The sequence below is a fragment of the Streptosporangium subroseum genome, from assembly GCF_900188345.1.
Classification (GTDB): domain Bacteria; phylum Actinomycetota; class Actinomycetes; order Streptosporangiales; family Streptosporangiaceae; genus Streptosporangium; species Streptosporangium subroseum.
Window position 1 is genome coordinate 56,222 of record NZ_FZOD01000008.1, and the last position, 114,237, is coordinate 170,458.

A 114,237-nucleotide genomic window follows, 5' to 3' on the forward strand; every position below is an offset into this window, starting at 1 on the left:
CTCGGGGTCTGCCGCGAGGCCGATGCCCGCCGTCCGTACGCGGCCGTCCAGGTCAGGCCGGGATCTGGCGCGTGGGCCGCCGGGGATGGCGATGGGCCGCCACGGCCGCCGTGAACGAGGTGAGGAACTCCCCCAGGTCCCCGCCCGGCGAGGTGACGACGCCCTGTTCCCGGTTGATCACGACGCGAGCGGGTTCGAGCAGGAGCTCCCCGGCTCCGACGGCGCCGATGGCCTTGCCGTGCTTGTATGCCTCGGTCACAAAATGCACCGCGTCACCGTCCTCCGCGAGGGCCCGTACGCTCTCCTCCCCTCCCGGCACCACCACGGCGTCGAACAGCACGGAGGCCGTGGTGGGCAGCGCCCTGGTCACCGTCACCTCCTCGCCCCCCGCTCCCCGTACGGCTCCGCCCCGCGCGGCCAGGACCTCGCAGACGGCACCCTTGCCCGCCAGGTCCGACATGACGCCCTGGACGTGCGCGGCGTCGACGCCGTCCGCCACGAGGAATGCGATCTTGCGGGTCGCGACGGTGTCCGCCGGCTCGTGGTCCATGCTGAGCGCCGGGGAGCTGCGGCCGTGATTGGCCGTCAGCGGCTGTCCCGGCGCGTCCACCCCGATGCCCTCCGCGACGCTCACGGCCAGGTCGTGGTCGACCTCGTTGAGGTTGTGGACGACGCCCTCCCGGATGTGACGGGCGTCGACCTTGCCCAGTTCGAAGCGGAAGGCCGCGATGATGTGCTCCCGTTCCCAGTCGGCCATGCTGTTCCAGAACAGGGTGGCCTGGCCGTAGTGGTCACCGAAGCTCTCGCTGCGCTTGCGGATCTTGTGGCCGTCGACGCGTTCCTGGTAGTGGGTGTAGGCCGCCTCACCGGCGGGCTCGGGCATGCCGCCGTCGAGGGAGTTGGGGTGGTACGCCGCCCGGCCCTTGTTGATGAGCATCTGGTGGTAGCCGTCGCGATGGTGGTCGTGCACCTCCGCGATCGGCCGGTTGACGGGGATCTGCGGGAAGTTCGGGCCGCCGAGCCTGATCAGCTGCGTGTCGAGGTAGGAGAAGAGCCGGCCCTGCAGCAGCGGATCGTTGGTGAAGTCGATCCCCGGCACGACGTTGGCGAGGTGGAAGGCGATCTGCTCCGTCTCGGCGAAGAAGTTGTCGGGGTTGCGGTTGAGCACAAGACGCCCGACGGGACGTACCGGCACCTGCTCCTCAGGGATGATCTTGGTGGCGTCGAGCAGGTCGAAGTCGAAGGCGTGCTCGTCCTCTTCGGGGACGAGCTGCAGGCCCAGCTCGTACTCGGGGAACGCGCCGCCCTCGATCGCCTCCCACAGGTCCCGGCGGTTGAAGTCGGGATCCTTGCCGGCGACCTTCTGCGTTTCGTCCCACACGAGGGAGTGCGTGCCGAGCTTGGGCTTCCAGTGAAACTTCACGAAGGTGCCCCGGCCTCCGGCGTCGACCAGCCGGAAGGTGTGCACGCCGAAGCCCTGCATCATGCGGAAGCTCCGCGGCAGCGCCCGGTCCGACATCAGCCACATCATCATGTGGGTGGTCTCCGGCTGAAGCTGCACGAAGTCCCAGAGTGTGTCGTGCGCCGAGGACGCCTGCGGGATCTCGTTGTGCGGCTCCGGTTTCACCGCGTGCACGAAGTCGGGAAACTTGACGGCGTCCTGGATGAAGAAGACCGGCATGTTGTTGCCGACCAGGTCGAAGTTGCCCTGCCGGGTGTAGAACTTCGTGGCGAACCCGCGCACGTCCCGCACGGTGTCGGAGGATCCGCGCGATCCGGCGACCGTGGAGAACCGGACGAACACCGGGGTCCGCAACCCGGGCGTGGAGAGGAACTCCGCCCTCGTCAGGGATGCCAGCGAATCGTCATAGGGCTCGAAGAAACCGTACGCGCCCGCGCCCCTGGCGTGCACGACCCGCTCGGGGATCCGCTCGTGGTCGAAGTGAGTGATCTTCTCCCGGAAGTGGAAGTCCTCCATCAGGGTCGGGCCGCGTTCGCCCGCCTTCAGCGAGTTGTCGGTGTCGTCGACCGGGATGCCCTGGTCGGTCGTGAGGAAGGAGCCCCGCTGGTCCACGCGGGCGGCATCGAGCTGCCGGTCCTTCTCCGTACGGTCGTCGCCGGTCATCGTGGTAACCCCGATCAAGCGTTGAGCGGGACCTTCTCGGCCCCCCGGTGTCTCATCTGGACGATCTCGTGGCCGTGCGGCGCGCGATCGAGCGGCGAGCGGGGAGGAGCGCGCCGTCCCGTGCGAATCAGGTCGCCATGACCCAGTCGTGGTGCGGATACCGCGAACGGTCGCCCTGCCGCAGACGGTTCAGGACGAGCAGCAGGACCGTCCCGTACACCACGTGTCCGGCGACCATGACCGCCTGGCGTCCCGGACGGTCACGGTGGGCAGGCGGCATGATGCCGAGGGCGGGCACCCATCCCTGGTAGCTGACGGCCCAGATCGCCAGGCCGTACACGACGCCCAGCGGCAGCCGGGGTTCGCGGCCGTCCATGGTCACGGCGAACAGCGCCCCGGAGGCGGCGCCGAAGGCGAAGTGTGCGACCGTGCCGAGCACGCCCTCGCCCGGCTTGGGCCGATGCCTGTGGCCGGGAAGCGCGGCCCGGGCGATGCGCTTGGGCGGATGTTCCCCCATCAACCCGGCCCGGTCTCCGGCGAGCATCACGGCGCTCATGGCTGCGGTGGCGAGCACGCCGCTGAGGGCGCCCTCCGCGAGATTGCGCATCATTGCGGCTAATTGCCCTGGCCCGAATGCGGAAAAACCGGTGCTCGATTCAAGGTTCTCCCACCTGATCCGCCCACCCGGCTCGCCGTCTGGCTCGTCCCGGTGCCCGATGCCCCCTGCCCGGCGCCCGCCTTCCCTGAGGACCGGCGTTCACCTTCGCGAGGATGAGCACCGCCTCCGCGAGGCGGGCGCCCCGGGTGTTTCCCTCCCGGCGCCGGGTACCGATATACGACAGAAGGATTTTTCGCGGGGAAGTGCGCGGTCGCAGCACCGCTCGGGCATGCACCTCCCCGCCGAGGATCACCCTGGGGAAACGTCGGTGCGATCTTCTAGGCTGAGGTTATGGCACGAGCAAACGAAGACGTGGCAGCCGCGCTGGAGGAATACGCCGAGCTGTTCGCGATGACGGGCGGCGACGCGTTCCGGGTCCGCAGTTATCAGAAGGCGGCCAAGGCGATCGCGGGTTTCCCCGAGGACATCGCGACCACCGCCGTGCGGAGCGTGCCGGGGGTGGGCGAGGCGATCGCCAAGAAGGTCGAGGAGCATCTCGAGAGAGGCAGCTTCCGGCAGCTCGACGAGCTGCGCGGCAAGGTTCCCGAGGGGGTCAGAAGGCTGACCAGGATCGCCTCCCTCGGGCCGAAGACGGCCGCCTTCCTCTACCAGGAGCTCGGCATCGAGTCCCCTGAAGCGCTGGCGGACGCCATCGGGGAGGGGCGCCTCAAGGGCGTGAAGGGCTTCGGCGCCAAGACCGAGGAGAACCTGCTGAAGGGCATCGAGCAGCTTGCCCAGAGCAGTGCCAGGGTGCACCTCGGCGTGGCCATGGACCTGGCGGAGCGGATCATCGCCTCCCTGCCCGCCGAGCGGATCGCCTACGCCGGGTCGCTGCGCCGGATGAAGGACACCATCGGCGACATCGACATCCTCGCGGTCGGCCCCGGGTCCCTGATGGACGACTTCAAGGCCCAGCCGTACGTCGCGGAGGTCATCGCCTCGGGTGAGAAGAAAACCTCGATCCGCACCGTCCAGGGCATCCAGGTGGACCTGCGTGTCGTCCCGGCCGAGTCCTGGGGCGCCGCGATGCAATACTTCACCGGTTCCAAGGAACACAACGTGCACCTGCGCGAGATCACGGTGAAGAAGGGCTGGAAGCTCTCCGAGTACGGTCTGTTCGAGGGCGAGCGGGTGATCGCGGCCGAGCACGAGGAGGACGTCTACCGGGCTCTCGGCATGCAGTGGATCCCGCCGACGCTGCGCGAGGACGGCGGGGAGATCACCGCCGCGCTCCAGGGCGAGCTGCCCGTGCTGGTCACCATGGACGACCTCAAGGGCGACCTGCACACCCACACCGACCTGACCGACGGCATCGCCTCGCTGGAGGACATGGTCGCCGCCGCCCACGCGCGCGGCTATTCCTACTACGCGGTGACCGATCACGCGCCCGACCTGGCGATGCAGCGGATGACGCTGGAGAAGGCCCTGGAACAGCGCGAGCAGCTACACCGACTTCAATCGAAATATCCGGACATGCGGCTGCTGCACGGCAGCGAGCTCAACATCGCCCCCGACGGTTCGGTCGACTGGCCGGCCGAGGTGCTGGAGGGTTTCGACGTGTGCGTGGCGAGCGTGCACTCGCATTTCACCCAGTCGCGCGAGGAGATGACCCGGCGGTTCGTCACCGCGTGCGAGAACCCGCACGTGCACATCATCGGTCACCCCACCACTCGCAAGATCGGCGGGCGCCCACCGGTGGACGCCGACTGGGACGAGGTGTTCCGCGCCGCCGCCCGCACCGGCACCGCGATGGAGATCGACTCCTTTCCCGACCGCTCCGACCTCCCCTCCGACCTCGTGCGGCTGGCTCGCCACCACGGCGTGAAGTTCTCCATCGACAGCGACGCCCACGCGGTGCCCCACCTGGACAACCAGCGGTTCGGCATCGGCATCGCCCAGCGTGCCTGGCTGACCGGCGACGATGTGATCAACACCTGGCCGGTGGAGCGGCTGCTGAACTTTCTGAGACATTGACGCTCAGGAAGTCCCAACCCCTTCACGGATTACCTTGTTTCTTGGTAGGAAATAGGTGTAGGGGGAAAGGGTGGTACCGCATGCCGCACGAGGACTTCGCCAACGAGGCCGTCGACCAGCGCGATCGGGCCGAGCAACTCGCCCGGGGTTATCCGGACCGGCTCCGGCTGGCCGCCGTCGACGGGAAGACCGTCGGCGGCGAGACGGCCGACGAACAGACGGCCACGGAACAGGCCTCCACCGGCGAGGTCGCCACGGAGCAGGTCCCCGTCGGCGAGGCCGTCACGGAACAGGTCCCCGTCCCCGTCGGCGAGGCCGTCACGGAACAGGCCGCCCAGAAGAAGGCGATCGCCGATCAGGCCGCAGATGGGCGGGCGGGCGCCGGGGAGACCGCCGGAGCCATCGTCAAGGAGCTGCCACCGGAGCTGTTCGTCACGCACGGCACCAATGCCGAGATGCGCTGGGAGGCGATGCGCGACGTCGGCTATCACGTGCCCAACGAGCGGTTCTTCGTTCGCAACCACACCTCGACCCCGATCATCGACGCGGCGACCTGGCGGCTGGAGCTGCACGGTTCCGGGCTGAGCAACCCCCGGAGCTTCGGCTACGAGGAGCTGCTCGCGCTCCCCGCGGTGACGCGGGACGTCGCGATCGAGTGCGCGGGCAACGGCCGGAGCCTCTTCGCCGCCCAGCAGCACCAGGAGGTCTCCGGCACCCCGTGGCGACTCGGCGGCATCGGGGTGGCCCGCTGGCGCGGGGTGCCGCTGGCCACGGTGCTGGATCGGGCCGGGCTCACCCCGGACGCCGTCGACGTCATGCCGCGCGGGCTCGATCCCCACTACGTGTGCGACGGGATCGACTTCGGGCCGGTGCGCCGCCCGATCCCGGTGGCCAAGGCGCTCAAGGACGTCATCCTCGCGTACGAGATGAACGGCCGGCCCCTTCCCCCCGACCACGGCTACCCGGTGCGGATGGTCGTCCCCTCGTGGATCGGCCTGGCCTCGGTCAAGTGGGTGGGCGACATCGAGGTCTCCGCCTCACCGCTGGCCTCGCCCTGGACCACCGAGTTCTACCGGATGTTCGGCGAGGCCTACCCGCCGGAGGGCAGCGCGCCGCTGGCCCTCCAGGGAGTCAAGAGCGCCTTCGAGCTGCCCTGGGGCGCCGAACTGCGGGTCGGGCACCCGTACGTGCTGCACGGGCGGTCGTGGTCGGGCAACGGCCGGATCGCCGGGGTGGAGGTGAGCGTCGACGGCGGGGCGACCTGGCAGCGCGCCCACCTGCGCGGCCCGCGCGTGGTCCCGGCCTGGACCCGCTGGCACATCGGCTGGAACCCGCTCCAGACCGGCCCGCACACCCTGCTCGCCCGGGCCGTCGACGAGACCGGCGCGGTCCAGCCGCCGCAGACCCCGCACAATAACTTCGGTTATCTCTTCGACGCCGTCGCGGGCCATCCTGTGACGGTCGTGAACGGATAAACGTCAACGGATATACGAAACGCCGGCCGCATTGCAGCACGGGAGTCACAAAAACCACAGGGCGAATACATACACAACCCTTACCTACGGGAAACCGTTCGAATCGTTTCCCCTGAACGGCGACCATATCGGGTGATCAGGCAGGGCGTGTCACCGTAACCCCCCGCCTGGCCGACGGACTTTATCTGAAAGACTCCCAAGGTCGCCCAGACGAAACGGGGTGGAAACGAGCCGAAGTAATGATGACGGTGAATGACCACATCTGTTTCCTGCTCTTCCTGTTAGGAGGCTTAACCGATGCGCCAACTGACCGCACTCGACGCGCAGTTCCTTCACGCCGAATCGGCCACCACCGCGGCCCACGTCGCGGGAGTGGCGATCCTCGATCCGGCCTGCGCTCCCACGGGTGCCGTCACGCGGGAGGCCCTGATCGGGCTGCTCCGCGAGCGGCTGCATCTCGCGCCGGCACTGAGCCTGCGCCTCGCCGGTGTGCCGTTCGGCCTCGACCATCCGTACTGGACGGAGGTCCCCGGCCTCGACGTCGCCGACCACGTCTACGAGGTGACCCTCCCCATGCCGGGCGACGAGGCCCAGCTCGCCGAGGAGGTCGCCATCATCCACGAGCGGCGCCTGGACCGGAGCCGCCCGCTCTGGGAGATGCATCTCATCCAGGGCCTGGCCGGCGGCCGGACCGCCCTCTACGCCAAGGTCCATCACTGCGCCATCGACGGGGTGTCGGGCGCGGAGACGCTGGCCGCCCTGCTGGACCTCACGCCCGAACCACGCGTCGTCGAGCCGTCCCCGCCCTCTCCGGAGACCAGCGCCCCAGGCCTGGTCACCATGCTCGCCGGGGCCGTGACCCGCACCGTGACCCAGCCCGCCAGAGCGCTGCGCTCGCTGGGCCGCATGGTGGCCGACCTCGACGCGATCCCGGTGGCCGCGGCGCTGCCGGGCGCCCGGATGATGGCCGCCGCCACCCGGATGCTCTCGGGGCAGCCCGTGGAACTGCCGGAGATGCCCTCTCTGTCCGCCCCGCGCACGCCGTTCAACGGCCCGATCGGCGCCGAACGACGCTTCTCCTACGGGTCCATCTCACTCGCGGACGTCAAGCGGATCGCCAGGTCCTCCGGGAGCAGCGTCAACGACGTGGTCATGACACTGTGCTCCTCGGCGCTGCGCTCCTGGCTGCGTGAGCACGACGCGCTGCCCGACCAGCCGCTGATCGCCGCGGTCCCGGTCGCGGTCCGTACGGCGAGCGCCCTGGACGTGGTCGGCAACCAGCTCTCCGTCATGATCACCCCGATGCCGACCGATCTGGCCTGCCCCCTCGATCGCCTGCGGGTCATGGGGCAGACGATGCGCACGGCCAAGCGGCGGTTCGCCGGCTCCCCCGCCACCTGGCTGAGCGAGCTGTCCTCGGTGCTGCCCACGGCGGTCACCGCGCTAGCGACCTCCACGGTCTTCCGGCTGGCCTCGATCGTGCTGCCACCGATCAACCTGATCATCTCGAACGTGCCGGGACCGCAGCTCCCGCTGTACCTGTGCGGCGCCCGGGTGCTCGGCTACTACCCCATGTCGGTGCTGACCGACGTGAGCGGCGGGGTCAACATCACCTGTTTCTCCTACGACGGCTCGCTGGATTTCGGCATCCTCTCCTGCCCGGACCGGATGAAGGACGTCTGGCGGCTGATGGGCTACCTGCAGGACGCCATGGACGAGCTGATGGAAGTGGTGGAGCCGGCCGGGGCGGAACCGGTCCCGGTCCCGGTCAAGCAACAGGTCCCGGGCCTGCCGACGGGACCCGCCGACCCTCTTCCGGCCATGGAGATGATCGCGGTCTGAGCACCGGCCTCACCCGGGGCCCGGTCTCACCCCAGGGCGTGGGCGATCAGTTCGGCGACCGCGTCGGGATCGATGTGGTGCCCGGTGAGCTGGCAGAGGTTCTCCTGGTAGAGCAGCACCGCGGCGAAGGTGACCGCCGCCACCTCCAGCCGGGCGGCGTCGCCGCGTGGGGTCGGCAGCGCCAGCTCCAGGGCGAACCGGGCCCGCTGGATGATCTCCCCGTTCAGGCGGCCTAGCCGGTCCCTGACCGAGCCGTGCGTGTCGGCCTCGCGGAAGAGGATGCGGCGCATCGCCGGAGAGGCGCTGAGCGGCAGTCGCCTGGCCAGACGGGACAGGGTGCCCGCCGCGTCGCCGGGGACGGCCTCGACCTCCGGCGACTCCTCAACGAGCGTGCGCTCGTCGATCAGCGCCACCAGCACGTCGATCTTCCGGGGAAAGTAGTGGAAGACGAGCCCCTTGGGCACGTCGGCCAGCCGGGCGATCTCCGAGGTGGGGGTCGCCTCGTAGCCACCCCCGGCGAACAGCTCTTCGGCCGCGTCGAGAATGCGCGTGCGCGCGCCGGGGTCCGAGGCGTCGCGCGTGCGCCTGGAGGACCTGCCGGAGCGCGGTCTGAGGCTGCTCACGGCTTGACCATAGACCCGGACGTGGCCGGATTTCCATGCCGCCGGGGAGAGACCACCGTACGCGTGCCGTACGGAAACGGGTGCCGTACAGGGGCAGAGGCCGTACGGAAACGGGGGCCGTCCGGAAGGCCGGTGCGGTGCGGAAACGGGGGCCGCGCAGAAGGCCGCCGCCCTGTGAAAACGGGTGCCGTACGGAGGGCAGGTGAGGTGCGGAAACGGGGGCCGACGGAACCTCGGCCATCCTTGCTGACACGGCGTGCGACAACGCTTCGACGATCAACGACGGTGCCGGGGAAACACATGATTGCCCAAGAAATAGAGTGATGGTCATGAGTATTTCTGAGCTGAACCTCTTCCCGCTCTGCCTGGGCGGCAACGTATTCGGCTGGACCGCGGACCGCGACGCGTCCTTCGCCGTGTTGGACGCCTACGCCGAGGCGGGAGGCAACTTCATCGACACCGCCGACACCTACACCTCCATGGTCCCCGGAAACGTCGGCGGGGAGTCTGAGACGATCATCGGTGAATGGATGGCCTCGCGGGGCAACCGCGACCGGATCGTGCTGGCGACCAAGGTCGGCTCACTGCCCACCCGTCCCGGACTGTCGGCGGCCAACATCCGCGAGGCCGTCGAGGACTCGCTGCGGCGTCTGCGGACTGACCACATCGACCTGTACTGGGCGCACATCGACGACCGCGAGACGCCTCTGGCGGAGACCCTGGGTGCGTTCGACGCGCTGGTCGACGAGGGCAAGGTCCGCAACATCGGCGCCTCGAACTACAACGCCGAGCGGCTGACGGAGGCGCTGGCGATCTCCGAGCGGGACGGCCTGGCGAAGTACGGTGTGCTCCAGCAGCACTACAACCTGCTGGAGCGGGAGTACGAGGGTGCGCTACGCGAGGCGGTCACGGCCGGAGGGCTGACCAGCACGCCGTACTTCGGTCTGGCCCGCGGCTTCCTGACCGGCAAGTATCAGCCGGGGGTCGAGGTCGACAGCCCCCGCGCGGGTAAGGCGGCGGAATATCTGAAGACCGAGCGCGGTCCGCGCGTGCTCGACGCCCTGGGCAAGGTGGCCGCCGCACACGGCGTCGCCATGGCCACCGTCGCGCTCGCCTGGCTGGCCGCCCAGCCCACGGTGGCCGCGCCGATCGCCAGTGCCCGCAACGTCGAGCAGCTCCGGCCGCTGCTCGCGGTCGCCGACCTGACCCTGTCCGAGGACGAGCTGGCCCTGCTGGACACGGCCTCCCGGTAAGGCGAATCACGACGCGGGGCCCGCCAGAGCAGAGTGAGGCGGGCCCCGCGCCGGAACGAGGTACGGCATCCTCTGCCGAAACAGGTGCGGCACCCCCTGCCGGTCCCGACGGCGAACGGGACTTCCCGCAGAAAAAGATCATTCTCCGGCGAGAGCCATGACGGGATGATTTCCGGTTCATTACCGGATGACTGCGAACTTTACTTCACTTTGAAGTTTTCTGTGGTGTTATGGCATGTTGTAACCCATCTGGGGGTAATTCGCCTAGTTTGCTGGGCCTGCTCGCTGCGAGTATCACCGCCATACCCCCTCTGTACAGCGCTGATCGCAGGAAGGCCCATGCCGTTGAGCATCACCGAGAAGCCCGAGGCTCTGACAGACGGTGTCAACCGCCTCCGCAAAAACGCCGTAGGGCTCGTCAGCGTCATCTTCATGGCGGTCGCCACCGCCGCCCCCATCACCGCGATGACCGGCAACGTCCCGATAGCCCTCGGTTTCGGTAACGGCCTGGGCGTCCCCGCCGGCTATTTGGTCGCGACCATCGTGCTCACCGTCTTCTCCGTGGGCTACGTGGCGATGGCCAAGCACATCACCTCCGCCGGCGCGTTCTACGGTTACATCTCCCACGGCCTCGGCCAGGTCGTCGGCATGGTGGCCGGCCTCCTGGCGACCATGGCATACGTGATCTTCGAAGCCTCGATCATCGGTTTCTTCGCCTACTCGGCCAACGGCACCTTCAAGAGCCTGGCCGGGGTGGACATCCACTGGCTGTGGTTCGCCCTTCTCGGCCTGGCTCTCAACGCGGCCCTGACCTACTTCGACATCAACCTGACCGCCAAGGTCCTGGGCGTCTTCCTGATCACCGAGATCCTCATGCTCGCCCTGACCGCCACCGTCACCCTGTTCCACGGTGGCGGGCCCGACGGTCTCATGGCCGAGACGCTCAACCCGGTCAGGGCGTTCCAGACCACCGGGCTGGCGGCCGGCGCCGTCGGTCTCGGGCTGTTCATGTGCTTCTGGTCCTGGGTCGGCTTCGAGTCCACCGCGATGTACGGCGAGGAGTCCCGCGACCCCAAGAGCATCATCCCGAAGGCCACGCTGGTCTCCGTGGTCGGCATCGGCCTGTTCTACACCTTCGTCTCCTGGATGACCGTCGCCGCCAACGGCGTGAAGGCCCCCGAGATCGCCGCCAAGGAGTTCGCCGGGGTCTTCTTCAACCCCACCGGGCAACTGGTCGGCGCCTGGGCCGTCGACCTCTTCAAGATCCTCATCCTGACCGGCTCGTTCGCCTGCTCGATGGCCTTCCACAACTGCGCCTCGCGCTACCTGTACGCCATCGGCCGCGAGAACCTCATCCCCGGCACCCGCAGGACCCTGGGCGCCACCCACCCCAGGCACGGCTCCCCCCACATCGCCGGATTCGTCCAGACCGTGATCTCCGTGATCATCGTCTTCGCGTTCTTCTTCGCCGGGATGGACCCCTACCTGCACATCTACACCCTGCTCGCGGTGCTCGGCACGCTGGCGATCCTCATCGTCCAGACCCTCTGCTCGTTCTCCGTCGTCGGATACTTCCACGTCAGGAAGAAGCACCCCGAGACCGCCTCCTGGTGGCGCACCCTGCTGGCCCCGCTCGCCGGCGGCCTGGCCATGATCTACGTCGTCTTCCTGCTCTTTCAGAACCAGGAGGCCGCCGCCGGTGAAGCCTCCAAGTCCGCGTTCTTCACGCTGATCCCCTGGATCGTGCTCTGCCTGGCCCTGCTGGGAGCCGGACTCGCCCTCTACCTCAAAGCCACCAATCCCGCCAAATACGCGATCATCGGCCGGATCGTGCTCGAGGACACCGTCGAACGCGACTGAGCCCCTCCGAGACGTACGGCGACGCCCCGTACATACGAATGGGAGCGGCCGGCAGCAGTGCTGCCGGCCGCTCCCATTCTCTGTCTGGACGATCGCGTGGCTCGTGAACGAGCCACGCGATCAGCCGGACGTGGCTAGTGCTCCGTCGCCTTCTCGGCACCGACGCCGGTGAGCGAGCGGACCTCGATCTCGGCGTACTTGGCCGCGTTGTACTCCTTGCTGAGCCGCGTGCCGATGTATCCGGCGAGGAAGCCCAGCGGGATCGAGACGATGCCCGGGTTGCTCAGCGGGAACCAGGCGAAGTTCGCGTCCGGGATCAGGGAGGTCGCGGTGCCCGACATGACCGGCGAGAAGATCACCAGGAACAGCGCGGAGCCGAGGCCGCCGTAGATGGCCGAGACCGCGCCGACGGTGTTGAACCGCTTCCAGAACAGGCTGTAGAGGATCGCGGGCAGGTTGCCGGAGGCGGCCACCGCGAAGGCCAGCGCGACCAGGAAGGCCACGTTCTGTCCCTGCGCGAGGATGCCGAGCCCGATGGCGACCGCGCCGATGACAAAGGCGGAGATCCGGGCGACCAGGATCTCCTCCTTGTCGGTGACGTTGCCGCGCTTGAACACGTGGGCGTACATGTCGTGGGCGAAGGACGAGCTCGACGCCAGCGTCAGGCCCGCGACGACCGCCAGGATCGTGGCGAACGCCACCGCCGCGATGACGGCCAGCAGGATCGTGCCGCCCACGCTTCCGAAGATGGCATTGCCGATCGCCTCGGCGAGCATCGGGGCTGCTGTGTTGCCCGCCTTGTCCTGCGCCAAGATCGCCTTGCCGCCGACCAGCGCCGCCGCGCCGAAGCCGAGCACGAGGGTGAGCAGGTAGAAGACGCCGATGATGCCGATGCCCCACAGGACCGACTTGCGGGCTTCCCTCGCGGTGGGAACGGTGTAGAAGCGGATCAGGATGTGCGGCAGGCCGGCGGTGCCGAGCACCAGCGCCAGGCCCAGGCTGATCAGGTCGATCTTGCCCGCGAGGCCCTGCGCCTCGGTGCCGTACTTCAGGCCCGGGATGAGGAACTGGTCGGCCTTACCGCTCTTCGCGGCGGCATCACCGAGAAGTGCCGAGAGGTTGAAGCCGTAGTGGCCGAGCACCAGCAGCGTGATCAGGGTCGCGCCGCCCATGAGCAGCACGGCCTTGACGATCTGCACCCAGGTGGTGCCCTTCATGCCGCCGACGACCACGTAGACGATCATCAGCACGCCGACGCCGACGATCGTGAGCGCCTTGCCCGTCGGCGAGGTGACGCCGAGCAGCAGGCCGACCAGCGCGCCCGCGCCGACCATCTGCGCCAGCAAGTAGAAGATCGACACGGTGATCGTGGACACGCCCGCCGCGGTGCGGACCGGGCGCGGGCTCATCCGGAAGGCCAGCACGTCGGCCATGGTGAACTTGCCGGAGTTACGCATCAGCTCGGCGACCAGGAGCAGCGCGATCAGCCAGGCGACCAGGAAGCCGATCGAGTACAGGAAGCCGTCGTATCCCGACAGGGCGATGATTCCGGCGATGCCCAGGAAGCTCGCGGCCGACATGTAGTCGCCGCCGATGGCGAGGCCGTTCTGCGCACCGCTGAAGGACCGGCCGCCGGCGTAGTAGTCGGTGGCGTCCTTGGTGTTGCGGCTCGCCCAGAAGGTGATGCCCAGCGTCACCGCGACGAACACCAGGAACAGGATCGTGGAGAGTGTCTGGTGGCTCATCAGATCTTCCCCTCGACTTCGTGGCGGATCTCGTCGGCCAGCGGGTCGAGTTTCCTCTCGGCGAACCGGGAGTAGGCCCAGGCGATCCCGAACGTCGACACGAACTGGAGCAGTCCGAGGACCAGCGCCACGTTGATGTTGCCGAGCACCTTGATGGCCATGAAGTCACGCGCGAAGCCGGACAACACCACGTACAGGAGGTACCAGGTGAAGAACGCAATGGTCATCGGGAATGTCCAGGCCCGTAGGCGCCGCCTCAGCTCTTGGAACTTCTCACTTGCTTGAACCTCTTCATATACCGATGAATCATGTTGCCTGGCGGTCACGAGACCTCCCACGAATGTGATCTGGATCACGGCAAACGTAGGAGGGGACGCTACCGGAGAGGAGCCCCTGGAGCGGTCCGTTCGCCCAGCCGCTGCCAAGTGGCGGTCAGTTGAACATGCCCTGCGGTGAAAGGTCCGTATAGCGCGATGAGCGGTTCTTCAACCGGGGCATCCAACCCGGAAACCGCTGATCCATTACATCAGGAGGACCGTGGCCGCCAGTCGCCGCGGTCGAGGTTGAGGGTCTCGGGGGTGTGCAGGCGCACCATCGTGCGGGCCACGCCCGCCGGGATCCGGGCCGGGGTAAGGAGCGAGACCACGATCATGACGGCGAAGGCGATCGGCACCGTCCACGCGGCGGGCTGAGCCAGCAGGGCGCCGACCAGGCCGGTGTGCGGCTCTCCGACGATCGTCATCAGGACCGCGCAGCAGGCCAGGCCGCCGCCGACGAGCAGCCCGGCCATGGCCCCCGTGGAGGTCAGCCGCCGCCACCAGATGCCCAGCACCAGCAGCGGGCAGAAGGAGGAGGCGGCCACCGCGAAGGCCAGACCCACCACGTCGGCGACGGGCAGCGAGCGGGCCAGGACGGCCAGGCCCAGGGGCACGATCACGGCCAGCACCGCCGCCGCCCTGAACGAGCGCACCCCTCCCTTGAGGATGTCCTGCCCGATGACCCCCGCGACGGAGACCGTGAGCCCGGAGGAGGTGGACAGGAACGCCGCGAACGCCCCTGCCGTCACCAGCGCCGTCAGCAGGTCGCCGAGCACCCCGCCGATCAACCGTCCGGGCAGCGTGAGCACCACCGTGTCGCTGCCCACCAGCTCGGGGAGGTAGATCCGGCCCAGCGCGCCGTAGATGGCGGGCAGCAGGTAGAAGGCGCCGAGCAGCGACAGGACCACCAGCGTCGTACGGCGTGCGGCCTGGCCGTCGGGGTTGGTGTAGAAGCGGACCAGCACGTGCGGCAGCCCCATGGTGCCCAGAAACGTCGCCAGGATCAGTGAGTAGGTCGAGTAGAGGCTGTACTCCTTGCCGCTGGCCAGCGGCAGCGCCCAGGTGACCGTGTCGTGCGCGCTCAGCCCCGGCGCGCCGTCGGCCTGCCAGGCCAGCAGCAGGAACACCACCGGAACGGCCAGCGCGGTCAGTTTGAGCCAGTACTGGAAGGCCTGCACGAAGGTGATCGACCGCATGCCGCCGGACATCACGTTCACCGCGACCACGGCGGCCACCAGCAGCCCTCCGGCCCAATCGGGAGCACCGGTGATGGCCTGCAGCACCAGGCCCGCGCTCTGGAACTGCGGCATCAGATACAGCCAGCCGATCAGCACGACCAGCACGCCCGCCATCCGGCGCACGGCCATCGACTCCAGCCGCGCCTCGGCGAAATCGGGCAGCGTGTAGGCGCCCGAGCGGCGCAGCGGCGCGGAGACCAGGACGAGCAGCACCAGGTAGCCGCCGGTCCAGCCGACCGGCAGCCAGAGCATGTCGGCGCCGTAGGTGAGGATCAGTCCGGCGATGCCCAGGAAGCTCGCGGCCGACAGGTATTCGCCGCCGATGGCGGAGGCGTTCCACAGCGGGGAGACCGTACGGGAGGCGACGTAGAAGTCAGAGGTGGTCCGCGACAGCCGGATGCCGAACCCGCCGATCAGCACCGCGGCCAGTGCCACCAGCACCACCGCCGTCACGCCGTACGCGGTGCTCATCGGGCCCGGTCCACCAGTTCGGCGAAGTGGCGCTCGTTCCGTTCCGCCTGCCGGACGTAGAGCCAGGCACCGATCACGAACGCCGGATAGATCAGACCGGCGAGCACCGCCCACGGCAGGGGAATGCCGGCCAGCTGGACCTCGCGCAGTTCCGGCACGAGCAGGAACAGCAGCGGCAGGCCGCAGACCACGCAGCCGAGCACCGTGCAGACGAACAGCGCCAGCCGGAGCTGGGTACGGATCAGCGAGCGCATGTAGACCTCACCCAGGTGGGTCTGCTCGTCGATCTCACGGGTCACCGGATAGCGGGGGTGGCGGGGCGCCATGGTGCGGGGGCTGGTCACCACCTCGCGGCGCGGCCGCTCGGTCTCCTTACGCGTCCCGGACTCCTTGCGCGTCCCGAACTCCCTGCGCACCCCGAACTCCCTGCGCGGCCGCTCGGTCTCCTTTCGCGATCGATCGGAGTCCTTACGTGGCCGATCCGGCTCCTTGCGCGGCCGGTCGGAATCCTTGCGCGGCCGCTCCACCGCCCAGGTGAGCCGGTCGGCTATCCACCGCCGCGGCTCCGCCCCATCGCGCGGCTCGGCTTCCTGGCTCATTCGGCGTCCTCGCTCATACGGCCACCCGGCTGCCTTCCACCCGTACGGCCCTCCGCCCACGCAGCCACCCGGCTCACACGGCCTTCAGATTCATGCGGACCGGCCCTTGCGGGCCCGGCGGACCAGCAGGTCGCGCAGCTCCCGGGTGTGGCGGCGGCTGACCGGGATCTCGGTCTCGCCGATGCGGACCACGCAGCGGCCCGAGTCGATGTGCAGCTCGTCGATGTGCTTGACCGCGACCAGGTGGCTGCGGTGCACCCGGACGAACCCGGCCGAGGACCAGCGCTCCTCCAGCGTGGCCAGCGAGATGCGCACCAGGTGGCTGCCGCCCGCGGTGTGCAGGCGGGCGTAGTCGCCCTGCGCCTCGACGTAGCGGACCTCGGTGCTGACCACGAACCGGGTGACGCCGCCGAGCTCGACCGGGATGGTGTCGGGGTCGGTACGGCCCACGGCGTCGCTCTCCGGAAGCTCCGCCGAGACGCACACCCGCCGGATGGCCTCGGCCAGCCGCTCCGGCCGGACCGGCTTGAGCAGGTAGTCCTCGGCCTTGATCTCGAAGGCGTCCACCGCGTGCTCCTCGTAGGCGGTCACGAAGACCACCCGGGGTGGGTTGGCGAACTGCGACAGCAGCCTGCCGAGCACCACCCCGTCCAGGCCACGCATCCGGATGTCGAGGAAGACCGCGTCGATCGGCCGCCCGTCGGCGATCGCCCGATCCAGGACGCGCAACGCGGCGGCCCCGTCCCTGGCCAAGGAGACCTCACCGATACGAGGGTCGTCCCGCAGCAGGTAGGCCAGGTCCTCCAACGCGGGGAGCTCATCATCCACCGCCAGGACGCGCAGGCCGGTCACGGTTGCTCCTCCAGGTCGTTCGCATCGGAATTTCTAGAGGGTGATGAATAAGGGCATCGCGTGTCAACTGTCCCAGATTCGCCAGGGCTGTCCAGCGGTGGCGAATCGCGGACGTCAAGGCGGAAGCGGGCCCTCCGAGCCCTCCGAGCCCTCCGAACTCTGCGAACTCTGCGAACTCTGCGAACTCAAAGATCGTGAAGCCGTTTCACACAGGAAAACTCCCCGCGGTCCCTCCGCGATGTACCAGCCATACTTAGCGGGGCGGACCGTATGGCGCAATGTCAGCGGGCGGAGACCCCGGGGTGATACTTCGGCAGGCGGACGCTGACCTTGGTGCCCGCACCCTTGCCCGTCTCGGCCACCAGACCATACTCATCGCCGTAGACCTGACGCAGCCGCTCGTCCACGTTGACCAGTCCCACTCCCCCGGCTCCCGAACGCTCGTCGGCGTCGCCGGCCAGGATCCGGCGCAGGCGCTCCGGCTCCATGCCGACGCCGTCGTCCTCCACGCTGATCCGGCACTCGGCACCGGCGTCCTCGGCGATGATCGAGATACGGCCGACCCCGAGCTTGCTCTCCAGCCCGTGCTGGACCGCGTTCTCCACCAGCGGCTGCAGGCACAGGAACGGCACCGCGACCGCGAGCACCTCGGGAGCGATCCGCAACGTCACCTGGAGCTGGTCACCGAAGCGGGCACGTTCCAGGGTGAGGTAGCGGTCGATGGAACGCAGTTCCTCGGCCAGCGTGGTGAACTCTCCGTGCCGCCGGAAGGAGTAGCGGGTGAAGTCGGCGAACTCCAGCAACAGCTCGCGCGAGCGGTCGGGATCCGAGCGGACGAAGCTGGCGATCGTCGTCAGCGAGTTGTAGATGAAGTGCGGGGAGATCTGCGCCCGCAGCGCCCGGACCTCGGCCTCCATCAGCCGCGTCCTGGATCGATCCAGCTCGGCCAGTTCCAGCTGCGAGTCAACCCAGTTCGCCACCTCGTGGGTGGCCCTGACCAGACCGGCCGAGGCGTGCCCGCCGTAGGCGGCGAGCGAGCCGACCACCCGGCCATCGGTGATGAGCGGCACCACGACGGCGAACCTGATCGGGCACTCGGGAAGCTCGCACGAGACGACCTCGGGACCGAGGACCCGGGTACGTCCTCCGGCGAGGGTCTTGGCGGCGTGCGCGAACGCCTCGCGGGCGTGGTGGTCACCCTCGCCGTCGTAGACCAGCAACCGCTCCTCGTCGGTGATCGCCAGCGCCGGGGAGCCGAGCAACTCACGCAGGTGCCGGGATGCCTTCTGGGTGCCCGCTTCGGTCAGCCCGGCCCGCAGCGGCGGCGCGGCGAGGGAGGCGGTGTGCAGCGTCTCGAACGTGGCGCGCTCGGCCGGGCTGCTGCCCAGCTCGCGCCGACCGCGCAGCACCCGCCACAGCACCAGGGCCGGAACACCGACCAGGGCGGCGATCAACAGCACTGCGACGACTGGTTCCACGTCCGGACCTTATCTGTCCAGGTTCGCCGGTGCCTATCAGATCACTCATCGTTCCTCTGCCCACTGCCACGGTTCATTCCTCAGACCACTCACCGTGCGGTTGGCGACCGGTCCACCTTCTCGGGGATGGCACGGACCTCCGCTTCCAACTCCTCGACAATTCGCTGGACAAGCGTCCGGAGTCGGCTGCGTCGCCCGGCCAGCTCCGCGGTGAATGCCCGCGCTGTCGGCCCCACCCAGACCGCTTTCCCTGTGAACGAGGCATGGGCAGGATCCAACGCCGTCTCCAGTCGCGCCGCATGCGCCCGCACCTGCGTCAGCGCCCGCTGCAGTTCTTCCCGCCGGGGATTGGCGACCATGTCCTTCGGCCCGGGAACCATCCGGCCCACCTTCCGTCTCGGTGTTCTTCCGGTATGACATGCGCGCTCCCCCGGAGATTATGAGATCGTGCGCTCAGTCGGCCAGTGCTTCGAAGGAGATTCGATGCCCTACTTCACCCACCGGTTTCCCGTAAGGCTTGGTATGGCACTCCTACTGACCGCTATGACCCTGACCGCCTGCGGTGGAGGCGAAAAGAAACCCACCGCCGCCGAAGCGGGCACGACCCTCAAAACGCACATACTAGAACTTCTCAAAGAAGTGAATGCTCAGAATATAAAGATCATCGACTCGGGTGGAAAGAAAATCCCCTGCGGGGAAGAAAAAATCAAATACACCTTCGCAGCGACCGGCCAGGATACCGCTCCACAGACGAAGCCCACAGCGCTGAACGCTCAGTTGCTGGGCGCGCTGAACGAGTTCGCGGACTACAAGATGACCAACCCTGAAAGTACGGCACTACGAGCAGTCAACGAATCCACGAGAACCTCCATCGAGTTCGGCTCGAATAAGAATGGGCAGTATGTGGTACGGGGCGAAACCGAGTGCCTCAGTCAGTCGTGAGCTTGCTGACATAAAGTTTGGGGCGCTGGAAAGCGAACCCTTTGCTTCCATCGAAATTCCGTGCTTGACGACGGCTCAGCTGCCCAGAAACGAGCTCATCCGAAGTTCCCATACCATTGTTAATGAACCATTGCTCCAAGACCGCCATGCCCGCATTGCCCTGTTTGACGATGTCATCGAAAGGGCGCAGGCTTCCGTTCGCGTCAGCGATACTCGAAGCGGTTGGAGGCACTTTGGGAGTGAAGCCCTGCTTTGCGAGGAGGTGAGCTACCTCATACTGGCGGCCCAGCGTTTCGGTGCCGTCAAGTTCGAGCATCTTTGCCGCTTTCTCCTCCGGTTGGGAGCCATAGGTATCCAAGGCAGCTTTTCCCGTGGAGATTGCAGTCCAGGTGCGAGCATAGATGGACAGAGGCGGGAAAAGCCCGGCAACACCCATAAAAGCGCCGACCAGAAAGTCCTCCGCGTCCTTGGCGCTCTCGGCTGCCTCGTCCTGAGGTTTGAGCACTCGCACCGCGGCGGCCAGTTCGAACCCGCGCACGTTTCCGAGCACGGTGAACAGGTCGTCCAGGGCAGTGACGTCTTTTGTGCTCTTAACCTGTCGGGAGGCCTCTGGAAGCAGCCGCTCGGTCAGCCGGCCCATGCCGTCCTGGAACGGGACCCGAGTTTCGTTGGCTCCAGCGAAGGTGGTCAGGAAACGGAAGGTGTCCTCAGGGCTGAGCCGGAATGCGCCGCGCAGTCCCGCGACAATGGTCGGCTCGAAAAACCCGGGCGTGGGATACAGGCCACTGTCCTTGGTCATGTCCACGGCCCCGATGTCCGCGCCCAAGGTGATCTCCGGAGCGTACGAACCGGCTATCTCCGACAGGTGGAGACGAGTGGCGTCACCCAGCTTCAGGTCATCCATCGTGGTCATCAGGGTGTAGGTGAAGAACACCGCCTCTGGGCTGTGCTCACCCTGTTTCTCGTCATAGGCGCCGGATGCCGCCGCCAGTAGTCGCCCGAACCCCGCCGCGGTTTCCTTGGTCCCCCTGCTGCGCTCATTGAGCGATTCGAGAAACCTCGCCAATTTCGGCCCGGAGTCCCACGGCTGCGGAAGGCCGGACAGCAGTCCGAAAGGCAGCTTGGCAGATGCCGGGACCGGACCGATGCCGGAGGCCGCACCGATCGCCAGTCGGGCCGCCGCGGGGTTCTCGCCCAGAAGGTTGAGCAGCGTGGCCAGGCTCCTACCGCGTACTCGGCTTCCGGCGGCCAGCACCGGTGCTGCCATCCCGGCCAGCCACTCGGTCGGGTAAGCACCGGGACGCAGCAGGTCGACGACCCCGTCCAGGTCGTTCTCCTTGGCCTCTTGCATCGCCCGCATGATCCCGGCGAATCCCGCGACCTTTGCCCCACCCCTGAGTGCCGTGGCGAACGCCCTACGGGCGACGTCGACCGAATTTTCGGCGTCGGCGAGACGGCGCAGCTCGGTGGTAAGTGTGCGGGTGTCCGCAGGGCCGAGGGCGGCGAAGAAGGCCGCGGTGAAGTTCGAGTCGTGCTGGTGGGCCTTCAGCTCGCCGACGAGCGCGGCCATCCGGTCGGAGGCGTAGGGGCCGAGGAGGGAGAACTCGTCGAGGTCGATGCCGGCGAAGCGTTTACCCAGATCTGAGCCCTGTTTCTGGGCCTCCGCCGGAGCGAGCAGAGCGCTCTCCTGATAGCCGGTCAGGCCGCCCCCGAGCAGCACGGCGGGCGCGGACGTGATGGTCTCCACGCGCTGCCGGAGCCGCGGAAGCTGCTCCTCGGCCCAGCCACCGATCTCCCTGACCGGAGCGAGGCCGGCGGCGGGCAGATCCACGGCCGCAAGCTCCCTGCGGATCGCCTCGGTGTGCTCGGCGATCACCTGCCCGGCCTGTTCCAGGTCGGTGATGAAACCTTGCATGAGCGCGGGATCGATCCCGTTGAACTCAGGTGCGAGTGGCCCGGTTCCCGGTGCCACCGCGGGCATGTCCCCCACGTTCCCACCACCTCCGGCAATCATCATGACCGGGCGTGGCTCCCTGCCGCCATCCCGACGGCTCAACCGATGTCGAGTGCTCCGCGGACGCGGCGGGCATAGGACTCGGCTTCGGTGGAGTCGTCGTATTTTGTCCGGGGCCAGAAGAAACCGCGCAGGCCGTCCTTGCGGTTGCGGGGAACGACGTGAACGTGAAGGTGCGGGACGCTCTGGCTGATCCGGTTGTTCATCGCGACGAATGTGCCGCCCACCTCCAGACCTTGCTCGACGGCGGCGGCGACGGCCTGGACCCGTTCGAAGAACGGACCGACCATCGGCACCGGGAGGTCCGAGAGTGTCTCGACGTGAACCAGAGGGGCCACGAGGACATGCCCCTTGAAAACCGGTCGCGTGTCCAGGAAGGCCACGCCCACGTCGTCGGAGAACACGATGTGGGCCGGAATCTCACCGGCCGCGATGGCGCAGAACACACACTCTCCATCTGGCATCACGCCAGGATAGGAGACGACGGGCGCCCACCATCGCGTCAGGACAAGGAACGGCGGGCGCCTGGCACCGCGTCAGGCCGAAGATCACGAGTGCCTGACGGTGCGGGCCGGGTCACCATCCGACCTTGGCGGCACCCGATATGAGGGATCTGGCGATGACCATCCGCTGGATGTCGTTGGTGCCCTCGCCGATGGCCATCAGGGGAGCGTCACGGTAGAGGCGTTCGACGACGAACTCCTGGGAGTAGCCGTAGCCACCGTGGATCCGCATGGCCTCCAGGGTGGCGCGCAGCGCGACCTCCGACGCGAAGTACTTGGCCATCGCGGCCTCGGAGTTCACCGCGCCGGCCTCCGAGCGGGTCGCCGCCCAGTAGGTGAGCAACCGGGCCGCCTGGATGTCGGTGGCCATGTCGGCGATCTTGAGCTGGATGGCCTGGAAGTCGGCGATCGGCTGGCCGAAGGCGTGACGCTCGCGCGAGTAGCTCAGCGCGGCGTCGTATGCACACTGGGAGACGCCGACCGCGCGGGCGGCGATGTTGATCCGGCCCAGCTCCATGGCCGACAACGCCTGCTGCATGCCCCTGCCCTCGACCCCGCCGAGCAGCTGGGACACCGGGACGCGGACGTCCTCCAGCACGATCTCGCAGGTCTCGGTGCCCTTGTAGCCGAGCTTGGGCAGATCGCGGCTGACCGTGTAGCCCGGGGTTCCGGCCTCGACCAGGATCAAGGACATGCCGCGGTGCGCGGGTTCGGTGACGGAGGTCTTGACCAGGACCGGCATCGGGTCGGCGTAGCGGGCGTTGGTGATCCACGTCTTGGCGCCGTTGATCACGTAGTGGTCGCCGTCGCGGACCGCCCGGGTCTGGATGCCCTGCAGGTCGGTGCCCGCCGCGGGCTCGGTCAGCGCGATGCCGGTACGGCGGGCGCCGGTGGCCAGGTCCGGCAGGTATGCCTTCTTCTGCTCCTCCGTACCGTGCTGGGCGATCATCCAGGAGGCCAGCGAGTGCGAGCCCAGCACTCCGGCCACTCCCATCCAGCCGCGCGCGATCTCCTCGAAGACCAGGGCGAACGACACCCGGTCCAGCGCCAGCCCGCCGTACTCCTCGGGAATCGTCAGCCCGAACAGCCCCATTTCCTTGAACCGTTCGACGATCTCGGTAGGATAGCGGCCGGTCCGTTCCCACTCCGGGGCGACCGGCACGATCTCCTTGTCGACGAACTCCCGCAGGGTACGGCGGAACAGCTGCTGGTCTTCGTTCAGCTCGAAATCCATCAGGGCGTCCTCATGTTGTCATCGGGCCCGTCTTGGCCTGCGGGAAGTAGTTCTTGTCGTGCGGGGCGTCACGGCGGTAGACCATCACCGCGCGACGCCAGGACATGACCTCGTCGCCGTCCTGGTTGAGGCCCCGGGTCCGGCAGGTGACGATCCCGGCGTAGGGGCGCGACTTCGACTCCCGCTTGTCCAGCACGATCGACTCGGCGTACAGGGTGTCACCCAGGAACACCGGGTGGGTCAGCTTGATCTCGTCCCAGCCGAGGTTCATCATCGCGTTCTGGCTGACGTCGATGACCGAGATGCCCAGCACGATCGCCACGGTCAGCCCGGAGTTGACGATGATCTTCCCGACCGGGGCGCGTTCGGCGAAGTGGGCGTTGAAGTGGTTCTGGTTGGTGTTCATCGTCAGGAGGCTGAACCAGGTGTTGTCGGCCTCGCTGATCGTGCGGCCGAGCGGATGCCGGTAGACATCGCCGACGACAAAATCCTCGTAGTACCGGCCAAGGCCGGGTTCGTGCACGGTCACGTCTCTCCCTGAGCGATGAGGCCTCGACGCTAGTCATCCGGTGTTTCGCCGGTCAATGGCCAACCTGGTCATTTCTTCCCATATATCGCCATATGCACCAAAAGTCCCGAGTACGGTGCCGGTCAACGTGAGCCGGGGTGCCGCTTCCTGAAAGCGGTCCAGCTGGTCTCGTTGGGCTCCGACCAGTCCTCGGGAGCGTGGGCGAAGGCGGGGTCGTAGGCGGCGACGTGTTCGCGGAAACGGTCGGGGACCTCGTCCCAGCCGCCGAGCTTGGCGCCCCGGCAGTGGTAGACCAGCGCCCCCGGCCGGGCGCCCAGTTCCATCCAGGGCAGCCACGGCGACACCCTGGTCCAGGAGAGCGTGCACGGCACCGAGGCGGCATCGGACGCCAGCTCGGACGCCGGGACGAAAAACTGGAACAACTCCATCGCCCGGTAGGTGTCCCCGGCCGAGTGGTCGGGGAACTCGGCGGCCGGAAGCGGGGACGGGTACGCCAGGAGCACGTCCACGTTGAACACCACCTGATCGCCGATCTGGACGCGGGGGGCGCGGAAGGGACCGAAGCGGCCCTGTTCCTGCCAGCGCTGGTTGGCGGGGTCGTTCCAGACGTGCATGACCTCGGCCTCGCCGCCGGTGAGCGGGTTGTTCCAGGTCTGGAGGATCTCGCGGGTACGGGGGTCGAGATAGGCGGCGGCCTCGCGGGTCAGCAGTTCGTAGCCGCCCGGCACGGCGCGAGCCCGCCCGACGTTGACCCCCTCAAAACCGAACAGGTGCCGCGGCCCGTCGTCGGGCTGCCAGCCGTACACGTCGCCCGTCCACCAGACCACGGTCTCGGTCCCGTCCGCGCAGGCCCGGACCCGGATGAGGTCGCGCAGATCGTCGGCCGGGCTGCCCGAGGGATAGTCGATCATGTCCACCGTCCTGTCACGAGGGGCGTGAGGGTCGCACGAGGCACGAGCCGCCACAGAGCTGACCCGATCGTTCCATGCCGAGGTGGTGGACATCCGGCCGGACGACGACCTCCGGCAGCGGGTCGCCTGACGCACGGACCCGTCCGCACGCATTCACTCACGTTCGCGGAGGGTCGTGATCATGAGACCGGAGGGATCGGGAGCCGGGCGTGATCCTGGGGAAGGCGACCCCGTTCGCGGAAGATCATGGACCGAAGCGGGACGCGACCCTCAGGGCAGGCGCCCGCGCAGGAAGGTCGCCGCGATCTCGACCACCCGCTTGGCCTGGAACTCCATGGCCGCCAGCTGCACCTCACCGGGCGGAACCGTGCCGTTCTGGGAGGTGTGGCTGGTGCCGTACGGGTTGCCGGCCTGGAACTGGACGGGGTCGGCGTAGCCGGGGGGCACGATGATCGAGCCCCAGTGGTAGAAAATATTGTTCATCGCGAGGATCGTGCTCTCCTGCCCGCCGTGCGGGGTCGAGGTCGCGGTGAACGACGACGCGATCTTGTTGATCAGCAGGCCCTGGGCCCACAGGGGGCCGGTGGTGTCGATGAACTGCTTCATCTGGGCGGTGGGCGTGCCGTACCTGGTGGGGGTGCCGAACAGGAACGCGTCGGCCCACGTCAGATCCTCCTTCGAGGCCTCGACGATGTGCTGGGTGGCGGCGGAGTGAGCGGCCCAGCCCTCGTTGGAGGCGATCGCCTCGTCGGGTGCGAGCTCCCTCACCTTGCGAAGGCGAACCTGCGCGCCGGCCTTCTCCGCGGCGCTGGCGGCGGCCTTGGCCAGCGCGAAAACCGTGCCCGTGGCCGAGTAGTAGATGACGGCGACGTTGACCACTGGTTCGTCCATCGTTTTCGTACCCCCTGGCTCGTTCCGCTGAGACGTGCCCTGCGACCCCGGGAGCCACCCCCTCCGTCCCGCAAAGACTTCTCCATGGGGAGGCAACGTGGCAGGTTCACGGGTGGCCAACCGCTCGCCGCCGGGTCGGCGGCTAGCATTCACGCTGATCGACGTCCCGAGATACCGAGGAGAAGCCCGGTGAACCTGGTCCCCTACGACGAGTGGCGTGCGAGCGCCCTCGACCCCGCCTTCAGCGAGTGGCTGCGGTCGGGGGCCGAACCCGAGTGGACCGCGGTGGTCAGTCATCCGTTCGCCGCGTCGATCACTCGGGGCGACGTTCCCGACGATGACATGCGCCGCTATCTGATCCAGGATTTCCAGTTCGTGGACTCCTTCACCGCCCTGCTCGGCGCGGCGGTGGCCAGCGCCGACAGCTTCGAGTCACGGGTACCGTTCGGCCGGTTCCTGGGCGAGACCGCCACGACGGAGGAGAAGACCTACTTCCACCGCGCGCTCGACGCCCTCGGCGCCATCCCCGCCGATCTGGCCTCGCCCGACCTTGAACCGGTGACGGCCGACTTCCGCGCCCTGATGGACGAGGCCAGGACCAGCCTGGACTACCCGATCATCCTGGCGGTGCTGTGCGTGGCGGAGTGGAGCTATCTCGGCTGGGCGAGCCGAGCCGAGCAGCCCCTGCCGGAGAACTTCGTCCACCGCGAGTGGATCAACCTGCACGAGGGCCCGGTGTTCCGCGCCTGGGTGGCCTTCCTCTGCGGTGAGCTCGACCGCCTGGGCCCCGAGCTCGACGAGAACGGACGACTGCGCGTGCTTGACGTCTTCCGCCGCGCCGTACGGCTGGAACTGCGCTTCTTCGACATGGCCGCCGGCCTCTGACGCTCTCCCCTCCGTTCGCCGGCGGCTGCCGGGCGCGGCTCAGGCCCGGTTCCCCGGAGGGTTCAGGTCCGGTTCTCCCTGAGGTACGGGTCGGGGCCGGGGCGGTAGACGCCTTCGGAGCCGACCTGGGCGGCGCGGACCTCCTCCTCCGGGGCGTAGAGGCGGATCTGGACGCCGTCCGGGTCGGCGAAGCCCATGGCGTGCCCGGAGGAGGCCTTGATGATCGGGCCGTGCGGGATACCGAGGTCGTCAAGGTGGGCGACCCAGTCACCCAGGCCTTCCAGGGTGACCTCCATGGCGAAGGGATCCGCTCCGGAGAGGGCCTTGGCCAGGTCGGGGTTCTCGCGCAGGGCGATCTGGAAGCCGGCGCCCGGGACCGTGAAGCTCATGCCCCTGACCACGCCGTCATCGTCTTCGAAGCTGATGTGGTGTTCCAGCCCGAGGACCCGTTCGTACCAGGAACGGCTTCTGGCCAGGTCGCTCACCCAGATCTTGAGGTGGTGGACACCGATCACTTCGGCCTGCATTTTGTCTCCCTCACCTGTTTTACGGCTCTCTCAAGAGTCCACCGTTGTGGTAACGGCTTTGGCGAAACGGTGGTTGCAGAACTTCTCCTGCGACGTCTTGCGGCTGTAGTGCCGTGCGAACTCGGCCTCGTTGAGCCCCTCGAAGCTGTCCACGCCGAGCTTGGCCACTGCTACTCCCCCGGCCTTGGGAGCGAGGCGGGCGGTGAAGACGATTTTCCCCTGGCGCGGAATCTGGCCGTGGCGCGGAACCTGACCGGCGGTGTCACACCAGACGCCGTCGGAATACCTGCGGCAGGGAATGGTCGCGAGCTTCTTGCCGGTGGCGTCGAAGAACGTCGCCTTGCTGGGCGTCTGGGCGCCCTTGGGGAATCGGCCGCCCACCCAGAAGGCCCCCCAGTACGGGGCGAAGGAGGGCGTCCAGGTCATGGAGTAGTTCAGGACATAGGTGACCCGCCCGCCCGGATGGGCGTGGGGCGTGGCCCTGACCGCCACATCGATGTCGATCAAGGGACGACCCTGGCACTTCTTGACGGCGGCGCTGGTGCAGGTGGCCTGGGCCTGCGCCGGCGGGGACAGGGCGGCCCCGATGAGGGCCAGGCCTGCGGCGAGACCGAGAACACGGCGCACGAGACCTCCTGTTTGTTCTTCCCAAGAACATCTGCCCAAGAACGCTACATCCGCTCCGGGGCCCGTGCGGGCAGATCCACATAGTCAGGTCCGCGGGCGGAATCCAGCCGAGCAGGCCCGTGAAGGGGGTCCGGGCGGGCGGAGAGGAGGGGGTCCGCCACCCACCCGGAACCGGTCAGATTACCCCGGCAGACCTGAGTTTGGCTCGCTTCCCGGCCAGGGATGGTGCTCAATCGCCGCTCTTACCCGCGAGAGACACCACCCAGCCGCCGTTTTCCCTCACAAGGAACGGCGCTCAGCGGCCGTCTCCCCTCACAAGAGACGGCGCTCAACCACCGCTCTTACGCATGAGGGACCGCACTCGGCCGCCGTCCTTGGCGACGGGACACGAGGGGAGGCCGCCCCCGAGAATCGGGAGCGGCCCTCACCAAAGCCCCGCACCTACTTCTTCTTGCCGCGCCTCAGGACGCGGAAGACGATCAGGGCGAGTGCCGCCACCGCCGCGATGGTCGCAACGGGACGCTTGCCCGCCTCGGCGCTGACCTTCCCCGCCGCGTCCTTGATCTCGACGGGGGTCACCTCCTTGACCCGGCCCACCATCTCGGGAGCCGCTTCCCTCATCCGGCTCACCATCTCGGGAGCCGCCTCCTTGACCCGGCCGACCATCTCGGGGGCCGCCTCCTTCATCCGGCCCACCATCTCGGGAGCCGCCTCCTTCATCCGGCCCACCATCTCGGGAGCCGCCTCCTTCATCCGGCCCACCATCTCGGTGGCGGTGTCGGCGGTGGCCGCCCCCATACGGCGCAGATCGTCGCCCACATGAGCGGCGGTCTCCTGAACACGGCCCTTCACATCGGTCTTGTGCACCAAAGCCTCCACGGTGTCGCCCAGCTCACGCCGGGCATTCTCGATATCCCGTCGTACGGATTCCTTGCTCGTCTTCTCGTTCTCGGTGCCCGGCTTCCCCGTGCTCGTGTCACCGGGGGTCGCGTTCTCGACCAGCCGAGGGGTTCCGTCACGTTCGGCCGCCGGAACGCCGAGGTCCTCTGCCGGCGTTCCGTCCGACTTGGCCTGCGGAACGTTGTCCGCCCTGGCCTGCGGGACGTTGTCCGGCTTGGTCTGCGGAACGTTGAGCGATCCGCTCTCCTCCGGTGCCAGGGGTTCGCCGATCTCCTGCCTGCGAGCCCCGGTGGTCCCGGCGTCCGCGGGCTTCCGGTCGGGCCGGTCCGGGTCGGTCTCGGTCATCGGTGTGCCCTCTCCTTCACCGCGTCGATGTCGTGCTTGACGCTCGCGATGGTCCGTTCGGGGGTCGGAGGGGCCGCCTCGGTCACCTGACGCTTGCCGAGGACTCCGAGAATCGCGGCCAGAACCAGCAACACCACACCCACGACCGCCGCGGCTCCCCACGCGGGCATGACCCGGGCGAGAAGCAGGATCACCGCGGCCACTATGGACCCGCCTCCGAACAGGGCCACAACCCCCGCACCACCGAACAATCCCGCACCGATACCCGCGTGCTTACCCTTTTCCGCGAGTTCCAGCTTGGCCAACTGGAGCTCGTCCCGGATAAGGCGCGAGACCTGTTCTGACATCTGCCGGATCAGCTCGCCCGTCGGCAGCGACTCCTTGGGACCGTTGGACATTGGCGTTCCTCCTCCCTACCTAAGAAGGCGCCTACCCGCTCCCGCCATGGCAAACCTCTGCTCGGTGGCAACTCATGCGCCGTCGCGGGGCATAGATCAAGCACTTGCTCGGCTGTCGTGACACGCGATTCGCCGTCACACGCGGTTTATCGGCAACCCGAGGTGGAGACCCCTGCGGTGAGATACTCGGAGAACCACTCCTCGTGGCCGGACCCGCCGGGCTGCCCGGGTTCCGCCCCGCGGCGTTCCGCCGACGGCTCCGAGGCGCCGGGCATCTCACGCGCTTCTCGGGCCGGAGTACGTCATGATCATAGGTAGTCGCGCGTGTCCGAGTGGCGGAAAAGTAGAGATACGCGTGAGGATAGGACTCTTGCCCTACTTCAGGGGGCGATGGGCACGACCAGAAGGGCGGCGCGCTAGAGATGGCACAGATCGTCGGCGGCGGAAGCCCGGTCAACGACGCCGAGCGACGGGTCATCGCACATCTGCGTGACAACGCCCCGGACGACTGGCTGCTGCTGCACAACATCGAGGTGCCACGTGGCGACGACAGCTTCGAGGTCGATGTGATCGTCCTGACCGGTCACTCGCTCTGCGTCATCGACGTCAAGGGCACACGCGGCCGGATCGAGGTCTCGGGGACGCGCTGGTTCCCCTCCCGGCGGGACGCGTTCGGATCTCCGGTGGCCAAACTCCGTGGCAACGGGCGTGCGCTCAAGGGCCTGCTCATGCAGAAACGCCGCGAGCTGGAGCGGGTCTACGTCGACAGCGTCGTCGTGCTGACCGGCATCGACGCGGAGCTGGTCGATCCGGCCGGTCGTGACTCGCGGCACGTCACCGATCTACCCCACCTGATCGGCATGCTGAGCGACGTCTCCCGGGTCAGGCGCGGCTACACCCCGGACACCAAGCCGTACGGAACCGCGATCATCGAAGCGTTGAACGGCAGCGTGCGACGGTCCACCACGCCGCCGCGGTTCGGCAGCTGGGAGGTGGAGGAACAACTCGGCGGGGACAACCGGGTCACCGAGTATCGGGCGATCAACGCGACGGTCCCGGAGAGCGAGACGGTCCTGCTGCGCGTCTACCGTGCCGACCCGCTGGCCCAGGAAGAGCCACGCGCGGCCGAGCGGCGACTGATCGCCAACTCCTACCAGTCCCTCACCAGGATTCCCCCCCACCCGTGCGTGGTGCGTTCCCGCGACTTCTTCGCGATCGACGACGAGAGCCGGTTCGTACTGGTCCTCGACGACGTGCACGGCCAGGCGCTGCACCTGCACCTCACCGCCTCCCCGCAGACGCTTTCCACCGCGGCCAGGCTCGATGTGGTGGAGGACGTGCTGCTGGGCCTGACCCATGTCCACGCCAACAACGTGATCCATAGGGCGCTCAGTCCCGCCTGCATCCTCGTCACCGAGGAAGGCCGGGCGATGCTGACCGGGTTCGACTACGCCAAGCCGGGCCCTCGCGTGCACACCGTGGCCAACGAGCTGCCCAACGTCCTCGACACCCACTACGCGGCCCCCGAATGCCAGGCCATGCCCGAACGGATGACCACCGCCTCCGACGTGTACGCGGCCGGGGTGATCGCCTTCCAGCTGCTGACCGGCCGTCTTCCCTCGGGTTCCGAGGCCGGGTCCGTCAGCGTCGACGCGCCCGCCGAGATCATGGACCTGCTGCGGCGCATGCGCGACCCTCTGCCGGCCAGGCGCCCCGGCGCGGCAGAGGCGCTTGACGACCTGCGGCGGGCGCGGCGGCGGCGCGGGCCGGACTTCCGCGAGCCGGAGGGCCATGTCCCGGGCGCCCTCGTGCGGAACGGCTCCGCACCCGGCGGCCCCGCACCTGCCGGCCACCCGTCCAACAGCCCCGTACTCGACGGCCGCACGTCCAACGATCCCGTATCTGACGGCCGCATGCCCGGCAACCTCGTACCCGGCGGCTCCGCGCCCGACGGTCGCACGCCCGGCGGCCCTGCGCACGACGTCCGGCCCCTCAACGGTCCCGCGCAGAACGGCCGGACACCCGGCAGGCCCGCACCCGGCAGCCGCATGCCCGGCAACCCCGCACCCGGCGGCCCCACGTTCAACGGCCCCGCACCCGACGGTCACGCGCTCAGCGGCCCCGCACCCGACGGTCACGCGCTCAGCGGCCCTGCGTTCGACGGCCCCGCGGACGGCGGTGGCGTGCCGGGACGGGAGCCGATGCTCTTCGAGAGGCTCCGGGAAAGATTCCGCCGTATGTCCGGCAGGCAGCCGTGAAGGCGAGGTTCACGGGCGACGGGCGGCCCTGCTCGCCGGCGAGCAGAGCTGAGGGCCGTACTCGCCGGGAGCGGGTCAGTTGTGGGTCCGGCCTCCGCGGAAGCGGTTCATGAACTGGCGCAGTTTCTGCTGGTTGCGCGGGTCGCTGGCCATCGCCTTGGCCTTCTCCATGTTCCTGCGCCCAGCCGGGGTGCTCAGATAATGCCGGACCTTGTCGATGAGCGATGCCATGGTGTCCTCCATTTATTCGGAACGGACAACTACCCCTGAGCATGCACTCCAATCAAGACCATTAACCGGGGGCTGCGCGCAAACCCGCTCAGGAGTCGACAAAATCGGCCGGGACCATCACCCGCAGGCCGTTGGGGACGGTCCGAATGGTGATGGGAGTCATCAGGCGGACCTCTCCGTCGACGTCGGCGGTCATCGGGGGGTCGGTCTCCAGGTGCATTTCCCGGCCCATGACAAAGGGACCGCCCGCGAGGCTGCGCCAGCGGCCGGTGGTGGCGCGGATCAGCGTCTCCAGCAGCAGGCGCAGGCGCTTGCCCGAGCCGAGCTGGTAGGCGACCAGCCGGCCGTTGTCGATGCTGATGTCCTTGGCGACCTGCCAGCCTCCGTGGAAGCGTCCGTTGGCGATGTTGAGCTGGTGGGTGAGCAGCTCGTGGCGGCGGCCGTCCACGGTGAGGAAGGCGCGGAACGGCTGGTGGCCCGGAAGGATCGTCAGGGCGGTGAGCGGGTAGGCGGCGCGGCCGAGGACGCGCTTCAGCCCGGGTCTGACCTTGCCCGCCACCTCGACGGAGACCCCGAAGCTGGCCAGGTTGGCGAACTCCCGGCCGCCGGCGACCCCCAGGTCGATGTCGGCCACCTTGCCGATGCGGAACACCCGGATCGCCCCCTGCAGGTCGAGCGGGATGCCGAGGCTGCGGGCGAAGTTGTTGGTGGTGCCCAGCGGCAGCACGCCGAGGGCGACGTCGCGGTGGGCGACGTGCTTGACCGCGGCGCTGAGCGTGCCGTCGCCGCCGCCCACGACGAGCAGGTCGGGCTTGGCCTCCAGGGCCGCCTCCAGCGTGTCTCGCAGGCGCTTGGGATCGTCCACGGGGAACAGGCTGATCGGCTCGAAGCCCTCGGCCCTGAGCATGGCGATCGCCTCGGAGTAGCGGTGGCGGCCACGGCGAGAGCGCGTGTTGACGACCACGCAGACTCTGCCCTCGGTCCTGATGGCCTCGGTGTGTCCTGCCTTGCTTCGAAGCTCTCCCACACTGCCCCTATTCGATCGGGTGATTGCCCGTTCAAATCGTAGGGCCCCGCCGTGGGTGACGGCGGGGCCCGTGTGGAGCGATCGAGGCTTACTTCTTGGGCGGGGTCACCTGAATGAGCGCGCCGAGGTCACCGGGGAGCGGGGTGAGAAGCTTGAGCTTCACGCCCAGCGCCTTGCCCTCGTCGCCGGGGTTGCCCGAGCCGAGGACGTGGCCGTTGCCCATGTCGAGGCCGTACAGCTCGGTGGCGGGGCTGCCGTCGGGGTTGACGACCCGCGTGCTGTACGGCTGGTCGCCCTTGGAGGGGACGACCACCGAGGCGTCGAAGTCACGGTAGAACAGGCTGCCGTCGCGCGACTCGAAGCCGGGGTACCAGGTCTTGGCGTCGGTGAACTCCGGGACGCCCTTCAACGCGGGCACCTTGGTGCAGTACTCGCTGAAGGGCTCGCCCGGCCCCTCGAAGCACTCGGTGAAGGGGTAGGTCTTGTCGAAGGAGAACGCCGCGTTCGAGGTCTGCACGCGACCCTGCATGTTCTTGAGCGTCGTGGTGTCCTTCTCCGCTGCCTTTCCGGTCCGTCGCAGCGGGTCGAAGTGGGAGTCGACGAGGATCAGGCTGCCCTTGGAGCCGATGCTGGGCGCCAGTTCCAGGTTGTTGGACACCGAGTTGTTGCTGTAGTTCGAGTCGCGGAACCAGACGAGCATGCCGGGGGCGTTGTACTTGACCTTCTCCACCTTCCACGCGCCCTCACGCGAGTAGTCGGTGCTGTAGGTGTACTGCAGGCCCTTGTCGAACCCGTCGAAGTTACGCCACTCGGCCAGATAGAAGCGGGAGACCTCCCGCTTGCCGTCGTTGACGACCCAGCCCTGGCCGTGGGTGCCGTTGAAGCTGCCGCCGGTGGCCGTCCAGCCGGTGGCGCCGCTCTCGAGGTCGTCGCTCCAGACGGTCTGGGTGCCGTTGGTGAGCGCGAAGTCGTCGACGTGCCAGCCGCGCGGGGTGAAGGCCGCGTCGGTGTTGTAGGTCAGGCGCAGCTTGACGGTCTTGCCGGCGAAGGGGGCGAGGTCGACGTAGTCGTGCCGCCAGCCGTCGGTGTTGCCGGTGAGACCGTACTTCTTGCCACCGAACGCGGCGAGGTTCTTGTTGGGGTCGGTGTAGTCGTCGTCGGTGGAGACCAGGGCGCCGCCCTCGGTGTAGACCTTCTGCTGGGTCCAGGTGGTGCCACCGTCAGTGGAGATCTCGACGAAGCCGAAGTCCCAGTCCTCCTCGATCTCGTAGTTGTTCCAGAGCCAGAACTTCACGTCGGTTCCGGCGGGCACCGGGACGTCGCGGGTGATCTTGGAGTTGGCCCACTCCTGGTCGAAGTTGGACCAGAGCGTCTTGGTGCCGCTGTGCGGCTCGACCATCGTGACCGGGGGGCTGGCCACGTTGACCCGGATGCCGTCCTCGGTGAGCTTGGGCGTGCGCGAGGCCTGGCCGACCAGCACCGTACTGGCGCGGTCACCGGGGTTGAAGACCTTGGGGTTGGCCCAGCCGAGGATCCACTTGTCCCAGATGCCCATGTGGGTGGGCATCGACTGGAAGATCGGGCCGCTGTGCGAGCCGCTGGACATCAGGTCCCAGAAGTCGACGGCCGAGGAGGCCGCGCCCGAGGTGTCGTAGAGGTCCGGCAGGCCGAGGTCGTGACCGTACTCGTGGGCGAAGACGCCGACGCCGGAGTCCTCGGGCTGCACGATGTAGTTGGAGATCTTCACGTTCTTGCCGGGCACCTGGTAGCCACCGGCCACCGCGCTGGAGTGAGCCCAGATCGCGTAGGTGCCCTGGGCGCCGCCGTCGGAGGACTTGTCCTTGCCCGCGTGGACCAGGACGAGGTGGTCGACCACGCCGTCGGGCTCGGCGAAGTTCCCGTCGCCGTCGGCGTCGCCGACGTCCTCGAGGTCGTAGTCGGCCCACGGGAAGTTCGGGTCGGAGGCGGCCAGGGCGTTGACCGTGTCGATGGCGAGCTGGCCGGCCCCGAGCTTGTTGCTCGGGTGACCGCTCATGTCCTGCACCACCTGGCCGCAGGCGCGCGCGCCGTAGTAGGCCTCGGAGTGCGGCACCTTGATCCACGGGCTTGCCTGCCCGGTGACCGTGTAGGCGCCCTTGGACATCTCCTCATACATGTTCTTCATGGTCTGGCCGGAGATGTCGATGCCCTTGCGGCCGTCCCGGGGGTCGGTCAGGTCGGGGCGGACGCGCTGGGTGATGCCCGTCTTGGTGTAGAGCATCTTGTTGAAGTGGTCGGGACTGAAGTCCGGCACCCAGAAGCTGTTGTTGTCCTTGTGGGACAGCTTGGCCGGGTCAACGATCTTGTTGTGCAGCGGGCCGTTGAGCAGCGTGCCCGGCGGCTCGGTGACGCACTCGGCCGGGTCCTCGCTGGTCACGCTCGCCGGGCGGGAGAAACCGGAGAAGTCGTCGTTGGCCTTGTCGTTGAACTCCACCAGCAGGGTGAGGAGCTTGGCCGTCTTGGCCGTCTTCGCCTTCTTGAAGAGGAAGTCGGCGGGGTTGAGCTTCGTCCTGATCGCTTCGCGCTCGCGGGAGGCCAGCACCCGTGCGGCGACGGGGTTGCCCCCGGAGTACTTCTGGTCGAACTTCTTGGCCGCGCTGATCTTGCGTGCCCTGGACGACGGCACGGCCGGATCGTCGATCTCCGGCTCGTCCCTCGGCGGCGCGTAGTTGATGTAGTAGTCGGCCGCGGTGGGCTGATACCGCGCGACCGAGGTGTCGCTCTCCGCGGACGCCCCGCCCACCGCCAGCCCCGCAACGGCCAGGCCAAGCACGGGCACCATCGTGAGAAGGCGTCTGCGCGCGCCTCCACTACTGACTCTGCTGGACAACGCATCCCCTCCCTGCCCCGGGTTCGCCGGGCGCGGACATCCTCGGCGCGCCGGATGAGCGTGCCGAGCGGGAGGTTAGACGAGAAGGTAAAGCGACAGTAAAAACGCCAAATGATGTTGCAAAACTGTAATCATTACCGTCTGTCAGAAAACGATGACGATTTCCATTGCAATTTCGCCTGTCACCGCTTTACAGCAGGTCAGCACGTTGATCACGTCCCGCCGGATCGACGGGGCGTCTCCGGGACCGCGAAACGGCCCGAACTCATGGGGTGAAACGGACGGTAAACAATCACGAGTTTGCGGGCGCGGGCCGTACAGTCCGCTTGTGACTGCTATCGCCGAACTTGTCGCTGCCCTCGCCCCCGGGAAGGTGGTGACCGACCCCGATGTGGCCGACTCCTACGCCCGGGACCGGACCTTCCTCGAACCCGGCAAGCCCCTGGCCGTCGTACTGGCGGAGACCAGAGACGACGTGGTCGCCGTCCTCAGATGGGCGACCGAGCACCGGGTGCCCGTGGTCCCGAGGGGCGCCGGGACCGGGCTGGCGGGCGGGGCGACCGCGATCGAGGGATGCGTCGTGCTGGCGCTGCACAAGATGACGGCCATCACGGAACTCTCACCCGCCGACGAGATCGCCGTGGTGGAGCCCGGCGTCATCACCGCCGACCTGGATCGGGCCGCCCGTGAGCATGGGCTGATGTACGCCCCCGACCCCTCCTCCTACGAGATCTCCACGATCGGCGGCAACCTGGCCACCAACGCGGGCGGGCTGCGGTGCGTGAAGTACGGCGTGACCCGCGACTCGGCGCTGGGCCTGGAGGTCGTGCTCGCCGACGGGCGGGTGCTGAACACCGGCAGGCGCACCGTCAAGGGCGTGACGGGTTACGACCTGACCGGGCTTTTTGTCGGATCCGAGGGAACCCTCGGGGTGATCACGGCGGCCACCGTACGGCTGCGCCGGGCGCCGTCGGTCTATCCGGCGACGATCGCGGCGGAGTTCGGCTCCCCCAGGGACGCCGCCGCGGCGGTCGCCGCGATCATCGCGGCCGGGTGTCAGCCGTCGCTGCTGGAGATGCTCGACCGCAACACGCTCAAGGCCATCGACGACTGGAGGAACATCGGGCTGGAGGCGTCCACCCGGGCGATGCTGATCGCCCAGTCGGACGCCGCGGACGCTCCGGCGGTCTCCGAGCGCATGTCGGAGCTGTGCACCGCGAACGGCGCCTCCTTCGTGGCGGTGTCGTCGTCCGTCCAGGAGGCCGAGGAGCTGATCGGGGTCCGCAGGATGGCCTACCAGGCCAAGGAGCGGCTGGGGAAGTGCCTGGTGGAGGACGTGTGCGTGCCCCGGTCCGCACTGCCGTACATGATCGAGAAGATCGAGGCCATCGCGGCGAGACACGACGTGCTGATCGCCACGGTCGCCCACGCCGGCGACGGCAACCTGCACCCGGTCTTCATCTTCGACCACAACCTGGCCGAGCCGCCACCGAGCGTGTGGGCGGCGGCCGACGAGGTCTTCAGGGAGACCCTGGCGGCGGGGGGCACGCTCACCGGCGAGCACGGGGTCGGGCTGCTGAAGCAGCGCTGGCTCTCCCTTGAGGCCGGACCCACCGCCAAGGAGATCCACCACGGGATCAAACAGGTCTTCGACCCGCTCGGCATCCTCAACCCCGGCAAGGCCATCTGACCCGCCTCTCGCGAAGGGCGGCGAATATTCGCAGATCATTCGCATCTCCACACACACTGGTAGCGTTCTGCACCACATAAACCATTTTTTTAGGTTTTGTCGGGGGGCATTGTGGTGCAGCCGCTCACAGCGGACGATCCTCGGCGCCTGGGCTCGGTCGAACTGGTCGGGCGTCTCGGGGAGGGCGGCCAGGGGGTCGTCTACCTCGGCCGGGGCCCGGCGGACGAGCAGGTCGCCGTCAAACTTCTTCACCACGGTCTGGCCTCGGATCCCGAGGCCAGGACGCGGTTCCTGCTGGAGGTGTCGGTCGCCCAGCGGGTGGCCAGGTTCTGCACCGCCTCGGTGCTCCACGCCGACCTCGCGGGCAGCCAGCCGTACGTCGTGAGCGAGTACGTCCCGGGACCGTCCCTGCGCCAGCTGGTCGACAGGGAGGGACCGCGGCGCGGCGCCGCGCTCGAACGTCTCGCCATCAGTACGGCCACCGCCCTGTCGGCGATCCACCGGGCCGGGATCCTGCACCGCGACTTCAAACCCGCCAACGTGCTGATGGGCCCCGAGGGCCCCGTGGTGATCGACTTCGGCATCGCCAGGGCGCTGGACTCTCCGGGGACGACCGCGACCGGGACGGCGATGGGGACGCCCTCCTACCTCGCCCCCGAGCAGCTGAGGACCTCCGAGGTGACGTCCGCGGCCGACGTGTTCGCCTGGGGTGTCACGATGGTCTTCGCCGCCACCGGGAAGCCCGCGTTCGGCCAGGACTCCATCGCCGTCGTGATGAACCGGATCCTGACCACGGAGCCGGACCTGGGCGGGCTGGAGGGCACGCTCCGCGACCTGGTCGCGGCGTGCCTGTCGAAGGACCCGGCGCTGCGTCCCACCGCCGAAGAGCTGGTCAGCTACCTGATGGGCGCTGTCTCCACCCATCAGGTACGGCGCACGACACCCACCGTGATACCCACGCCGATGACCGTGCGGCTGGACACCCGGCAACAGGGCGACCCCCCGCAGAACGATCCGCGGCAGGGCCATCCCCCGCAGCAGCAGGGCCGTCCTCCGCAGGGACCCCCGCAACAGCACGGCAACCCCCAGCAAGGCCCTTCCCCGCAGAGCCATCCACACCAGCAGGGCAACCTCCAGCAGGGTCCTCCCCCGCGGAGCCACCCCCAGCAACAGGGCCATCCCCCGCAGGTCAACCCCCAGCCGCAGGGCCATTCCCCGCAGGGACCCCCTCAACAGCGCCCGCCTCAGCAGAGCCGTCCCCCTCAGGGCACCCCCCCGCAGCAGGGCAAACCTCAGCGAGACAAGCAGAAGCCGCGACGGCCGGTCGGACTGCTCCTCGCGGGGGCGGGGATCGTGGCCGCGCTCGCCGTGGCCACGGGGACCGTGGTCATCATGCAGGCCAACGCGAACACCTCGGTACGGATCGCGATGAAGACGCCCGCCCCTTCGACGGTGGAACGGGCGGACCCGACGATCCTCCCCGAGGACCCGCCCTCGGCGGAAGAGTCCTCGAAGATCAAGAAGGTCACGCCGCCCCCGCTCCGGCGCACGAAGGCGCCGTCGCCACAGCGGACGCAGAAGGCGGGCGAGAACGAGGGAGCCCCGACCTCGGAGCCGAAGAAGAAGGCGTCGACGTCGCCGTCGGCCCTTCCCGAATCGACGCCGAAGCCCACGGTGAAGCCGACCTCGAAACCCACGGTGAAGCCGACGGTCACTCCCAAACCGACGGCCACCGCCAAACCGACCGTGAAACCCACGACCGCACCGCAGAAGCCGAACCCCTACACGGCGGCCGGTGTCTGCGGCAGCGGCTACACGCAGGTCGAGGCCCATGCCCTCGGCAGCGCCGCGACCATCTACCTCCTCTACAACTCCTCCGCGGGCAAGAACTGCGTCGTCACCATGTCCAGGTACGAGTTTCCCTCGAAGATCTCGATGAACGCGGTGCTCCAGGTACAGGGCGGCGCGTCGGCGAGCAACCCCGGAAGTTTCACCGTCTACGCGGGCCCGGTACGGCTCGCCGCCGTCAAGAAGTGCGTCATCTGGGGCGGCTCGCACGGCTCGCTGTCCTGGCAGAGCGGCTGGAGCCATTGCGACTGAGGTAGAGAAGCGTCCTCGATGCTCCGGCCCGGCTCGATGAGGTGGGTGGACGGGCCGGTGGTCCGGGGCCCGTCCACCTGAACTAACTTTGGAGGTAAGGGGGCTGAGGAGAGGCGCCGGGGCGATGGACTCAGAGATCGATTACGAGGTGGTCTTCAAGGCCCTCGTGGCCCCGCTGCTGTTGTTGACGCCGGACTTCGTCGTGGTGGCGGCCAACGACTCCTATCTGAAGGTGACCGGGCGGCGTCGGGCGGACCTGCTCGGCCGGCACTTCTTCACCGTCTTCCCCGGAAATCCCAACGCTCTCAACGATCCCGACATGCAGGGGGCGGACTGCCTGCGTGCTTCGCTGGAACGGGTTGTCGCCACCGGCGAACGGGACACCATGGCGCTGCAACGGTATGACATCGAGGCGAGCGGCAGCCCCGGGGCATTCGAGGAGCGGTACTGGAGCACGATCAACATGCCCATCCTCGGCCCGGACGGCGAAGTGAAACTGATCATTCACCGCAGCGAGGAGGTCACCGGTTTCCTCCAGTTGCTGAGGCGGTCCGGTGAACACGGTCTCATCTCCGCGCGGGCGGAGGTGGAGGCGTTGGAAGCCGACGTCTACGTTCGCGCCCGCGAACTCCAGGACCTCAACGAACGGCTCCAGCAGGCACAGAGACAACAACGCCAGACCGCGTCGGCGCTGCGGGAGACCATCGAACGGGAGCGGCGGTTCGTCTTCGACGCCTCCCACGACCTGCGCAACCCGATCACCGGGCTGCTGACCGAGTTGGAGGTCGCACTCTCAGGACCCGACACCGGCCTGCAGCAGATCCTGCGCAAACTGCTGCGAGGCGCCGAGCGACTCGACGACATCGTCGCCGATCTGCTCGAACTCGCTCGCCTGGACACCGCGGCGCCCGCCGCCACCGAACCGGTCGACCTGGGCCGCCTCGTCGTGGAGGAGCTGGAACGCCGCACTCTGACCACCACCGTCCTTGCCCGGCTCGATCAGCAGGTGGTGGTGCACGCCTCCCGGATCCGGCTGGCCCGGCTCCTGGCCAACCTGCTGGCCAACGCCGAACGGCATACCACTACCGTGATCGAGATCATCGTCACCACCGCCCCGCCCGACGCGGTCCTGGAGGTCATCGACGATGGACCCGGCATCGCCCCGGCAGACCGCGAAAGAGTCTTCGAACGCCTCTGCCGCCTGGAGGATGCCTGTCACCGGGATCCCGGCGGCTCCGGGCTCGGGCTGCCCATCGCCCGTGAGATCGCCGAGAGCCACGGCGGCCACCTGTATGCCGCCGATCACCCCACCGGTGCCCGCTTCGTCCTCCGCCTCCCCCTCGCCGCCTAGGGTCCATCGGCGTCGCCGCCATCGGGCAGGTCGTCGACCTCGATCACCGAAGAACGCGGGGGAAGATTCCCCTCCGCCATGCCAGGGGGCGCCGACGGTCACGATTGTCTATCGCCACCGGAAGAATCCGCGACAGTGCCGACACATAAAGTAGCCGACTGATTTCATAAGGTGATATCGCTCGACCGGACGTCATCGCGAGCACCCCGGCACCCGCACGCGCCAGGGCGAAAGGAGAGGCCGTCAGTCTTTCCACCCGCCCACCTGCGGGCTCCCGTCCGCGGTGAGGCATGCCCGGCCGGTTCAACTCTCATACGGCGCACCGCTCACATGCTCGGAGGTGTTCATGATCGAGGTACTCATCGTCTCGGGCCTGCTGGCGGCCGCCGTCATCACGGTCCTGGTGATCATCGTCAGGCGGCTCAATACGACGAGTCGCCGGCGGGCCGTGGCCACGTCCGACCGCGACCAGGCGGCCTTCGAGCAATGGCTCGATCTCCAGCCCACCGACGCCGAACGGCAACTGGCGCTCGGCGAGCTCGACGAGATCTTCACCAGCGGCCGGATCGGCCAGCCGGAGCACACCGAGCGCGTCTCGATGATCATGGAGGCCCGGACCAATCGCGAAACTCAACAGGCGCTGGAAGAGCTGAGGTCACCGGATGAGGTGTGAGCGGGCCGACCACGAGGCCGGGACACCTGTCCCGCCCCTCGCACAGGTCACGAGGCCCGCAGAAAACGCAGCCGGACACCGGTGGACCCCGGTATCCGGCTGTGGGCACCGCCTGACGGCGACAGCGTCAGACGATCATTGACGGACGGTCTCAGTGGCCGATGCGGTCCGAGTCGTCGGCGGCGGCCTCGCCCTGGTCCAGGGCCGACATGGCCTCGACCTCGTCGGGGGTGAGGGTGAAGTCGAAGATGTCGATGTTCGTCTTCATCCGCTCCGGGCTGGCGGACTTCGGCACCGTGATCAGGCCGAGCTCGATGTGCCACCGCAGAACGACCTGCGCGGGCGTCCTGCCGTACCGCTCGGCGATCTCGACGATCACCGGGTCCTTGAGCAGTTCGCCGCCCTGGCCGATCGGGCCCCACGACTGCGTGGCGATGCCGTGTTCGGCGTGGTAGGCCCTGGCGGCGTCGCGGGTGAGGCCCGGGTTGAGCTGGATCTGGTTGACGTCGGGAACCACGCCGGTCTCGGCGAGCACGCGGTCGAGGTGGGCGGGCTTGAAGTTCGACACGCCCAGGGCCCGGATCCTGCCGTCCTCCAGCAGCTTGGCGAGACCCTTGACGGCGTCGACGTAGCGGTCCTGCCGGGGCAGCGGCCAGTGGATGAGGTACAGGTCGATGTAGTCGACGCCGAGACGCTCGGCGCTGGCCGCGAACGCCTCCTGCACCCCGTCGTAGCCGTGCCACTCACCGTTGAGCTTGGTGGTGACGAACAGCTCCTCCCGTGGCAGGCCCGACGCGCGCAGGCCTCGGCCGACGCCCTCCTCGTTGCCGTAGGCGTAGGCGGTGTCGACGAGGCGGTAGCCCGCCTCGACCGCCTGGACCACGGCCGTCTCGGCCTCTTCATTCGACATCGGCCACGTGCCCAGGCCGATCAGGGGAATGGAGGCACCGTGGACGAGCTTCAGCGTCGGGGCTCCGGGTGTCTTACTCATGGGGCTGCGGGTCCTTCGGGGGAAGTGCGGACGGGATAAGGGGGGATCGGGGGAACAGACCAGTCGGTCCAACGGAACCTGAGTCAGGTCCATTCCGCGCCCTGGCAGGCGCGAGGGTTGTGGACTATCTTACTGACGTGATCGTCAAGTCTGAGGCACTGACCAGCCGGGGCCGGCGGACGCGGGCCGTGCTCATCCAGGCCGGTCGGGAGGCGTTCGAGGAGCAGGGCTACGACGCCGTGCGCATCGACGACGTCTGTGCGCGGGCGGGCGTCTCCCACGGCACCTTCTACACCTACTTCGGCTCGCGGGAGGACCTGTTCCGCGAGGTGGCCGGGGCGGTGGTGGGCGAGATGTTCACCGCCAGCGTGGTCGGGCCCGCCGCGCCCGAGGACCCCTACGCCAGGATCGAGGCCGCCAATCTGCTCTACCTGCGCGCCTGGGCCTCCAATTCCCGGCTCATCCGAATGCTGGAGCAGGTCGCGACCAACGACGAGAGCTTCCGCGAGCTCCTGCTGGAACTGCGCGAGGTCTTCGTGCGACGAGGCGCGGAAGGGCTGCGCCGCCTGCAGGAGCAGGGGCTGGCCGATCCGGCCCTGGATCCACGGCTGACCGCCGTGATGCTGGGCGGGATGGTCGAGCACTTCGCCCACGTCTGGCTCGACCTCGGCGAGCAGGCCGACGAGCGGACCGCCGTCGCCATGCTCACCACGCTCTGGGCTCGGGCCATCGGCCTGACACCGGCGTCAACCAGAGGAGAGGATTCATGAACCGGCTGGAGACCTCCGGAATCGAGTACTCGACCCGGCGCGAGGCGATGCTCGCCAAGCTGGCGGAGCTCGACGCCGAGCAGGCCAAGGCGGTGGCGGGCGGCGGCGAGAAATACGTCGAACGGCATCGCCGGCGGGGCAAGCTGCTCGCCCGGGAGCGGATCGAGCTGCTGGTCGACCCGGATTCGGCGTTCCTGGAGCTCTCTCCGCTGGCGGGCTGGGGCAGCGACTTCCCCGTCGGGGCGAGCGTGGTCACCGGGATCGGGGTGGTCGAGGGCGTCGAGTGTGTGATCATCGCCAACGACCCGACCGTACGGGGTGGTTCGTCCAACCCGTGGACCCTGCGCAAGACGCTCCGGGCCGCCGACATCGCCTTCCAGAACCGGCTGCCACTGGTCAACCTGGTGGAGTCCGGCGGGGCGGACCTGCCGACGCAGAAGGAGATCTTCATCCCGGGTGGCCGGATATTTCGTGACCTGACCCGCCTGTCAGCCGCCGGGATCCCGACGATAGCCCTCGTGTTCGGCAACTCCACCGCCGGTGGGGCGTACGTTCCCGGCATGAGCGACCACGTGGTCATGGTGAGGGAGCACGCGAAGGTCTTCCTCGGCGGGCCGCCGCTGGTCAAGATGGCCACCGGGGAGGAGTCCGACGACGAGTCGCTGGGCGGCGCCGAGATGCACGCCCGGGTCAGCGGCCTGGCCGACTACCTCGCGGCCGACGAACACGACGCGCTGCGGATCGGGCGGCAGATCGTCAGGGGCCTGAACTGGCGCAGGCTGGGGGTCGCCGCGCATGCCGTACGGGATCCGCTGCACGACGAGGACGAGCTGCTGGGAATCGTCCCCGAGGACCTGAAGATCCCCTTCGACCCGCGCGAGGTCATCGCGCGGATCGTGGACGGCAGCGACTTCGACGAGTTCAAGCCCCTGTACGGCGGGAGCCTGGTGACGGGGTGGGCGCGGCTGCACGGCTACCCGATCGGGATCCTGGCCAATGCCCGGGGGGTGCTGTTCAGCGAGGAGGCGCAGAAGGCGGCGCAGTTCATCCAGCTCGCCAACCAGGCTCGCACGCCGCTGGTCTTCCTGCAGAACACGACCGGCTACATGGTCGGCAAGGACTACGAGCAGGGCGGCATCATCAAACACGGCGCCATGATGATCAACGCGGTGTCCAACTCGACCGTCCCGCACCTCACGATCGTCATGGGCGCCTCGTACGGCGCGGGCAACTACGGCATGTGCGGCCGGGCGTACGACCCCCGGTTCCTGTTCGCCTGGCCGAGCGCGAAATCCGCCGTCATGGGGCCGGCGCAGCTCGCCGGGGTGCTGTCCATCGTCAGCCGGGCCTCCGCCCAGGCCCGGGGTCAGGTCTACGACGAGGAGGGCGACGCGGCGATGCGCGAGCTGGTCGAGGCGCAGATCGAGGCCGAGTCGCTGCCGTTCTTCCTGTCGGGCCGCCTCTACGACGACGGGGTCATCGACCCCCGCGACACCCGCACCGTCCTGGGCCTGTGCCTGTCCGCCGTCAACAACGCCCCCGCCCCGGAGCCCGCCGGCTTCGGCGTCTTCCGGATGTGATCATGATCTCGACGTTCCCGGAGACCCCGGTGTCTCCAACGGCCTCCGTGTTCCCGGCGGTCCCGTGCTCACCCGGCCGGAAACCCGTCCTCTCCTCGGGCCGAGGCCTCGCCTCCCCCGCTGCCCCCAGGCTCGCCCCCCGTCTGTCTCCTGCCCCCGGGTTCGCCTCCCACCTGTCACCCCGCTCGCCGTTCAGGACTCACTCGTGATCGGCCGCCTTCTCGTCGCCAACCGGGGTGAGATCGCCCGCCGTGTCTTCCGTACCTGCCGTGACCTCGGCATCGAGACCGTCGCGGTCTTCTCCGACGCGGACGCCGACGCGCCGCACGTGGCCGAGGCCGACCAGGCCGTACGGCTGCCCGGCGTCAAGCCCGCCGACACCTACCTGTCGACAGAGAAGATCGTCGATGCGGCCCGCAGGACCGGGGCCGACGCGGTCCACCCCGGCTACGGTTTCCTGTCGGAGAACGCCGCGTTCGCGCGAGCCGTACTGGACGCCGGTCTGACCTGGATCGGCCCGCCTCCGGAGGCCGTCGCCGCCATGGGTTCCAAGATCGAGGCCAAGGCGCTGATGGCCGGTGCCGGGGTTCCGGTGCTCCCCGGTTTCACCGCCGGGCCCGGCTACTCGATGGACGACCTCGAACGGGACCTGGACGTCGTCTTCACCCGGATGAGCGGTTCGGCGTCCGGATGGTCGATCCCCCTGCTGGTGAAGGCCTCGGCGGGCGGCGGCGGGCGCGGGATGCGGATCGTACGGCTGACCGACGACCTGCCGGAGGCGGTCGAGTCGGCGCGGCGGGAGGCACTGTCGGCGTTCGGAGACGGGACCGTCTTCGTCGAACCCCTCCTGGAGCGTGCCCGGCACATCGAGGTGCAGATCCTGGCCGACCGGCACGGGACGGTGTGGGCGCTGGGCGAGCGCGAGTGCTCGATCCAGCGGCGGCACCAGAAGGTGGTCGAGGAGACCCCGTCCCCGGCGATCTCCCCGGAGATGCGGGAGCGCCTCTGTGACGCGGCGATCAAGGCCGCGAAGACGATCGGATACGTCGGAGCCGGGACCGTCGAGTTCCTCGTCAAGGACGACACGGTCGCGTTCCTGGAGATGAACACCCGGCTCCAGGTGGAGCACCCCGTCACCGAGTGCGTCTACGGCGTCGACCTCGTCGAACTCCAGCTCGGGATCGCCGAGGGAACCCGGCTCGCCGCGTCGCCGCCGCGGCCGTCGGGCCACGCCGTCGAGGTCCGGCTCTACGCCGAGGACCCCGCCCGCGACTGGCTTCCGCAGAGCGGCACCCTGCACCGCTTCGACGTCCCCGGCGTGGACGCCCGCTTCGCACCCATGTCCCACGGCCTCCGATTGGACTCCGGGGTGGAGGACGGATCGGAGATCGGCGTCCACTACGACCCGATGCTCGCCAAGGTCATCTCCTACGGAGCGAGCCGTACCGAGGCGGTGAGAAGGCTCGCCACCGCCCTGGCGAACGCTCGGATCCACGGCCCCGTCACGAACCGGGACCTCCTGGTCAGGGTCCTGCGTCACGAGGCGTTCCTCGCCGGAGACACCCACACCGGGTTCCTGGACGAACACGACCTGACCGGCCCCGCGCGGGGCCCTGCCGGATCGGATCGCGCCCCGGCCGCGCCGGGGCACGACCCGGCGGAGCCGTCGCAGGACCCGGCGGAGCCTGAGCAGGACCGGCCGTCGCAGGACCGGGCGGGGCCTGAGCAGGACCCGGTGGGGCCGTGGGCCGTCCCCCTGTTCGCCCTCGCCGCCGCCCTCGCGTCGGCGGCGGCCAACCGGGCGGCGGCGACCGTGCAGGCCGGGCTGCCGAGCGGGTGGCGCAACGTGGTTTCGCAGCCGCAGCGCACGGCCTTCGCCGAGACGGAGGTCGCCTACCGGATCAGCCGGGACGGTCTGCGAGCCGAGGGGCTCCCCCACACGAACCTGGTCAGCGCCACACCCGCCCTGGTGGTCCTGGAGACCTCGGGCGTGCGGCACCGCTTCGCCGTCGCCCGCTACGACGGGGTGACCCACGTGGACTCCCCCCTCGGCTCCGTACGGCTCACCCCCCTGCCCCGTCTCCCCGAACCCGTCGTGCACGTGGCCCCGGGCTCCCTGCTGGCTCCCATGCCCGGTACCGTGCTGCGCGTTGACGTCAAACCCGGCGACCCCGTCGGCGCGGGGCAGGTGGTCATGGTGCTGGAGGCCATGAAGATGGAACATCGCATCACCGCCCCCACCTCGGGCACGGTCTCCGCGCTGAACGTGACGCCGGGCCGGCAGGTCGAGGCGGGGACCGTACTGGCCGTGATCGAGGAGCGGGATTGACGTCCTCCCCAGGACCAGAGCCCGGGGTCTCCACGATGGAAGGATTGGAATGAACACCGACGGTGGTTGGCCAGTGGAGCGCCTGGTGCACAGGGAGGTGTCCGGAGGGGTCGCGACGATCACCCTGGACTCCCCGCGCAACCGCAACGCGCTGTCCGTGCGTCTGCTCGGCGATCTGGAGGACCGGCTCAACTGGGCGCTGGCCGCCGACGAGGTCCGGGTGATCGTGCTCACCGCGACCGGGCCGGTGTTCTGCTCCGGGGCGGACCTGAAGGAGCAGCGGGTCGAGCCGGGCAACGCGCACGAGGCGCCGGTGACCGCCTCGTTCCCGGAGATCATGAGCCTGATCTGGGAGAGTCCCAAACCGGTCGTCTGCCGGTTGAACGGCACCGCCCGCGCCGGAGGGCTGGGCCTGGTGGCGGCGTGCGACTTCGCGATCGCGCCGGATTCGGCGTCGTTCGCGTTCACCGAGGTCCGGCTCGGCGTGGTCCCCGCGATGATCTCGGTGACGGTGCTGCGGCGGCTCGACCCCCGGGCCGCCGCCGAATACCTGCTCACCGGGGAGGTCTTCGACGCGGCTCGCGCGCAGGAGATCGGCCTGCTCACCCGGGCCGTGCCCGAGGAGGACCTGGACGGCGTGGTCGCCCACTACACCGGCATGCTGCTGCGCGGCGGCCCGGAGGCGCTCGCGATCACCAAGCAGCTCGTGCGGACCGTGCCCACGCTGACCGTCGAGGAGGGCATGCGCCAGATGTCCGAGCTGTCCGCCCAGCGCTTCACCTCCGCCGAGGGCCAGGAGGGCATCGCCTCCTTCATGGAGAAGCGTCCCGCGTCCTGGATCCCCGAGCCCGAGGGGGATTGATGCTGCGCATCGCCAACTGCTCCGGCTTCTACGGCGATCGGCTGTCCGCCGCCAGGGAGATGGTGGAGGGCGGCCCGATCGACGTCCTCACCGGCGACTGGCTCGCCGAGCTGACCATGCTGATCCTGGCCGGCAACCGGTCGAAGGGCCGTCCCGGCTACGCACCGACCTTCCTGACGCAGCTGGAGCACGTTCTCGGGACGTGCCTGGATCGTGGGATCAAGGTCGTGTCCAACGCGGGCGGCCTGGATCCGGCCGGATGTGCCGCCGCGGTGAGCGAGCTGGCCGGCAGGCTCGGACTGTCCGTGAAGGTCGCGCACGTGACCGGCGACGACCTGACCGGCCACGAGCTTGGCGATGCGCTGAATCTGGACACCGGGGAGAAACTCCCCTCCGCGCCGCTGACCGCCAACGCCTACCTGGGCGGCCGGCCGATCGCCGACGCCCTGTCCGCCGGGGCGGACGTGGTGGTGACCGGGCGGGTCACCGACGCCGCGCTGGTCACCGGGCCGGGGATCTGGCGGTACGGCTGGCGCCCCGGTGACTATGACGCGCTGGCCGGCTCGGTGGTCGCCGGGCACGTCATCGAGTGCGGCTGCCAGGCGACCGGCGGGAACTACGCGTTCTTCGGCGAGGTGCCGGACCTGGCGCACTGCGGGTTCCCCATCGCCGAGCTGCACGCCGACGGATCCAGCGTGATCACCAAGCACCCCGGGACCGGCGGGCTGGTCTCGGTCGGCACCGTCACCGCGCAGCTGCTCTACGAGATCGGGTCGCCCCGCTACCTGGGACCCGACGCGATCGCGCGGTTCGACACGATCCGGCTGGAGCAGCAGGGGCCGGACCGGGTCCGGATCTCGGGGACGCGCGGTGAGGCCCCGCCCGACACGCTCAAGGTCGCGATCAACTACCTGGGCGGCTACCGCAACACCATGACCATGGTTCTGACCGGCCTGGACCTCGAGGCCAAGGCCCGGCTCGCGCAGGACGCCATCTGGTCCCGCGTTCCCAGGGAGTCCTTCGAGCAGGTCCACGTCGAGCTCACTCCGATGGCCGACACCGCCCTGCTGCGCATCACCGTGATGGACGCCGACTCCAGGAAGGCGGGGCGCGCCTTCTCATCCGCCGTGGTCGAGACCGGCCTGGCCAGTTACCCGGGCTTCTACGGTCTCACTCCCCCGGGCCAGGCCTCCCCCTACGGCGTCTACTGGCCCACCCTCATCCCGGTGCGGGCCGTGCAGGCACGCGTCTGGCTCGACGGCCGGCAGCTCGACGGCCCGCCCGGCCATCAGCGGCCCGACGACTCTTCCGATCCTCAGCGGCCCGACGACTTCCCCGATCGTCAGCTACTCGGCGGCCCGCGGCTCGACGGTCAGCGGTCCGACAGCGGTGAGCGTTCCGTTCCCCAGACGGCACCGGCCGCGTCAGCGCTCTCCCCCGGGATCCCCGGGCAGGGCGAACCGGCGATCGAGGACGGCGACCTGCCTGCCGTACAGGCCCCGCTGGGCACGATCATGGGCGCCCGTTCCGGGGACAAGGGCGGAAACGCCAACCTGGGTGTCTGGGTCCGTACGACCGGGCAGTTCGACTGGCTGACCGGCTACCTGACGGTCGAGCGCCTGGCGGAGCTCCTCCCCTTCACCGCGAAGCTCAGGGTCGAACGCTTCGAGCTACCCAACCTGCTCGCCCTCAACTTCGTGGTTCACGGTCTCCTCGGCCGAGGCGTGGCCGCCAGCCCGCGCCTCGACGCCCAGGCCAAGGCTCTCGGCGAGGAGCTCCGTGCCAAGCTCGCCGAGATCCCCCGATCCCTCCTCCAGGCTCCCGTACGGCCCGCGCCCCCGGCGCCACCCGCGTAGACCCTGCCCCACGGGGAGCGCATCCTCAGGCGTGAACGGCTGATCGCCACCACGCCCCCCGTACCCACCCGACCCGCCTGCCGGCCACTCCGACAACCATCCCCGCCGACTCCTTCCCGACTTCCCGACTGGATGATCATCATTCCGGATGGATCTCCATCGCCGGCAGGCGTCGGCAAGGCCGAAGACCGCAGGTCAAGGAGGCAAAGACTTACCGAAGGGGTCGTGTCGCGGCCACTGACCGGCGTGGCACAGGTGTTTCCTGGGTACCCGTATTGGCCTTACTTCCTTGGAGGTCGGGGATGAGGAAGTTGCTATTTGTCGGCGCGCTCGCGGTTGGCCTGTTCGCCACCGGATGCGGCGGCACTGAAGAGAAGGACGCGACCGAACCGATCGCGGCGGACGGGGTCAAAGCAACACCGACCGCATCCGCATCCGCATCCGTATCCGCGTCCGCGACGCCGGCGGCGGCTGGCGCCATGGTCGACCTGGCGGAAACGAAGATCGGAAAAGTTCTGGTAGGTGAGAAGGGCCGCACGCTCTACCTCTTCGAGAAGGACAAGAACGGGAAGTCAGCGTGTTCGGGCCCCTGCGCTCAGGCGTGGCCGCCGCTTGTCATGTCTGAGAAGCCCAGAGCCGGTAACGGCATCAAGGAGAACCTGCTCGGCACCACCAAGCGTGACGACGGCGAGACCCAGGTGACCTACAACGGTCATCCGCTCTACTACTACATCAAGGACCAGAAGCCGGGCGACACCACGGGCCAGGACGTCGAGGCATTCGGCGCCGAGTGGTACGCGGTGAACACGAACGGCGAGAAGGTGCACGGCTAGGACCGTCCCGTTCCAGGGCGTCTCATCCGAGGATCGCGACGGCCGCCGCACCCGTTCGGGGCGGCGGCCGTCGCCGTTCTCGTGACCGCAGGAGACCCAGCCACTGGCAGCCGACGGGATCGAGGAGATCGCGCTCATCCTGAAGGCCTAGCCACCGCATCGGTCGGAAGCGTGGCAGGCCGACCGGCCTGCCACGCCGTACCCCCGGGTCCGAAACCCCGGCCACGCCTAACCCGCGATCTGGTGCCGGGCAGCGGTCAGGGCTGTCTCGAGGTCGACGCCGAGCTCACGCAGGCCGTCGCGTAGGCCCGCGCCGCTTCCTCGAGCCGCTCGCCACGCTCTCTCTCGGCCAGCTCGGGAATCCCCCGCACGACGGTGCCCTGTCCCACTCTGCCTCGTAGGTATCCGGCGCTCTCCAGCTCTCGGTAGGCCCGCGCGACCCTCCCGGACGCCAGGCCGAGATCTCGGGCGAGCTGCCGGATGCTCGGCAACCTCGTGGTCGACGCCGCCTGCGGCTGACCGTACAGGCCATGGACCCGGAGATCTCGCCGGAGCGGGGCCGGGGCCGGGAGCGATCAGCGGGGTCGGCGCCCGGAGGGGCGCGACGGCTCATCGCTCAGTTCGTGCCACTGGCCGCATACGTGGAGCCGTTGGCCGCACTCCCGGAGCGGAACGCCCGCAATTTCATGATTGAAACGTTCATGCAACCTTTCAAACTCTACGATTGCACGCAATTGCTCCATAGGACTGGCTCGGGAAGGAATCAGCCATGCGACTGCGGTTTCTTGGCTCCACCTCGGAGGCGGGCGCCTGCCCCTCTCTCTACGAAACCGATCGCGGCACCATCGTCGTCCAGGGCATGCAGGTGACCGACCCGGAAGCCCTGGCTGATCTGCGCGACGTCCTGGACGGCGAGACCATCATCGAGGTCCCCCGCGAGCTTCTCGTAGACATCGCCCGCAGGGTGCTTCTGTAAATATTGGTCACGATTGGGAGCCGTCTATGGCATGATCCACCGCTCGGGTCTAGCGTCGTGCGCACCATGCGGGAGATGACGTGAATACGCGGAACGACCAGGTCGGCAGAGACTGCGGCGCCTCGCCCACACGACCGGCTGAGGAGATCGTGTGAGTGAGTTCCAGCAGGCCAGGGCCGACCTGGGCGCGCAGCTTCGGCAATTGCGCGAGTCGGCCCGCCTATCGGGCAAGGATCTGGCCGAACGGCTCCGGTGGCAGGCTTCCAAGATCTCCAGACTGGAGAACGCCCGCCAGACCCCCACCGAGGACGACATCGTCCTGTGGGGGCGAGCGGTGCAGGCCACCCCGGAGGCCATCGAGGAGCTCGTCGAGCAGGCCTCAGCGCTGCTGGAGCGCCAGGACTCCTGGCGACAGCGGCATCGCAGCGGCCTGGCCGCGCTCCAGGAGGACATCCGGGAGATGGAGGCCCGGACCACGCTGCTGCGGGTCTTCGAGCCGGGCGTGGTCATCGGCCTGTTGCAGACCACCGAGTACGCCAGGAGCATCTTCACCCGGATCAAGCGCCTCTACAACGCACCCGACGAGATCGACGCGGCCATCAGGGTGCGCATGCAGCGCCAGGAGATCCTCTACGACCAGAACAAGAAGTTCAGGTTCGTCCTGCCCGAGGCCACATTGCGCTACCGGCTGGCCCCGCTTGACGTGATGCGCGGGCAGCTCGACAGGCTGCTGGCCGTGACCGCGCTCCCCAACGTGGAGTTCGGTGTGATCCCCTTCGAGGCGCCCCTCCCATCCGCGCTGCTCAACGGCTTCTGGATCTACGACGAGGACCACGTGGCGGTGCCGACCAGGACCAGGGACCTGATCCTCCGCGACCCGGACGACATCGCCTTCTACATGCGGGCCTTCGAGGAACTCTCCGAGGCCGCGGTCTTCCGGGACGAGGCCAGATCGGTGATCGTGAGAGTGCTGGAGGACTTCGCCAGACAATCGGCAGGCAAAAAGCCGCAATTGCTTGATTAATCCCCCAAGATCGTGCAATTCTCTGTCGAGACGGAGGTGACGCACGATGCTGGACACGCTGTCTTGTCTGGAGAGGTTCGCCATTGCGACTCGGTTGCATGCGGACTTGTCGGTGCAGAGGATTTCATTCGGAGATCCTGCTTACGTCTGCGTCCGCAATCGCTTCAGCAACACACTGGTAGAGACCGTGACATGCTCCCCGGACGGTGGCTTCATCACCTCGTGGGGCTATCGGCTCGGCACCACCGACTACATCGAGGAGGCCGCCGCACGGCTGGCCTTCCTGCTGGCGGCGTTACCGGCCTGACACGGGGGATCCGGCGGAGAAAACCGCGGGGTCCAGTCCGACCTCGCGGGCGGCGGCGACCCGGGCGTGGTGCAGAAGGCGGGTCCGGGACATGTTTCCCGCGTGCAGGGTGTAACGGACCACCAGGCCGTCGAGCATGCCGTCGATCCGCTCGGCCGACCCCTGAGGGTCGTCGCAGACGAACTCGCCCGTGGCCACACCCTCCGTGATCACCTCGCCGAGGATCTCGATCCAGGCGCCTTCCAGCTCCAGCAGGATGGTCCGGACGTGCGGCTCGCGCACCCCGACCGCCCAGGCGTCGAGCCAGAGGATCCAGCTCTGGTCGGAGCGGGAGGCCGGGATGTAGAAGAGCAGGACGCGGTCCAGCCGCTCCACGGCGGTGCCCGGCTCCGCGACGATCTCCCTCAGCCGCTGGATCTCCGAGTCGCTGGTGCTGCGAAGCATCTCGGTGATGAGATCGTCTTTTGTGGCGAAGTGATAGTGGATCAGCCCGCCGCTCACATTGGTCGCCTTGGCGATGTCGGCGACGCGCGTGCTGGCCAGCCCCCGCTCGAGCACGACCCTTCGGGTGGCGTCGAGCAGCTCCGCTCGACGCTGATCGGCCTGGTCTGCGCGGCTGCTGCGCGCCCCTCCTCCGCTGTGCACGGCGCAAGACTACAGTCGCGGTTCCCGATGCGGCGGCTCAGCCGCGGTTGCAGGGCAGCCGGTCGCCGGAGCCCCCGTGCTCCGAGGCGGCGAACACCCCGGCTCCGGGTGGCTCATCGACCCCCATAACCTCCGCGGCCGGCATGGACGACGTGACCGACATGGACGGCGTGAGTGGCGTGGCCGACGTGAGCGGCGGGCCATGGCGGATCGAGCCGTCGGGCTCTCACCCTCGGACGGAAGAGCCGGGCAGGCGCACCCGGGCGCGCGTTCCGCGGCCCGCGGCGTTCTCCAGGGTGATCTCTCCCCCGGCGTCCCGTACGGCCTGCGCCACGATGGCCAGCCCCAGGCCGGAGCCTGGCATGCTGCGCGCCGAGGACGACCGCCAGAACCTGTCGAACACGTACGGCAGCTCGTCCTCCGGGATGCCCGGGCCGTGGTCCCTGACGGCCAGCTCGCCATCGTGGAGCCGTACGGTCACCGGCCCCGTCGCCGAGCCACCCCCCAGGCCCGTCGCCGGACCGCTCCCCGAGCCGGGCCCCACGATGCTCCGCGAACCGTCCGTCGAGCCGGGCGCCCCGCCGCTTTGCGAACCGTCCGTCGAGCCGGGTGTCCCACCGCTCCCCGAGCCGTTCACCGGTTCGGACGTCGTGCCGCTCTCCGAGAACTTCACCGCGTTGTCCAGCAGGTTCACCACGGCCCGCTCCAGGGCGGCCTGGTCACCGTGGACATACCAGGGGCGTAGCTCGACCTCTATCGAGGTGTCGGGGGCCCGGAGCCGGGCCCGGCGCACGGCGGCCTCGACCACGTCGTGGAAGGCGACCTCGACGTACGGCTCGTGCTCGTCCTCGGAGCGCGAGAGCTGCAGCAGGTCCCCGACCAGCGTGGACATCTCCTCGAACTGGGCCTTGAGGCTGTTCAGCAGCCTGCGTTTGGGGCCCGGGTCCAGCGGGCGGCCCGCGTTCTCGCTGCGCAGCAACAGATCGATGTTGGTGCGCAGACTGGTGAGCGGGGTGCGCAGCTCGTGCCCGGCGTCGGCGATCAGCCGCCGCTGGCGCTCGCGGGATCCGGCCAGCGCGGTGGTCATCGCGTTGAACGAGGTGCCCAGCCTGGCGATCTCGTCGGTGCCCTCGACCGGAAGCCTGGTGTCGAGGTCCTCGGTCCTGGCGACGTGCTCGACGGCCTCGGCCAGACGGCCGACCGGGCGCAGCGCCGTACGGGAGACGAACAGCCCCGCCGAGGTCGCGCCGAGCACACCGAGCGCGGCGACCCCGGCGAGGATCCAGGCGAGCGTGGTGAGGGTGGACTGGAACTCGGTCAGCGTCCGGGACTCCATCACCGCGAGGCCGGACCCGACGCTCCTGGTCAGCACGCGCACCTCCGCCCCCTCCTCCGTGGTGCCGTTCCTGATCGCCTCCTGCCCCGCGGGCCCCGCGGCCAGGTCGCGGTCGGCCGGGGTGACCTTGACGCCGGGGGCGCCGACGACGCACCTTCCTCCTTGCGCGTCGATCGCCTGGAGGGGCTGGAAACGGAACGGCAGCGGCCGGGTGGGAAAGCCCCTGTCGCAGTACTGCTGGATCCACTCGATGCCCTGCGGTCCCTTCGGCCCGTGCAGCGAACGGTCCATCTGGTCGAGCAGCTCGCTCCTGACAATGAACCAGCAGACCGCCGCGCACACCGCGATCGCCACCGCGACCGCCGTCGCGACCAGCAGGGTGAGCCGCGAGCGCAGGGAGCGGCGGCCGTTCACGGTGAGAGCCGCAGCACGTAGCCGACACCCCGGACGGTGTGGATCAGCCGGGGGCGTCCCGCGGTCTCGGTCTTGCGGCGCAGATACATGACGTAGACGTCGAGGGAGTTGGAGGACGGCTCGAAGTCGAAGCCCCACACCTCGCTGAGGATCTGCTCGCGGGTGAGCACCTGGCGGGGATGGACCATGAGCAGTTCCAGCAGGAGATACTCGGTCCGGGTCAGTTCGAGCGGCTCGCCCGCCCGGGTGACCTCGCGGCTGAAGGTGTCCATCCGCAGGTCGCCGTAGGCCAGCACGCCGTCGTCCTCCGCCGCGGGCGCGCTCAGCGCGCCGCGCCGCAGCAGTGCCCTGACCCGGGCCAGCAGCTCGTCCAGCTCGAACGGTTTGACCAGATAGTCGTCGGCCCCGGCGTCCAATCCGGAGACCCGGTCGCCCACGGCGTCCCGGGCGGTGAGCATGAGCACCGGCACGTGGTTGCGCACCGCCCTGAGCCTGCGGCAGGCGGTCAGCCCGTCCAGCCGCGGCATCATCACGTCGAGCAGCACCAGGTCGTACGGCTCCCGCTCCAGCGTCTCCAGCGCGGCCTGCCCGTCCGAGGCCAGGCCGACCCGGTATCCCTCGAACTCCAGGCTGCTCTGCAACGCCTCCCTGAGCGCGGGCTCGTCGTCCACGACCAGCACCCGCGCGGCCTCACCGTCACCCATGGCCCCAACGCTAGACGCTCACCGGACATCTAGGTCAAATGCCCCGTCCTTCGGGCGGAGAGGAAGCTCTTCTTGGGTTTTCTCTTGGTGTGCAGGTCGGGCTCGGTAGGGCTGGGATGTTCCGCGATAGCCAAGCGGGATGTGCTTGTCAGTCACGTGGGACGTGTGTGTTTGAGCGCGGCGGGGCGTGCCGTGTCCGCGCGGGGAGGCTTCGGGGTTGCCCGGCCGGTGAACCGCGAACCGACAGACCCGGCTGGAAGGCCGGGTGCTGGAATCCCCGGTTTTCAAAACCGGGGAGGACGTCAACATGAGAGTCCGATGAATGCCGTTCTGTGTTGCTCGGTGAGGGTCGAGGAGCTGCCGCGTCGCTGCGGCAGCGTTCTCCGTTTCCGGAGTCAGTGCAGGCAGACCAGCACGGTGCCGACCCATCACCACAACACCGGTCTCAGGCCAGGAGTGCCATGGCCGCGTTGTGGCCGGGGATGCCGCTGACCCCGCCGCCGCGCCGGGCGCCCGCGCCGCAGAGCAGGATGCGCTCGAACTCGGTCTCCACGCCCCACCGCCCCCGCTCGCCGTACGGCCAGGACAGATCGCGGTGGAAGATGTGGCCGCCGGGCAGGCCCGCCTCGTTCTCCAGGTCGACCGGGGTCCTCGCCTCCAGGCAGGGGCTTCCGTCGGGGGCGCGCAGCAGGCAGTCCTCGATCGGTTCGGCGAGCACCCGGTTCATCGAGGCGAGCGTGGCACCGAGCGCGGCCTCACGCGCTCCGGCCGGATCCTCGCGGAACAGCCGGGCGGGCATGTGCAGGCCGAACAGGGTCATCGTCTGGGCTCCGGCGGCCCGCAGGCCGGGGCCGAGGATGGAGGGGTCGGTCAGCGAGTGGCAGTAGACCTCGGCCGGGGGCAGTTCCGGGATCCGCCCGGCGGCGGCCTCGGCGTAGGCGCGGGCGAGCTGGTCGCGGCCCTCGTTGATGTGGAACGTGCCGCTGAACGCCGCCACGGGGTCGACATCGGCGTCCCTGAGCCGGGGCAGCCGCGACAGCACCATGTTGATCTTGAGCTGGGCGCCTTCAGGCGTGGGCTCGTCGGCTCCCAGCAGACGGGCGAGTACTGCGGGCGGCACGTTGGCCAGGACCCGGTCACCCCGGACCACGTGTTCCCCGCCGGCGTCGCGGAAGGCGACCTCGCCGGAGGGATCGACGGCGAGGACCTCGGCGCCGGTCAGGATCTCGGCTCCGGCCGCGCGGGCGGCGTCCGCGAGACCATCGGAGACCGCGCCCATGCCGCCGACCGGGACGTTCCAGTCGCCGGTCCCGTCGCCGATCACGTGATAGAGGAAGCACCGGTTGGCGAGCAGGCTCGGGTCGGAGGGATCGGCGAAGGTGCCGATCAGCGCGTCGGTGAGCACCACTCCACGCACGGTGTCGTCGGCGAACCTCTCGTCCACGACCTCGCCGATCGGCCGTTCGAACAACTCCCGCCAGGCCTCGTCGCCGACGAGGTCCCGCATCGCCTCGCGGTCCACGAGGGGTTCCAGCAATGTCGGCGCCACCCGCTCCGCCACGTGGGCGGTCATCGCGTAGAGGCGACGCCACGCGTCCAGGTCGGCGGAGCCGCCGGTGACCCGGGTGAAGGAGGAGGCGGTCCGGGTGGCGTCGCCGTTGTCCACCAGCAGTCCCGTGTCCCCCACGGGCGTGTAGGACGCGTAGCGGCGGCGGCGCAGTGTGACGTTGAGCCCGAGGTCTTTCGCGACCTTGGCGGGCAGGAGGCTGACGAGGTAGGAGTAGCGCGAGATCCGGGCGTCGACCCCGGCGAACGCCCGCGCCGAGACGGCGAGACCGCCGACGTGGTCGAGACGCTCCAGGACGAGGACCCGGCGGCCCGCTCGGGCAAGGTAGGCGGCGGCGACCAGGCCGTTGTGGCCGCCTCCGGCGATCACGACGTCATAGCGAGAACGGAGCACGGGACATCCCGGTGAGATGAGGGGCGACGGGGCGGGGACTCCGGATGGTCAGAGACCGGTCTGCCAGTGCGGCTCAGGACAGAGCACGCTGGACACCTCAATCACTACCATGTCACGCACCATATATCGAAGGCGACAAACCGGTCTACGGTCGCTCACGGCTCGCCGCCCACAGGTCATCGGTGCACCGGTCACAGGTCACCGGCGCACGAATCGCCGCTCACAGATCACAGATCACAGATCGCTGGTCGCTGGTCAAAGATCGCTGGTTACCGACACCCGGATCACTGATCACCGGTCATCCGGCTCGCGGATGCTCGCGAGCCACGGAGAGGGTGATCTTCAGGAGGGTCGCGGCGGGGCCGGTGGGGGTGCTGCCGCGGCGCCAGACCGCGCGCAGCCGGCGTTCGAGGTCGATGCCCTGGGTGGCCACCTCGACCAGGCGGCCGGTGGCCAGCTCCGTCTCCACCGCGTAGCCACTGAGCACGGCGGGCGCGGCGCCCTCGCGGGCGGCGCCCTTGACCGCGGCGTTGGAGCCGAGTTCGAGTCTGGGGGCGGCGACGGCGTGGCCGGCCAGCGCGAGGTCCAGGGTCTCGCGGGTGCCGGAGCCGCGCTCGCGGACGACCAGCGGGGTGGCGGCCAGCTCGGCGGCGAGCAGCGGGGTCCGGCGCCGCGCCCACGGGTGGCCCGGCGCGACCACCACGACGAGGCGGTCGGTGGCGACCACGCGGGAGGTCAGCCCGGACGGCACCGAGGGCCCCTCCACGAATCCGAGCTCGACCCCGCCGCCGACGAGTCTCGCCACCTCGGCCGAGTTCTGCACGTCCAGGCCGACCTGGACCGCGGACTCCCGGCCCTGCAGCTCCCCCAGCCAGCGCGGCAGCAGGTATTCGGCCACGGTCATACTGGCCGCGATGTGCAGATGGGCCGCCCGGCCGTGCCGTACCGCCTCCACGCCGCGCATCAGCTCCTCGGCCGCCGACAGCACCTGCGTGGCCCAGGCCGAGACCATCGCGCCCTGCGGGGTGAGGGTGGAACCGCGCGGGGTGCGCTCCAGCAACGGCAGCCCGAGACGGCGCTCCAGCAACGAGATCCGCTTGCTCGCCGACGGCTGGGCGATGCCCCCGGCCCGGGCCGCCTGGCCGAGGCTGCCCAGGCGGTCCACATCGACGAGCAGGCGCAGGGACTCGAGATCGGGCAGCTCACTCATAGCCCCAGGCTATGACCTTTACGGAGCCGACACCTACCGGCCGGCCGCGCCGGCACGCCGGTCACGACCGTTCCTCTCCCCGTCTCCGAGGGCCTGACGCCCCCGCGGCGGCCGAACGTCACCGTGGCGGGCGTGTACGGCGGCCGGACACCGGTCGAACATTGGTCGAACATCGGCCGAACACTGCGAGATCGGGGAGGGACACGGCCATCATCGGCGGGATCTCACCGATCCATGTTGTCGTCGTTGGCTGATCTTTGAGTAGACGTCTCCCGGCAAGCACCGTAACGTGCTCCTTTTAGGAGAGACCGGGCCGTTTGCACCGTTCCAAGAAGGGGCAGGAACCGGCCTCTGATGAGGAGACAGAACCAGCTCATGCGTACCATCGAACAGCCCGCCGGCAGCACGCTCCGCCCTTCACCCGAGGTGGCCGAGGCACTGGCGCAGGGCGCCCCGATCGTGGCGCTCGAATCCACGATCATCTCGCACGGCCTCCCACAGCCCCGCAACCTCGAGGTAGCGGTGGAGCTGGAGGAGATCGTCCGCAAGGCCGGGGCGGTACCGGCGACGATCGCGGTGCTGGACGGCGTGGCACGCATCGGCCTGAACAAGCACGAGCTCAAGCGGGTCGCCGGCGAGCCCGGCCTTCGCAAGCTCGGCTTCCGCGACCTGCCCGCCGCCGCCGCGCTCAGGGTCAGCGGGGCGACCACGGTCTCGGCGACCTCGTTCCTGGCCGCCAGGGCGGGCATCCGGGTCTTCGCCACCGGCGGTCTCGGCGGCGTGCATCGCGAGTGGGCCGACACCCAGGACGAGTCGGCCGACCTCGACATGCTGAGCCGTACCCGCATCACCGTCGTCTGCGCGGGCGTGAAGTCCATCCTGGACGTCCCGGCCACCCTCCAGCGGCTCGAGACGCGGGGTGTCACCATCGCGGGGTTCCGCACCGACGAGTTCCCCGGCTTCTACCTGCACACCTCCGGCGAGCCGATCGACTGGCGGATCGAGACCCCGGCCGAGGCCGCGGGCATCATGCGAGCCCAGGACGCGCTCGGCGGCCCGGAGAGCGCCCTGATCGTGGCCAACCCGGTGCCGCTGGAGGATCAGCTCGACCCCGCCCTGCACGACCGGGTCCTCGCCGAAGCCCTCGACGCGGCCGAGCGGGAGCAGGTCACCGGCCAGGCCATCACCCCGTTCCTTCTGGGGTATCTGGTGCGCGGCACCGACGGCGCCTCTCTCGAGGCGAACCTGGCCGCCGTACGAGGCAACGCCCGCGTCGCCGGGCAGATCGCGGTTTCCTGGAGCCGGGGAAACTGAGGCAGTCGTGACCGGAACAGGTTTGCTGGTTATCGGCGACGTGGTCACCGATGTCGTCGCGCTTCACGGAGGGTCCGCCCTGTCCGGCCTGGCCGTCGGAACGGACACCGCCGCCGACATCGTGCTGCGCCCCGGCGGCTCCGGGGCCAACACCGCCTCCTGGGCCGCCCACCTGGGCGCCGACGCGCGGATCCTGACCCGGGTCGGCTTCGACACCGGCGAGTGGCACGCCGCCGAGCTACGGCGCTTCGGGGTCCGGCCGCATCTGCGCGTGGACCCCGACCGGCCGACGGCCGTGGTGATCGCGATGGTCGACGTGACCGGAGAGCGGTCCATGCTCACCAACCGGGGTGCGGGCGGGCACATCGGCGTCGACGACTGGGACGAGAGCCTGCTCGACGGGGTGGACCATCTTCACCTGTCCGGATACACGCTGTTCGCCGAACCGGGCCTGCAGCTCTCCCGGCTGGCCCTGGCCCAGGCCGCCCGGCGCGGCATCTCGATCAGCGTGGATCCCGCCTCGACCGGCTTCCTGCGCTCGTTCGGCCCTGAACGGTTCATCCAGGAGACCCTGACCTCCCAGCTGATCATCCCCAACCGGGACGAGGCCCTGCTGCTCACCGGCGAGACCTCCGCCGAGCGGGCGGCCGAGAAACTGAGCCTCCGGTACGGCGCGGCGGCGGTGAAGCTCGGTTCCCGGGGTGCGCTGATGGCCCGGAACGGAAAGTTGGCCGCCTGGGTTCCCGGAGTCGCCGCCGAGGTGATTGACTCCATTGGTGCGGGAGACGCGTTCGCCGCCGGACTGCTGACGGCCCTGCTCAAGGGGGCCGACGACGAGGCCGCGCTGGACGCCGGACGCCGCGCCGGAGCGGAGGCGGTAACACTGGTAGGCGGTCGCCCGCGTACCCTTCCGTCTGATTTGAGCACCAACCAGCTTTACCCTCTTAACGCCAATTGATAGCTTGCGGCGTAGGCTGCACCATTAGCCACATGCGTCACTTTGGGGAGGTTGCGGTCCGCCGATGGATGCCGAGTCATCGATCTGCCTGAGTGATCTGGTTCCGGCCCTGCGCTGGAGCCGTCCACAGCAGATCGCCGAAGCCCTGGCCGACTCCCGCCTGCCCGCGGGCTGGTGGGCCTCGGTCACCCTGCCCAAGGCCCTCGGCATCGCCGGTCTCGACTGGGTCTGTGACCGGCTGGCCCGGCTCTCGCTGTCCCGCTGGGACCATCTGCCACTGTGTGACGTGCTGCCCGCGCTGCACGTGCACACGGTCGACCCGACCCTGCCGGGCTGGCCCGAGGCCGCGCGTTCGGCCATCTCCGGGCTGGGCGGCTGGTCCCGGCTGCGCCGCCTGACCGCCGGAGACCTGAACGGGCCGTCGATGGCGGCCTCCCCCGAAGTCGTGATCACCGCCATGTTCCGCGAGGTGCTGAGCCGGATTCCCGGGATCCCCGAGCAGGCGGCGCCGCCCCTGCTCGCCGCCGCGGAGGCCCCGGCGCAGATCCCGGCCCAGGTTCCCGCGCAGATGCCCGCCCAGGCCCCCGCACAGATGCCGCCCCAGGCCCCCGTACGGGTCCCGGAGCAGGTTCCCGCGCAGGCCGTCACGCAGCCCCCGGTGCACGTTCCCGCGCCACCGGTTCCGCCGGCCCCGGCCCCGCAGCCGGCTCCCGAGCCCGCGGTCCGTCTCAGCGACTACCCGCTGGTGCGTCTGGTGGACAACATGTTCCGCGACTGGAGCCCACTGGAACGCGCGGTCGCCGTAGAACGGCTCTTCGCCGTCGACCCGATCAGCCTGCGCGCGCTCGCACACAAGCTGAACGCCGACCGTGACGCTCTCTCGGCGGCTCAGCGGGCCGCCGAAGAACGCATACTGCTCTGGTTGCGCTCCTCGGAGTCCGCCCCGCTCACCGGCCACATGTTCGGGCTCACCGAGTGGCTGGGCGCCGCCGCCACCAAGGACCAGCTCATCGGTGCCGACCCCGCGCACGCGATCGAGGTCCCCACGCTTCACACCCCGCTCTGGCGGGTGCTGGTCACGCTCATGCCCGACCGGCGGCTCCAGGACGACTGGCTCGTCGTGGGCGACCTGGGCGGCCTGCGCGACCGGACCCGCCAACTCCTGGCGAATAAACCCATCGACGCCGACGCGGTCGCGCTCATGGAGAACCAGCTCGGCATCCGCGCCCACTCCGCCCAGGCCTGGCTCGACGCACTCGCCGCGAGCGCCACGCGGACGGACAACTGGTCGGAGGAGGCCGCCGCCGAGGCCACCAAGCAGCTGCCGCGCCGCACACCGGGCGTCAACGGCCACCGCCACCGCGGCGGAGCGCCGATCCCGCAGGTGAGCGCCGACTCCATCGACCCCCGTGCCGCTCTGGCCGCACTCTCGGCCCTGTCCGGCGGCAACACCCGGCCGCACCTGATCACCAGCCGTCGCGCACCGCTCCACCCGCCGACCAACCCGACCACCGACCCGAGCCGCTGGCAGCGGATAGAGGTGACCAGCGACCATCTGCGGGGCGGCCCGGTGGCCGTGCCCGAGGGGTACGCCACCCGCCTCGGCATGCGTCCCGGCACGCTGCTGTCGGTGACCGGCCCCGGTGACAACGCGGTGGTCCTGGTCTGGCGCGACCATCCCGTCTTCGACTCCCTGCAGCCGGTGCTGATGCGCCTGAACGCCCGGCCGGGCGACCAGGTGTACGTCACCGTGGACGGCTACCGCCTGGACGCCCAGCTTCCCAGCTGACGCGCCTGAACGCCCGGCCGGGCGTTCAGGTGTACGTCACCGTGGACGGGCCCCGGCGGCGTCCGTGTTCGCGGCATATCCACGTTTCACGCCCATGGGCAAGGCGTCAGGCCCGGCGTAGCATGCGGTCATGGCAGTCCTTCACCCTCGGCGTATCGCGTGGGAGGGCGCGCGGGTCTTCGTCTCCGCGGCCAACGCGAACGCCTACTGGTGGCTCAGTGGCATGGTCGAGCAGCACCTCGGCGCTCCGTACCGGCTGAAGCTGTCACGGACGCGTCTCCGCCTGCAGTCGGAGACGGACCCGAGGTTCCCCGGGGTTGCCGAGTTCTCCGAGGCCGGGGCCTGGCGGGTCTGCCTGGACGAGCTGCTTGACAGTCGGCCGGACGTCGCACCGCTTCTCAGCCAGATCGTCAGGGAGACCTCGGTCCGGCTCTCTCGCTGAAGCGGCGTACTCGTCGACGACAGGGCACGCCGTCCATCCGGAGGGCCCTGACGGCCGGGGAGCCGCCCGCAGCCTCCCCGCACCGCGCCTCCCTACACCACGACCCTGTGCCGCCGTCGCTGCGACAGCATGCCGTCGACGGCGAACGCTCCGCCGCCGCTGAAACCGACGGCCAGGCTGCCCGCCGCGAGGGCGAGGACAAACTCGAAGCCGCCCTCCTCCGCCGTGAAGCCGTTCGCCCCGTGGACGAACACGATCGCGCCGATCATGTCCAGCACCAGCAGGGTGCCGAAGACAGGCAGCGCGACCCCCAGGATGAGGGCGACTCCGCCGACGACCTCAAGGGCGGCCACCCCCGGCGCGGTCAAGCCGGGCAGTGGCACTCCAAACGACGCGAAGGACTTCGTCACGCCGGAGAGCCCCGTGGTGAACTTCTGTATCCCATGGAAGAGGAAGATCATCCCGATGCCGATCCGTGCCAATAGGAGGGTATAGGGACGCACCTTGTCAATCATGCTGATCCCTTCCTGTCATTCGAATGCGAACCGAACAACATAGATAGTTCAAATTCGAACAAGTCATAGAATGTATGGGTGACGGACGCGAGATGGCTCAGCAAGACGGAGATGGACGCCTGGATGTCGTACGTCGCGGCGACACATCTGCTGGAGCGGCGCGTCGAGGAGCAGTTGAAAGCCTCCGGGTTAACCCATGCCCAGTACGAGATCCTGGCAAAGCTCTCGGCCTCCGCCGGGCGGCGGCTGCGGATGACCGAGCTCGCGCGTCAGGTGGTGGTGTCCAAAAGCGGGCTCACCTACCAGATCGGCCAGCTCGAAAAGCGGGGTCTCGTCGAGCGGACCGCCCACCCCTCCGACGACCGGGGTGTCCTCGCCGTGCTCACCGAGAAGGGCGTGCGCTGCCTGGAGCGGACCGCCCCGGGGCACGTGGCCGTCGTCCGCGCCTTCCTGATCGACCGGCTCACTCCCGACGAGCTGCGGACCATGACCCGGATCATGACGAAGGCCGCCGAGGCGACGACCTCGGCGGCCGGCCCACGGCTCGGAACACCCTCGCCGGAGCCCTCGCCCCTCACCTGGGGCGGCTGATCCGCCTCGGGCGCGACGTACGGAAAATCATTCGTCAGGCCTCTTTCCCCAGCCACGGGCCCTGGCGCGACCTTTCCGCGGAGCGGTCCGGGGCATACAAGACATCCGGTACGGCCCGCGCGGGGGAGCATGACCGCGCGAGCCGTACCGGATCATGGCCGCATCGCCGGGTCAGGTGGCGGTGCAGCTCACGGAGGACGGCACACCGTTGGTCCCGGACCAGTTACCGGTGAAGCCGAAGGACGTGGAGGCGCCCGAGGAGAGGCTTCCGTTGTGGGACGCGTTCCTCACCGAGACGCCGGCGCCGCTCTGGGTGTGCGTGCCGTTCCAGAGCTGGGTGATGGTCTGGCCGTTCGGGAAGGACCAGCTTGCCGTCCAGCCCGCGACGGCCGCTCCCCCGGTGCTCTTCACGGTCACCTCGGCCTGGAAACCGCCCTGCCAGGAGCCGGTGAGCTTATAGGTGGCGGTGCAGGCCTTGCCGCCGGGCACGGTGGGAGTCGGCGTGGGCGTGACGGGAGGAGTCGGGGTCACGGTGGGTGTGGGGGTCGGCGTGGTGGGGGGCTGCCAGGGAGCCGCCATGGCCAGGTCGTAGGCGCGCTGCGGCACGAACTGCCCGGCCGCCGCGATGCAGCCGTCCGCCTCGCCCGGCAGCTTGATCCAGAGGAACGCGTCGATCATGGAGTCGCCGGTCTCGGTCGTGCTCGGCGTGCCGATCGCCCGCCCCGCCGGGTCACACCACTCGCTGCCCTGCGGGCCGTTGCCGTTGCGACTGGTGTCGATCACCGCGCGCAGGCGGGAGACGCCGGTGGCGGCGAGGATGTTCTTGGCGTACGCGACCTCGGTGGAGCTCGACCGGTAGTTGGAGACGTTGAGGGAGATGCCGTCCGCGCTGTTCGCGACGTCCGCCGCCCTCAGACGGGTCGCGGCTTCGGAGGCCGACAGCCATGCCGAGTGCCCGATGTCGAAGTAGACCTTGGCCGTCGACGAACCCGCCTTGAGCTTCTTGCCGGCGTACGCCATGGAGGCGTTGGTCTCCTGCTGCTGGGAGGAGTTCATGCAGCTGGTCATGATCGGGAGCACGTCGGGCTCCAGGATGATCGTCGCAGGACGTCCCTGGAGACCGGCCGCGACCTCGTCGATCCATTGCCGGTAGGCCGTGTGGTTGGGCGCGCCACCGGTGCTCGCGCCGCTGCAGTCCCGGTTCGGAATGTTGTAGACGACCAGGATGGGAGTCTTGCCCGCGCTCGCCGCCGCGCCGACGAACGTCGACACCTGAGCGCGCACGGCGGAGGTGTTGGTGGTGGTGAACCAGCGGGCCTGTGGCACTGCGGCGATCCGGTCGCGGATGACCGCGGCACGGGAGTCTCCCGGATTGGCCGCGACCCATTTGGCCGCGTTGGTCTGTGGATCGACGTAGAACGTTGAGTCGGCCGCGAACGCACCGGAGGCGGCGGCGACCGCAGCGCCGGACGCGACCACCAGGGCCGCGCAGAACGCGGCCAGAACTGACCTTCTTGGCATGGATCGGCTCCTTCGTGGAGGGCATGGGAGCGCTCCCACAGTAGCGGTGCGACCGCCCCTCACACAGTCCCGACCATCGGACGCTCACCCCGCGCGCTTGTGAGCTGTGCGGATACCGTTACCGGGCGCTGAAAGTTTCATCACACAGTAGAAAGTCAAGACCGACCGCCGTGTACGGCATCCGAGCCGCCCTCATCCGGGCGTGGATCCGGTCATCGCGCCCGGATGAGGGCGGCCGCGCGCTCGGCGATGGCGTAGACGGTGGCGTTGGTGTTGGCGGACACGATGGAGGGCATCACGGACGCGTCGGCGACCCGCAGTCCGTCGACGCCGCGCACGCGCAGGCCGGTGTCGACGACGGCCATGTCGTCACCGCCGATCCGGCACGTTCCGACCTGGTGGGAGTAGGTCCGCAGGCTCCCGTACAGATAGGCGCGCACGCCGTCGTCGTCCCCGTCCTTCACCCGCGGGCCCGGCAGCACCTCCTCGCCGCGCCATTCGCCCAGGGCGGCCGTGCTCCCGAGCGCGCGGGCGACGCGCAGCCCCGCGGCCATCACCGTGAGGTCGCGGGGGTCGCCGTAGTAGTTCGGGTCCAGGCGGGGGGCCGTTCCCGGCCGGCCGGCGGCCAGCCGGACCGAGCCGCGGCTGCGGGGGGCCATCGCCGAGAAGGCCACCGAGTAACCCTGGCCGGGCACGGGCAGGCTGGGCGGCAGCGAGGGCGCGTAGTACGGAATCCCCAGGACCTGGATCTGGAGATCCGGCGCCTCCAGCGTGAGGTCGCTGCGGATCAGGCCGATCACTTCGCCGTGGCCGCTCACGGTGGCCGGGATCGGCCGCGCCGGGCTGTAGACGACCATGGACCTGGGATGGTCCTGCAGGTTCGCCCCTACCCCGGGAAGATCGAGGAGGACCTCGACGCCGACCTCGCGCAGGTGGGACCGGGGACCGATGCCCGACTGCATCAGCAACTGCGCGGATCCCACCGTGCCCGCGGTCAGCACGACCTCTCCCCGGCACTCCGCCGTGAGCACCTCGCCGCCCACGCCGTACTCCACGCCGGTGCAGCGTCCGGCCGCCACCAGCACCCGGTGCGCCGTCGCGTCGGTGACCACCGTGAGGTTGGGGCGGTGTAGGACCGGAAGGAGATAGGCGTCCGCGGCGCTCTGCCGCCTGCCATCGACGATGTTCCGGTCCACCAGGCCGAAGCCTTCCTCCAGACCGGAGTTGATGTCCTCCGCCGCCGGGTAGCCGAGCTCGGCCGCCGCGGCGAGTGCGGCCTCCGACACCGGATGGGGCGATGACGGCGGGGTCACCGTCAGGGGGCCGCTGACGCCCCGGAGCGCGGGGTCGCGCCCCTCGGCGTGTTCGCTGCGCCGCAAGTATGGGAGCAGGTCGTCGAACCCCCACCCCTCCGCGCCGGCTCCGGCCCACGCGTCGTAACTCGAACGGTGACCGCGGACGAACGCCATGCCGTTGATGGCCGAGGATCCGCCGAGGCCACGCCCGCGCGGCCAGGGAATCCTCGTCCCCGTCGCGGCCTGCACCACCGAGGTGCCGGCCCAGTCCGCCGACGTCCCCTGCAGGCTCAGCCAGTCGGGCGGCGGGGCCTCCAACGGCTTCCGCGCGCCGGCCTCCAGCAGGAGGACGCGCGCATCCGCGTCCTCCGACAACCGCGCGGCCACCACGCAGCCGGCCGTCCCCCCGCCCACGACGATGTAGTCATAACCGTCCACGGCGGGCTCCCTTATCCCAGTGCAGCACACATCGAAATTTTCATTATAAATAGGGCGATAAGGGAGAATTTAGCCCACGCTCTCGGATACCACCCGGCGTCCACGATGCGACTCGCCCGCTTTCGCCACGGTCAGAAATGCCCACTGTCGCGAAGAGGTCCGCCGCCGACCGCGATCGCCGCTCTTTTCCGCCTCACGACCATCAATCGCGCCATCACGTGGCCGGTGCCCCGGAGGCCGAAAGTCACTGGCCCGTGCCCCGGCGCAAACGGTATTCTCCTACCCTCGTGACTACTTCGGATCCTGGGCAACAGCATTCCTCCGCTCGCCTCGGATGGCGGGAGAGCAACCGCGCATGGTGGGACGAGCGCGTACCACTGCACGCCGCCAGCGAACTCTTCGACGTCACCGGTTTCCAGGCAGGTCGAGACACACTGCGCCCCTTCGAGGCGGCAGAGGTCGGCGACGTCACGGGCAAGGCCCTGCTGCACCTGCAGTGCGGAATCGGGCTGGACACCCTCTCCTGGGCCCGGCGTGGAGCCCGGGTCACCGGCCTGGACTTCTCCGAACCGGCCATCGAAAGGGCCCGTACGCTCGCCGCCGAGATCGGGGTGGCCGGCGCCCGCTTCGTGGCCGCCGACGTCTACAACGCCGCGCAGGTTCTGGAGGAGGAGACGTTCGACATCCTCTACACCGGGATCGGCGCGCTGTGCTGGCTACCGGACCTCGGCCTGTGGGCGCGGACCGTGGCCTCGCTGATTGCGCCCGGCGGTTTCCTCTATCTCGTCGAGCGTCACCCGATCGCGGAGGTTCTGGGCAAGGACGGTCGCACGGTCACGCGCGACTACTTCCTGCGCGAGGCCGCCGTCACCGACGAGACCGGCAGCTACGCCGACCAGAGCGCGCAGACCACGGTCAACCGCAGCGTGCAATGGCAGCACGGACTCGGTGACGTGGTCAGCACGCTGGTCGCGTCCGGCCTGCGCCTGGAGTTCCTACACGAGCACGCCTTCACGTTCTATCCCCAGTTTTCCGTCCTGCACCAGACCGTGCAGGGCGTCTACCGCATCCCCGCCGGGCAACCACAGGTGCCGCTGGTCTACTCCCTGCGCGCGACGAAGTAAGGACTCTTCGGAGAATCCGAGCCGGCAGGCCGGAAAATATTATTTCGGCCTGCGAACGTCGTCCCGACAGCTCGCCGGGCCGCACCCGGGCGCGGCGCGCACCCGATCTCACGCCCGTCAGCTGAGCACGGGTGCCCGCGAGGTCCGAAGTTGGTCCGGCATAGCAGGCAGATCCGAACTTGAATGCGCGAAGTCGGGCATCGGCCGATCGCCTCCGTCCCTCGCGGGTATGACAAAAGCATGAGATACGCGCGAACGACAGGTTCATCACCGATGAGCGGGAGCGGCGCGAATGGGTGTCCGCGCTGAGCCGAGACGCTCGACCAGGACAGGAAGAACGCGGTGACGGCCCGCACGCTGCGGGCCGGCGAACGTCCGGCGGAGCCGTGACGGCTGACCCGGCGGCGAGCGGGTGGGGCGGCGCTGCACTCAAGCCGAGGAGCAGCGAGGTGAGCAGCGGCAGGTGGGGCGGGCCGACGTGTACGGACGGATGCGGGGCTGGCTGCTGGGCTCTGGGGCGAACTGGGCGCGCTGGACGGCGCTGCGGTTGCTCAGACTGGTGGATCTACGGCGGGCCCGCGGTGCGCCCGCGCCGAGTGCCGAAAAGGTACGGATCCTGCTCTTTCACGCCTACGGCATGGGCGGCACCATCCGCACCGTGCTCAACCTCGCCGGGTATCTGGCGCACAGCCACGACGTGGAAATCGTCAGCCTGATCCGCGCCCAGAGCCACCCGTTCTTTCCCGTTCCCCCCGGCGTCGCGGTCTCGTTCCTGGATGACCGTACCGAGCGGAAGGGCAGGGTGCGCGCGCTGCTGTCACGGTTGCCGAGCGTGCTCGTGCCTTCGACCGAGCCCACCTACCGGCGCTGCTCGCTCTGGACCGACCTCGTGCTGCTGCGTTACCTGCGCTCGCTGACCGGCGGAGTGCTGATCACCACGCGGCCCAGTCTCAACCTGTTCGCCGCCTCCTTCGCCCCGCCCGAGGTCGTCACCATCGGCCAGGAACACCGCAATCTGGCCGCGCACAAGCCCCCGCTCCGCAAAATCATCCTGCGCAGGTACGGCAGGCTGGACGCGCTGGTGACCCTGACCCGGGCCGACCTGGATCACTATGCCCGAGCGGTGCCGGGTGTCCGTCTGACCTGCATCCCCAACGCGCTGCCGCCCCTCGGTACGGGAGACGCCTGCCTGGAGAGCACCACGGCCGTCGCGCTGGGGCGGCTGGAGCGGGTCAAGGGCTTCGACCTGCTCCTGGCGGCCTGGCGCCTGGTCTGCGACCGGCGCCCGGAATGGACGCTGCGCATCTACGGATCCGGGCCGTGGCTGGATCGGCTGAAGACGCAGATCGACGAGCTGGAACTGACGGACCGCGCCTTCCTCATGGGCCGGACCAACCAGGTCGGCGAGGAACTGTCCAAGGCCGCGATGTTCCTGCTCAGCTCCCGCTCAGAAGGCATGCCGATGGCCCTGATCGAGGCGATGAGCAAGGGCCTGCCGTCGGTCGCCTTCGACTGCCCCACCGGGCCCGGGGAGATCATCACCGACGGCGTCGACGGCCGGCTGGTCGAGCCGAAGAACATCGAAGCCTTCGCCGAGACGATCTGCGAGCTCATCGACGACCAGGATCTGCGTCGCAAGCTCGGCGCCGCCGCGCAGAGCACCGCCGTGGCCTATGACCTTCAGGCCATCGGCGCCCGCTGGGACACGCTGCTGACCGAGACCGTACGGCACCGGACCCGATCCAGGTCCCGGTGACCATCGGGGCGAGAGCGAGTCCGGACAGGGCGGTCAGCGACTGGCTCGTCGAGATCGAGGTGACAGCCGCGGGCTGATGAGGACCGGTTCGACAGGACCGGCTGGTTGAAGGACAGGGTGAGCACGCGATGCAGAACGAGATTCGGAGGCGACAGAGGCAGACGACGCCGTGGCAACGACGGTCCACCCGATTTCAGATCAACCGAAACGAGGACCTACCGTGTGGCCATGGAACTCATCGGGGAAATCACCACTGACCGCCCGCTGCTCGTCCTCGCGGTCAAGGAAGAAGCACAGTTCCTTGACACCGGCCTCCCGGTGCTGCTCACCGGCATAGGCAAGGTCAACGCCGCGGTCACGCTGGCCACCGTGCTCGCCCGTGGGCCCCGCCCCTCCCACATCGTCAACCTGGGCACCGCGGGAGCGCTGCGCCCGGGGTGGACGGGCACCCACGTCGTCAGCACCGTGATCCAGCACGACCTGGACACCGACCTGCTGTACGCCCTCACCGGCGAGACCTACGGAGCGGCACTGACGCTGAACGCGGACGACGGCCCGACCCTGGCGACCGGAGACGCCTTCGTCGCGGACGAGGCCGCGCGCGAGCTCCTCGCGGTCCGGGCCCACCTGGTCGACATGGAGGGCTACGCCCTGGCGACGGCCGCGGCCCAGGCCGGTGTCCCGATCCGTATCGTCAAGCACGTCAGCGACGACGCGGGCGAAGGCGCGGTGAAAAGCTGGCGCGAGTCGGTGGCCGACTGCGCCCGCGTCCTGGCCGACTGGGCCACCCGGCACGTAACCCATCAGCTCTGACCTTCGCGTCCGCCGCGGCCGGCGGACGGCCGGATCGGCCTTCTCGCCGGCCCGCGTATCCGCGGCTCGAAGTCCCGGCAAACGCGGCTCTCCGACGACGACCTGCGCTGGACCCCACCGATCTCCAAGCATGAGATCAGCGCCCTGCGTCCTCTCCGCGCACCACGTGGTCTGTCGAAGGTCCGTTCGCTCCGGCGCGGCCACGGTGGTGTGCCGGCATCCCGCTCGTTCGTTCACAAGGCGGTCGGCGGCCGTGTTCAGGGGCGCTTCGGCTCGAAGTGCATCGCGGTGATCCCGCAGTCGAACGGCCGAGCAGCGACGAGGCGGAGCCGCTGGTGGGCTCCGATGTTGGCGAACACCGGCATTCCGGCGCCGATCGCGGTCGGGTTGACGAACAGGTGGAGTTCGTCGAGCAGGCCCTTGGCGATCAGGTCTGATACGAGCGTGCCGCCTCCGTAGGCGATGATGTCCCCGCCCGGCTGGGCCTTGAGCTTGTTCACGGTCTCGGCGAGGTCGCCGCCGGCGACGACGGCGTTCTCCCAGGGCGACTCGGTGAGGGTGTTGGAGATCACGACCTTGGGCGTGTTGTTCATCCAGTCGATGGACTCCTTGTCCTCGCCCTCGGGCCCGGCCGCCCACGCCGGGATGAACCCCTCGGCGAGCTTGCGGCCCAGCACGATGCAGTCGACCGGCTTCATGAGCGCGCCGATGTAGGCGTTGATGTCGTCGGTCCACGGGAACGTCATCCAGTCCATCTCGCCGTTCGGGCCGGCCATGTAACCGTCGACGGTGGTCTGGACCTGGAGCTTGAACTTGCGCATGAGGTGCTTCCAATCGGTGCGGTGTCGATCTCTGGTGTCACTCGTTCTTTACGATGCCCCCACTCTGGCATCCGACAATCCAAAACGTCAAGACAAATTTTTTTGTCGGTGTCGCCCACCTGGACGCCACGGCTTGTCTTCCCAGGTCAAACGGCTACCGGAGCGACGAATCGATCACCGGTCGATGTGTTGGGCGACGCCGGGTTCGGGCCAACGGCCGGCAGTCCACCGCCATCAGGATCATTGGTCACAACGACGCACGGCTCTCAGCCGGTCGCACCGTTGTCGTAGTGCTCGTGCTCCTGGTGCGCGGCGGTGAACTTGCCGATGAAGTCAGCCCGAAGCGATCCCGGTACCGGCTCGACATGGTCGGAGACCGCGCTCTTCACGCTGGGATCGTCCGTTGTCGTTCGCGGATGCCGAGCCCGCACTCATGGGCCCCACGGGGGCGCCTATCAGGCGACTGTCCGATATGCGGTCATATATCCGAGAAGTAAACGAAAGTGCACAATATGGTAAGAAAGTAATAATTTCAAGTACTTTACATGGTCTCTCCAGTGGTGATCGGATTCCTTCGATCATCAACTCTGGAGGCAGTGTGAGACCAGTTTTTACCCGGAGGTCTGCGGCGTCAGTAGCCGCGGCCCTTGTTGCCGTTGTGGTCACCCCTGCGGCGGCTCACAGTGCTCCTCTTGTTCAACCGCCCACGGTGACGTCGGCCCCAACCGGCAGCGCGCACCCTGAGCCTGCCACGGTGACGTTGATCACTGGCGACAAGGTGACGGTGACTCAGGGATCTCATGGAACCCCCTCGGTGAACGTCGAGCGCGCGCCGGAGGCCACGGGCTCGGTGCGCATCGCCACCGAGGATGGGGACACCTATGTGTACCCCGACGAGGCTGTGGCCTACATTGCGGCCGGTCGACTTGACAAGCAACTCTTCGACGTGACCCAGTTGATAGCCCAGGGCTACGACGACGCGCACAGCAGTGAACTCCCTTTGATCGTCACCCACACGGAGGATTCGGCCACCCTCAGGCCCGGCACCACGAACGGCCTGTCCACCCCGCAGCCCAGCACCGCGCTGCCGGGTGCCGAGACCACGCTGAGCCTTCCCTCCATCCGCGGTGAGGCGGTCCGCGCCCACCGGTCGAAAGCCGCGGCCTTCTGGTCGGCTCTCACCGGCGCCGGGCACGGCGGCCCGCCGCCGGCGGGCCGGATCACTGGCACGCCGGATACCGCGGTGGCGCCCCCCTTCGCCGCCGGCGTCGACAAGGTGTGGCTCGACGGCAAGGCGGAGGCGACCCTCGCCGATACCACCGCGCAGATCGGCGCCCCCGCGGCCTGGACCGCGGGAGGCACGGGCGCCGGGGTCCGGGTTGCCATCCTGGACAGTGGGGTGGACACCACCCATCCGGACCTCGTGGACCGCATTGCGGCGTCCAAGAGCTTCGTCCCCGGCGAGGACGTCGTCGACCGGAACGGGCACGGGACCCACACCGCCTCCACCCTGTCCGGGACGGGCGCCGCTTCCGGCGGTAAGGAGCAGGGAGTCGCCCCCCGCGCCGATCTGCTGGTGGGCAAGGTCCTCGGCGACACCGGTTCCGGATCGGTGTCGGGCATCGTCGCGGGCATGGAGTGGGCGGCGCGGACCGAGCACGCCAAGGTGATCAGCATGAGTCTGGGCGTCAGCGACTGGCACACCCAGGACGATCCGATGAGCCAGGCCGTGAACCGGCTGAGCGCCGAGACGGGCGCGCTCTTTGTCATCGCCGCGGGCAACGACGGACTCGATCCCTACAGCCTTGCCGCGCCGGGAACCGCGGACGCCGCGCTCACCGTCGGCGCGGTGGACGCGTCCGACCACCTCGCCGAGTTTTCCAGTGCCGGGCCACGCATGAACGACGACGCCCTCAAGCCCGACCTGACCGCTCCCGGCGTGGACGTGCTGGCGGCCCGCTCGCAGTACATGAGCTGGGGCGAAGGCTATTACCGCCTGGAGAGCGGCACCTCCATGGCGACGCCCCACGTCGCCGGGGCAGCGGTCCTGCTGGCCCAGAAACACCCGGAGTGGACCGGGCAGCAGATCAAGAACGCTCTGATGAGCACCAGCGTGCCGACCCCCGACTACAGCCCCTACCAGGCCGGCACCGGCCGGCTGAACGTGGCCGCCGCGTACCGGCGGGACCAGATCATCGCGACCGGGTCGGTGGACGCGGGGCTCGTCCCGTGGTCGTCCGGTACGCAGCGGCAGCCGATCAAGCGGAAGATCACCTATACCAACACCACGGACAGCCCCATCACTTTGGATCTCTCCGTCGACCATGGCGACTCCCCCGCACGGGCGTTCACGGTAGCCGCCGACCACGTCACCGTGCCCGCGCGCGGAACCTCGACGGTCGACGTCACGGTGGACCCGAACGGGCTCGCATCGGGCCAGTACGCCGTCCAGGTCAGAGCACGGCACGCAACCGATGAAGTGCACACGGTCGTAGGCGTCTCCGTTGAATCCAAAAAGCACAACCTCACCGTCCACCTGAAGGACCGCGCCGGTCGGCCCCTGAGCGGCGAGGTCGAGATCAGGAGCGCCGACGGAGGCACCACCTTCATGTGGGTCCCGAACGGGACGCTCACCAGCCGCTGGGCCCCCGGCTCCTACACCGTCGTCTCCCTCGCGGACGTGGAAGGTCTGCATGGACCCCACTCCCTCGGGCTCGCGATGCTGACCGCTCCCGAAGTCGACCTGACGGCCGACCGGAACGTGGAGCTCGACGCCTCGCAGGCGCGCCAGGTGAAGGTGGCGACACCCCAGCCGACCGCCGTCGTCAGCAGCAGGATCGACCTCTACCGCTCCTTCACCTCGAGCCGGCCCACGCCCGACGACGGGGATGCCCTGCGTGAGACGATCATGCCCCCCGCCACCTACGACAGCCTGTGGGCCCTCCCGAGCAAGGAGAAGGTGAAGAAGGGCAGCTTCGTCCTCACCACCAGGTTCCGCGCCGAGCAGACGCCACTGGAGATCACCTACCGCGGTCACCGCCTCGACGACGCCCTCGTGCAGCCTGGTTCCCAGCCGATGCGGGACGGCACCTCGCGCCTGGACGCCGTCTTCGCCGGCACCGGCTCACCGGCCGACTACGCCGGCCTGTCCGCCCGCGGCAAGGCCGTGGTCGTACGCGGCGGCGACGCCGTGGCCCCCACGGATCGGGCAGCGGCGGCGCACACCGCCGGTGCGGCGATGCTCCTGGTGGTCAACGACGGCGCCGGCCGGAAGAGCGCCTGGTACGGCGACCCCGACGCCGTGTCGACCGGGCGGATCCCGGTCGCCTCGGTGACCATGGACGAGGGAGAAGAGCTGATCAACGAGATCACCACCGCGGGCAGGAACGGGATACGGCTGGCGGTCGAGGCCCACCCGGCGCCGAAGTACCTGTACGACCTGGTCGACTACCACCTTGGAGGGGTGCCCAAGGACCCCTCGGCCAAGACGGATCCCCGCGACCTCGCCCGGATCGATCTCGAGTTCACGCCGCCTTCCGGGAAGCAGGTCACCGAGTCACGGGTGGACTTCCCGCCGTACGAGTGGTACTCGGCCGTCCCGTTCTCCTCGGAGCCGGTCGCCCCGGGGCGGCGTACCGACTGGGTCTCCGCCGGAGACGGAATCATCTGGCAGCAGTCCGCAGGCCTGGAGGACTGGGGGAGGTCTCAGACCGACCGGCTGTCCTACCGGCCGGGCAGCGTGCAGAAGGATCGCTGGTTCGGCCCCATCACACGGCCACGTCTGATCAGCACCGACCTCCCGTTCCGCGGCGAGTACGGACTCAGCGCCTACATCCAGGGATTCGGCGACGCGGGAGCCGCACACAGCGGCGGGACCGGCATGCCGCAGACGATCTCGATGTACCAGGGCGACAGGCAACTGGTCCAGGTCGAAGGTTGGCCCACGCTCAACGTCGGTGACCTGGCACCGCAGAAACTGCCGTACCGGCTGGTCGTCGAGACGAAGGGTGACGCCAAGGTCAGCCCCTACTCCACCGCCACCCAGACCGAGTGGAGGTTCACCTCCGGTGTCCCCGAGGGGGTGCAGGCCATCCCGCTGGTCCAGCTGGACTACGGAACGGACCTGGATGCCGAAGGCAGGGCGGAGCGCACGTCGGACTTCTCCATCACGCCGGTGGTGCTCGGCAGCGACTCCGCTCAGGATGCTCTCTCCTCGCTCATGCTCGAGGTCTCCTACGACGACGGGGCCACCTGGCAGCGGCAGAGCCTGAAGGAGAAGAAGGGCACCTGGCAGACGTCTCTGAGCGCGCCGTACCGAGCCGACTACGTATCCATCCGGGTCACTGCCAAGCAGCGAAACGGCGGCGGCGTCACCCAGACCGTCACCCGGGCCTTCGGCCTCGAAAAGTCCTAGAAGAACGATCGGCGGGTGAGGCGTCACCGGCAGATGATCGCGGCGAGGGCCTGAAGGCCTCGTGGATGTCGTCACGGATCTCCCAGCGGATGCGTAGGCGGCGGAACCGGTGCAGCGCGATCATCCAGAGTTCTGGATCAACCTCTCCCCTGCGGGGCGGCGGGTGTCGTACGGCTCCGTGCCGGTGGGAGCGCGCCACGCCCGCGTCCTCAGCCCAGGCGGTCGGCCTGGTCGAGCAGATATCGCTGCTCGACCAGGTTGCCGGTCAGGGAGGCCGCCTCACGGTACAGCCCTGCCGCGCCGGCCGCGTCGCCGGTCATCTGGAGCAGGTGAGCGTTCACCGCGCGTTCGCGTCGCCGGATCAGCGGGTCCTGGTCGAGCTGGAAGCGGCGGTTGAGGTCGTCGAGCAGGGCCAGTCCTCGAATCGGCCCGTACGCTTTGGCCACGGCCACCACCCGGCTCAGCCGTACCGGTGGGGTGGGGTTGAGCCGTTCGAGCCACAGGTAGAGCGCCGCGATCTGCGGCCAGTCGGTCTGCTGCGGCGAGGTCGCCGCAGCGTGCATGGCCGCGATCGCCGCCTGCAGCTGGTAGGGGCCGACCTCGCGGCGGTCCCAGACGCTGTCGATCAGCTCGGTGCCCTCGCGGATGAGGTCGCAGTCCCATCGCGTCCGGTCCTGCTCATCCAAGGGCACCAGCTCGTCGTGGCCACCGGTGCGGGCGGGACGACGGGCCTCGGTGAGCAGCATCAGCGCGAGCAGGCCGGTGACCTCGGCGTCGGCGGGCACGGAGGCGTGGAGCATGCGGGTCAGCCGGATGGCCTCGCCGGTCAGGTCGACGCGGGCGAGCCGGTCGCCGACGGAGGCGGTGTAGCCCTCGTTGAAGATCAGGTAGAGCACCTGCATCGCCGCGGCCATCCGGCTGTCGCGGTCGGTGTCGGTCGGCGGGGTGAAGCGGGCGCCGGCGCGGGCCAGCCGCTGCTTGGCGCGGCTGATCCGGGTGCCCATGGTGTTCTCCGGGATTCCATGGGCATGCGCGATCTCGGCGGTCGTGAGGCCGCCCACGGCCCGCAGCGTGAGCGCCACCTGGGAGGCGGCGCTCAGTGCCGGGTGGCAGCAGAGCAGCAGCAGGGCGAGGCTGTCGTCGGTCTCCCGCGCGGCGCCCGGCCGGCGGTCCGGTTCCCGCATGGCCAGCTCGGCGACGCCGGCCTCCTGCTCACGTCGGCGCCGGGACCGGTCGGCGCGGAGCAGATCGACCATCCGCCGATAGCCGATGCGAATCAGCCAGCTGCGTGGATTGTCCGGCACGCCGTCGGCCGGCCAGATGCGGCTCGCGGTGAGCACTGCCTCCTGCACCGCGTCCTCGGCGACGTCGAAGCGGCCGAAACGCCGCACCAGCGCGCCGAGCACCTGTGGCGCCTCGACGCGCAGCAGGTGCTCGATGCCGGCGTTCATGCTCGCGTGCGCCTTTCCCGCCGCGCTGCCGGCCGCCGGTTCGGCATGATCGGTCACGCCGTGAAGTCCTCGCCCATGATCGGCCGGATCTCGATCGGCTCACCCAGCACCTCGACGATCCGCGAGACGATCTCCACGGCTCGTTCCTGGCCGGCCACGTCGATGACGGCGAAGCTGGCCAGGACCTCCTTCAGTTCGGCGAACGGCCCGTCGGTCGCCACCACGCCGTCAGCGGTCTTGCGGACCGTGGTGCTGACCGCGGGATGGCCGAGGCCCTCGCTGCTGACGAACTCGCCGGTGGCGATCAGTTCCTGCTCGAACTTCTGGTAGGCGGCGAACGCCGCCAGCGCCTCCTCCGACGGGGTGTCAGCGGTCGCGGCGTCCCAGGCCGCGACCGGGGTGTGGCTGAGCAGCAGGTACTTCATGGTGGATCCTCTTTCGAACGTTCGGGAAAGCGTACGCGAGGTCAGGCGGAGCGACGCAGGGACAGGGCCAGGACGGTCGTCCAGGTGAAGGCGACCAGGCCGTTGACGGCGATCTGGATGCTCATGTGATCGGGCGACATGGGCAGCAGCAGGACGAGCGCGGCGGCGCCGTTGCCGATGGCCGCCGGCACGGCCCGGCGGCGGGCGCATCGGACGGCCAGCACGATGGCGGCGATGGCCAGCGCGGTGAAGGAGACGGCGGCCGCGGCCGAGTGCGTGATGCCGTGCCAGGACATCTGGGCCACCGGCCCGTCGGGAGTTCCGGCGGGAAAGCCGTTTTCCGGGTCCATGGTGAACACGCCCGCGGCGATCATCCCGGCCCCGAAGATCCCGACGAGGATGGGCAGCGCCCGCCGGCCGATCCCCTCGGTGACGGTGCGCCTGACACCGCCGGCCAACGCCAGGCCGCCCAAGCCGGCGAGCACGAACGTGGCGATCTGGATCCAGCCAAGGTCGCCGGTCGAGAGCTGACTGATCGGATGGCGGGTGATGTCGAAGCCCTCGCGGGTGAGCATCTGGATGGTCGCCGAGGCGAAGAACACCGGCCCGGCCAGGGCGCCGGCGAGCAACAGCGAGCGGCCGGCCGGGCGGCGGACGGCGGGGACGCCGGTGGTGGCTGCGGTGGTGGCCATGACTTCCTCCTTGATGGGTGTTTCCTGCCGCTACCTCGGTGCCGAACCTGGGCTCTCGACACGACCGCGATGTGATCTGAAACACACCCGGATCATGTCGAAGCTCGCAAACGGGCTCCGAGGTATCGGCGAGCAGTCACCAAAGCGACAAGGAGCATGAGATGTCCGAGATGACGGAGACCTACCAGCCGAGCGCCGATGTGAAGGCCCTGGATCGCCTGGTCGGCACCTGGGCGGTCACCGGCGGCGCCGAGGGAACCGTGCGGTACGAGTGGATGCCCGGCGGCTTCTTCCTCCTCCAGCACGTCGAGCTCACCCAGTTCGGCCAGCCTGTCACCGGCCTGGAAGTCATCGGCAACCTGCGCCCGTTCGGCGAGCCGGCCGGCACGGACGTGGTGTCGCGCTTCTACGACTCGACCGGCAACACCCTCGACTACGTGTACGAACTCACCGGCGACAAGCTGACCATCTGGGGCGGCGCGAAGGGCGGCCCCGCCTACTACGAAGGCACATTCAGCACCGATGGCACCACCGTCACCGGCGCCTGGGTCTACCCCGGCGGAGGCGGATACGAATCCACCATGACCCGGATCTGACCTCGGCTCACGTCGCCGATCCGACAGGCCGAGACGAACCGGGAGCGTCTGGCCGGCAGTTCGGTGCCCGAGCACGAGCATCGAACTGCCGGCCGGCCAAGGTGATCGGCAGCCAGTCACTGACATTAAGTCCGCGCATCCACTGACATCATCTCCGCGCGCAACAACCCTCCCGTCAAGCGATCGGCACGGTAGCGGCCCGGACGTGCTCAACCGGGATCGCCACCGTCGTGAGCGCCTGATAATCAAGGCAGGCAAACGGTTGCCATTCATGCCATGCCGTGTTTTCTTCCGTGCATGGACAATCGCGACAGCGTAAAGCGACCACGACGTGTCACGATCAATGACATCGCGGAGGCCACGGGCTTCGCCGCGTCCACCGTGTCCCGCGCGCTGTCCCGGCCCGGCCGGGTGAACGCGGCCACCCGCGAGCGCATCGTGGCCGTGGCCCGCGAACTGTCCTATGTGCCCAACACCCACGCCCGCGCCTTGACCTCGGGGCGCACCGAAACCGTCGCGGTCCTGGTGTCCGACGTGACCAACCCGTTCTACTTCGGGCTGATCCGGGGCACACAGCACCAGCTCAAAGCCGCGGGCTACGCCCACCTGCTCATCGACACCGAGAATTCCGGCGAACTGGAGTCTCACATGCTGTCCAAGATGCGGCAGTCGATCGACGGAGCGATCATGGCCACCTCGCGGCTGTCGCATCGCCTGCTCGCGGCGTTGGCCACCGAGCTGCCGCTGGTGGCGGTCAACCGCATGGTGCGCGGTGTCGAAAGCGTGGTGCTCGACTCCCCCTCCGGTGTGGCGCAGGCGACCGAGCACCTGATCTCGCTCGGGCACAGCGACATCGTCTACATGTCCGGCCCGGAGAACTCCTGGTCCAATGAGGCCCGGTGGCGTTCGCTGATCGCGGCGGCGGCCCGGCATGGGCTGCCGGTACGCCGTCTCGGTCCCTTCCCGGCCGGTCGGATGTCCGGATCGGCCGCCGCCGACGCACTGATCAACACCCGCGCCACGGCGTGTATCGCCTTCAACGACCTTCTTGCCATCGGGATGCTCACGCGGCTGCGTGAGCGCGGTGTCGGCGTGCCCGGTGAGATCAGCGTCGTCGGCTGTGACGACATGTTCGGGGCGGATTTCTGCCACCCCACCCTCACCACGCTCGCCGCCCCGATCGAGCAGGCCGGGCGGGTGGCGGTGTCGATGCTGCTGGCACGCCTCAACGACAGTGCGCCGGCGACACGGCAATCGGCCGTGTTGCCGACGCACCTGATCGTGCGCGAGTCGACGGGTCCCGCCCCGCGCTAGGGGTAGCTGACGACGTTCACCGGCTTGACGGTGGTACCGGTCGACGCGCCGGTGTTGTTGATGACGTGCTCGATCGAGCCCTTGCCCAGCGAGATGGTCAGGATGTTATGGAACTTCACGTTCGGACTGGTGGGCGCCTCGAAGCCGCGCTCGGACACGATGCTCGGGTCGGCGGTGAACACGCAGTAGCTGCCCATGCCCCAGGCCTCGTGTGACGTCACCGAATCGGCCACCTTGTACGCGGCGTACCCGCGCCCGTCACTGCGCCACGCGGCCTGGCTCGGCGGGTCGTAGGGCATCTCGTTCTGGAAGAAGATAGTCCGCCCGCCTTGGCCGTTCCAGATCACCTCGTACTTGTTGAAGTGCTCGACGAACAGCCCGTATGCGGAGACGTTGGCGCCGTTGACGATCAGGCCCGTGTCGGCCGGGTTGACCGTCCACCCGACCCCGCTGCCGTGATCGGCGCGCCATGCCCAGATGTGATCGATGATCGTGTTGGCGCTGTTGACGATCAGCGCCGTGGTGACCTTCCCCGGCCCGGCTCCGCCGACGCGGAAGAACACGTCCTGCAGCGTGGTCGGGTTCGCGGCGTGGCCGGCGGTCACGCCGGCCGGCCCGACCTGCAACAGGGACGGCGAGTTCACCGGGCCCGCGTCGAACAGCAGCCCGGCGAGCTTGACGCCGTCGACGTCGGCGACGGTCATCGCGCTGATGCCGTTGTCCGGGATCAGCGTCGGGTAGCCGATGCCCAGCACGACGGTGTCCGGCCGGGTCACCTTCAGCGTCTGGCTCAGATGGTAGACACCCGGCGTGAACAGCAGGTTCATGCCGCAGGACAGGGCATTGTTGAGGGTCGCCGCCGAGTCGGACGGTCGTGCGAGGTAGAACTGGGTCAGCGGCACGGAGGTGCCCGGTGTCGACCCGCCCGACCAGGTCGTACCGGAGGCGTTGGTTCGCAGGCTGGGCACGAACACGTGGTAGTCGCCGCCGTTGAGGTACAGGTAGGGCTTCTCCCGCACGACCGGGGTGGTCGACAGGGTCGTGTACGGCGGGCTGGGGAAGCTGTTGGCCGGGGCGCCCTTCACGCCGGAGAACACCATGTTCCACACGCCGTTGACCCAGCCGCCGATCTGGCTGTCACGGGTGTACCACTGCTGCTGGGAGTAGGGGCCGACGTTCCCGTCGATCTTGCTGTCGGCGATGTAACCGCCGCTGGCCCAGCCGTACCCGTTGGGGGCCAGGTTGAGGTCACCGCGGATGTGCACCCGGCGCATCGGCGCGGCCTGCGACACCGCCCATCGATTGGCGGTGTGGCTGGGCACGATCGCCAGGTTGTCGAGCGAGCGCCAGAAGTTCTGGGTGGCGTTGCCACCGAACCAGCCGGCGTCCACCGTCACGTCGCCGTTGATCGTGACGTCGTCCGGGTTGCGGCCCAGGCCCAGCACGGAGGTGTAGAAGCCGGTGTTGGCGTTGATGCCGCTGTAGGTGCCCGGCTTGAACATCACCGCATAGCGGTAGTTACCGAACTGGGCGCTCTCGGTCTGGGCGAAGATGGCGTCCAGCCTGCTCTGGATGGTCGTACTGGACATCGACGGATCGAACACGACCACGTTGGGCCCGAAGTCCTGGGACACCGGTGGCGGCGTCTGGCAGTCGCCGCCACCCGAGCTTCCCCCGTGGACGGTCAGCTCCTTGATGGAGTAGCCGTATCCGGTGGCGCGCTGCGTGCCGTACACGCGCAGGTAGCGACCGGTGCCGGCGGCGTCGATGGTCTGTATGCCGCCGGTGTTGGCGGTGGTGGAGTAGAGGGTCGTCCACTGGTTGCCGTCGTCGGACAGCTCCAGGCGGAAGGCTCTGGCGTACGACGTCTGCCAGTTGACGACCACCCGGCAGACCGCGGTGTTCGGCCCGAGGTCGACCTGTATCCACTGCGGATCGCTGGACTGGCTCGACCATCGGGTGGCGGCGTCGCCGTCGACGGCTTTGGCGGGCAGATAGCCGTTGCCCTGGACCGAGGAGGCGGTCGCGGGTTTGTTGAGAGCGATGTCCGTGGTGGTCTCGCACGCGGCCGCGCTCGCGGGGGCGGCGCTCGGCGTGACGACCATGCCGGTGACGGCCAGCGCCATGGTGGCGATGCCGGCCAGCAGTCGGCGGCGGAGGGGTGAGGCACGCATGGTTTCTCCCTGCCGGGGGGCCGCCGCGGGCAACGGCGGCATGCTTGTACGGGCGGCGCCCGGGATGGGCGCCGCCGACGAATCACCTGCGAGATGAAGATGACGGTGTTGCCGGGCGTTACGACTACTCCGGGTCCTGCCCGTAGCCGTTGCACTGGCGTCCGCCGTTGATGCAGTAGCCCACGAGGTAGGCCTGGCGCGGCGCGTCCCACCCGTTCATGAAGTCGTAGTGGAAGGTGTACGCGGCACCCGAGGCGAGGGACAGACCGCTGGTGTTCCCGCCGGGCAGCGGATACGGGACCTTGGCTTCGAGCATGGGCAGGGGTACGGGGTGGTCCGCCGGGCAGACTCCGCGGACCGGCCAGGCCATGTGGGATTTGTGGTCGGCGCTGTCCAGGTGCACGCCGTCCCAGCAGCTCGGCGCCTTCAGCCGGGCGACCAGGGAGGTGCCGCTCGGACACGATGCCGGGAAGACACTGCCCGTGTAACCGGGGCACTTCCAGGTTCCCTCGTACGCGGCGGCGTCCGTCGCGCGGGCATCGCCGACGACGAGCCGGAACCCGGGCGGGAACGGCTTGACGGTGCGGTAGTCCTTGACGCCGGACTTGTAGTAGATCGTTGGCTTGTCCGGCAGCCGTACGGTGCCGTTCTGCAGCAACGTCGGGAACCAGTATCCCGACGCGTCGAGCGTGTCCTCGCAGGACGTCGCCCCGCCGACCAGCGCCTGCGGGGTGGAGTTCGCGGTGGTGGTGGGGTTGCCGACGAAAGTGTGGTTGTGCGACGCGCCCGGCAGGCCCGGGAACACGATCGGGTCGTCGCTGAGCCGGTGGGTGACGGTGCAGTTCGCGTGCATCTCCTGGTACTGGGCGAACGGCGGATCGTCGGCCGCCTGTACAGCACCGGCCGCTTGCGCGGTGCCTGTCGCTGTCAGGACGAGTGCGGCCGTCGCGGCCGCGAGGGTGCGAATACTCATGACACCTCTTTGGCGATTTGAGCATCAGAAATGGGGTGGAATCCGGACTTTATTACGGCAATGTTGCGACGGAAAGCGCTTGCCAAAATTTGCCACCGGACCCCCGGCCGCCTTCAAGTGATCGTTTCCAGGCAGGTCAGAGCGCGTGTATGAGACTCCACGATGGACCGTTACGCCGGGAGGATCGTGCGCGGATGAAACAGATGTGAAAGCGGCTCGAGCACCGCCCACTCATCGCCTCCGAGGTCCCCCCGCCGTGATGCCTGTGCTTCCCCGATTGACAGACCAAACGTGGCATATGCCGCGCTGTAGCGATCGGGGAGATGTATGGCTTCTCGGCCGGTTCGCCTCAGGAGGGGGCAGGGGCCGCGAGCATCCCGGCAGCCATGACGCGCAGCGACGCGGCCAGCCGCGGCGCCTCTCCGCGCTCCAGAAGCCGCAGGACCGGTTCGCCGTGAAGGCTACCCAGCAGGATGTGCGCCAGCAGCTCCCCGTCCAGGTCGGGGCGCCGCGCGGCGATCAGCGCGCTGGTGTGGCCGTGCCAGAACCGGTAGACGGGATGGTCGTCCCGCGAGTCCGGAACATGGTCACCGCCCTCGCCCCGATGCTCGCCCTGCTCCTTCCACTCCGGCCTGGGCGCCGCCGTGGCGGCGTGGCCCGCGCCAGGAGGAGTCGACATCGTCCTGGACTCCGTCGGCGGCCGTGTCCTGGCGCGCAGCCTCGACCTCCTGGCACCGTCCGGCCGGGCCGTCGTCTACGGAGCAGCCGGCGGCGGGCAACCGACATCCCGCTGACCAGCATTTTCGCAATGAGATCGGTAGCGGGGTTCTCACTGTTCGCCTGGCGCGCCGCCGCACCGAAGCAAGCACGCGAGGACATGGACCAGGTCACTCAGCACGCGGTCGAGGGGAGACTACGCGCCAGGCTGCACGCCCGGCTGCCGCTCGACAAGGCGGCCGAAGCGCATCGGATCATGGAAAGCCGCTCCCAACTCGGCCGCATCCTCCTTGTGCCCTGAGTCCACCAAGGGCTCCCGACTCAATCATCGACGCGTACCAAGCCCGGAGCCGTGCGGGGTGCGACGGCGGAGCCGTTCGCTTACGGCCCGGGGGCTGCATGAGAATGCACGGTCCGGTTGCCGTGCTTCGCCGTCGTGTAGTTGAGTATCAGAACCCCCCTGCCATCTGAGTACGAGAACGGATAGCCTGCGGAGCCCTCGCCCCCCACTCTCAAGGCATGGAGACGAAAGTATCGAAGGCAGCGGGCCTCAACCCGTTGCGTCCGCACCACACAGGGATGGCCGCCATCGCAGGCGCGGTCGCCGGAGCCGTAATCGGGCCCGAGACGTCAACGATCTTCGGTCTGGGAATCGGCGGGCTGGCCACCATCGGCGCCCCCTTCGGCGCCGTCGCCGGTGTCCTGGTCGGCATCGCCGCGCGAGATCTGCTCACGCAGGGCACACCTCGCCCCGAACGCGCAGAGCATCGGGCGTCCTGGGCGACCACCGCGGCGGCGGCCTTCCTGATAGGCGGCGCGGTGTTGTCAGCGGCCCTTTGGGACGTGGCTCGCCGCGAAGCCGTGGAGATGGACGGGATCCTCGTCATGGTCTTACTCCCACCGACCGCGATCCTCATCGTCAGCCTGACAGCGCTCGCCGTAGGCGTCCTGCGTCGGCGGGCCACCGCCCGCTGGGCCGCGGTCGTCATGTCGGTCTGCGCTTGCGCCGCCTTCTTCTCACAACTGCTGGCCGAACTGTCCCTCCTGGTACGAGGCCCAGGCTGGGCAGCCCACACCCAGACTCCCGAGTGGAGGGTGTCCGTCCTGCAGGCGGTGTTCTTCGTGGCAATCCCCATCGTGGTCACGGCTCTCCTGCTGTCCCCAGCGGCACGCCGCGACTTCAAGTAACCAAACGGGGGTCATAACCTACGCCCTGAATCCTCCTGCTATATCCGAGTCGTAGGCGATCACTGTGCCGTTGGCGTAGACCTCGACTTGCACATGGGCGTACCCCTCTTCGTCGAGCGCCGGATAGAACGTGGACGTTCCCCAGCTCGCGTACTCGCCTCCGCGGTCCTCGTCCCACCTTCGTTCGCCGAGAGCACTGCGCTTCATGAACACGCGGTGCGCTTATCAGCGTCTGAAAACAAGTATGTCTTGTTCTCCTTCGAGGATCACATGCTCGACCGAAACCGCCCGTGGGCGACCGGCGGACGAACGCTGCAAGAAATGGGATATGGCCATCTCGACGCCTTTTCCAAGCATGTGAAAGACCGCACCAATACTTTTCTGGACTTCGACAAAAAGTACGGCCGGCGCTCCCCGATTTCCTACTTAACCATGAAAGCAAAGTCGCACGGTTCCCATCAAATGGGAATGCCACCATGGCCAATGATCGTCGCAACTGTGTGCGCCATGGTCATCGACCCAAGCTATTCAGCCTGGCGGAACGCAGAGAGTGCCGTAAGTGCCATGGACGCCCTGCAGAATTTCCGTCAGTGAACACCCTTCGCGACACCCTGCTATGCGTTCCGTACGAGCTTCCTCTGTCCGTTCTTGAATGGCTGTGTCTTTGGAGGTCTGGCCCTATGTTCGAGGCCGTTAATTATACCCGGCAAAGCCTTGTCTGAGAAGGCATCAGGTCCGAGCATCTGAAACGGCGCGACAGCCCGACCTTCCGCTTTTCAGGCGGACCGATCACCCTGGTCAGATAGCAGAGACCGTAGTCAGAGAGCGGTTGCGATCAGGGCCGCTTAGGCCTGTTGATCTGCGGTTATGACTGAAACCGTTCTTGATCATTTCACAATGCCTCGCGGACAGGAAATTGAGTGACGTCGGTCTCGCCTACTGAGCCGGCACTGGCTCTGTCGCGGGACGCTCATCTGTCGCGTAAGACGTCCTATAGCCGTCCTTGACAAAGTTACGTCCACCAGAGTGGTGGTAGCTGACAGTTGCGAGGCGTTGACATCGATTGCACATCCCGGCAGGCTTTACGAAACTGCCTGGAGGGCAAGTGGTGAACCCGGTTGTTTCGAGGTTGTTCCGAATAGCGTCGATCGATGTGCCCCCTCAGCGATGGCGGGGAATGCGTAGAGCCTCGTAGCAGTACCTGGACGTCGACGGCCCCTTTCGCCTGCCGGGCGCTTTCGCCTGTCCGGGGGCGGAGTTCCGCCGTTCGCGCGTCGCCGTCTCGACTCGTTTCCGAAGGCAGGGGGTGTCGCGGTCGTGGCTGCCGTGGTGCGTCCGGAGCCAGATCTTAAGTCGGCCTGGTCGTTTTCTTTCGATGGATCGGAAATCTGATGCGTGTCGCCCTTCTCACCACGACTCAGCATGGTCACCTGAACCCGTATGTTCCGGTGGTCAATGCGCTCCAAAACGCCGGCAGTGAGGTTGCGCTGCTGCTGTTGTCCGCAGACGGCGGCTCGCTTGACGAGCAGCGTCGCGAGGCCTTGGGCAAGGCGCAGGTCGACGTGATCGGGCAGGTCGAGATGGCGCCGTGGAGCGGCGACCCGGCGAAGATCGGCCCGATGCTCCAGTCGTCGCCGGTGGCGGACCAGACGGCCGACGCGCTCCGCGCGACGGCGCCGGACTTCGTGCTCGTCGACTCGCTGCCGGTCACGGCGTCGGCCATGGTCGGCGCACAGGCGTCCGGCGTGCCGTACGGGATGATCTGGGCCAACCTGGGTGGAGTATGCCCGAGCGAGCATCGACGAGGTCGCTGGGCGTACGACGAGCAGGTCGGCGACTATCTGACCGGGCACGGGGTGTTGTGGTCGGCCCGGACCCATTCGGCGCGTTCGCCGATTCTCAATTTGATGCCGACGATTCCCGCTCTCGTCGGGGACGACGCGGTCACCGACGACGGTGTGCGGCTGGTCGGGTTGCCGGGTGCGGCGGGGACCCGCGGCGACGAGGTCGCCTTCTCGGGCCTGGATCGGATCGACCCCGACCGCCCGGTGGTGTACGTCTCCTTCGGCACGATCTTCTACCGGCGGCCGGACCTGCTGCGCACGGTGATCACCGGGGCGGCGGCGACCGGTGCACAGGTGATCGCCGCGGTAGGAGATCTCGCCGAGGAGCTCGCGCTGCCCGACGAAGTGCTCACCGCCCCGTATGTGCCGCAACGTGAGGTGCTCGAGCGCGCCGACGTGTTCATCACCCATGGCGGATACAACTCCGTGGCGGAGTCGATCCGGGCGGCGACACCGATGCTGGTGATCCCGCTGGCCGTGGATCAGCCTGTCCAGGCGTACTTCGTGGGTAGAGCGGGCTTCGGGACGGCGTTGGAGCCGGCCGGCGTCACCGAGCAGGCGGTCACCGACGCCGTCACCGATCTGCTCGATCCCGCCCGGGACTACCGGGCCCGGCTGCGCGCCGCGCAGCCGGAGTGCGGCGATTCCGCCGTGCGCACGGCCGAGCTGGTCATCGGCACGGTCGAGACGTTACAGCGGAAGGAGGAGCAGTGACGATCGAGCGGCAGCGGCCGGTGAGCGACCCGATCGTGATCGATGATCTTGAGCACCTCTCGTTCCGGGTGGATCGCCGCGCCTACACCGACGACGACCTGGCCGCACGGGAGATGAGCAGGATCTTCGATCGCTGCTGGTTGTACGTCGGGCACGAATCAGAGGTGCCCGGGCCGGGCTCCTACGTGGCACGCGACGTCGGCGGGCGCCCGGTGGTCATGGCGCGCGGGTCCGACGGGGTGATCCGGGTGTTCGCGAACAGCTGCACTCACCGCGGGGCTCTGATCTGCTCGCAGCCGGCCGGGCAGGCCAGATCGTTCCGGTGCCCGTATCACGACTGGACGTTCTCCAACCGGGGCGACCTGGTCGGGGTCCCGATCCCGGACGGGTACGGGCCAGGTTTTCGGAAGGCGGACTTCGGCCTGGCGCAGCACCGTAGTGACGGTTACCGCGGTTTCGTGTTCGTCACCTTCGATCCGGAGCAGCCGCGCACCTTGACCGAGTACCTGGCGGGTGCGACGGAGTACCTCGATCTGATCGACGACCAGTCCGAGGTCGGGATGGAGGTGATCCAAGGTGCGCAACTCCACGGGGCTCGGGCCAACTGGAAGCTCATGATGGAGAACAGCGTCGACATCTACCACTTCCGGGCCCTGCACAAGCGTTACGTCGGCTACATGGAGTCGCTGGGGTCGGTGCCACCACAACGACGAGGCGGCTTCGGCTGCGCCCTCGGACTGGGGCATGGAGCCAACGAGCTGCCACCGGCGGCAGCCCGCCCGCTCGCCTACTGGACGCCGATGTTCGGCACCGAGGTCCGGCCGCGGATCGAGGCGACGGCCGCACGGTTCGTCGACCGGTTCGGCGCCGAACGCGCCGAACGGATCACCGGCACCAATCGTGCGGTACTGATCTTCCCCAACTTGATGATCATCGACGCGATCGCGATCACGATCCGCAAGATCGATCCGGTCGGCGCCGGCCAGATGGCCATCACCTCGGTCGCCCTGGCCCCCAAGGACGAGGATCCGGACATCCGGGAACTCCGCAAGAGTCACTACCTGACGTTCCTCGGCCCCGCCGGCTTCGCCACTCCCGACGACATCGAGATCGTCGAGTCGTGCCAGCGGGGTTATCTCAACCGCACGGTCCGCTACTCGGATCTGTCACGCGGTATGAACAAAAAGGTCCCGGAGACAACCGACGAGCTTCCCGCCCGCGAGTTCTGGCGGCAGTGGGACCGGCTGATGCACGGCGACGACGGTCACCTCGAGGTCGCTCACCGGGCCGAGACGCAAGGGGCAGAACCACGATGACCACCGAGCTGACGGTCGACGAAGCGGCCCAGGTGCGGCTGTGGCACCGGGTGAGCCAGTTCCTTTTCCGTGAGGCACGGCTGCTCGACGAGTGGCGCCTGCTCGAGTGGTACGACGAGATGCTGACCGACGACATCCGCTACTCGGTGCCGGCCACCGACGTCCGCGGCGAGACGGCCGATGCGCTCGGGCTCATCGACGACGATGCTGCCCGGCTACGCCAGCGGATCGAACAACTACTCAACGGTGAGGTGTGGTGCGAGAACCCTCGGTCGCGGACGAATCGGATGATCAGCAACGTGGAGATCCTGACCGACCGGGGCACGCACCTCGACGTGGCGGCGAATGTCGTCGTGTACCGGTTCGGACATGGGCGCTCTGACTCCTACGTCGGAAAATGCCGGTTCGAGCTTGTCGTCGAGGGCGAGTCGTTTCGGGTCCGGAGACGGGTCGTGGTGCTCGACCACGAGACGTTGTACGAGCACGGAAAGCTCAGCATCATCCTGTGATCGGACAGTGATGGCGGCCGGCCCTGGCAGCGTCCCACCCGTTGCCGCCGCCCAGCCGAGTCTCCCTCGCGAGATCTACATCCTCAGTGTCGTCGGTGGCTGCGTCATGTTGGGACTGGGGCTGGTGCTCCCGGTGCTCCCGGTGTACGCGGCGACGTTCGGGGCCGGGCCCACCCAGATCGGAGCGCTCGTCGCCCTGTTCGCGTTGATGCGGCTGGCCACCAGCCCGTTCTGCGGCCGGCTCGGAGTTCGGTTCGGGGAGCGGCGAGTCCTGATCGCCGGCCTGCTGCTATGTACGGTCTCCTCGGCTCTGACGGCGTTCGCCGGGTCCTACGGGCAGCTGCTCGTGTTCCGCAGCCTCGGCGGCGTCGGCTCAGTGCTGTTCTCGGTGTCCGCACTGGCGACACTCCTGGCGATCGCGCCGGCCGACCGGCGGGGCCGGGCCGGCGCCGTGTTCGAAGCAGGCTTCCTGCTCGGCGGGATCTGCGGACCGGCGCTGGGCGGGCTCCTTTCTCTCATCGCCCTCTCCGCGCCGTTCGTGGCGTACGCCGTGCTGTTGCTGGCCGCCGCGGTACTGACGTCGGCGGTGCTCCGCACCGGCCGAACCGCCGGCGCGGAGCCTGGCCGTGACGTGGTCCGGCTACCGGTCCTGCTGCGGGATCGACGCTACGTGGTGGCTTGCCTCGCAGCGTTGGCACAGGGATGGGTCCTGTTCGGGCTGCGCAGCGCACTGGTCCCCACGGTGGTTGTGGCGTGGCGACATGACGTGACGTGGGTCGGGTGGGCGTTCACGATATCCGCCGTCGTTCAGGCGCTGCTGATCATGCCGGCCGGCCGGGTTGTCGATCGGGCCGGCCGCCGGCCCGCCATGATCGTCGGCACCGGCGTGGCTGCGGCGGCGATCACAGCCTTGGTGTTCGTGGACGGGTACGCCTGGCTCGTCGTCCTGCTTAGTGTGTACGCGGCGGGATCAGCGCTGCTCAACGCCGCACCGGCCGCGCTGATCGGTGACGTCGTCGCCGGCCGGGCCGGCAGTGGCGTCGCCGTCTTCTCGATGTGCACCGATGTCGGCGCCGTGGTCGGCCCGGTCGTCGTTGGGCTCATCGCCGAGCGGGTGAGTGTTCCGGCCGCCTTCGGCAGCGGCGCCGCCCTGCTGGTCGTCGCCTTCGTGGCGTCGTGGACGTTGACAACTGTTCGGCCAACACGAAGGAGTTGATCGATGAATCAGCCGTCTGCCCGACATGAGCGGGGTGAGGCCATGTTCCAGCAGGTCTTCGGCCGCGAACCGCGCCCGGGTTCCTACCCGGAGTTCCTGCAGATCACCGTCGACCACTTGTTCGGCGAGATCTGGACCCGCCCGCACCTGAGCGTCGAGGAGCGCGAACTGGTCGCGCTGACCGCGGTCACGCTGGCGCGGACCGATTGGGAGTTGCGCGGCCACATCGGTGCCGCCCTGCACCTCGGGATGTCGCGAGAGAAGATCGTCGAAGTCATCATTCAGCTCGCCTACTACGGTGGCTGGCCGGTCGCCAACAACGGGCTGCGCGTCGCCCAGGAGGTCTTCGCCGAGCTGGACGACGCCACCGGGGAGGACGCCGGACCATGACCGGTGAACCGTCTCCCCTCGACCCGGCCGAGAAGGTCGACCTGTGGCGCCAGCGGTTCTTCGAGGCCCAGGCGGCCGCAGAGGAGTTCATCCTGGGAGAGCACGGCGAAGAAGGCCTGGCCGCGTGGATCCAGGCGAACTCCCGCATCACCGCGGAGCTACTGCAGGCGCAACGGCCCGCCGGGGTATCCGCCACCGATCACTTCATGACCCGGCTGCAACGTCAGCTGTTGCTGTACGACTCGGCGGTGACCCGTGAGCCCCAGCCCTCGGGCACCGTCCTGCGCAACGCCGACTGTGGGATCCTCCGGTACCGCAAACGGGCCGCCCGCGCCGGCGTCGTACTGACGTTCTCGTCACCGTGCCCGTACTGCCAGGAACTCAACACCGCCATCGCCGCCCGCTATGTGGAACCGGACGTCACGGTGTCGTGCGAACAGGCGGGCGACGGGTGCACCTGGCGCGCGGAATCTCCTCACGCTCCAGGAGAGGACACGGCCGGGTCACCGCACCGCGGACGAGCCGGTGATTGAACCAACGGCAGTGCCGTGCGGTCGTTGGCCGGCGACCGGCTGACGTCGAGCGTCATGCCGAGTTGCCGGCCCACGGCCACACACAGGTCGAGCGCCGCGGTGCGGGTCAGATCCTGGTGATCGTTCTGGGTGAAGCACGCCGACGCCACGTTCTTGTTCTGCAGGCGCAGGTACCACGGGAACAACGATGCCAGTGCGGGCTCGGTCAGCATCGTGCGCGAATGCACGATCGTCCCCACCAGCAGGTTGCCGAACGGGCGTTGCCTGGCGTTCATGAAGCTCTTCAAGCGTTCCTGGAAGATCTTCAGCACCGCGGGTACGTTCCCCGCGTACACCGGCATGGCGAGCAGCATCGCCTGCGCGCCCTCGGCCAGATCGACGACATGCTCGAAGTCGTCGTCGAGCGTGCACCGGCCCACCTCGGGATCAAGGCAGGTGTCCTCGCCTTCGCACATCGCGATGCGATGGTCGATCAACCGAATCCGCTGGATCTCCGCGTCGCCGACCTCCCGGACGACACCGGTGATCGCCGCCTCGAGCAGCGCGTCGGTCAGCGAGGGGAGACGCTTCTGCGTGCAGGACAACGCAATGATCTTCATCCGGAGGGTCTCCCCTGTCTGCGCAGCGCCACCCAAGACCAGCCACCTGACGAAGCCCCCGTGGCCGCACACTGAGGCAGCCTCAACCTACCCACAACTGAGCACCACCGAAACGGGTATCGAAAAACCACGAGCAGGCGATCGATGACCGCCTGCTCCGGCCTCACTCCGCGTCTGACGGAACAGGGACGGAACGGAGTTGGTTCCGGGATGGTCTCCGCGGCCGGCGAGTGGCCGCCGCCGTCCCGTGTACCCGCAGATCAGAGGCCGCTCAGGCCCAGCTCCCTGGCGATGAGCATGCGCTGGACCTCGCTGGTGCCCTCGCCGATCTCCAGGATCTTGGCGTCGCGGTAGAAGCGGCCGACCGGATACTCGTTCATGAATCCGTAGCCGCCGAAGATCTGGGTGGCGTCGCGGGCGTTGTCCATGGCCGCGTCGCCGGCGACGAGCTTGGCGATGGCCGCCTCCTTCTTGAACGGTTCACCGGCCAGCATTTTCTCCGCCGCGTGGTAGTAGGCCAGGCGGGCGGTGTGGGTGCGGACCTCCATGTCGGCGATCTTGAACTGGATGGCTTGGTAGTGGCCGATCGGGTGGCCGAAGGCCTGGCGTTCGCGGACGTAGCGCAGGGACTCGTCCACGCAGCCCTGGGCCAGGCCGACCGAGAGGGCGGCGATCGCGATGCGGCCCTCGTCGAGGGTCTGCAGGAACTGCGCGTAGCCCCGGCCGCGCTCGCCGAGCAGGTTCTCGGCCGGGACCCGGCAGTTGTCGAAGGAGAGCTCGCGGGTGTCGGAGCAGTTCCAGCCGACCTTGGAGTACTTCTTCGAGGCGGTGAAGCCCGGCGTCCCTGCGGGGACCAGGATGGTGGAGATCTCCTTCTTGCCATCGGCGCGCTCGCCGGTGATCGCGGCCACGCCGACGACGCCGGTGATGTCGGTGCCGGAGTTGGTGATGAACGCCTTCGTGCCGTTGATCACCCACTCGTTCCCGTCCAGCACGGCCGTGGTCCGCATGCCGCCCGGCACGTCGGTGCCGCCGCCCGGCTCGGTGAGGCCGAACGCGCCCAGCATCTCCCCGGAGGTCAGGCGCGGCAGCCACTCGGCACGCTGCTCCGCCGTACCGAACCGGTAGATCGGCATCGCGCCCAGCGACACCGCGGCCTCCACGGTGATCGACACACTGGAGTCGACCCTGGCCAGTTCCTCCAGCGTGAGGCAGAGCGCGAAGTAGTCGCCGCCCATGCCGCCGTACTCCTCCGGGATCGGCAGCCCGAACAGGCCCATCGCGCCCATCTGCCGCACGATGTCGTAGGGGAACTCCTCGCGCTGGTAGAGGTCCCCGATCACCGGGGCCACCACGTCGCGGGCGAACGCCTCGACGGTTTTGCGGAGGTCTTCGTAGTCCTCGTTGAGCTTGGGCATCGTTACTCCTTGACGTAGTGATCGGCCGCTCGGCGCGCCGGGTCCGTTCCCCATGGCCGGTCTCTCAGCGCGCCGGTTTTGGTCCCAGCGCCTGGACGACCCGCGAGGTGCTGGGGCGACCGAGCCTCTCGGCCAGCCAGGTGCTGGTCTCGACCAGCGATTCGAGGTTCAGGCCGGTCTCGATGCCCAGGCCGTGCAGCATCCAGACCAGGTCCTCGGTGGCGAGGTTGCCGGTGGCGCTCTCGGCGTACGGGCAGCCGCCGATGCCTCCGGTGGAGGCGTCCACCACGGTCACGCCCTCGCGGAGGGCGGCGAGGGTGTTGGCCAGGGCCTGGCCGTAGGTGTCGTGGAAGTGCACCGCCAGCCGCGACGGCCCGCCGAAGGCCTCGATCAGCGCGCTCACGTGGCCCGGCGTGGCGACGCCGATGGTGTCGCCGAGCGACAGCTCGAAGCAGCCCAGGTCGAGCAGCCGGCGTCCCACCGTGACCACCTGGCCGATCGGCGTCGGCCCCTCCCACGGGTCGCCGAAGCACATCGACACGTAAGCCCTGACCTTCAGGCCGTGTTCCAGCGCCCGCGCGACCACCGGCTCGAACATCTCGAACTGCGAGTCCAGCGTCCGGTTCAGGTTCTTGGCGGCGAAGGTCTCGGTGGCGCTTCCGAAGATCGCGATCTCCTGGACGCCGTGTTCGAGCGCCCGGTCGAGGCCCCGCTCGTTGGGCACGAGCACCGGGTAGCGAACGCCGGGGACCCGCTCCATGCCCGCCAGCAGCTCGGAGGCGTCGGCGAGCTGGGGCACCCATTTGGGGTGCACGAAGCTGGTCGCCTCGATCACGCGGTGCCCCGCGGCGGCCAGCCGGGTGATGAACTCCGCCTTGACCTCCACGGGGATCACCGCCGACTCGTTCTGCAGCCCGTCGCGCGGCCCGACCTCGTAGATCGTGACCCGCTCCGGGAGCCCCTCGGCCCTGACCCCGTACGGCTCACGCATCATGACGTCTCCTCGTGCCGGTCCCGCCATCTGATCTCGTACGGCTCACGCGTCATGGCCATCACTTCTCCTCGTGCCGGACCACGGCCAGCACCGCGTCCATCGCGACTGCCTGACCTGCCCGGACCGGCAGCTCGGCGACCACCCCGGCGATCGGTGCGGTCACGGTGTGCTCCATCTTCATCGCCTCGACGATGAGCAGCGGCTGCCCCTCGGCGACCTGCTCCCCCATGGTCGTCTTGACCACGAGCACCGTTCCGGGCATCGGGCTGCGGACCACTCCGTCCGCGCTGCCGCCCGCGCCCGCCCGGTCGGCGGGGTCGCCCAGGTGGCGGCGGGTGAGCGCCCAGGTGTCGCCGTCCCGGCCGAGCCAGATCGTGTCGCCGTCCCTGGCGACGGCGTAGCGGCGCGCGGTCCCGCCGAGGGTGACCAGCAGATCGCCGCCGTCCCGCGACAGTGTCGCTCGCAGGGAGGTATCCGGGTCGCCGCCGGGCGGGCGGACCTCGGCTCCGGCGGCGGGCAGGCCGCGCACCCGGATCTCGGCCACGCCGTCGCGGCTCTCCAGACGCCAGGTGGTCCACGCGGCCTCGCCCAGCCGCCAGCCGTCGGGCACGTCCCACGGGTCGGCCGGCGCGACGGGCACGTGCTCGTGCTGCAGGAGCAGGGCCGTGGTGGTCAGGACGTCGGCGGGGACGCCCTCGTCCGCGACCAGCTCGTCGAGGTGGCGCTCGACCAGGCCGGTGTCGAGGTCTGCGGCGACCACCTCGGGGTGGTTGATCAGCGCGCGCAGGAAGGAGATGTTGGTGGGCACACCCAGCACGGTCGTCGCGGCGAGTGCCCCGTCCAGCCGCCGCAGCGCGGAGGCCCGGTCGGGCCCCCAGGCGATGACCTTGGACAGCATCGGGTCGTAGTCGCTGCCGACCACGCCTCCGATCATCAGGCTGGAGTCCACGCGGACGTTTTCGGGCTCGCGGAGTGCGAGGACCCGGCCGCCGGTCGGCAGGAAGCCCCGGGAGGGGTCCTCGGCGTAGACGCGCGCCTCGACGGCGTGACCGCTCAGCCGTACCTCGTCCTGGGCGAGCGGGAGCGGCTCGCCGGTCGCGACCCTGAGCTGGAGCTCGACCAGGTCCAGCCCCGTGACCAGCTCGGTGACCGGGTGCTCGACCTGGAGGCGGGTGTTCATCTCCATGAAGTAGTAGTCGGCGGTCGCGCCCTGGACGATGAACTCGACCGTCCCGGCGCCGACGTAGCCGACGGACCTGGCGGCCTCGACCGCCGCCGCGCCCATGCTCGCCCGGGTCGCGGCGTCGAGTAGCGGGGAGGGCGCCTCCTCGATGATCTTCTGGTGACGGCGCTGGAGGCTGCACTCGCGCTCGCCCAGGTGAATGACGTTGCCGTGCGTGTCGGCCATCACCTGGATCTCGATGTGCCGGGGGTTCTCCACGAACCGCTCGATCAGCAGCGTCGCGTCGCCGAACGCGGCGGCGGCCGTACGGCGGGCCGACTCCAGCGCGTCCGGCAGCTCCGCCGCGGAGCGCACCAGCACCATGCCCTTGCCGCCGCCGCCCGCCGAGGGCTTGATCAGCGCGGGGAAGCCGACCCGCTCGGCGGCGGCCGCCAGGTCGTCGTCCGGTTCCGCGCCGCCGGGGACGACGGGGACCCCGGCCGCCGAGACGGTGGCCTTGGCGCGGATCTTGTCGCCCATGGCCTCGATGGCCTCCGGCGGCGGGCCGACGAACACCAGCCCGGCCTCGGCACACCGCCGGGCGAAGGCCGCGTTCTCGGCCAGGAAGCCGTAGCCGGGGTGCACCGCCTGGGCCCCGGTCTCCGCGGCGGCGGCCAGGATCGCCTCGGCGTCGAGGTAGCCGCCGCCGAGCCGCAGCGCGACGTCGGCCTCGCGGGCGTGCCGCGCGCCGGCGTCGGCGTCGCTGTAGACGGCGACGGAGCGGATGCCCAGCCTCCTGAGCGTGCGGATGATCCGCAGGGCGATCTCGCCCCGGTTGGCGATGAGAACGGTGTCGAACATTCCGGGTGCTCCCGGTGAGGGGTGAGGAGCCGATGAGTGGGTCATGGTCACATCCGGAAGACGCCGTAGCCGACGGGTTCGAGGGGGGCGTTGGCCGAGGCGGACAGGGCCAGGCCGAGGACGGTCCGGGTGTCGAGGGGGTCGATGACCCCGTCGTCCCAGAGGCGGGCGGTGGAGTAGTAGGGGTTGCCCTGCTCCTCGTACTGCCTGCGGATGGCGTCGGGATCGGCGTTGCCGACCGTGGAGAGCACGTTGGCGGCCTGCTCGCCGCCCATCACCGAGATGCGCGACCCTGGCCACATCCACATGAACCGGGGTGAGTAGGCGCGCCCGGCCATCGCGTAGTTGCCCGCTCCGAACGAGCCGCCGATGACGACGGTGAACTTGGGCACCCGGGCGCAGGCGACGGCGGTGACCATCTTGGCGCCGTGCTTGGCGATGCCCCCGGCCTCGTATGCCTTGCCGACCATGAACCCGCTGATGTTCTGCAGGAACACCAGGGGGATGTTGCGGCGGTCGCACAGCTCGATGAAGTGGGCGCCCTTGAGCGCCGACTCGCTGAACAGGATGCCGTTGTTGGCGATGATCCCGACCGGGTGGCCGTGGAGGTGGGCGAAGCCGGTGACGAGTGTGGCACCGTACTCGGCCTTGAACTCCAGGAACCGGCTGCCGTCCACGAGGCGGGCGATGATCTCACGCACGTCGTACGGCGTGCGGGTGTCGGCGGGGACGATGCCGTAGAGGTCGCGGGGGTCGTGGAGCGGCTCCTCTGCGGGGATGCGGTCCCACGGGGAGGGGGTGCGCGGCGCGAGGGTGGCCACGATGTCACGGACGATCTTCAGGGCGTGGCGGTCGTCGTCGGCGAGGTGGTCGGTGACGCCGCTGACCCGGGCGTGCAGGTCGCCGCCGCCTAGGTCCTCGGCGGAGACCTCCTCGCCCGTCGCGGCCTTCACCAGCGGCGGGCCGCCGAGGAAGATCGTGCCCTGGTTGCGGACGATCACCGCCTCGTCGCTCATCGCCGGGACGTAGGCGCCGCCCGCCGTACAGGAGCCGAGGACCGCGGCGATCTGCGGGATGCTGCGCGCCGACATGGTGGCCTGGTTGTAGAAGATCCGGCCGAAGTGCTCGCGGTCGGGGAAGACCTCGTCCTGCTTGGGCAGGAACGCGCCGCCGGAGTCGACGAGGTAGACGCACGGCAGGTTGTTGTGGAGAGCGACCTCCTGAGCCCGCAGGTGCTTCTTGACCGTGATCGGGTAGTAGGTGCCGCCCTTGACGGTGGCGTCGTTGGCGACGATCACACATTCGCGGCCGGAGACGCGGCCCACTCCGGTGATGATCCCGGCCGCTGGGGCCTCGTCGCCGTACAGGCCGGTGGCGGCCAGCTGGGAGAGCTCCAGGAATCGTGAGCCCGGGTCGAGCAGGGCGTCGACGCGGTCGCGGGGCAGCAGCTTGCCCCGGGACACGTGCCTGTCCCGCGACTTCTGCGGACCTCCCAGCGCGGCGACCGCGAGCCGTTCGCGCAGGTCGGCGGCGAGGCGCTCGTTGACCTCCGCGTTGCCCTTGAAGCTCTCGCCCCCCAGGTCGCAGGCGCTTCGCAGCACCGGCCAGCCACTCATGCGGGCCCCCTCTGTCCGGCTCCGTCGCCGTGGGTCAGCGGTCGCTAACTCCATCGGAGATGTTAGTCATTATTAACGTTACCGTCTACCATACGAGAGGTGACGACTGCTCAGAGCCCTACCCGCAATCGTGGGTCACGGCGCATGGAAATTCTGGACGCCGCGGCCGAGCTGTTCGCGGCGCGCGGCTTCCACGGCGTCTCCATCGAGGACATCGGCGGCGCGGTCGGCACGTCGGGCCCCGCCCTCTACCGGCATTTCAGCGGCAAGGAGGCCCTGCTGGCGGAGATGCTGCTGGACATCAGCGAGCGCCTGCACACCTCGGCCACGAGCCGCGTGACCGAGGCCCCCGACGCCGAGCACGCGCTGGATGCCCTGCTCACCGGTCAGATCGAGTTCGCACTCAGCCATCCGGCGTTGATCATCGTGCACGACCGCGAGCTCGGCAACGTCCCCGAGCCCGCCCGGCGCAGGATCCGCCGCCTCCAGCGGCTCTACGTCGAGGAGTGGGTCACCGTGCTGAGCGAGCTCTACCCGGACTGCCCGCCGCCCCGCCTGCGCGCCGCGACCCACGCCATCTTCGGCCTGCTCAACTCCACCCCGCACAGCGCGGGCGAGCTTGATCCCGCGGCGATGGCCGAGCTGTTGCGGGGCATGGCCCGGGCCGCGCTGGCCGATGCCCAGAGTTAAGACTTGTTAACTCTCGCCCGAGTTGGTCGTTTGGCGCCGCCGAAGGCGCCCCGATCGGGTGGCCACCGTCCGGCAAGCGCGACCGCGATGAAAGCCCGTATCGGGCATCGGGTACTTTGAGTCGGTTTTCACATCCGACTCCGGCCACCGTCGCGGGGGGAACGTCGTTTGAGTCGCCTGACGGTCCCGGCCGGCATCATCAACGCAAAGGGGAAATCGATGGGCACCATCACCACCAAGGATGGCACCGAGATCTTCTACAAGGACTGGGGCAGCGGGCAGCCCGTCGTGTTCAGCCACGGCTGGCCGCTGAACGCCGACGCCTGGGACGACCAGCTCGCCCTGGTCGCGGCCAACGGGTTTCGCGCGATCGCGCACGACCGTCGCGGGCACGGCCGCTCCGGCCAGTCCTGGGACGGCAACAACATGGACACCTACGCCGACGATCTGGCCGAGCTGATCGAGGCGCTGGACCTCCACGACGCCGTTCTGGTCGGGCACTCCACCGGTGGCGGCGAGGTGGCCCGCTACATCGGCCGCCACGGCACCGCGCGCGTCGCCAAGGCCGTCCTGCTGGGCGCGGTGACGCCGTTGATGCTCAAGACCGAGGCCAACCCGGAGGGGCTGCCGATCGAGGTGTTCGACGGCATCCGTGCGGGCGTCGCGGGCGACCGGTCACAGTTCTACAAGGACCTCAGCATCCCGTTCTACGGCTTCAACCGGCCGGGCGCGGCGGTGTCGCAGGGCGCGAGCGACGCCTTCTGGCTGTGGAGCATGCAGGTGGGCCTCAAGGGCGCGCTCGACTGCGTCAAGGCCTTCTCCGAGACCGACTTCACCGAAGACCTCAAGCGCTTCGACATCCCGACCTTCATCGCGCACGGCGACGACGACCAGATCGTTCCGATCGTCGCCGCGGGCCTGAAGGCGGCCGAGCTGGTCAAGGACGCCACCCTGAAGGTCTACCCCGGCGCCCCCCACGGCCTGGTCGGCGCCTACAAGGACGAGTTCAACGCCGACCTGCTGACCTTCCTCAACACCTGAGCCTCAGGATCGACCCGGCCGGCCGCTCGCAGGCCGCCGGCCATCACCCGGGTTCCGCGCACTGAGCGCCAGGCGGATCCGGCGGGCCACGGCGGGCCGGGCAGTTCCCGAGCCCGCCGTGCGGGCCGGACCGCACCGTCCTCCGAGCGGGGACGCCCTCGTGTCCGGCTCACCAGGGGGACAGGGACAGAATCCGCGACGGGACCACGATGACCGGGCACCCCGCCTCTCGCAGCAGTGAGTGACACACCGGGCCGAGCGGCAGATCGACCGGATCGTCCTGCTCCCTGTCGCTGGTCACCACCAGGTCCGAGCGGTCGGCCGCATGGCGGAGCACCTCCGCGTGGGGCCGTGTCTCGACGACGGTCTCCACGTCCACCCCGGAATACTTCTCCTCCCACACCGCGACGTTGGCGTTGAAGCGAACGACCAGCGGCCGTATGTCCTCCATGTCTCCGGGGCAGAGACAGATCGCCAGCAGCGAGGCCCTGCGCAGCCTCGCCTCCTCGAACGCCACGGCGAGCTCCGCCGATCCCGGATTGACGCCTTCCACGCCGACCGCCACGCGGTTCGTGCGCGGATGGGTGGTCTCCTTGACGACGGCCACCGGGGAGCGCGCGTGCGAGAGAAGCTGGACGGCGGTCGGGCCGATCCGCGACTTCTCGACGCCGCCCCATCCGCGAGGACCAATCGCGACCAGCTCCGCCGCGACCGACCCGCTCACCAGCACGGCCGCCGGCGACCCCTCCACCAGCTCCCCCCGGATCCGTATCCGGGGGGCCAGGTCATGCGCCAGGCTCACCCCCATCTCGAGCACGTGCCGGCTCATGCGACGTATGATCTCCGTCGACTCATGGCTGATGGGGATCGGGGAGCGCGGCCGCTGCCAGCCGTGGCAGACGAGCAGGGGATCGAACCGCATTCGGGCCTCTTCGACGCCCCATCGGAGAGCATGCTCGCTCGTTTTCGAACCGTCGTATCCGACGACCACGGGTCGCCCGTCGTCACCTGCGCGCATTGTGACTCCTATGTTCCGCCGCTTACCTCAATACTTCTCCCGTCCACCCGCTGTGGCGGGCGCGTCACCACAAGACTTGCCTTGTTTTACGGCTTGCGTCCGCAAATGAAATCGGACACCACCAGTCCCTTGCGTCACAGCCGGGTGCCGCCGTCCCACCGGATGACTCCATCGAGCGGAACCGCGGGGATGTCTCCGGGCCCTGGCCGGGTCATCGGCCGGGTCATCGCGGGGGCGGGTGGAGTCGGTGCGAAGGCGAGTGAGGTCAGTGCGGGTGCGGGTGGTCGTGGTCGTCCGGGTGGTCGTGGTCGTCCGGGTGGTCGTGGCCGATGGGGCGCCGGGCCAGCGTCCGGGCGCGGGCGGTGACCTCCTCGGCGAGTACGGTGCCGCCGTCGGCCAGCACGTCCTCCAGCGCGCCCAGCCAGTGCCGGTAGTAGTTCCAGTGCTCGCCCCCGGCCGGTGCGGTCTCCCAGGCCGCGATCCGGGCGATCAGCGCCGCCTGGAACCGCGGCCAGGTGAACGCGCCCGCCTCGTACAGGGTGACGGCCATGCCGAAGGCACGGCCCTCCCACGGCTCGGCGAACACCAGTTCGCCGTTGGAGCGCGGCGGCGCGGCCGGGCCCCCGACGTCCAGCGGGGCGCTCACGGCGCCTTGACCTTGGCCACGCCGACCATCGCATCCCGGGTCACCAGTGGCACGAGCTGTTCCGCCGTCAGCCCCTCGGTGCCGGCCGGACGTTCGGGCAGCACCAGCCAGCGCACCTCGCTGCTGGAGTCGTGGACGGTGATCCGTACGTCGTCGGCGAGATCGAGGCCCATCTCGGACAGCACCCTGCGCGGCTCCCTGACCATCCGCGCGCGGTAGGCCGGGTCCTTGTACCAGCTCGGCGGCAGGCCGAGCACCGACCACGGGTAACACGAGCACAGCGTGCAGACCACCACATTGTGGGTGGTCGCGGTGTTCTCCACGACGACGATGTGCTCGGCCTGCCTCCCCACGTAGCCCAGCTCCCTGATCGCGGCGGTGCCGTCGTCGAGCAGCCACCGACGGTACTCCGGGTCGGTCCACGCCCTGGCCACCACCTTGGCGCCGTTGAGCGGGCCCACGTTGGTCTCGTAGGTGGTGATGATCCTGTCCATCGTGTCCGGGTCGATCAGGCCCCGTTCGGTGAGCAGTTGTTCCAGAGCCTCGGTGCGCAGCGCCGGGGGAATGCGTTCGGTGGATCCGGTGGTCATGCGGGCTCCTCCAGATAGCTCTCGAACAGCTCGACGGTGAGTGTGAAGGGTTCGGCGTCGGCGCCCCACAGCTCGCGGGAGTCGAACCGCACCGAGTAGACGTACTGCGGGTTCTCCCCCAAAAAGTGCGCGTTCGTGTCCGGCAGCACCGCGGCGGGCTGGATGAGCGCGACGACTCCGGTGTGCCCGCGCACGTAGCCCGCCAGCCTGGTGTGCCCTGGCGGCGACATGTCCTTGGCGCGCACCCGCTCGCCCGTGGCGAAGGCCGGTGCGGCGTCCACGGTGCGCAGCGAGCCCTCGGCGGCCGGTGCGTGGCCGGGCCTGGCGGGCTCGGGGATCGGCGGTTCCTCGACCCGCTCGCCGCGCAGGTTGCGGGCGCGGGCGTCGATCGCGTCCGGCGCCAGGATGGCGGTGTCGGTGAGCATCAGCTCCGCGGCGTTGAGCCAGCGGCCGTAGTAGCCGTCGTCCAGGTAGGCGGTCCGGTCCAGGCGCTCGAGCGCATGCCGGAAGGCGTCCACGTTGTATCCGGACGCTCCCTCGGAGAGCAGGGTCAACGCGAACGCCCGGCCCTGCCAGGCTTCCTCGAAGACCGGTTCGTCGCCCCTCGGCGGATGAGCGGGGCCCCAGCCCTCGGTGCCCCCCATGTCGGCGATCCCGTCCATGGCATCACCTCCCGTGGTTCTACGGTGACGGAAAGGCGTTCGTCACAGCGTGTTAGCGGGTGCTCAATCCTTATTCTCGCAGGTCATAGGGGCAATGGGCGATAGCGCACCCCGCCGAGGGTGTCCCGGGCGCCGCGCCGGAGAGCGGTACGGCGCGTGCCTGTCGGCCTGCCCGGTCCACCGCGCCGCCGTCGCTCCGCGAACCGGACATCACACCGCTCAACGCCACCTTGCCGGGCCCCGCGGGGAAACCTGGGCCGGCGTTGCGTACGGGGCCGCCGCCACCGATGCCGGGCAAGGGAGCGGCCCGGGTGCTCGAGCACCCGGGCCGCCGTCTGTCAGGTCCGAGCCGAGGCTACGGACTGAATCTCATCGTCAGCGCCTGACCTTGACGTAGTCGCTGCGGCTGGAGTCACCGTAGAAGTCGTCGTCGCCCTTGAAGACGAACTTCCAGTAGCCCGAACCGTAGGCCAGGGTCTTGGCGTAGAGCTTGCCGCTGCCGTTGGCCGTCGTGACCTTCACGTAGCGCCACTTCTTCGAGCCCGTGGCCTTGAAGTACAGCGAGACCTTGGCCCGGTAGCCCTCCCAGCCCCCGTCGTCGACCTGGAGCTTGCCGGTGAACGTGAGGTACTTGCGGTAGCGGACGGGCTCCGGTGAGGCGTTGAAGCCGATGACACGGCTGGCCGCACGCTCCGGCTCCGGCGCGGGCTCCGGCTTGCGAACCGTCACGTGGTCGGTGTCGCTGCTGCTGCCCTTGACGCCGTCGGCGCCGCGGAACTCGGCACGCCAGTGACCCGAACGCCTGGCCGTCACGTCGACGTCGAAGCGCCCGTCGCGGTTGGTCCAGCCGCTGTCCACCTGGTCCCAGCGGGACGAGCCGTCGGCGCGGAACAGGATGGCGACCTTCTGGCCCCTGTAGCCCTCCCAGCCGTGCTGGGCGTCGAGCTGCAGGAGACCTCTGACGCTCAGCCTGTCGCCCTCGGTCACCCAACCCGGTCCGGCGCCGAAGCCGACGATCCGGCTGGATCGGGCCTTGGCCCTCACATCCACCCGGTCCGTCTCGCTCTTGGCCCCGAGGCGGGTCGGCGAGCCGTCGTACTCGGCCCGCCAGTGACCGCTCTTAGACGCCCTGGCCTTGAGCCAGAACTTGCCCTGGCCGTTGGTCTCCACGCTGCCGGGGAGACGGCTGTAGGAACCGCCCAGCGGCCGGAAGGCGAGATGGACCCTGGCGTTGGGCACGACGGCCCACCCGTCGGCGCCGTTCTGCCTGAGCACGCCGCTGAGGGTGACCCACTCGCCCTCGTCCACGACCGAGGGGGCGGCCGCGATGTCGTCGAAGTCGGTCTCGTAGACCTGCTTCACGCTGAACTCGGTGGACACGGGCGTGGTGTTGCCCACGACCGCCCTGAAGGTCCACTTGATGGGGGCGGACTGGCGGTTGAAGTCCTTGGAGTACTTCCACCTGGCCTTGCCTGAACCCAGGTCCGCGTCCTTCGCCAGTTCGAAACTGGTCTCGACGCCGAGTTCCGGCTTGATCACACCGGTGACCTTGGACGCGTTGTCCTTGGTCTCCGCGGTGAAGACGACCTTCACCGTCTCGGAGCCCTTCACCACGATCGGATTGGGGTTCACCGAGACGCTGCTGACTGCGGGGTCGACGATGTTCGTCCCCGCTGATGCCGCCGTGACCGGGCCCGCGACCAGAGTTGCGATGCCCAGGGCTGCCACGACGGCGACACGAATGCGCTTAACCATTCGGGCCTTCCGTCCTTCCCGTTGGTTGCACGCGGCATGAGGGTGCCACGTCATTCCACCAAGTAGACGGCTATAGGAGGTCAATGGTTCGTAAGTCTGACAAGTTGTTATGAAGGACTGTCGAATAGGATCGGTCCACTGACCGTGTTGCACCAAACATGTCAAGGTTGAGGACGAGACCGAACGATGAGGACATAATCAGGTTGTGGTCCGCGACATTGTTGAAACTCATTTCGCCGAGGCCGTGGCCGCCCTCTCCCCCGGGGCCCCACGCGATGCCGGCCTGCCTGTACGAGAGGGCACGGGCCTGACCGGGGCTCGCTGCCGCGAGCTGTTCGAGTTCCAGCTCGGCAGCAGGCTCCTGGATGTCACCGCGCGCTGGCTGCGTGAGCAGGGCCAGGGCTTCTACACCATCGGCTCGGCCGGGCACGAGGGCAACGCCGCGATCGCCGCGGCGCTGCGCACCACCGACCCCGCTCTCCTCCACTACCGGTCGGGAGCCTTCTACCTGACCCGGTCGGCGATGGCGGGGCGCCTGCCCGAGGAGGGGCTGCGCGACGTGCTGCTCGGCCTGACCGCCGCGACCGAGGAGCCGATCGCGGGCGGGCGGCACAAGGTGTTCGGCCACCCCGACCTGGCGGTGATCCCGCAGACGTCCACGATCGCCAGCCACCTGCCTCGCGCGGTGGGCGTGGCCTTCGCCATCGAGCGCGCCCGCCAGCTCGGCGTGCCTGGCGCCTGGCCGGACGACGCGATCACGGTGTGCAGCTTCGGCGACGCCTCGATCAACCACGCCAGCGCCCTGTCCGGGCTCAACACCGCCGCCTACGGCTCCCACCAGGGCCTGGCGCTGCCGATCCTGTTCGTCTGCGAGGACAACGGCCTGGGCATCAGCGTGCGCACCCCGCAGGGCTGGGTCGAGGGCGCGCATCATCCGCTGCTCCGTTACTTCGCGGCCGACGGCTGCGATCTGGCCGACGTCCACGACGTGGCGAGGAGCGCCGCCGAGCACGTCCGCACCCACCGCGCCCCGGCCCTGTTGCACGTCAACACGGTCCGGCTGATGGGCCACGCGGGTTCCGACGTGGAGCTCTCCTACCGGACGAAGCGGGAGATCAACGGAGATCTGGAGCGTGACCCGCTCGTCGCGACCGCGCGGCTGCTGGTCGAGGCCGGCCTGACCACACCCGACGAACTGCTGCTCCACTACGACACGACGCGAGAACACCTGTTCAAGATGGCCATGGAGAGCTCGCGGCGGCCCCGGCTGATCTCGGCCGCCGACATCATGGAGCCGCTGGCCCCGCGCACGCCCGAGGCCGTCGCGTCGGCCAGCACCGTGTTCTCGGAGGACACGGAGGCCAGGATCAAGGCCTTCGGCGGCAAGCTGCCCGAGCAGGAGGGCCCGCTGACCCTCTCCCAGGCGATCAACCGGACCCTGACCGACGCCCTGGCCGCCCACCCCGACGTGCTGGTCTTCGGCGAGGACGTGGCCCGTAAGGGCGGCGTCTACGGCGTCACCCGGGGCCTGCAGAAGCGCTTCGGCCTGGGCAGGGTGTTCGACACGCACCTCGACGAGCAGGCCGTGCTGGGCCTGGCCCTCGGCTCGGGGGTCTCCGGGCTGCTGCCGGTGCCCGAGATCCAGTATCTCGCCTACCTGCACAACGCGCTCGACCAGATCCGGGGCGAGGCCGCGACGCTCCCCTTCTTCTCCCAGGGGGCCTTCCGCAACCCGATGGTGGTGCGCGTCGCCTCCTACGCCTACCAGAAGGGCTTCGGCGGCCACTTCCACAACGACAACTCCATCGCCGCGCTGCGCGACATCCCCGGCCTGGTCGTGGCCTCCCCCGCCCGGCCCGACGACGCCGCCTCGATGTTGCGCACCTGCCTGGCCGCCGCCCGCACCGACGGCAGCGTCTGCATCTTCCTCGAACCGATCGCCCTCTACAACACCCGCGACCTGTTCGAGGACGACGACAAGGGCTGGCTCTCGCCGTACGTCCCTCCGGCCCGCTGGGCGGAGACCCACATTCCGATCGGCCGCGCCCGCAGCTACGGCGACGGCCGCGACCTGACCATCGTGACCTTCGGCAACGGGCTGCGGATGAGTCTGCGCACCGCGGTCAGACTCACCGCGGAGGGTTTCAGCTGCCGGGTCCTGGACCTGCGCTGGCTCTCCCCGCTGCCGGTGGAGGATCTGATGCGGGCGGCGGATCTGACCGGCAAGGTGTTGATCGCCGACGAGACCCGCCGCACCGGGGGCGTCTCCGAGACCATCATCGCCGAGCTGCTCGACGGGGGCTTCACCGGCAAGATCGCCCGGGTGACCTCCTCCGACAGCTTCATCCCGCTGGGCGAGGCGGCCAAGCACGTGCTGCTGTCGGAGGACGCGATCGAGGCGGCCGCCCGCAAGCTGCTCAGCTGATCCACGGGCCCGGCAGCCGAGAGGCCGCCGGGTGGAACCCTGCGCTCGTCGACGGCGAACAGGCCCGGCTCCGCCCTTTTCCGTGCAACCTCAGTACGGCGAGGGCCCCCCGAACATCTCCCCGAGGCGGGAGGCCAGAGCCGGGTCACCGGTGAGGTGGACGCGGCCGGCGGCCAGGAGGCCCGCAGGATCGGCGGTGCCCGCGATCAGGCGGAGGAGGTCGGCGCCGGGGAGGGTGAGGACGACGGCGGGATCGGCGACCGAGATCTGGCGCGCGAAGGCGCGGTCACCGCGGATCATGATCGTCCATGGGGTGGGCCCGGTGAGCGCCGGGTCCGAGCCGGTCAGCCGGAACTCGATCGCCCCCTGGAAGCCGAAGAAGTTCGCCCCTTGCACGCCGCGTTCCCTGGCCGTCTCGAGGTCCTCGTGGCACATCATCGGGAGCACCACCGCGAGATTGGGGTTCACGGCGAACCCCGCGGGCAGGCACTCCTCGGAGGCGAGCAACGCGTAGTACTCCCCCAACCAGCGGGCCGCCTCCTGCGGCGTGACAAACGAGAACGACAGCGCGCCGATTCCGTTCCGTGCCGCCAGGTGGATGGTCTCCCTGCGCGAGCAGGCCACCCAGAGCGGCGGGTGCGGCTTCTGCACGGTTTTCGGGATGACGTTGCGGAGATGCATCCGGAGGTACGGCGAGTGCCAGCCGGCGAAGGGCTCCTCCACGAACATCCGGGTGATCGCGTCGATGGCGTCCTGCCACATGGCCCGCTTCTCGCCCCTGGGCACGCCGAACCCGCTCAGCTCGGCGGCGGAGCTGGCCTCACCGGTGCCGAAGTCCACTCGGCCGTCGGAGATCAGGTCAAGGGTGGCGATCCGCTCCGCCACCCGGGCGGGATGGTTGACCGGCGGCGGGATCTGCACGATGCCGTGACCGAGGCGGATGGCGGTGGTTCGCTGCGAGGCCGCGGCGAGGAAGATCCAAGGCGGGTGTGGCCGGCGATAAAAGGCACCCGGGCGGCTTGGGGATCGTGGCTGGTGTTCGCCGGCGAATCCGGCCAGAGCCTCCAGACCGCCCCGAGGAAGGCCCTGGGCCCGCACGGGCCAGACCCCGGTGCTGGAGGTCTCCTACGGTGACCGGGACCGGGTCTCGATCGCCGCCCTGATCTGCATCAAGCCCGGCCGTCGCGTCCGGCTGATCTACCGCACGATCACCTATCACCAGCGCCGGGGTGAGCGGAAAGGCTTCGTCGCGGCCGACTTCAAGGCCCTGCTGCACGCCGCCCATGCCCAGCTCAGCGGTCCGATCTCACTGGTGTGGGACAGTTTGCCCGAGCACGTCAGCGCCCAGATGCGCCGGTGGATCACCGCTCAGGGCGGCTGGCTGCTGGTCTATCGGCTGCCGCCGTATGCGCTCGACCTCAACCCGGCCGAGGGGATCTGGTCCAACCTGCGCATCACCCTGCTCAACTTCGCCGTCCGCGGCATCGATGAGCTCACCGCTCTGATCAAGCACCGGCTCAAACGCATGCAGTACCAGCCCGAACTGCTGACCGAATTCATCGCCCAGACCGGACTCATGATCTCCGATCCGATGTAACCCTCAGCTTTCTCGTTTAGTACTGCTTGTGCGCCGTACCCGATGTGACGCGCCGTCGTACCGTATCTCCCTCACGATTGTTTGAGTGGGGTTGGTCGTCGTTGATGGTTGGGGCGATCGAAAGCGGAAGCCCCCGCCGTGATGGCGAATTCGAGGGCTCTCCGCGTTATACGGCCACAGGCAGTTAACCGACTCGACCCGGGAGCCGTTGTACGAGAGGAGTCGATCCTTTCCCCGAGGTGAGGCATCTACGGCATTTCACGAAGTCACCACTACCCAGGCCAGCCCGCCGAACTGACGACGGTTGAATAGGCGAGTTCACTGGTCTGGCATCCCCAGTGGGCCTTCGGTCTTCGAGCCGCCCTCAGCGGTCCACCCTGAAGGGGACCCTGACCACGACCTGGCCGACGACGACGAACGTAGGAGCCAACCTGATTGGAACGACCTGATTACCTGACCCGAGAAAGAAGTAAGAAGGCCCCCATCCCTCGCGGATGGGGGCCCTTCGTCGTTTCAGAGGCTTTGTGGTGGGTGAGCGGGTCAGAGCCTGGGGTTAGTGTTAATGAAAATGCTCATGCGCGAGCAGGTGTTAAACAATCGACCGTAGTACCGACCGTAGAGTCCGTTGATCCTTGTAGTGGTGTCGCCGTACCCGAAGCCGACGATCTGACCGTTATTCGCGTCGATGAGTTGCCACTTGATATCGCTTGCGTCGCAGACCGGGTTGGGCGGCTTGGCTTCGAAGGCTCGGACGTTCACGAACCAGCTGGCCTCCCCCGGATTGTTAGCACTGGCCGAGATCGTACCGGTGGTGCAGCTCCTCGACACAGACAAAAAGAGGGTGCACTCGGCTGTAGCCGTAGCTGCGTACGCTGACGGCGCGGCGACGATTGTCGCGAACAGCGCGACCATGAGCCCGACCGCCACGGATCGGAACGTGCGACTCCCCCCACGTGTTCTCGATGCCGCCTTGCCATCTGTGACCTGGAGATTGACCATCAACGCACCTGTCTCTGCCGAAGCGATGGAATCGAAGTGATCATCGCTTACTCTCCCCCGCGCCGGTATCTGGAAGCTGACAGGTTGTGAGATCGCCAGGCTCGTGATAGACGATCAGGCCGAGTAAGAAATAGAGAGTGCCCCCGGCCGAAGCCGGGGGCACTCTCTATTTTTACGAGAATGATCCACTATCTACAACCACGCCCCCGAGCAGTTGTGCCACTGCCTGCGGATCTTCGAAATAAGAAGCGTGGACGACGAACTTATTGCCAGCAATCACCTTGAAGTCGAAACCAGGCTGTGTGAAATTTGAGTCAGGGTTGAAGAGGTACTTCACGAACTCTGCCGTCTCGGCATCCGTGTTGAGCTTCCGAACCCATGTTCCGGCGTCCTCGTTTCCGACTACGGTGCACTCCGTAGCGGGGTACTTACCGGTGGCGGTGAAGAAGTTGGCAGTCCACGACCTATCGCAGGCGATGCCGTTTTCCTTGAGGGCATTTGCGACATCAGCCTCGGTTTCGAATGCCTTTGCCTGTCCGGCACACCCGCTGAGTGTGATGAGAAATGCAAGAAGGATGAGGAGCTTCCGCATCGGTCATCATTTCCAATCTACCCCCAGCCCACACCGGGGGCTTTTTGCGTTGGGGCTATTCCGTCCAGCCGAGCTTTCCGGCTGCTAGTGAGCAATCAGGGTCCCCACACATGACTTCCCACGTGGGGTAGCTTTCGCCGTCCCATTTCTTTGCACTGAACACGCCGCCGCCGTTGTCGCCCCACCTGTTCATTCCATGAACAATGTCGTTGGCGATGCCCCCGTACGTGTCCATGGCCTCCGGGCCGTCGTAGTAGAGCGCAGTAGTCTTCCCACAAGCCCAGATGTTTTCGTTCTGGAGCGCGGCGGCACCATAGCCGCCATCCTGGCAGGCAAAGCCAACGCCCTTGAGTTTCTGGATGAGTTCGTTGGCGTTCGACGGTTCGCTGGACGTCTGAGGGGACGACAGCGATGGGAAGTGAATGTTGTTTGAGGGGAAAAGCGGTAAGACGATCCAGACCGCAGCGACGAGGACGAAAACAGTTGAGACGAAGGCGAGCACTCCCTGCACCGCAGGAGAGAGGTCGTTCCAACCTTCACGCAGAGACTTGTCAGGCTGGGGGGATTCCATGGGGGGTTTCCATTCTGGCTTCGGAACGTTCCAGGCATCGAAAAAGAAGCCCCCGGCCGAAGCCGGGGGCAGTTGTGCGTAGGAGGCCGGCGAGCTAGCTGATGCGCCTCTGGATGTCGATCAGGATCGACAGCATCTGCGCCTGGCCTTCCTGGAGCGAGGTGACCTTGGAGTCCAGCGCCTTGAGGTCGTTGGCCACCCCGTTGATCCGGTTGGTCAACGCCTCGGCGACCTCCATCTGATCGGCGCGGATCTGGATGTGCTCGTTCTCCACCACCGTGGCGAACCGCAGTGCTGCGTCCTTGATGCTCACACCGACTCCGTCCCGGGGCGCTCGATATCACAGTGGTTGAGCAGCAGGGCCACACCCTGCTCGATGACTGCCAGACGCTCGGTGTCCTCAGCCAGTATCGACTTGATCTCCGCGAGGTCCCGGCCCGCCTGGAACGCCCAGGACTCCAGATCCCGGACGCGATCTTCTATGTTCTTCGCGATCACTCGCTGTACATCCCTTACCGTGGGGGTAAGGGACCTGGCTGATAGCTGCAGTCAGGTCCCGCTTCTTTGAGAGTAGCCGGTACCGGCGTCTCAGCCTCCGGTCTGTCGGCCAGTTGGTTAGTGGTGAAATGAGCCAGGAAAACTATATCTCGCTATACCTTGCTCGGCGCAAAGTGAAAGCTACTTGAGGCTGACGAACGCGCCACCGGAGAAGTACGAGTCGTGCAGCTCGATGCCCGCGAGCTTGATGTTCTTGGGCACGTCGAACAGCAACTGGCCCTTGACCGTGTTGCCGGGGTTGACGTCCTCCAGGAAGGAGTTGGAGTCCTCCACCCAGATGGCAGCACCTGTGTCCGCGTCGTACTCGCGTCCCTTGGAGTCGAGGAGCGTCTGCGCACCGCTGCTAAAGGTCTGTGACTCATCCCCGATGTTCTTCACGGTGACGTGGAAGATCACGTACTGGCCCTGAGCATTCGAGCCGAAGTACTGGCTGCCGACCCGTGAGACACCCTTCTGAACCCTGGTGATCTTGAAGGAGAACTTGCCGTCGCGCACCGTGTCACCGACACCCGGCAGCTTCGGCTTCGGCTTCGGCTTGGGCTTCGGCTTGGGCTCGGGCTCCTTCTCGGGGGCCACGATGTCCGTGGCGCCATCGGTGGGCTCGATGGACTCGGTAGGTGTGGTGGAGCTGTAGGAGTCGGCGAAGGTGGTGGGCTGGTCATCCGAGCCGCCCACGAGGTTGCCCACAACAGCCAGACCGAAGATGACAGCTACAGTGATCAGGCAGCCCTTCAGGCAGCCGCCCGACTTCTTCTGGATGAACACAGGCTGCTGCTGCGGGGGCTGGTATCCGCTGGTCGGGGGGTATGAGGGGTTGTTCATGTGAACTCCTTAATCGGTGGTGAACTATATCTCGCCATAGCTCGCCCACATGCCCAGGGGGCAGGCCGGCGAAGGATCTCGGGGGTACCTTGGGGGTGCGGGACCTGATTGTTAAGGTCAGTCAGGTCCCGCGTCTTTGTGTCAGCCGATCGTTACAGGCCCAAGCCGAGGACCCCGTCCTCGCAAGCCGCCTTGAACGCGGCCTTGTCCTCGTCGGTCTTGGGCCGTGCGTCATCCGACGCAACGTCAGGCCCCTGGAGGTAGTAGAGCGCACTCTCACAGTTCTTGAAGGGGAGCGGCTTGCCCGCCGCCGCCGCCAGCGACGGGTAGCGGAGCATGTTCGCGGCCAGGATGCCCTTGGAGTAGAAGGCGTTCATCATCAGGTCCCGGCCAGGTCCGCCGGTCGTCGGCCCGGAGGCGACCATGAAGGCGAGGCATCCGGCCGCCGCCAGGGTGAGTACCTGGGTGACGATCAGGATCTTGGTCAACTTGCTCATGCGGTTTCCCTTAGGTTCGGTGCTGTCGAGTACTTGATCGTCGTTCATGGTCGCTTCAGCAGTTCCTTA

The 114,237-nt window shown here is 68.7% G+C and carries 105 protein-coding genes (1 of these 105 running past the window's edge); 44 read left to right on the forward strand and 61 right to left on the reverse strand.

Annotated elements, in window-relative coordinates; translation table 11 throughout:
• Window positions 1-52: 52 nt before the first annotated feature.
• Together CHC08_RS10705 and CHC08_RS10710 are read right to left on the reverse strand one after the other, a co-directional pair.
• A complete protein-coding gene (locus tag CHC08_RS10705; RefSeq protein WP_089207066.1) occupies window positions 53-2,125 on the reverse strand; it encodes a catalase in 2,073 nt (690 codons plus the stop codon).
• Window positions 2,126-2,252: 127 nt separating this feature from the next.
• Window positions 2,253-2,735, reverse strand: a complete 483-nt coding sequence (locus CHC08_RS10710; protein WP_089207067.1) for a DUF6789 family protein — start codon at window positions 2,733-2,735, stop codon at window positions 2,253-2,255.
• Between the two features lie 339 nt (window positions 2,736-3,074).
• On the opposite strand from CHC08_RS10710, the gene polX reads away from it, so the two are divergent.
• From polX to CHC08_RS10725, 3 genes are all read left to right on the forward strand, one after another.
• A complete protein-coding gene (gene polX / locus CHC08_RS10715; protein ID WP_089207068.1) occupies window positions 3,075-4,757 on the forward strand; it encodes a DNA polymerase/3'-5' exonuclease PolX in 1,683 nt (560 codons plus the stop codon).
• 80 nt (window positions 4,758-4,837) lie between these two features.
• Window positions 4,838-6,232, forward strand: a complete 1,395-nt coding sequence (locus CHC08_RS10720) for a sulfite oxidase (RefSeq protein ID WP_089207069.1) — start codon at window positions 4,838-4,840, stop codon at window positions 6,230-6,232.
• A gap of 297 nt (window positions 6,233-6,529) precedes the next feature.
• A complete protein-coding gene (locus tag CHC08_RS10725; RefSeq protein WP_089207070.1) occupies window positions 6,530-8,074 on the forward strand; it encodes a WS/DGAT/MGAT family O-acyltransferase in 1,545 nt (514 codons plus the stop codon).
• 26 nt (window positions 8,075-8,100) lie between these two features.
• Here the strand turns inward: CHC08_RS10725 and CHC08_RS10730 are convergent, their stop codons facing one another.
• A complete protein-coding gene (locus tag CHC08_RS10730; protein ID WP_089207071.1) occupies window positions 8,101-8,697 on the reverse strand; it encodes a TetR/AcrR family transcriptional regulator in 597 nt (198 codons plus the stop codon).
• Between the two features lie 329 nt (window positions 8,698-9,026).
• Here CHC08_RS10730 and CHC08_RS10735 point away from each other — a divergent pair, with 329 nt between their 5' ends.
• Both CHC08_RS10735 and CHC08_RS10740 read left to right on the forward strand, forming a co-directional pair.
• Window positions 9,027-9,950, forward strand: coding sequence for an aldo/keto reductase (locus CHC08_RS10735; RefSeq protein WP_089207231.1), 924 nt, complete (start codon window positions 9,027-9,029; stop codon window positions 9,948-9,950).
• 339 nt (window positions 9,951-10,289) lie between these two features.
• Window positions 10,290-11,810 carry an APC family permease gene (locus CHC08_RS10740; protein WP_089207072.1) on the forward strand — a complete coding sequence of 507 codons (1,521 nt, stop codon included), beginning with the start codon at window positions 10,290-10,292 and terminating at the stop codon, window positions 11,808-11,810.
• A gap of 134 nt (window positions 11,811-11,944) precedes the next feature.
• On the opposite strand, the gene CHC08_RS10745 is transcribed toward CHC08_RS10740, so the two are convergent.
• The 7 genes from CHC08_RS10745 to CHC08_RS10775 all read right to left on the reverse strand — a co-directional run bounded on the left by CHC08_RS10745 (window position 11,945) and on the right by CHC08_RS10775 (window position 18,890).
• The gene (locus CHC08_RS10745) at window positions 11,945-13,555 is read right to left on the reverse strand and encodes a solute symporter family protein (protein ID WP_089207073.1); all 1,611 of its coding nucleotides are present in this window, start codon (window positions 13,553-13,555) and stop codon (window positions 11,945-11,947) included.
• Entirely contained in the window at window positions 13,555-13,911 is a 357-nt protein-coding gene (locus tag CHC08_RS10750) for a DUF485 domain-containing protein (protein WP_338055671.1), read from the reverse strand. The genes CHC08_RS10745 and CHC08_RS10750 overlap by 1 nt, the downstream gene beginning before the upstream one ends.
• A 170-nt stretch (window positions 13,912-14,081) precedes the next feature.
• Window positions 14,082-15,581, reverse strand: coding sequence for a sodium/solute symporter (locus tag CHC08_RS10755; protein WP_089207074.1), 1,500 nt, complete (start codon window positions 15,579-15,581; stop codon window positions 14,082-14,084).
• On the reverse strand, window positions 15,578-16,180 hold the full coding sequence (locus tag CHC08_RS51430; RefSeq protein WP_245878255.1) for a hypothetical protein: 603 nt from the start codon (window positions 16,178-16,180) through the stop codon (window positions 15,578-15,580). Before CHC08_RS51430 ends, CHC08_RS10755 begins: the two co-directional genes overlap by 4 nt.
• Before the next feature lie 90 nt (window positions 16,181-16,270).
• On the reverse strand, window positions 16,271-17,032 hold the full coding sequence (locus tag CHC08_RS10765; protein ID WP_089207075.1) for a LytR/AlgR family response regulator transcription factor: 762 nt from the start codon (window positions 17,030-17,032) through the stop codon (window positions 16,271-16,273).
• A 281-nt stretch (window positions 17,033-17,313) separates the two neighbouring features.
• Window positions 17,314-18,510 (reverse strand): sensor histidine kinase, encoded by a 1,197-nt coding sequence (locus tag CHC08_RS10770; protein WP_089207076.1) that lies wholly within the window; start codon window positions 18,508-18,510, stop codon window positions 17,314-17,316.
• Between the two features lie 89 nt (window positions 18,511-18,599).
• Window positions 18,600-18,890 (reverse strand): hypothetical protein, encoded by a 291-nt coding sequence (locus CHC08_RS10775; protein ID WP_089207077.1) that lies wholly within the window; start codon window positions 18,888-18,890, stop codon window positions 18,600-18,602.
• Between the two features lie 103 nt (window positions 18,891-18,993).
• Here CHC08_RS10775 and CHC08_RS48100 point away from each other — a divergent pair, with 103 nt between their 5' ends.
• On the forward strand, window positions 18,994-19,452 hold the full coding sequence (locus tag CHC08_RS48100; protein ID WP_143653161.1) for a hypothetical protein: 459 nt from the start codon (window positions 18,994-18,996) through the stop codon (window positions 19,450-19,452).
• Here CHC08_RS48100 and CHC08_RS10780 read toward each other — a convergent pair.
• The 6 genes from CHC08_RS10780 to wrbA form a co-directional block, all read right to left on the reverse strand.
• Entirely contained in the window at window positions 19,439-21,433 is a 1,995-nt protein-coding gene (locus tag CHC08_RS10780) for a hypothetical protein (RefSeq protein WP_143653162.1), read from the reverse strand. The two genes, CHC08_RS48100 and CHC08_RS10780, sit on opposite strands and share 14 nt — an antisense overlap.
• Before the next feature lie 71 nt (window positions 21,434-21,504).
• Complete coding sequence (locus CHC08_RS10785; RefSeq protein WP_089207079.1) at window positions 21,505-21,930, reverse strand: HIT family protein; 426 nt, start codon at window positions 21,928-21,930, stop codon at window positions 21,505-21,507.
• A gap of 112 nt (window positions 21,931-22,042) precedes the next feature.
• Window positions 22,043-23,203: an acyl-CoA dehydrogenase family protein gene (locus CHC08_RS10790; RefSeq protein WP_089207080.1), complete on the reverse strand. Its 1,161-nt coding sequence runs from the start codon at window positions 23,201-23,203 to the stop codon at window positions 22,043-22,045.
• Window positions 23,204-23,213: 10 nt separating this feature from the next.
• Window positions 23,214-23,732, reverse strand: coding sequence for a MaoC family dehydratase (locus tag CHC08_RS10795; RefSeq protein WP_089207081.1), 519 nt, complete (start codon window positions 23,730-23,732; stop codon window positions 23,214-23,216).
• 122 nt (window positions 23,733-23,854) lie between these two features.
• A complete protein-coding gene (locus tag CHC08_RS10800) occupies window positions 23,855-24,643 on the reverse strand; it encodes a DUF1838 family protein (protein ID WP_089207082.1) in 789 nt (262 codons plus the stop codon).
• A 270-nt stretch (window positions 24,644-24,913) separates the two neighbouring features.
• Window positions 24,914-25,534: an NAD(P)H:quinone oxidoreductase gene (wrbA, locus tag CHC08_RS10805; RefSeq protein WP_089207083.1), complete on the reverse strand. Its 621-nt coding sequence runs from the start codon at window positions 25,532-25,534 to the stop codon at window positions 24,914-24,916.
• Between the two features lie 189 nt (window positions 25,535-25,723).
• On the opposite strand from wrbA, the gene CHC08_RS10810 reads away from it, so the two are divergent.
• Window positions 25,724-26,419 (forward strand): TenA family protein, encoded by a 696-nt coding sequence (locus tag CHC08_RS10810; protein ID WP_089207084.1) that lies wholly within the window; start codon window positions 25,724-25,726, stop codon window positions 26,417-26,419.
• Window positions 26,420-26,481: 62 nt separating this feature from the next.
• Here CHC08_RS10810 and CHC08_RS10815 read toward each other — a convergent pair whose 3' ends face one another.
• The 4 genes from CHC08_RS10815 to CHC08_RS10830 all read right to left on the reverse strand — a co-directional run bounded on the left by CHC08_RS10815 (window position 26,482) and on the right by CHC08_RS10830 (window position 29,216).
• The gene (locus CHC08_RS10815; RefSeq protein ID WP_089207085.1) at window positions 26,482-26,946 is read right to left on the reverse strand and encodes a VOC family protein; all 465 of its coding nucleotides are present in this window, start codon (window positions 26,944-26,946) and stop codon (window positions 26,482-26,484) included.
• Between the two features lie 30 nt (window positions 26,947-26,976).
• The gene (locus CHC08_RS10820) at window positions 26,977-27,573 is read right to left on the reverse strand and encodes a hypothetical protein (RefSeq protein WP_089207086.1); all 597 of its coding nucleotides are present in this window, start codon (window positions 27,571-27,573) and stop codon (window positions 26,977-26,979) included.
• 441 nt (window positions 27,574-28,014) lie between these two features.
• On the reverse strand, window positions 28,015-28,818 hold the full coding sequence (locus tag CHC08_RS10825) for a DUF3618 domain-containing protein (protein WP_089207087.1): 804 nt from the start codon (window positions 28,816-28,818) through the stop codon (window positions 28,015-28,017).
• The gene (locus CHC08_RS10830) at window positions 28,815-29,216 is read right to left on the reverse strand and encodes a phage holin family protein (protein WP_089207088.1); all 402 of its coding nucleotides are present in this window, start codon (window positions 29,214-29,216) and stop codon (window positions 28,815-28,817) included. Before CHC08_RS10830 ends, CHC08_RS10825 begins: the two co-directional genes overlap by 4 nt.
• Window positions 29,217-29,638: 422 nt before the next feature.
• Here CHC08_RS10830 and mads6 point away from each other — a divergent pair, with 422 nt between their 5' ends.
• Window positions 29,639-31,474, forward strand: coding sequence for a methylation-associated defense system protein kinase MAD6 (gene mads6, locus CHC08_RS10835; protein ID WP_245878256.1), 1,836 nt, complete (start codon window positions 29,639-29,641; stop codon window positions 31,472-31,474).
• Between the two features lie 75 nt (window positions 31,475-31,549).
• On the opposite strand, the gene CHC08_RS49440 is transcribed toward mads6, so the two are convergent.
• The 3 genes from CHC08_RS49440 to CHC08_RS10845 all read right to left on the reverse strand — a co-directional run bounded on the left by CHC08_RS49440 (window position 31,550) and on the right by CHC08_RS10845 (window position 35,553).
• Window positions 31,550-31,705 carry a hypothetical protein gene (locus CHC08_RS49440; RefSeq protein WP_162641911.1) on the reverse strand — a complete coding sequence of 52 codons (156 nt, stop codon included), beginning with the start codon at window positions 31,703-31,705 and terminating at the stop codon, window positions 31,550-31,552.
• 88 nt (window positions 31,706-31,793) lie between these two features.
• Window positions 31,794-32,732 (reverse strand): diacylglycerol/lipid kinase family protein, encoded by a 939-nt coding sequence (locus CHC08_RS10840; protein ID WP_089207089.1) that lies wholly within the window; start codon window positions 32,730-32,732, stop codon window positions 31,794-31,796.
• Window positions 32,733-32,820: 88 nt separating this feature from the next.
• A complete protein-coding gene (locus CHC08_RS10845; protein ID WP_089207090.1) occupies window positions 32,821-35,553 on the reverse strand; it encodes an immune inhibitor A domain-containing protein in 2,733 nt (910 codons plus the stop codon).
• Window positions 35,554-35,929: 376 nt separating this feature from the next.
• Between CHC08_RS10845 and CHC08_RS10850 the strand changes: the two genes are divergently transcribed.
• The 4 genes from CHC08_RS10850 to CHC08_RS10865 all read left to right on the forward strand — a co-directional run bounded on the left by CHC08_RS10850 (window position 35,930) and on the right by CHC08_RS10865 (window position 41,415).
• Complete coding sequence (locus CHC08_RS10850; RefSeq protein WP_089207091.1) at window positions 35,930-37,291, forward strand: FAD-binding oxidoreductase; 1,362 nt, start codon at window positions 35,930-35,932, stop codon at window positions 37,289-37,291.
• A 114-nt stretch (window positions 37,292-37,405) separates the two neighbouring features.
• The gene (locus CHC08_RS10855; RefSeq protein WP_089207234.1) at window positions 37,406-39,391 is read left to right on the forward strand and encodes a serine/threonine-protein kinase; all 1,986 of its coding nucleotides are present in this window, start codon (window positions 37,406-37,408) and stop codon (window positions 39,389-39,391) included.
• A gap of 124 nt (window positions 39,392-39,515) precedes the next feature.
• Entirely contained in the window at window positions 39,516-40,742 is a 1,227-nt protein-coding gene (locus tag CHC08_RS10860) for a PAS domain-containing sensor histidine kinase (RefSeq protein ID WP_089207092.1), read from the forward strand.
• Between the two features lie 346 nt (window positions 40,743-41,088).
• On the forward strand, window positions 41,089-41,415 hold the full coding sequence (locus CHC08_RS10865) for a DUF1707 domain-containing protein (RefSeq protein WP_143653163.1): 327 nt from the start codon (window positions 41,089-41,091) through the stop codon (window positions 41,413-41,415).
• A gap of 151 nt (window positions 41,416-41,566) precedes the next feature.
• Here CHC08_RS10865 and CHC08_RS10870 read toward each other — a convergent pair whose 3' ends face one another.
• Complete coding sequence (locus tag CHC08_RS10870; RefSeq protein ID WP_089207094.1) at window positions 41,567-42,406, reverse strand: aldo/keto reductase; 840 nt, start codon at window positions 42,404-42,406, stop codon at window positions 41,567-41,569.
• Between the two features lie 137 nt (window positions 42,407-42,543).
• On the opposite strand from CHC08_RS10870, the gene CHC08_RS10875 reads away from it, so the two are divergent.
• From CHC08_RS10875 to CHC08_RS10900, 6 genes are all read left to right on the forward strand, one after another.
• On the forward strand, window positions 42,544-43,176 hold the full coding sequence (locus tag CHC08_RS10875; RefSeq protein ID WP_179281978.1) for a TetR/AcrR family transcriptional regulator: 633 nt from the start codon (window positions 42,544-42,546) through the stop codon (window positions 43,174-43,176).
• The gene (locus CHC08_RS10880) at window positions 43,173-44,756 is read left to right on the forward strand and encodes an acyl-CoA carboxylase subunit beta (RefSeq protein ID WP_089207096.1); all 1,584 of its coding nucleotides are present in this window, start codon (window positions 43,173-43,175) and stop codon (window positions 44,754-44,756) included. The genes CHC08_RS10875 and CHC08_RS10880 overlap by 4 nt, the downstream gene beginning before the upstream one ends.
• Window positions 44,757-44,961: 205 nt before the next feature.
• The gene (locus tag CHC08_RS10885) at window positions 44,962-47,085 is read left to right on the forward strand and encodes an acetyl/propionyl/methylcrotonyl-CoA carboxylase subunit alpha (protein WP_089207097.1); all 2,124 of its coding nucleotides are present in this window, start codon (window positions 44,962-44,964) and stop codon (window positions 47,083-47,085) included.
• Between the two features lie 49 nt (window positions 47,086-47,134).
• Window positions 47,135-47,947, forward strand: coding sequence for an enoyl-CoA hydratase-related protein (locus CHC08_RS10890; protein WP_089207098.1), 813 nt, complete (start codon window positions 47,135-47,137; stop codon window positions 47,945-47,947).
• Window positions 47,947-49,803, forward strand: coding sequence for an acyclic terpene utilization AtuA family protein (locus CHC08_RS10895; RefSeq protein WP_089207099.1), 1,857 nt, complete (start codon window positions 47,947-47,949; stop codon window positions 49,801-49,803). The genes CHC08_RS10890 and CHC08_RS10895 overlap by 1 nt, the downstream gene beginning before the upstream one ends.
• A gap of 311 nt (window positions 49,804-50,114) precedes the next feature.
• The gene (locus tag CHC08_RS10900) at window positions 50,115-50,636 is read left to right on the forward strand and encodes a COG4315 family predicted lipoprotein (RefSeq protein WP_218825242.1); all 522 of its coding nucleotides are present in this window, start codon (window positions 50,115-50,117) and stop codon (window positions 50,634-50,636) included.
• Window positions 50,637-50,893: 257 nt separating this feature from the next.
• Here the strand turns inward: CHC08_RS10900 and CHC08_RS52895 are convergent, their stop codons facing one another.
• Window positions 50,894-51,127, reverse strand: coding sequence for a winged helix-turn-helix transcriptional regulator (locus CHC08_RS52895; RefSeq protein ID WP_420823564.1), 234 nt, complete (start codon window positions 51,125-51,127; stop codon window positions 50,894-50,896).
• 278 nt (window positions 51,128-51,405) lie between these two features.
• Here CHC08_RS52895 and CHC08_RS10910 point away from each other — a divergent pair, with 278 nt between their 5' ends.
• Window positions 51,406-51,612 carry a hypothetical protein gene (locus tag CHC08_RS10910; RefSeq protein WP_089207101.1) on the forward strand — a complete coding sequence of 69 codons (207 nt, stop codon included), beginning with the start codon at window positions 51,406-51,408 and terminating at the stop codon, window positions 51,610-51,612.
• Between the two features lie 151 nt (window positions 51,613-51,763).
• The gene (locus tag CHC08_RS10915; protein ID WP_089207102.1) at window positions 51,764-52,636 is read left to right on the forward strand and encodes a helix-turn-helix domain-containing protein; all 873 of its coding nucleotides are present in this window, start codon (window positions 51,764-51,766) and stop codon (window positions 52,634-52,636) included.
• Window positions 52,637-52,931: 295 nt separating this feature from the next.
• On the opposite strand, the gene CHC08_RS10925 is transcribed toward CHC08_RS10915, so the two are convergent.
• From CHC08_RS10925 to CHC08_RS10945, 5 genes are all read right to left on the reverse strand, one after another.
• A complete protein-coding gene (locus tag CHC08_RS10925; protein ID WP_089207104.1) occupies window positions 52,932-53,588 on the reverse strand; it encodes a TetR/AcrR family transcriptional regulator in 657 nt (218 codons plus the stop codon).
• Between the two features lie 226 nt (window positions 53,589-53,814).
• The gene (locus CHC08_RS10930) at window positions 53,815-55,338 is read right to left on the reverse strand and encodes a sensor histidine kinase (protein ID WP_089207105.1); all 1,524 of its coding nucleotides are present in this window, start codon (window positions 55,336-55,338) and stop codon (window positions 53,815-53,817) included.
• Entirely contained in the window at window positions 55,335-56,042 is a 708-nt protein-coding gene (locus tag CHC08_RS10935) for a response regulator transcription factor (protein ID WP_089207106.1), read from the reverse strand. Before CHC08_RS10935 ends, CHC08_RS10930 begins: the two co-directional genes overlap by 4 nt.
• Window positions 56,043-56,487: 445 nt before the next feature.
• Window positions 56,488-58,002, reverse strand: coding sequence for a phytoene desaturase family protein (locus tag CHC08_RS10940; protein WP_089207107.1), 1,515 nt, complete (start codon window positions 58,000-58,002; stop codon window positions 56,488-56,490).
• Between the two features lie 298 nt (window positions 58,003-58,300).
• Complete coding sequence (locus tag CHC08_RS10945) at window positions 58,301-59,212, reverse strand: LysR family transcriptional regulator (RefSeq protein ID WP_089207108.1); 912 nt, start codon at window positions 59,210-59,212, stop codon at window positions 58,301-58,303.
• Window positions 59,213-59,587: 375 nt separating this feature from the next.
• On the opposite strand from CHC08_RS10945, the gene CHC08_RS10950 reads away from it, so the two are divergent.
• The 4 genes from CHC08_RS10950 (at window position 59,588) to CHC08_RS10965 (ending at window position 63,715) form a co-directional block, all read left to right on the forward strand.
• Window positions 59,588-60,526, forward strand: coding sequence for a pseudouridine-5'-phosphate glycosidase (locus CHC08_RS10950; RefSeq protein WP_089207235.1), 939 nt, complete (start codon window positions 59,588-59,590; stop codon window positions 60,524-60,526).
• A 7-nt stretch (window positions 60,527-60,533) separates the two neighbouring features.
• Window positions 60,534-61,484, forward strand: a complete 951-nt coding sequence (locus tag CHC08_RS10955; RefSeq protein ID WP_089207109.1) for a carbohydrate kinase family protein — start codon at window positions 60,534-60,536, stop codon at window positions 61,482-61,484.
• Between the two features lie 64 nt (window positions 61,485-61,548).
• Window positions 61,549-63,273 (forward strand): hypothetical protein, encoded by a 1,725-nt coding sequence (locus CHC08_RS10960; protein WP_089207110.1) that lies wholly within the window; start codon window positions 61,549-61,551, stop codon window positions 63,271-63,273.
• 130 nt (window positions 63,274-63,403) lie between these two features.
• Entirely contained in the window at window positions 63,404-63,715 is a 312-nt protein-coding gene (locus CHC08_RS10965) for a hypothetical protein (RefSeq protein WP_089207111.1), read from the forward strand.
• A 92-nt stretch (window positions 63,716-63,807) separates the two neighbouring features.
• On the opposite strand, the gene CHC08_RS10970 is transcribed toward CHC08_RS10965, so the two are convergent.
• Entirely contained in the window at window positions 63,808-64,230 is a 423-nt protein-coding gene (locus CHC08_RS10970; RefSeq protein WP_089207112.1) for a DoxX family protein, read from the reverse strand.
• A 78-nt stretch (window positions 64,231-64,308) separates the two neighbouring features.
• On the opposite strand from CHC08_RS10970, the gene CHC08_RS10975 reads away from it, so the two are divergent.
• Window positions 64,309-64,821 carry a MarR family winged helix-turn-helix transcriptional regulator gene (locus CHC08_RS10975; protein ID WP_089207113.1) on the forward strand — a complete coding sequence of 171 codons (513 nt, stop codon included), beginning with the start codon at window positions 64,309-64,311 and terminating at the stop codon, window positions 64,819-64,821.
• A 171-nt stretch (window positions 64,822-64,992) separates the two neighbouring features.
• On the opposite strand, the gene CHC08_RS10980 is transcribed toward CHC08_RS10975, so the two are convergent.
• Together CHC08_RS10980 and CHC08_RS10985 are read right to left on the reverse strand one after the other, a co-directional pair.
• Entirely contained in the window at window positions 64,993-66,342 is a 1,350-nt protein-coding gene (locus CHC08_RS10980; RefSeq protein ID WP_089207114.1) for a glycoside hydrolase family 6 protein, read from the reverse strand.
• Between the two features lie 212 nt (window positions 66,343-66,554).
• Window positions 66,555-68,075, reverse strand: coding sequence for a GMC family oxidoreductase (locus tag CHC08_RS10985; RefSeq protein ID WP_089207115.1), 1,521 nt, complete (start codon window positions 68,073-68,075; stop codon window positions 66,555-66,557).
• A 287-nt stretch (window positions 68,076-68,362) separates the two neighbouring features.
• Between CHC08_RS10985 and CHC08_RS10990 the strand changes: the two genes are divergently transcribed.
• From CHC08_RS10990 to CHC08_RS11000, 3 genes are all read left to right on the forward strand, one after another.
• Window positions 68,363-69,199: a class I SAM-dependent methyltransferase gene (locus tag CHC08_RS10990; protein WP_245878257.1), complete on the forward strand. Its 837-nt coding sequence runs from the start codon at window positions 68,363-68,365 to the stop codon at window positions 69,197-69,199.
• Window positions 69,200-69,662: 463 nt separating this feature from the next.
• Window positions 69,663-70,955 carry a glycosyltransferase family 4 protein gene (locus tag CHC08_RS10995; protein ID WP_245878258.1) on the forward strand — a complete coding sequence of 431 codons (1,293 nt, stop codon included), beginning with the start codon at window positions 69,663-69,665 and terminating at the stop codon, window positions 70,953-70,955.
• Window positions 70,956-71,183: 228 nt separating this feature from the next.
• Window positions 71,184-71,768, forward strand: coding sequence for a nucleosidase (locus CHC08_RS11000; protein ID WP_089207117.1), 585 nt, complete (start codon window positions 71,184-71,186; stop codon window positions 71,766-71,768).
• A gap of 257 nt (window positions 71,769-72,025) precedes the next feature.
• Here CHC08_RS11000 and CHC08_RS11005 read toward each other — a convergent pair whose 3' ends face one another.
• Entirely contained in the window at window positions 72,026-72,589 is a 564-nt protein-coding gene (locus CHC08_RS11005) for a dihydrofolate reductase family protein (protein WP_089207118.1), read from the reverse strand.
• Between the two features lie 266 nt (window positions 72,590-72,855).
• Window positions 72,856-72,978, reverse strand: coding sequence for a hypothetical protein (locus tag CHC08_RS52375; protein ID WP_275937165.1), 123 nt, complete (start codon window positions 72,976-72,978; stop codon window positions 72,856-72,858).
• Window positions 72,979-73,343: 365 nt separating this feature from the next.
• On the opposite strand from CHC08_RS52375, the gene CHC08_RS11010 reads away from it, so the two are divergent.
• Window positions 73,344-77,003 carry a S8 family serine peptidase gene (locus CHC08_RS11010; RefSeq protein ID WP_218825243.1) on the forward strand — a complete coding sequence of 1,220 codons (3,660 nt, stop codon included), beginning with the start codon at window positions 73,344-73,346 and terminating at the stop codon, window positions 77,001-77,003.
• 209 nt (window positions 77,004-77,212) lie between these two features.
• On the opposite strand, the gene CHC08_RS11015 is transcribed toward CHC08_RS11010, so the two are convergent.
• Genes CHC08_RS11015 through CHC08_RS11025 form a run of 3 tightly spaced genes read right to left on the reverse strand, consistent with a single transcriptional unit; the run spans window position 77,213 to window position 79,571 of the window.
• On the reverse strand, window positions 77,213-78,511 hold the full coding sequence (locus CHC08_RS11015) for an RNA polymerase sigma factor (protein ID WP_338055673.1): 1,299 nt from the start codon (window positions 78,509-78,511) through the stop codon (window positions 77,213-77,215).
• Window positions 78,508-78,879, reverse strand: a complete 372-nt coding sequence (locus tag CHC08_RS11020; RefSeq protein ID WP_089207120.1) for a YciI family protein — start codon at window positions 78,877-78,879, stop codon at window positions 78,508-78,510. Before CHC08_RS11020 ends, CHC08_RS11015 begins: the two co-directional genes overlap by 4 nt.
• A gap of 41 nt (window positions 78,880-78,920) precedes the next feature.
• Complete coding sequence (locus CHC08_RS11025) at window positions 78,921-79,571, reverse strand: DUF998 domain-containing protein (RefSeq protein ID WP_089207121.1); 651 nt, start codon at window positions 79,569-79,571, stop codon at window positions 78,921-78,923.
• Window positions 79,572-79,732: 161 nt separating this feature from the next.
• Here CHC08_RS11025 and CHC08_RS11030 point away from each other — a divergent pair, with 161 nt between their 5' ends.
• Together CHC08_RS11030 and CHC08_RS11035 are read left to right on the forward strand one after the other, a co-directional pair.
• A complete protein-coding gene (locus tag CHC08_RS11030) occupies window positions 79,733-80,167 on the forward strand; it encodes a hypothetical protein (RefSeq protein ID WP_089207122.1) in 435 nt (144 codons plus the stop codon).
• 297 nt (window positions 80,168-80,464) lie between these two features.
• On the forward strand, window positions 80,465-81,481 hold the full coding sequence (locus CHC08_RS11035; protein WP_089207123.1) for a LacI family DNA-binding transcriptional regulator: 1,017 nt from the start codon (window positions 80,465-80,467) through the stop codon (window positions 81,479-81,481).
• On the opposite strand, the gene CHC08_RS11040 is transcribed toward CHC08_RS11035, so the two are convergent.
• The 3 genes from CHC08_RS11040 to CHC08_RS11050 form a co-directional block, all read right to left on the reverse strand.
• Window positions 81,478-83,655: a discoidin domain-containing protein gene (locus CHC08_RS11040; RefSeq protein WP_089207124.1), complete on the reverse strand. Its 2,178-nt coding sequence runs from the start codon at window positions 83,653-83,655 to the stop codon at window positions 81,478-81,480. The genes CHC08_RS11035 and CHC08_RS11040 overlap by 4 nt on opposite strands.
• A gap of 124 nt (window positions 83,656-83,779) precedes the next feature.
• Entirely contained in the window at window positions 83,780-84,628 is an 849-nt protein-coding gene (locus CHC08_RS11045; RefSeq protein ID WP_089207125.1) for a DUF1996 domain-containing protein, read from the reverse strand.
• A gap of 349 nt (window positions 84,629-84,977) precedes the next feature.
• Window positions 84,978-85,307: a hypothetical protein gene (locus CHC08_RS11050; protein WP_089207126.1), complete on the reverse strand. Its 330-nt coding sequence runs from the start codon at window positions 85,305-85,307 to the stop codon at window positions 84,978-84,980.
• Between the two features lie 129 nt (window positions 85,308-85,436).
• Here CHC08_RS11050 and CHC08_RS48110 point away from each other — a divergent pair, with 129 nt between their 5' ends.
• Window positions 85,437-85,646: a zinc-binding dehydrogenase gene (locus CHC08_RS48110; RefSeq protein ID WP_143653164.1), complete on the forward strand. Its 210-nt coding sequence runs from the start codon at window positions 85,437-85,439 to the stop codon at window positions 85,644-85,646.
• A gap of 278 nt (window positions 85,647-85,924) precedes the next feature.
• On the forward strand, window positions 85,925-86,533 hold the full coding sequence (locus tag CHC08_RS11060) for a hypothetical protein (RefSeq protein ID WP_143653165.1): 609 nt from the start codon (window positions 85,925-85,927) through the stop codon (window positions 86,531-86,533).
• 18 nt (window positions 86,534-86,551) lie between these two features.
• On the opposite strand, the gene CHC08_RS11065 is transcribed toward CHC08_RS11060, so the two are convergent.
• A complete protein-coding gene (locus tag CHC08_RS11065) occupies window positions 86,552-86,740 on the reverse strand; it encodes a hypothetical protein (RefSeq protein ID WP_143653166.1) in 189 nt (62 codons plus the stop codon).
• A gap of 42 nt (window positions 86,741-86,782) precedes the next feature.
• Here CHC08_RS11065 and CHC08_RS48115 point away from each other — a divergent pair, with 42 nt between their 5' ends.
• The 7 genes from CHC08_RS48115 (at window position 86,783) to CHC08_RS11095 (ending at window position 93,055) form a co-directional block, all read left to right on the forward strand.
• Complete coding sequence (locus CHC08_RS48115; RefSeq protein ID WP_143653167.1) at window positions 86,783-87,127, forward strand: hypothetical protein; 345 nt, start codon at window positions 86,783-86,785, stop codon at window positions 87,125-87,127.
• A 797-nt stretch (window positions 87,128-87,924) separates the two neighbouring features.
• Window positions 87,925-89,091, forward strand: coding sequence for a glycosyltransferase (locus CHC08_RS11070; protein WP_089207129.1), 1,167 nt, complete (start codon window positions 87,925-87,927; stop codon window positions 89,089-89,091).
• Entirely contained in the window at window positions 89,088-90,407 is a 1,320-nt protein-coding gene (locus CHC08_RS11075) for an aromatic ring-hydroxylating oxygenase subunit alpha (RefSeq protein WP_218825245.1), read from the forward strand. Before CHC08_RS11070 ends, CHC08_RS11075 begins: the two co-directional genes overlap by 4 nt.
• Entirely contained in the window at window positions 90,404-90,916 is a 513-nt protein-coding gene (locus CHC08_RS11080) for an aromatic-ring-hydroxylating dioxygenase subunit beta (protein ID WP_089207131.1), read from the forward strand. Before CHC08_RS11075 ends, CHC08_RS11080 begins: the two co-directional genes overlap by 4 nt.
• A gap of 10 nt (window positions 90,917-90,926) precedes the next feature.
• A complete protein-coding gene (locus CHC08_RS11085) occupies window positions 90,927-92,132 on the forward strand; it encodes an MFS transporter (RefSeq protein WP_089207132.1) in 1,206 nt (401 codons plus the stop codon).
• Between the two features lie 3 nt (window positions 92,133-92,135).
• A complete protein-coding gene (locus CHC08_RS11090; RefSeq protein ID WP_089207133.1) occupies window positions 92,136-92,522 on the forward strand; it encodes a carboxymuconolactone decarboxylase family protein in 387 nt (128 codons plus the stop codon).
• Window positions 92,519-93,055: a hypothetical protein gene (locus CHC08_RS11095; RefSeq protein ID WP_089207134.1), complete on the forward strand. Its 537-nt coding sequence runs from the start codon at window positions 92,519-92,521 to the stop codon at window positions 93,053-93,055. The genes CHC08_RS11090 and CHC08_RS11095 overlap by 4 nt, the downstream gene beginning before the upstream one ends.
• Here CHC08_RS11095 and CHC08_RS11100 read toward each other — a convergent pair.
• The 5 genes from CHC08_RS11100 to CHC08_RS11120 form a co-directional block, all read right to left on the reverse strand.
• Window positions 92,998-93,654 carry a flavodoxin family protein gene (locus CHC08_RS11100; protein ID WP_089207135.1) on the reverse strand — a complete coding sequence of 219 codons (657 nt, stop codon included), beginning with the start codon at window positions 93,652-93,654 and terminating at the stop codon, window positions 92,998-93,000. The genes CHC08_RS11095 and CHC08_RS11100 overlap by 58 nt on opposite strands.
• A gap of 260 nt (window positions 93,655-93,914) precedes the next feature.
• Entirely contained in the window at window positions 93,915-95,072 is a 1,158-nt protein-coding gene (locus CHC08_RS11105) for an acyl-CoA dehydrogenase family protein (protein ID WP_218825247.1), read from the reverse strand.
• Window positions 95,073-95,136: 64 nt separating this feature from the next.
• On the reverse strand, window positions 95,137-96,066 hold the full coding sequence (locus tag CHC08_RS11110) for a hydroxymethylglutaryl-CoA lyase (RefSeq protein WP_089207137.1): 930 nt from the start codon (window positions 96,064-96,066) through the stop codon (window positions 95,137-95,139).
• Between the two features lie 58 nt (window positions 96,067-96,124).
• On the reverse strand, window positions 96,125-98,089 hold the full coding sequence (locus CHC08_RS11115) for an acetyl/propionyl/methylcrotonyl-CoA carboxylase subunit alpha (protein WP_089207138.1): 1,965 nt from the start codon (window positions 98,087-98,089) through the stop codon (window positions 96,125-96,127).
• Between the two features lie 47 nt (window positions 98,090-98,136).
• Window positions 98,137-99,705 (reverse strand): carboxyl transferase domain-containing protein, encoded by a 1,569-nt coding sequence (locus CHC08_RS11120; protein WP_089207139.1) that lies wholly within the window; start codon window positions 99,703-99,705, stop codon window positions 98,137-98,139.
• 144 nt (window positions 99,706-99,849) lie between these two features.
• On the opposite strand from CHC08_RS11120, the gene CHC08_RS11125 reads away from it, so the two are divergent.
• Window positions 99,850-100,395 (forward strand): SACE_7040 family transcriptional regulator, encoded by a 546-nt coding sequence (locus CHC08_RS11125; RefSeq protein ID WP_089207140.1) that lies wholly within the window; start codon window positions 99,850-99,852, stop codon window positions 100,393-100,395.
• Between the two features lie 219 nt (window positions 100,396-100,614).
• On the forward strand, window positions 100,615-101,436 hold the full coding sequence (locus CHC08_RS11130; RefSeq protein WP_089207238.1) for an alpha/beta fold hydrolase: 822 nt from the start codon (window positions 100,615-100,617) through the stop codon (window positions 101,434-101,436).
• A 169-nt stretch (window positions 101,437-101,605) separates the two neighbouring features.
• Here the strand turns inward: CHC08_RS11130 and CHC08_RS11135 are convergent, their stop codons facing one another.
• The 5 genes from CHC08_RS11135 to CHC08_RS11155 form a co-directional block, all read right to left on the reverse strand.
• Window positions 101,606-102,454 carry a universal stress protein gene (locus tag CHC08_RS11135; protein WP_089207141.1) on the reverse strand — a complete coding sequence of 283 codons (849 nt, stop codon included), beginning with the start codon at window positions 102,452-102,454 and terminating at the stop codon, window positions 101,606-101,608.
• A 265-nt stretch (window positions 102,455-102,719) separates the two neighbouring features.
• A complete protein-coding gene (locus tag CHC08_RS11140; protein ID WP_089207142.1) occupies window positions 102,720-103,100 on the reverse strand; it encodes a nitrile hydratase accessory protein in 381 nt (126 codons plus the stop codon).
• Window positions 103,097-103,690: a nitrile hydratase subunit alpha gene (nthA, locus tag CHC08_RS11145; RefSeq protein ID WP_089207143.1), complete on the reverse strand. Its 594-nt coding sequence runs from the start codon at window positions 103,688-103,690 to the stop codon at window positions 103,097-103,099. The genes CHC08_RS11140 and nthA overlap by 4 nt, the downstream gene beginning before the upstream one ends.
• The gene (gene nthB, locus CHC08_RS11150; RefSeq protein WP_089207144.1) at window positions 103,687-104,352 is read right to left on the reverse strand and encodes a nitrile hydratase subunit beta; all 666 of its coding nucleotides are present in this window, start codon (window positions 104,350-104,352) and stop codon (window positions 103,687-103,689) included. The genes nthA and nthB overlap by 4 nt, the downstream gene beginning before the upstream one ends.
• Window positions 104,353-104,727: 375 nt before the next feature.
• The gene (locus tag CHC08_RS11155; protein ID WP_089207145.1) at window positions 104,728-106,107 is read right to left on the reverse strand and encodes a hypothetical protein; all 1,380 of its coding nucleotides are present in this window, start codon (window positions 106,105-106,107) and stop codon (window positions 104,728-104,730) included.
• A 205-nt stretch (window positions 106,108-106,312) separates the two neighbouring features.
• Between CHC08_RS11155 and CHC08_RS11160 the strand changes: the two genes are divergently transcribed.
• Complete coding sequence (locus tag CHC08_RS11160; protein ID WP_089207146.1) at window positions 106,313-108,532, forward strand: thiamine pyrophosphate-dependent enzyme; 2,220 nt, start codon at window positions 106,313-106,315, stop codon at window positions 108,530-108,532.
• 90 nt (window positions 108,533-108,622) lie between these two features.
• Here CHC08_RS11160 and CHC08_RS11165 read toward each other — a convergent pair whose 3' ends face one another.
• Complete coding sequence (locus tag CHC08_RS11165) at window positions 108,623-109,630, reverse strand: LLM class flavin-dependent oxidoreductase (RefSeq protein WP_089207147.1); 1,008 nt, start codon at window positions 109,628-109,630, stop codon at window positions 108,623-108,625.
• 13 nt (window positions 109,631-109,643) lie between these two features.
• Between CHC08_RS11165 and CHC08_RS11170 the strand changes: the two genes are divergently transcribed.
• Window positions 109,644-110,129 carry a transposase gene (locus CHC08_RS11170; protein WP_089207148.1) on the forward strand — a complete coding sequence of 162 codons (486 nt, stop codon included), beginning with the start codon at window positions 109,644-109,646 and terminating at the stop codon, window positions 110,127-110,129.
• A gap of 540 nt (window positions 110,130-110,669) precedes the next feature.
• On the opposite strand, the gene CHC08_RS11175 is transcribed toward CHC08_RS11170, so the two are convergent.
• The 8 genes from CHC08_RS11175 to CHC08_RS11210 all read right to left on the reverse strand — a co-directional run.
• Window positions 110,670-111,056: a hypothetical protein gene (locus CHC08_RS11175; protein ID WP_089207149.1), complete on the reverse strand. Its 387-nt coding sequence runs from the start codon at window positions 111,054-111,056 to the stop codon at window positions 110,670-110,672.
• A 244-nt stretch (window positions 111,057-111,300) separates the two neighbouring features.
• On the reverse strand, window positions 111,301-111,720 hold the full coding sequence (locus CHC08_RS11180) for a hypothetical protein (protein ID WP_089207150.1): 420 nt from the start codon (window positions 111,718-111,720) through the stop codon (window positions 111,301-111,303).
• Between the two features lie 55 nt (window positions 111,721-111,775).
• A complete protein-coding gene (locus tag CHC08_RS11185) occupies window positions 111,776-112,291 on the reverse strand; it encodes a hypothetical protein (protein WP_089207151.1) in 516 nt (171 codons plus the stop codon).
• 94 nt (window positions 112,292-112,385) lie between these two features.
• The gene (locus CHC08_RS11190; protein WP_089207152.1) at window positions 112,386-112,604 is read right to left on the reverse strand and encodes a hypothetical protein; all 219 of its coding nucleotides are present in this window, start codon (window positions 112,602-112,604) and stop codon (window positions 112,386-112,388) included.
• The gene (locus tag CHC08_RS11195; RefSeq protein ID WP_089207153.1) at window positions 112,601-112,789 is read right to left on the reverse strand and encodes a hypothetical protein; all 189 of its coding nucleotides are present in this window, start codon (window positions 112,787-112,789) and stop codon (window positions 112,601-112,603) included. Before CHC08_RS11195 ends, CHC08_RS11190 begins: the two co-directional genes overlap by 4 nt.
• 180 nt (window positions 112,790-112,969) lie before the next feature.
• Window positions 112,970-113,671, reverse strand: a complete 702-nt coding sequence (locus tag CHC08_RS11200) for a DUF4352 domain-containing protein (protein WP_089207154.1) — start codon at window positions 113,669-113,671, stop codon at window positions 112,970-112,972.
• 152 nt (window positions 113,672-113,823) lie between these two features.
• Window positions 113,824-114,168, reverse strand: a complete 345-nt coding sequence (locus CHC08_RS11205; protein WP_143653168.1) for a hypothetical protein — start codon at window positions 114,166-114,168, stop codon at window positions 113,824-113,826.
• 44 nt (window positions 114,169-114,212) lie between these two features.
• On the reverse strand, window positions 114,213-114,237 hold the 3' portion of the coding sequence (locus tag CHC08_RS11210; RefSeq protein ID WP_089207156.1) for a hypothetical protein. The gene runs 305 nt beyond the window's last position; the window shows 25 of its 330 coding nt (coding positions 306-330); its start codon lies beyond the right edge, outside the window; its stop codon occupies window positions 114,213-114,215.

Excerpts from the sequence above, each read along its gene's own strand:
- CHC08_RS11125 (WP_089207140.1), top strand. The coding sequence starts at position 99,850 with ATGGAAATTCTGGACGCCGCGGCCGAGCTGTTCGCGGCGCGCGGCTTC.
- mads6 (WP_245878256.1), top strand. The coding sequence starts at position 29,639 with ATGGCACAGATCGTCGGCGGCGGAAGCCCGGTCAACGACGCCGAGCGA.
- CHC08_RS48110 (WP_143653164.1), top strand. The coding sequence starts at position 85,437 with ATGAGATCGGTAGCGGGGTTCTCACTGTTCGCCTGGCGCGCCGCCGCA.
- CHC08_RS10910 (WP_089207101.1), top strand. The coding sequence starts at position 51,406 with ATGCGACTGCGGTTTCTTGGCTCCACCTCGGAGGCGGGCGCCTGCCCC.
- CHC08_RS10815 (WP_089207085.1), bottom strand. The coding sequence starts at position 26,946 with ATGCAGGCCGAAGTGATCGGTGTCCACCACCTCAAGATCTGGGTGAGC.
- CHC08_RS11025 (WP_089207121.1), bottom strand. The coding sequence starts at position 79,571 with ATGGCCACCACCGCAGCCACCACCGGCGTCCCCGCCGTCCGCCGCCCG.
- CHC08_RS11185 (WP_089207151.1), bottom strand. The coding sequence starts at position 112,291 with ATGGAATCCCCCCAGCCTGACAAGTCTCTGCGTGAAGGTTGGAACGAC.
- CHC08_RS11040 (WP_089207124.1), bottom strand. The coding sequence starts at position 83,655 with ATGCGTGCCTCACCCCTCCGCCGCCGACTGCTGGCCGGCATCGCCACC.
- CHC08_RS48100 (WP_143653161.1), top strand. The coding sequence starts at position 18,994 with ATGCCCTACTTCACCCACCGGTTTCCCGTAAGGCTTGGTATGGCACTC.
- CHC08_RS11060 (WP_143653165.1), top strand. The coding sequence starts at position 85,925 with ATGGCCGCCATCGCAGGCGCGGTCGCCGGAGCCGTAATCGGGCCCGAG.
- CHC08_RS10825 (WP_089207087.1), bottom strand. The coding sequence starts at position 28,818 with ATGACCGAGACCGACCCGGACCGGCCCGACCGGAAGCCCGCGGACGCC.
- CHC08_RS11045 (WP_089207125.1), bottom strand. The coding sequence starts at position 84,628 with ATGAGTATTCGCACCCTCGCGGCCGCGACGGCCGCACTCGTCCTGACA.
- CHC08_RS10790 (WP_089207080.1), bottom strand. The coding sequence starts at position 23,203 with ATGGATTTCGAGCTGAACGAAGACCAGCAGCTGTTCCGCCGTACCCTG.
- CHC08_RS10890 (WP_089207098.1), top strand. The coding sequence starts at position 47,135 with ATGAACACCGACGGTGGTTGGCCAGTGGAGCGCCTGGTGCACAGGGAG.
- CHC08_RS11070 (WP_089207129.1), top strand. The coding sequence starts at position 87,925 with ATGCGTGTCGCCCTTCTCACCACGACTCAGCATGGTCACCTGAACCCG.
- nthA (WP_089207143.1), bottom strand. The coding sequence starts at position 103,690 with ATGACCACCGGATCCACCGAACGCATTCCCCCGGCGCTGCGCACCGAG.
- CHC08_RS49440 (WP_162641911.1), bottom strand. The coding sequence starts at position 31,705 with ATGGCATCGCTCATCGACAAGGTCCGGCATTATCTGAGCACCCCGGCT.
- CHC08_RS11115 (WP_089207138.1), bottom strand. The coding sequence starts at position 98,089 with ATGTTCGACACCGTTCTCATCGCCAACCGGGGCGAGATCGCCCTGCGG.
- CHC08_RS10880 (WP_089207096.1), top strand. The coding sequence starts at position 43,173 with ATGAACCGGCTGGAGACCTCCGGAATCGAGTACTCGACCCGGCGCGAG.
- CHC08_RS10865 (WP_143653163.1), top strand. The coding sequence starts at position 41,089 with ATGATCGAGGTACTCATCGTCTCGGGCCTGCTGGCGGCCGCCGTCATC.
- CHC08_RS10830 (WP_089207088.1), bottom strand. The coding sequence starts at position 29,216 with ATGTCCAACGGTCCCAAGGAGTCGCTGCCGACGGGCGAGCTGATCCGG.
- CHC08_RS11065 (WP_143653166.1), bottom strand. The coding sequence starts at position 86,740 with ATGAAGCGCAGTGCTCTCGGCGAACGAAGGTGGGACGAGGACCGCGGA.
- CHC08_RS10970 (WP_089207112.1), bottom strand. The coding sequence starts at position 64,230 with ATGATTGACAAGGTGCGTCCCTATACCCTCCTATTGGCACGGATCGGC.
- CHC08_RS11095 (WP_089207134.1), top strand. The coding sequence starts at position 92,519 with ATGACCGGTGAACCGTCTCCCCTCGACCCGGCCGAGAAGGTCGACCTG.
- CHC08_RS11105 (WP_218825247.1), bottom strand. The coding sequence starts at position 95,072 with ATGCCCAAGCTCAACGAGGACTACGAAGACCTCCGCAAAACCGTCGAG.
- CHC08_RS11050 (WP_089207126.1), bottom strand. The coding sequence starts at position 85,307 with ATGTCGACTCCTCCTGGCGCGGGCCACGCCGCCACGGCGGCGCCCAGG.
- CHC08_RS11005 (WP_089207118.1), bottom strand. The coding sequence starts at position 72,589 with ATGCGCAAGTTCAAGCTCCAGGTCCAGACCACCGTCGACGGTTACATG.
- CHC08_RS10945 (WP_089207108.1), bottom strand. The coding sequence starts at position 59,212 with ATGAGTGAGCTGCCCGATCTCGAGTCCCTGCGCCTGCTCGTCGATGTG.
- CHC08_RS10720 (WP_089207069.1), top strand. The coding sequence starts at position 4,838 with ATGCCGCACGAGGACTTCGCCAACGAGGCCGTCGACCAGCGCGATCGG.
- CHC08_RS51430 (WP_245878255.1), bottom strand. The coding sequence starts at position 16,180 with ATGAGCCAGGAAGCCGAGCCGCGCGATGGGGCGGAGCCGCGGCGGTGG.
- CHC08_RS11100 (WP_089207135.1), bottom strand. The coding sequence starts at position 93,654 with ATGAAGATCATTGCGTTGTCCTGCACGCAGAAGCGTCTCCCCTCGCTG.
- CHC08_RS11205 (WP_143653168.1), bottom strand. The coding sequence starts at position 114,168 with ATGAGCAAGTTGACCAAGATCCTGATCGTCACCCAGGTACTCACCCTG.
- CHC08_RS10860 (WP_089207092.1), top strand. The coding sequence starts at position 39,516 with ATGGACTCAGAGATCGATTACGAGGTGGTCTTCAAGGCCCTCGTGGCC.
- CHC08_RS10785 (WP_089207079.1), bottom strand. The coding sequence starts at position 21,930 with ATGCCAGATGGAGAGTGTGTGTTCTGCGCCATCGCGGCCGGTGAGATT.
- CHC08_RS11155 (WP_089207145.1), bottom strand. The coding sequence starts at position 106,107 with ATGGTTAAGCGCATTCGTGTCGCCGTCGTGGCAGCCCTGGGCATCGCA.
- CHC08_RS11120 (WP_089207139.1), bottom strand. The coding sequence starts at position 99,705 with ATGAGTGGCTGGCCGGTGCTGCGAAGCGCCTGCGACCTGGGGGGCGAG.
- nthB (WP_089207144.1), bottom strand. The coding sequence starts at position 104,352 with ATGGACGGGATCGCCGACATGGGGGGCACCGAGGGCTGGGGCCCCGCT.
- CHC08_RS11085 (WP_089207132.1), top strand. The coding sequence starts at position 90,927 with ATGGCGGCCGGCCCTGGCAGCGTCCCACCCGTTGCCGCCGCCCAGCCG.
- CHC08_RS11135 (WP_089207141.1), bottom strand. The coding sequence starts at position 102,454 with ATGCGCGCAGGTGACGACGGGCGACCCGTGGTCGTCGGATACGACGGT.
- CHC08_RS10780 (WP_143653162.1), bottom strand. The coding sequence starts at position 21,433 with ATGCCCGCGGTGGCACCGGGAACCGGGCCACTCGCACCTGAGTTCAAC.
- CHC08_RS11030 (WP_089207122.1), top strand. The coding sequence starts at position 79,733 with ATGTCCGAGATGACGGAGACCTACCAGCCGAGCGCCGATGTGAAGGCC.
- CHC08_RS10980 (WP_089207114.1), bottom strand. The coding sequence starts at position 66,342 with ATGCCAAGAAGGTCAGTTCTGGCCGCGTTCTGCGCGGCCCTGGTGGTC.
- polX (WP_089207068.1), top strand. The coding sequence starts at position 3,075 with ATGGCACGAGCAAACGAAGACGTGGCAGCCGCGCTGGAGGAATACGCC.
- CHC08_RS11080 (WP_089207131.1), top strand. The coding sequence starts at position 90,404 with ATGACCACCGAGCTGACGGTCGACGAAGCGGCCCAGGTGCGGCTGTGG.
- CHC08_RS10800 (WP_089207082.1), bottom strand. The coding sequence starts at position 24,643 with ATGATCGACTATCCCTCGGGCAGCCCGGCCGACGATCTGCGCGACCTC.
- CHC08_RS11130 (WP_089207238.1), top strand. The coding sequence starts at position 100,615 with ATGGGCACCATCACCACCAAGGATGGCACCGAGATCTTCTACAAGGAC.
- wrbA (WP_089207083.1), bottom strand. The coding sequence starts at position 25,534 with ATGGACGAACCAGTGGTCAACGTCGCCGTCATCTACTACTCGGCCACG.
- CHC08_RS10845 (WP_089207090.1), bottom strand. The coding sequence starts at position 35,553 with ATGGTGCCCGTGCTTGGCCTGGCCGTTGCGGGGCTGGCGGTGGGCGGG.
- CHC08_RS10755 (WP_089207074.1), bottom strand. The coding sequence starts at position 15,581 with ATGAGCACCGCGTACGGCGTGACGGCGGTGGTGCTGGTGGCACTGGCC.
- CHC08_RS11020 (WP_089207120.1), bottom strand. The coding sequence starts at position 78,879 with ATGAAGTACCTGCTGCTCAGCCACACCCCGGTCGCGGCCTGGGACGCC.
- CHC08_RS11180 (WP_089207150.1), bottom strand. The coding sequence starts at position 111,720 with ATGCGGAAGCTCCTCATCCTTCTTGCATTTCTCATCACACTCAGCGGG.
- CHC08_RS10950 (WP_089207235.1), top strand. The coding sequence starts at position 59,588 with ATGCGTACCATCGAACAGCCCGCCGGCAGCACGCTCCGCCCTTCACCC.
- CHC08_RS10740 (WP_089207072.1), top strand. The coding sequence starts at position 10,290 with ATGCCGTTGAGCATCACCGAGAAGCCCGAGGCTCTGACAGACGGTGTC.
- CHC08_RS10745 (WP_089207073.1), bottom strand. The coding sequence starts at position 13,555 with ATGAGCCACCAGACACTCTCCACGATCCTGTTCCTGGTGTTCGTCGCG.
- CHC08_RS10725 (WP_089207070.1), top strand. The coding sequence starts at position 6,530 with ATGCGCCAACTGACCGCACTCGACGCGCAGTTCCTTCACGCCGAATCG.
- CHC08_RS11035 (WP_089207123.1), top strand. The coding sequence starts at position 80,465 with ATGGACAATCGCGACAGCGTAAAGCGACCACGACGTGTCACGATCAAT.
- CHC08_RS10870 (WP_089207094.1), bottom strand. The coding sequence starts at position 42,406 with ATGAGTAAGACACCCGGAGCCCCGACGCTGAAGCTCGTCCACGGTGCC.
- CHC08_RS10735 (WP_089207231.1), top strand. The coding sequence starts at position 9,027 with ATGAGTATTTCTGAGCTGAACCTCTTCCCGCTCTGCCTGGGCGGCAAC.
- CHC08_RS10935 (WP_089207106.1), bottom strand. The coding sequence starts at position 56,042 with ATGGGTGACGGTGAGGCCGCGCGGGTGCTGGTCGTGGACGACGAGCCC.
- CHC08_RS10775 (WP_089207077.1), bottom strand. The coding sequence starts at position 18,890 with ATGGTTCCCGGGCCGAAGGACATGGTCGCCAATCCCCGGCGGGAAGAA.
- CHC08_RS11110 (WP_089207137.1), bottom strand. The coding sequence starts at position 96,066 with ATGATGCGTGAGCCGTACGGGGTCAGGGCCGAGGGGCTCCCGGAGCGG.
- CHC08_RS10705 (WP_089207066.1), bottom strand. The coding sequence starts at position 2,125 with ATGACCGGCGACGACCGTACGGAGAAGGACCGGCAGCTCGATGCCGCC.
- CHC08_RS11090 (WP_089207133.1), top strand. The coding sequence starts at position 92,136 with ATGAATCAGCCGTCTGCCCGACATGAGCGGGGTGAGGCCATGTTCCAG.
- CHC08_RS10895 (WP_089207099.1), top strand. The coding sequence starts at position 47,947 with ATGCTGCGCATCGCCAACTGCTCCGGCTTCTACGGCGATCGGCTGTCC.
- CHC08_RS11200 (WP_089207154.1), bottom strand. The coding sequence starts at position 113,671 with ATGAACAACCCCTCATACCCCCCGACCAGCGGATACCAGCCCCCGCAG.
- CHC08_RS10965 (WP_089207111.1), top strand. The coding sequence starts at position 63,404 with ATGGCAGTCCTTCACCCTCGGCGTATCGCGTGGGAGGGCGCGCGGGTC.
- CHC08_RS10710 (WP_089207067.1), bottom strand. The coding sequence starts at position 2,735 with ATGATGCGCAATCTCGCGGAGGGCGCCCTCAGCGGCGTGCTCGCCACC.
- CHC08_RS10960 (WP_089207110.1), top strand. The coding sequence starts at position 61,549 with ATGGATGCCGAGTCATCGATCTGCCTGAGTGATCTGGTTCCGGCCCTG.
- CHC08_RS11000 (WP_089207117.1), top strand. The coding sequence starts at position 71,184 with ATGGAACTCATCGGGGAAATCACCACTGACCGCCCGCTGCTCGTCCTC.